Below are 114,370 nucleotides of genomic sequence, written 5' to 3' on the forward strand. Positions count from 1 at the left end.
GAACAAGCGCAGCGTCGTTCAGGCGGGGCTCTGTTTAGCGAAGAGGGCCACCGCCGGGCCGCCCCAAGGTGGCCCGCAGCCCCCTTGGGGGGCGGATGGGCGGGCCCTAAGCCCGAACAGCCGGGGGCAAAAAAAAACCCGACCTAGAAGGCCGGGTTTCACTGTTGATTTCTGGTGCCGGCGAGGCCGGCACCGAAATCAAACCGCTCAGGGCTTGTTGCCAGTCGGGAAAGGCCAGGCCGCTTGCGGGCTCAGCGCAGTCTTGGCGGCAGGCGCCGGGGCAGCAGCAGCAGGCTTGGCAGCAGGCGCAGGGGCAGCGGCAGGCTTGGTCGGCGCCTTCTTGGCAGAGGCCTTCTTGGCGGCCGGCTTCGCAGCAGGCTTGGAAGCCTTGGCAGCGGGCTTGGCAGCAGCAGTGGCCTTCTTGGCAGCAGGCTTGGCAGCCGACTTGACCGCAGGCTTGGCCTTGGCAACAGCCTTGACCGGCGGCTTCTTGGCCGCAGAGGCCTTCTTGGCAGGAGCCGCAGCCTTCTTGGCCGGTGCAGCCTTCTTGGCAGCAACCTTCTTCGCAGCCGGTGCAGCCTTCTTGGCAGCAACCTTCTTCGCGGCCGGTGCAGCCTTCTTGGCAGCAACCTTCTTCGCAGCCGGTGCAGCCTTCTTCGCAGCAGCAGCCTTCTTCGCCGGAGCAGCAGCCTTCTTGGCCGGAGCGGCCTTCTTGGCAGCAACGGTCTTCTTGGCCGGAGCGGCCTTCTTAGCCGGAGCAGCCTTCTTGGCCGGAGCGGCCTTCTTTGCGGGAGCAGCCTTCTTGGCTGCAACCTTCTTCGCCGGGGCGGCCTTCTTGGCCGGAGCGGCCTTCTTCGCAGTTGCCATTTCAGTTCTCCTTGATCAAGTGGAAATAGCCCTGCCCGTCAACAACCGGTTGTTGCCAGTGCAGGTATCCATTGCCCATGAGTCGAGGGAGTTCGCCACGGTGCAATGAATGGGGTTGCGATGCAGGACCGCCGCTTCTACGTCGGTCAGTCGGTTGCATCGCCAATCTTGATCTCTTCTCTTCAGTCAAACAGTCAACAGTTCAGCGGTCGCTCCAGCCCGGGACTTCATCAGTCCCAGGACAGCGCGCCGCCCGATTGGTATTCGATCACTCGGGTCTCGAAGAAGTTGCGTTCCTTCTTCAAGTCGATCATCTCGCTCATCCAGGGGAACGGATTCTCTTCGTTGGGGAAGAGCGTCTCCAGTCCGATCTGGGTGGCGCGACGATTCGCGATATAGCGCAGGTAACCCTTGAACATCGCCGCATTTAGACCCAGCACGCCGCGCGGCATGGTGTCTTCAGCGTAACGATATTCCAGCTCCACGGCCTCTTCAAACAGTTGCTTGATCTCGGCGCGGAACTCGGGCGTCCACAGGTGCGGATTCTCCAGCTTGATCTGATTGATCAGATCAATGCCGAAGTTGCAGTGCATGGATTCGTCGCGCAGGATGTATTGGTACTGCTCGGCCGCGCCGGTCATCTTGTTCTGGCGGCCCAGCGCCAGAATCTGCGTGAAGCCGACGTAGAAGAACAGGCCTTCCATCAGGCAGGCAAAAACGATCAGCGACTTCAGCAGCGTCTGGTCCGTCTCCGGCGTGCCGGTGACGAAGTGCGGATCCATGATCGCGTCGATGAAGGGGATGAGGAATTCATCCTTGTCGCGGATCGACTTCACCTCGTGATAGGCGTTGAAGATCTCGCTTTCATCCAGACCCAGCGATTCAACGATGTATTGATAGGCGTGGGTGTGGATCGCTTCCTCGAAGGCCTGGCGCAGCAGGAACTGGCGCGCCTCGGGAGCGGTGATGTGGCGGTAGGTGCCCAGCACGATGTTGTTGGCCGCCAGCGAATCCGCGGTCACGAAGAAACCGAGATTGCGCTTGATGATGCGGCGCTCGTCCTCGGTCAGACCATTGGGGTCCTTCCAGAGGGCGATGTCGCGGGACATGTTCACTTCCTGCGGCATCCAGTGATTCGCGCAGGTGGCCAGGTACTTCTCCCACGCCCACTTGTACTTGAAGGGCACAAGCTGGTTGACGTCGGTGTGGCCATTGATGATGCGTTTGTCCGCGACGTTGACACGTCGGGCGCTGCTGGCTTGGGCGTTGTCACTCGATGCGGAGGTGTCCGCGCCGGAGACGACGGACTGGCGCGCGGCGTCCATGGTGTTCATGGTCGCTGCGTTGATCGATGCGCCGGAGGCCGGCGCGCTGCTCGAAGGTTTACGGTCTTCTTCCCAAACCAACATGGTGGTCTTCCTATCGTCGCGGATTATCGGAGTGTTGTGTTCAAACACAAAGGACTTCTTGACTTCAGCGCCACTTCCCTGTTGCTGGTCCGCATCGCATTTCGCTTCCGAAGCGGCGCGCGGAGACGGGCGGCGTGGTGCTGAATCGTCATGCCGCGGGGGCATGAATTCAAGTGCTCATCGATGCTCCGCATGATTCATCGCAAAACGCGAGGCGGCCGAGAACATCGATGAACACTCGCATCGCGAGCGTCGGGCTGAAAATTTCCGCAAGGATTGCCGCAGATATTCACGCATCCTGCAGCCGCCTTGCGGTCCGTTTTCAGCCCTCTGATGACCACCTCGCGATGGTCACCAGTGGGCCAACAAAGACTTACTGGCAAGCCTCGCAACCGGGGTCGTCAATCGCGCAGAACTTGACGTCGGTGGCGGGCGTGACGTCGTCGATGACGGCGGAAACCGAGGTTTGCACCACGGCGGCTGCCACCGGCGCAGTGGCCGCAGGCGCTGCCGAAGCGGCCGCTGCGTGGCCACCACCCACCGAGCTGCTCACCGAGTTGAGCTGGCCGGCGTTCTGCACCGTGCTCTTCTCGGCGTGCGTGGCGCCCATCGTGCGGAGGTAGTAGGTCGTCTTCAGGCCACGCTGCCAGGCGAGCTTGTAGGTCTCGTCCAGGCGCTTGCCGGAGGCGCCAGCCATGTAGATGTTCAGGCTCTGCGCCTGGTCGATCCACTTCTGGCGGCGCGCGGCGGCTTCCACCAGCCACACCGTGTCGACTTCGAAGGCGGTCGCGTAGAGCTGCTTGAGTTCCTCGGGCACGCGGTCGATGCGGCGCAGCGAACCGTCGAAGTGCTTCAGGTCCATGACCATCACGTCGTCCCACAGGCCCAGCTTCTTCAGGTCGCGGACCAGGCATTCATTCACCACGGTGAACTCGCCGGACAGGTTGGACTTGACCGACAGGTTGCCGAAGCAGGGTTCGATCGAGGCGTCCACACCAATGATGTTGGAGATGGTCGCGGTCGGGGCGATGGCCACGCAATTGCTGTTGCGCATGCCGTCACGGGCGATCTTGGCGCGCAGCGCGTCCCAGTCCAGCGTCACCGAACGGTCCACATCCACATAACCGCCGCGGGCTTCAGCCAGCAGATCCAGCGAGTCGATCGGCAGGATGCCGCGGTCCCACAGCGAACCACGGTAGCTGCTGTAGCGGCCGCGTTCGGCAGCCAGCTCGGTCGAGGCCCAGTAGGCGTGGTAGCAGACGGCTTCCATCGAACGGTCGGCAAATTCCACCGCCGCCTGCGAGGCGTAGGGCACGCGCAGTTCATACAGCGCGTCCTGGAAGCCCATGATGCCCAGGCCGACCGGACGGTGGCGCAGGTTGGAGTCACGGGCCTTCTTGACGGCGTAGTAGTTGATGTCGATGACGTTGTCCAGCATGCGCATGGCCGTGGACACCGTCTTCTTCAGCTTGGCCTGGTCGATCTCGCCGTCCTTCAAGTGCTGGGACAGATTGACGGAGCCCAGGTTGCACACCGCGATTTCGTTGTCGTTGGTGTTCAGCGTGATCTCGGTGCACAGGTTGGACGAGTGCACCACGCCCACGTGCTGCTGCGGGGAGCGCACATTGCAGGCGTCCTTGAACGTGATCCAGGGGTGGCCGGTCTCGAACAGCATCGTCAGCATCTTGCGCCACAGGTCCCGGGCGGGCATGCGCTTGTAGAGCTTGATCTCGCCACGGTCGGCCTTGGCCTCGTAGGCCGAATAGGCGATTTCGAAAGGCTTGCCGAACAGGTCGTGCAGGTCCGGGCAGGTGGACGGGCTGAACAGGGTCCAATCGCCGCCTTCGAGCACCCGCTTCATGAACAGGTCGGGAATCCAGTTCGCCGTGTTCATGTCATGCGTACGGCGACGGTCGTCACCGGTGTTCTTGCGCAGTTCCAGGAACTCTTCGATGTCCAGGTGCCACGTTTCCAGATAGGCGCAGACAGCGCCCTTGCGCTTGCCGCCCTGGTTCACGGCCACGGCGGTGTCGTTGACCACCTTCAGGAAGGGGACCACACCCTGGCTCTTGCCGTTGGTGCCCTTGATGTGGGAGCCCAGTGCGCGCACGGGGGTCCAGTCATTGCCCAGGCCACCAGCGAACTTGGACAGCAGCGCGTTTTCCTTCAGCGCTTCATAGATACCGTCCAGGTCGTCGGCCACCGTGGTCAGGTAGCAGCTGGACAGCTGCGAGCGACGGGTACCGGCGTTGAACAGCGTCGGGGTGCTGGACATGAAGTCGAAGCTGGAGAGCACCTCGTAGAACTCGATGGCGCGCGCTTCACGGTCGATTTCATTCAGCGCCAGGCCCATGGCCACGCGCATGAAGAAGGCCTGCGGCAGCTCGATGCGGGTGCCGTCCACATGCAGGAAGTAGCGGTCGAAAAGGGTCTGCAGGCCCAGGTAGTCGAACTGCAGGTCGCGCTCGGCCTTCAGCGCCGCACCCAGCTTGGCGAGGTCGTACTGCTGCAGCTTCTCGTCCAGCAGCTCGGCCTGAACACCCTTCTTGATGAAGCCGGGGAAATATTCGGCGTAGCGGGTGGCCATGTCGGCCTGCGTGGCTTCCTCGCCCAGGATTTCCCTGCGGATGGTGTGCATCAGCAGGCGGGCGGTGGCACGGGTGTAGCCAGGGTCCTTCTCGATCAACGTGCGGGCGGCCAGGATGGCGGCCTTGTAGACCTCGTCGATCGGGACACCGTCATACAGGTTGCGCTTGGTTTCGGCCAGGATCGGGTCCGGCTTCACGTCGGCACCCAGACCTTCGCAGCTGGACACGATCAGCGCCGACAGCTTGTTCAGGTCGAGCGGCACACGCACGCCGTTTTCCGTGACGCTGATGCCGGACTCCAGCACAGACGCCTGCGCCACCTCGCCCTGGTGCTTGCGCTCCTGGCTGCGACGCTCACGGTACAGCACGTAGGCACGGGCCACTTCATGGTGGCCACCACGCATCAGCGCCAGCTCGGCGTGATCCTGCACGTCTTCAATATGGAAGGTGCCGCCGCCCGGACGCGAGCGCACCAGCGCACGCACCACGGAATCGGTCAGCGCATCGACGGTTTCGCGCACGCTGGCGGACGCAGCGCCGCTGGTGCCGTGCACGGCGAGGAAGGCCTTCATCATGGCCACCGCCACCTTGCTCGGCTCGAAGTGCACCACCGCGCCATTGCGGCGGATGATCTGATAGGCCTGGAAGCTGCCGGCGGCGTTCGGAGCGGACTCGCGATGAGTCTGCGCCAGGCCTGCTTCAGCGGTCGGTGTGACGGCGACTGTCTGCATGGGATCCTCGTCTGTTCTGGTTCGGAAAAACAAAAAAAGCTACGCCGTGCCCGGGCTACCGACCGTGCCAGCGCATCAAGTTATGGGGTGTTGTAGAGAACGCCTTCCCGCCGAGCTTCCCGTGACCGTTGCGAAGCCAGCGCGCAAGCAGCGCGGGGACATCGACAGGACTGCGGGAAAGGCGTTCATCGCTGTTTTGCGAAGTCAGCAGGATAGCATGTAGGACACTATATCTAGGGTCTGGTGGTCCTTCAAGCAACTACCGATAGCGTTACGACCCCTTGACTACCCCTAGGCATGTGAGTAGCGGCAAGGCCCGCCCCCGCACATGTCCGATGGATTGGGAGATCCATTTTGGAGCGCCAGGATTGGCGCGGGTTTCGGGCGGAAATCGGCCGCGAATACCCATCAACAAAGGGATCGCGGTGCACCTGACCGAGCGGACCTGCGTTCCGTTTTTCTGGCGCCTGTCACAGCTGATCAGGACAAGCCCCAACTAGGGCCTTCCCGCAGGGGCGCCAGGTGGGCGCTATGCGGCCGCAAGACCGCGGCAAACCCGCTTGCGCATCACATTGCGCACCACGTTGCGCATCGCCTGCCGAACATGCCGGTGGCAACGCCCGTCACCGAGCTTCGCGGCTCAGCTTTCCTCGCCGCCCAGCGAGATGCCCAGCCGCGCCATGCGATAGCGCATCTGGCGCAGCGACAGACCGAGGCTGGCGCCAGCGGCAGTGCGGTTGTTGCGGTGATGCTCCAGCGCGCGCAGGAGCAGCCGCTTCTCCACCTCGTCGAGATAGGTCGCGAGGTCGGTGGGCAAGGGGGCCTGGCCGTTGGCCTCAGCCGGCAGCGGCACACCGGAGGCGCCATCCGCGCCACCAAAACCGTTGTCGGGGGCATCGTCCGCTTCCAGCACGCCATCGGGCAGGCCGAGGTCGGCCACGTCGATGCCGTCGCCGCTGGACAGGGCCAGGGCGCGATGCAACAGGTTCTCCAGCTCCCGCACATTGCCGGGGAAGCTGTAGCGGCCCAGCACGGCCAGGGCCTGTGCGGTCAGTTGGGGGACGGTATCGACGCCGGCATCCGCCGCAATGCGCTCCAGCACACGCGCGCTGATGGGTGCCAGATCTTCCATGCGCTCACGCAGCGGCGGCACACGGATCTGGATCACGTTCAGCCGGTAATACAAATCCTGGCGGAAGCGTCCGCCCATGACCTCTGCGGCAAGGTCCTTGTGGGTGGCGCTCAGCAAACGCACATTGACCGGCATTTCCGCCACTGCCCCCACCGGGCGCACGGAGCGCTCCTGCAGCGCACGCAGCAGCTTGGACTGCATGGCAATGGGCAGGTCGCCGATTTCATCGAGGAAGAGCGTGCCGCCCTGGGCGGCCTGGAAGAAACCTTCGCGGTCTTCCGTGGCGCCGGTGAAGGCGCCCTTGCGATAGCCGAAGAATTCAGCTTCCAGCAGCTGCTCGGGGATGGCGCCGCAATTCACCGCGATGAATGGGTGCGGCCGACGGGCACTCACATCGTGAATGGCGCGCGCCACGAGTTCCTTGCCAGTGCCGGACTCGCCGTTCAACAGCACCGGCGCCATGCTGCGGGCGACCTTCTCGATCAACTCCCGCACCTGCCGCATGGCGGCAGATTCACCGACCAGGCGTTCCAGCGCGGAGACCGGGCCTGCGGCGGCGACACGCAGGCGCTGCACCGGTACGCGGCGTGAAGCCTCCACCATCGCGGCACCCATGGGGGTCACGGTGGGGGCGCTATGGGTGTCGGCATGAAGGTCGGACTGGGTGGCGAATGTCGGGGCGGACGTTGCGGCTGGTGCCGTCGGCGCCAAAGGCCCCGGAGACAGGGATCTGGAGCCAAACATGGTCGGCGCCGGTGGCGCGACCGGTGGAGAACTCGGCGCGCGCGCGACGGGCGCCGAGGGCGCGTCCGGCCGAGGCACCCGCCCGAGCGCGGAAGCGACCACCATGCGGAACTGACGCAGATCGACGGGTTTGGTCAGATAGTCATAGGCGCCCGCCTTGAGGGCCTCCACCGCGTTCTCCGGCGAGCCGTAGGCGGTGATGACGATGGCGCGTTCACTGCGCCCCTGCTGCTCCAGCCAGCGCAGCACATCAAGGCCGCTGCCGTCGGGCAGGCGCATGTCGGTGATGACGGCGTCGTAGCGGCGGGACTCGAGCAGCGCCAGCGCGTCTTCGACCGTGCCTGCGCTGTCCAGGGTGAAACCCTCGCGCAACAGCGTCATTTCATACAGCGTGCGCAGGTCGGGTTCGTCATCGACCACCAGCAATCGGGAATCAGCGCTCATGGACAGTTTCTTGGGCAGGGGATGGCGCGATGCGCGGCAGCAGCAGACGGAATTCGTTCAGGTGCTGCGCGTCGAGACGGTGGTAATCGATCCTCCCGCCATAGCGCTCGCTCAGTTCCCGGCAAATGTACAGGCCCAGCCCCGTTCCACGGCTTCGGGTTGAAAAGAATGGTTCGAACAAGTGTCGTTCTACCTCTGCCGGCAGGGGATCAGCGTCGCTCAGGACCGACAGTCGTATCCATTCCGCCCCCTGCTCCGCCACTTGCACCCGCACGGACGCCGCGCCAGGACGTGTATGGCGCAGGCCGTTGTCCAGCAGGTTGATGAGGATGCGGCGCAGATGCTCGGGGTCGAAGCTCACCACCGCGTGTTCACGTTCGATCTCTACCCGCAAGGGGCTGGCGTCGCCCTCCGGCAGGCGCTGCGTGGCGGCCCAATCTGCGCAATATTCACGCACCAGCGGCGAGAGCGCGAGCACCAGCGGCACCGGTGCAATGCCCGGCGCCACTTCCATCACGTCGTCCACGATGCGCTTGAGCCGCTCCACGTTGCTGGCCACCATGCGGGTGAGCTGCTCCAGGCGGGGCTGACCCGCGCAGTCTTCTTCCAGCAGTGCGTTCGCCTGCGAGATGGCGGTGAGCGGATTGCGGATTTCGTGGGCGATACCGGCAGAAACGCGTCCCATCGCCGCCAGTTTCTCCTGGCGGTTGCGGGCCTCGAGATGGCGGTTGTCCTCGACGAACAGCACACACAGATCGTCACCATCCAGCGGCCGAAGCGTGAAACGCATGCGCACATGCAGCGAACGCTGCAGACCGCCGCCGAAGTCCAGCAGCACATCGCCGCCGGCCTCGGGCCAGCTGTGTTCGGTGTAGGCCTCTTTCAGGGCGCGCAGCAGCGGTGCCCAGGAGGGGGTGGTGTCCAGGCGGAACGGGCCCGGACGCAGGGTGGCGCCTTCAGCCAGCAGCGCGCGGGCCGCCGGGTTGGCGGTACGCACCAGGCCGCGGCGGTCGGCCACCAGCACGCCCTCTTCCATTTCTTCAATCACCAGTCGGTTCAGGTCGGCCTGCTGGCGGGCGTATTCCAGGCTGCCGCGCGCGGCGCGCTCCTCACGGGCCAGCCGGCTGGACAATTCATTGGCGAGCAAGGTGACCACAAACAGGCCCACCCCCAGCAGGCCGGCCTGGCTGATGCGCAGGCCGCTGTCCAGTCCCAGCATGACCGCCCAGGCGGCCACCGCCAGAAGCTGCAGGCTGGCCAGCGCGGCGCAGGCCAGCGCCCGCAGGCGTGGCAGCAGCGCCCCGGCCATCAGCACCGGCATGAAGAGCAGCGCCCCGTAGCTCAGGCCGGCCGGGTCCAGCCATTGCAGCAGGCTGAACAGGACCAGATCCACACCCATGCTCAGGACGATCTGGCGCCAGCTCAATGTCTGGCGCTCCGGTGTGGGCGGCCAGGCGCCGCCGCCGAACCAGCGCGGAAGCATCCACGCCAGCACGGCCTGCACGCCATAGAGCAGCGAGAGCCAGGCGGCCCAGGAACTGGGCCGTGCGCCCATCAGGCTGGCCAGCGATTGGGTGGCCAGCAGTGCCAGACTCAGGGCCGCACGCGCCCCCATGAACGCGCGGTACAGGCGCTGGACGGTGCTGATACCGGTGGTGCGGGAAGACGAGTCGGAAAGCGGCATGGGGGGCGATCAAGGGCGGCGGTCAGATACGGCGACCACCTACGACATCAGGGTACGGGCGCCATGTGGCAGTCAGGACAACGCTCACCCCAGGCGGGCTTCGAAGCTGGCGCGGTGCTCGGCACTGCAGAACTGGCCGCCCCGCCCCGGCAGCGCATCGCTGGCGGGGAAGTGCATGCCACAAGCCGTGCAGCGGACCATGGCCTCCGGTTCAGGTTCCACCGGCGTGGCCGGCGGGGGGCCTGCGGGCCGTGCGGGCGACGCAGGCGATGCGGAGGGTCGGTCCGGCCGGCCACGCTTGAAGCCCAGCACAAAGAAGAACAGGGCCAGGACCAGCACCCAGAACAGCAATTTCATTTCACGCGTCCGATCACCAGGTGCGTTGCAGGATCACTTCCAGCACGAAGCGCGAGCCGGCATACGACAGCAGCAGCAGCCCGGCCCCGAAATAAAGCCAGCGGGTGGCCCGCCGCCCACGCCAGCCAAACACTCGCCGCCCGGTGAGCAGGCCGGTGAGCACCAGCCAGCCGAGCACCGCAAACAGCGTCTTGTGGTCCCAGCGCCAGGACGGCATGAAGGCCCAACCCAGCACCAGCGCCAGGGACAGCACCACCACCCCCGCGCCCACGAATTGGAAGGTGAGCCGCTCCAGCCGCAACAGCGGCGTGGTGAGCACCGGCGTGGTCAGCATGGGGCCGCCCTGCCCTTTTTGCGCCCGCATCTGCCGTTCGGCCCGGTTGAGCATCACCGCATGCATCACCGCCACCCCGCACAGGCCGTAGGAGGCCAGGCCCATGGCCCAGTGCAGCGGCGCCAGGGGTGAGCCCGCCTGTGGGCGATATTCGCCAGGAAAGAGCCACGCCACCAGCATCACCAGCAGGCCCAGGATGCTCAGCAGCCGCTGCGCGGACGGCAGCGGCAAAAAGCGGCTCTCTATTAAATAGACACCCAGCACCAGCCACAGGGTCATGGACAAGGACGGCGCGAAGCCGAAGCGGGCCGCATGCACCAGCCCGCTGGACGGCGCCGGGGCGCCGATACCGGCAATATCTGTCACCAGGGCGGCCAGGTGCAGGCACCAGGCCAACGCCAGCACAATACGCCACGTGCGGGGGCGCCGCGTGGCCCAGAATGCGGCCAGGGCGTAGGCCAATACGCCGGCAACGCTGAGCACCGTCAACAGCGCGCCGGCAGGCTGTTCTGATCCGAACGATAAAATCATCCTCAAAGTGTAATGAGACACGCCGGTTTTCCGCCGGCGTTTGAACAATGGCATCCACTCTCACCGACCGCCTGAGTCGCCTCGTCAAGACGATGCGCGGGCAAGCCCGCATCACCGAAGACAACGTGCAGGACATGTTGCGCGAGGTGCGCATGGCGCTCCTTGAGGCGGATGTGGCCCTGCCCGTCGTGCGCGACTTTGTCGCCCGCGTCAAGGAAAAAGCCCTGGGCGCGGAGGTGGTGGGTTCACTCTCCCCCGGCCAGGCCCTGGTGGGCATCGTCCACAAGGAACTCGCTGCCACCATGGGCGAGGGCATTGCGGACATCAACCTGGCCGCGCAGCCGCCCGCCATCATCCTGATGGCCGGCCTGCAGGGTGCCGGCAAGACCACCACCACCGCCAAGCTGGCCAAGCACCTGATCGAAAAGCGCAAGAAGAAGGTGCTGACGGTCTCTGCGGACGTGTACCGCCCAGCCGCCATCGAACAGCTCAAGACCGTCACTGGCCAGGCCGGTGCCGAATGGTTCCCGTCCACGCCGGACCAAAAGCCGCATGACATCGCGCTGGCCGCGCTGGACCATGCCCGCCGCCACTTCTTTGACGTGCTGCTGGTGGACACGGCCGGGCGTCTGGCGATCGACGAGGCGTTGATGGCGGAAATCCGCGACCTGCACGCCACGCTGAAGCCGGTGGAAACCTTGTTTGTCGTGGACGCCATGCAGGGCCAGGATGCGGTCAATACCGCCAAGGCCTTCCGCGAAGCGTTGCCGCTGACCGGCATCGTGCTGACCAAGCTGGATGGTGACTCGCGCGGTGGCGCGGCGCTCTCCGTGCGCCAGATCACCGGTGCGCCGATCAAGTTTGCCGGCGTCTCCGAGAAGATCGACGGGCTGGAAGTCTTCGACGCCGACCGGCATGCCGGCCGGGTGCTGGGCATGGGCGACATCGTCGCCCTGGTCGAGGAAGTGCAGAAGGGCGTGGACGTCGAGGCGGCGCAGAAGCTGGCCGAGAAGCTCAAGTCCGGCGATGGTTTCGACCTGAACGACTTTCTGGCGCAGATCTCCCAGATGAAGAAGATGGGGGGCCTGTCCGGCCTGATGGACAAGCTGCCCACGCAGATGACGGCCAAGGCCGGCCCGCAGGACATGGACAAGGCCGAGCGCGACATGAAGCGCATGGAAGGCATCCTCAACGCCATGACGGCCAAGGAGCGCCGCCAGCCCGCGCTGCTGATGGACGGCAAGTCCAAGGCCAGCCGCAAGCGCCGCATCGCTGCAGGTGCAGGTGTCCAGATCCAGGAGGTCAACCGCCTGCTGAATCAGTTCGACCAGATGCAGGGGATGATGAAGAAGATGAAGGGCGGCGGCCTCATGAAGATGATGAAGAAGCTGGGCGGCGCCAAGGGGCTGAAGGGCATGATGGGCGGCGGTGGCGGCGGCATGCCGTTCTGAGTTGCACCAGGCAAAGCAAAGGGCTCCCGAGGGAGCCCTTTTTGTTGGTTGTTCCGCCCTGGCGGCCCTGGCGACCAAGCCGGAGACCGTTCAGCAGCATCCGCTAGGCATCACTCCAGCAGTGCCAGCGCGAATTCGCGTGCGTCGAAGGTCTGCAGGTCCTCGAGCTTTTCGCCCACGCCGATGAAGTAGACCGGCACGGGCCGCTCACGGGCAATGGCCGCCAGCACGCCGCCCTTGGCGGTGCCATCCAGCTTGGTCACGATCAGGGCGGTCAGGCCCAAAGCCTCGTCGAAGGCCTTCACCTGGGTGAGCGCGTTCTGGCCGGTATTGCCGTCCACGACCAGCAGAATCTCGTGCGGCGCGCCTTCCTGCGCCTTGCCGATCACACGCTTGATCTTCTTGAGCTCTTCCATCAGGTGGAGCTGTGTGGGCAGACGGCCGGCGGTGTCGGCGATCACCACGTCAGCCCCGCGCGAGCGGCCGGCCACCACGGCATCGAACGTCACGGCGGAGGGGTCCCCCCCTTCCTGGCTGACGATCTGCACGCGGTTGCGGTCGGCCCAGACGGAGAGCTGCTCGCGGGCTGCGGCGCGGAAAGTGTCTGCAGCGGCCAGCAGCACATTGGCTTCGGCATCCGCCAGATGGCGGGTGAGCTTGCCGATGCTGGTGGTCTTGCCGGCGCCGTTCACGCCAACCACCATCATGACGGTGGGGCTGTGCTCGCCGATGACCAATTGGCGTTGCAGCGGCTTCAGCAGCTCGGTGAGCGCATCAACCAGCAGCAGGCGCACGGCGGCGGGCTCGGTGACCTTGCTGTCCTTGACGCGGCGCTTGAGGTCCTGCAGCAGGAACTCGGTAGCCTTGACGCCGGCGTCGGCCATCAGCAGGGCGGCTTCCAGCTCTTCATACAGCGCGTCGTCGATCTGCGTGCCGGTGAAGACCTGGGCGATGCTGGAGCCGGTCTTGCGCAAGCCCTGGCGGAGCTTGTCCATCCAGGACTTGCGTGCAGCCGGCTCAGCAGGTGCGACGGGGGCCGGGGCAGGCGTTGCCGAAGTGGCTGTGGGCGAGGGCTTGGCGCCAAAGACGGGAAGGGACGCTTTGGCGGTGGTGGGCGTGGCTGGAGCGGGGGCCTGGGCCGGTGTTGGTGTGGTCGCGGTGGGAGCGGGTGCTGCGACAGGCATTGCTGGCTGCACTGCTGGCGTCGCGATGACCGGTTGAACAGTGGCAACTGGGGCCTGCACGGGTGAAGCGACTTGCGGCGCTGCGAACGAAGGGCCGGAGGGCCGCGCAACAACGGGCCCTGGCGCGGACGGAGCGACGGGGGGCGGCACGGGTGCCAAGGCCGGAGCCGGAGCGGGAGCGGGAGCCAACTCAACAGCATGAGCCGGGACTGCCGCCGGGATTTCCGGTGTCGTAACAGGCGCGGCATCTGATGCCGCAACAGGCACCGGTGCGGGCGCGGCCTCGGAGCCGAAGCCCAGTTTTTTCTTGATGAAGCTAAACATGAAGGAGACTGCTCGCCGTTTCAATCGCCTTTTTCCGGCGGGGCTTGCATTGTCGTAGAAAACCTTGCTATAGTCGCGTTCTTCGCAAGGCGCTTTAGCTCAGCCGGTTAGAGCGACGGAATCATAATCCGCAGGTCCGGGGTTCGAATCCCTGAAGCGCCACCAGATAAATCAAAGGGTTACGACGCAAGTCGTAACCCTTTGTGCTTTGTGGCGACGCCACTTGTCAGAACGATCTGATATTTCTCTCTCGGAGCCCCCGCACGCCGGCCCAAAGTCGGAAGAGCAACGTCGGTCTTAGACGTGCAGCTGCTCCAGCAGAACGCCGATCTCGCCCTCCACGGCCCTGTACTCCTCCTTCACGTACGAGAGGAACTGGGGCAGTTGGAGGTGGTAGTCCTCATAGTCGGCGCGATCTCGAATCGTCGCACTCCGGAGCAGCCCCTCGTGATAGAGCACCGCGTCACGGACCGACTGCAGGAGCATCGGGGCCCAGGCATCCGGGATGGAAATCATGCGGCCTCCTTGATCGCGTTTTTTGCAAGTTCGGTCAGCAGGCGTTTGAACTGTTCAAGGGGCATATCGAACGCTGGAGCGATGGTGTAGTGGGTCGCACCAAAGGAATCGTTGAAGGCATCAAGGACGACGGCTAGTCCCTCAGGAAGGACTGAATCAACCCGGGTTGATTCAGATCGCATTCGATGCCGATCCTCAGACGCGGGAACTTGCCTCCATCGCAAATCAGCGGCAGCTCGCCGACTGAATTTCAAACACGCCGTCTCGCAACTTGCGGCTGACCATGGTGCATTGCTTGTAGCCCTCCAAGGCGTGCGTGAGCACGACGCTGGTGGCGTAGTACCCGCAGATGGCGATGGCGCCAGGTGTCGTTGGCAAGTTCCAGAGCACCGTTTCGGTCACCGTGCCCTTGGCGTCTCGCTTGGTTTTTACATCGTCGTAGATGGCACCAGCCCTTGCATCGAGCGGACCTTCATTGATGCGAAAAGCCACCAACGTGTGCTTGGGCGTCTCCTGCCCCACCGTGAAACCGGCAGGCACCTCGCCCAACTTTTGCTGCGTCTGAGGAAGTTGGGCCGGGCAACTGAAGGCCTGCGGGGCGGCGCTCACCGACGCACAAGCCAGCGACAGGGCGAGGATGGGGCCAAGCTTGATCAGCATAACAACGGGCTTGCCAAAGAAACCAGAGTGTTGGACGGTATTGTTGTTGGGCAATCGGTCACACCAAAGCATTTGCGAAAGCACCGTCCCCAGAGACCGCCACGATGAGCTTGTGCGTCGCTCGTGTGGCCGCGACATAGAAGAGCTTCGCCTCGTCTGCCGGCTCCTCCCCCCCGTGCGGCATCCGTCCCACGCCCGCAATTGCCACGACTGGAAATTCCAGGCCTTTGCTGGCGTGCATCGTCATCACCTTGATCGTGTTGGCCAGCGGATCGAAATCACCCGATCGGTGCCGGACATGATGTGGCAGCCGCCGATGGCTCAAGCTTCTGGCACATTGGTCCATCGTGCTGTGATCCCGGCACAGGATGGCCATGTCACCCCATGCATGCCCCTCCTGATGCGCGGCCGATAGGAGCCCCGCAATCGTCGTGGGCTCCTGACTCGGCGTAGGCACGCGGACGATCAATGGCTCTGGCCCCTCCCTGCCACAACTCAGTGGCTGAACCAGAGGCACTCCATCGTCATCCTGCATGTCAGGTTGGAGAAACTCGGCCGCAACGCGATTGGCGGTTTGCAGGATCTGCTTTGTGTTGCGGTAGTTGATCTTGAGAATCGTGGTGCGGCCGGCAGCTTGAATGCCCACGCTCTTGAAGCTAAAGCCGCGGGCTCGGCTCTTGCCGTAGATGTCCTGTGCGCTGTCGTACAGGATCAACAAGCTGTTGGTCTCGGGATCGACCATTTGCGTGACCAGTTTGAGCCATTCAGGTTGGAAGTCATGGCCTTCATCGACCATGACCGCTTGGTACTGTCCTGAAGGAATTTGCTTGCGGTCGACGCCGCGAATCACGTTGTGGACCATCTGGTCGAACATGCCCGGGCCTTGAGGCGGGATGGGCTGGCCGTACGCCACCAACTGCTGCCGGCACCATTTGTGGAAATTCCGGACGTGTACCCTGTCTGTCAGCCCCTTGGCGGCAAACAAGGCGGTGAGCTTCACCGCCAACGGTTCGTTGTAGCAAAGGACCAGAATCGGCCGGATGGCGTGGGCATTCGCCAGCAGCTCGGCCCGATAGCCCAGGATCATCGTCTTGCCGGAACCGGCGACCCCATGGATCACGCGGTGACCTTCCCCCAGACTGCGAGCCAGTTGCTCCTGCTGTATGTCCATCACGCGCATGATGCTGGGCAACTCTTGCGGATCCTCCGAAAGGAGGCTTCCCTGAACCGGGACTCTCACCTGCGGGAACATGATCCAGCGCACCCGTTCGAGCTGTGGCACAGAGATGGCCTTGCCGAACGCATGGGGAAACATATTCCACAATCTCTGCTGAAACGCCTCCGGCTCTGCGGACTCCAGCATTTCGTCCTTGCAGATCACGAGATGGGGCTCGATCGCCTGGTCGAGCCCTGCTTGCTCGAATTGCTTGCGGGTGATGTTGGTGAAGACAACACCACTGCCCCAGGGAAAGGCGAGCTTGCCACGGTGGGGGCCGTCGGCAAGGATCAACTCGGCGTCCCGTTCCAGGGCATTGACGACCTGAATCGCGCAGTGGCGGACCTGCATTGCCGGATTGACGACCGACTTGACTCGGTTGTCGGCGAATATGGTCCAGGTTTCCCGGCTGGCCTCCTGGATCGTATCCAGCAGCCAGTCCTTGGCCTCGAGGATCAAGATGCCGCGGCGGGGGTGAATGATGACGAAGTCGGGGTGAGTCTGCTTAGGACCGACGGGGACGTCATACCAAAGCATGTAGTCCTCATCGAGTTTGCCTTCCAGACGCTCGGCAATGCGCCGTTCGCCCGGCGTCATGCGTCCTGCACACGCGCTCATTGCGGGGATGAGTACCGCCATTGTTTTATCCTCCTTGGGTCGGAGGATAGGGGGCTATCTGGCACTGCAGACGCTTGTATACCGTGAGAAATCCACATTTGCTACGCATGGGCGCGATCAGATGTTTGTGTGGCCAAGGTCATGCTTATAGTTATCTCGTTCGATCGATTGATCTCGCGAGGATCTTTGATTGAGTAGTTCACCATCTTCTGCGGCCGCAGCTTTCACAGTCAATGCCATACCCTGACCAGTACGCCATACCGCTTGTCGACGGACACCCGAAGGCGAAGCGCCGCCGCCCGTCATCCCTGGCATGACGGGCCCAATCATGGCATTTCTGGCGGCGTCAGTACGGCGCCGTTGAACGTATGCTCATGCGCCGTCAAATCAAGACGTCAACATAGCCGCCGTATCAACTGGCCAGGGGCGGAGCTGCAGGCTGCGCCGGCTCATCGCCCAGCAGTTCCATCGCTTCGGCCGCCGCCATCGCCGCCGCATCCAGCAAAGCCTCGGTGTGCCCCTTCGCGACCAACTGCTTGCGTCGGTTGTTGGAAAGCCGTCCGGTCTCAGCGATGGCGCGCGCAGTCAACACCAGGTCGTTGTTGTTCATGTCCACCGCACTGTTCACGGCGCGGTAGATCGCGTCGTAGCGGCGAAGGAAAATCATCTCTTCGCGCAAGTCACGTTGCAGCGCCTCGCTGGCCATCCTCAAACCGAATTCGACGCAAGCCGTCGCGTCCCAATACCGGTAGATCTCCGGGTCGCCGCGAAAGTCCTGGTAAATCTCCTCGTCACCCACCCACTGCACGTCCCACAAGGCGCGGCTGCGCTTGGAGAAGCTCTGAAGTGCGGCCAGGTAGTCCTGCTCATGGCGCCTCATCGCGATGGACACCGGCAGGACCAGACCACTCTTCAGACGATGGTCCGTGCAAGCCACCTTGTGGAACAAGAAGCGTGACAACCGTCCGTTGCCATCCATGAATGGGTGGGCAAAGACAAAGGCGAAACTGACCAACGACCCCCGCACCAAAGGATCCAGCGCACTGTCGCGATGATTGGCCAGACGCATGACAGCCGCCATGACTTCATCTAGCAGTTCGGGAGGCGGTGGCAGATAGGTAACGCCCAAGGCGCCTCGGAGTTCGTTGCGAAGTCGGTTCTGCGCCTCGCGAAAATTCACAGCCTTGTCGATGGGATTCGATACCGCCAGATTCTGCAACGTCACCAAGTACTCTTCGGTAACGAGCTGACCATCGTGAGCCTTGGCCAGCATCGCAGCAAAAGCCTCCGCCTTGCCGGGCGTCGGACGCTCTCGCTCAATGGCATAGCTGTTGTCGGTCTCGCTGAGGTAGGCCCATCGAACCGCGCGGTCGAGGATGCCCTTGTCCACGCTGCCAAGAAACTCGGCCGTCTGCGCGAGCAGATCTTGCGCGAGTAAGGCCTGCACCTCCGGCGTTCGTCGAACGGTGATGCAATATTGGGGTGACCCAATTCCGTTGAAGTCGATGCGCCAGCGGGTATTGCGCTGAACGGCATCCGTCAGGTAGTCGTCCTCGTCAAACAGCTTTTCGTAGGCGCCCGTCGCAGCGGGAAGGTCCTTGAGTTCCTCCCCGTTGGCAATTTCCCAGAGATAGCATGCCGTTCTTGCGAAGCGGCTACTTGGAGCCGCTGCAAACGCGTTGGCGACGTCGGCACCGGGAATGCGCCGCAGAGAGGCGATCGCGGCGGCCAGGTTCAGTCCTTCATGCTTGAGCGCGAAGAACAGGTGATCGAGGGGCTCATCCGATGCGGGCGCGACCGATGACGGCACAAGAATCGCGTCAGGTTGATGAGAAATGCGGCTGACCGAAGCGATGCGTGCGGTTCGCTCGGGCGGAAAGACGGCTGTCTTCAGTGTCGAGGCAAGAAATTCGTACCCAAGGTCCCGAGTCGCCATTTTTTTCTCCGCTGAGCTGAGAAATTTATACGAAATCGCTGTTTCTCTTGGATTTTTCTTCGAAAATTAGATTTCAGCCACTTTTCCCTACAAATTGGTCTTGAAGCGGCGCCGCAGAGCGTTTGAGGAATCATCCGAAACGACTTAACGGTCGGTTTTTTTCTCCGGAAGCACCGGAAAATTCTCTGAATTCTCGGATTTCGCCAGATTTCTCTTCGCAAAGAACGACTGACGAACACGCAAAAACAAGCCCACCTTCGAACACCGAAGTTCAGCACAAGCGCGCTTGCGCATCACGCTAGTGGAGAAGTGCCCGCAGATCACCGCTCCTCAGCGCCCGCCCTAAAGATCAGTCGCTCAGACACTCAGCGGCAGCTCGCCTCTTCCAGCCGGAACTGGGTATCCCGCGTGCGGCGGCTCACGGCTTTGCACTCGGTGTAACCCGTCAGCGGGCGCGTGAGCACCACGGATGTCCGGTAGTACGAGCACACCGCATAGGCGTCCTGCAACGGCTTGACCTGCCAGACCAAGGTCGACGTGACATGGCCTCGTGCGTCCTTTTTCTCCGTCACATCGTCATAGATGGCGCCGTCGGATTTGGAGACCGGACCCAGGTTGATCGTGAACCCATTCAGGTGGTGGCGAGATTCGCCAGGCCCTTCCACAGCGGCCTGCCAGCCGGCCGGCGCCTGCCGGGCTTGCTGGTCAACGCCAACGAGCTCCGTCGGGCATGAGAACGGCTCAACGGCCGCCATGGCCGATGCACCGATGCCCATCAGCGCCACCACGGACGCTTTCAAGAAGAAGTTCACCATTGGATGGTCGCGTAGCTGCCGCCGTTGTAGAAATAGGTGTCGGGCTTGCCGTGCGCCTTGGGATCAAAGTAGACCTCGCGCTCCTTGATCTCGGCCACGCCACGGTATTGCTCAACGTTGGTGAAGCCTATCACCACGCCACTCTTGTCCTTCACCACCCCCGAATAGAACCCGGAGTGTTGGCCCGTGGACCCGTTGGGATAGAAGTTCTCTGCATTCCATCCACTGGCGATGGGCGTACCGATGGCCAGCGACTCCACCACGGCCGAGGTCAGCGCCATGCCCTTCTTCCAGTTGTTCGGCTGGGTGCGCGGCGCGTTCGCCAGTGCCTTCACCAGTTCGGCGCATTGGATCGCACCGTCGGGCCGCTTGACCGGTTCCTTCTTGATGAAGGTCTTGATGTTCAGGACAGCACCAAAGTGCTCGAAATACGCGTGGGCAGTGATGGCAGCAGCAGACATGAACGGGACGACACGGAGGGTAACGGTGCATGGACTCTAGCGATCAAGGACCACGCGGCCCTCGGACCTTGGTCATGTCGGCGCGGCCGGTTCCGTCACCACTTGTATCGTTCGTGCCAGAGTCAACATTCCATGCACGGCTGAATCTGGGCTGCCGCAAGTGCACCCCGGCGCTTTGTAGCAAGCCCGTGTAGTCGCCTGCGTGCAAGCCTACAAATCCGCAAATCGCCCGAAACGCCCACCACGCCTAATCCCTGGCATCGACTTCACAGGTCTGCGCATGCCAACCCTCCGTCACATCCCTCTGCTGCTTGGCGCCCTGCTCGCCGCCACAGCGGCCTCCGCCGCCTTTGCCGCCTGCCCCGAAGGCGGTGGTGACCAGAACCGCCCCAAGGGCCCGCCGCCAGAAGCGGTGGCAGCGTGCAAGGGCAAGACCGCCGGTGCCACCGTCACCCTCACCATGCGTGACGGCAAGACCATGAGCGGTGTCTGTGAACAGCAGGGCGGCGTGTTGGCAGCACGCCCGCAAGGCATGGGCGGCAAGCCGCCAGAGGGCGGCCGTAAAGACGGTGGTGGCGGTGGTGGTCGTGGCGGCATGCCGCCGCCACCCGATGGCGCCGGCTCCGCGCCCCCTCCCCCACCGCGCTGCGGAAACGAGGGCGCCGCCTCCAGGTAAGGCGCGCATGGGTCTGCGTCCGCGTCAGCGCTTTCGTCAGGGCGGTCCATCAGCCGATGCGCGCAGATATGGCTCTTGCCCGAGCCACAATGGCCCCATGCCCCGCCGCCGCAACATCAACTTCAATGCCGACGCCCCGCAGGTCGCCCGCGACCTGATCGGGGCACTGCTGTTGGTGGATGGCGTTGGCGGCCTGATCGTGGAGACCGAGGCCTACGACATGGCCGACCCCGCCTCCCACAGCCACGGCGGCCCGCGGCCCCGCAACCTGTCCTTGTTCGGCCCGCCGCGCCATGTCTATGTCTACCGCTCCTACGGCATCCACTGGTGCCTGAACCTGGTCTGCCGTGAGGCGGGCCATGGCGCCGGGGTGTTGATCCGCGCCATCCAACCCACTCACGGGCTGGATGTGATGCGCCAGCGCCGCGGCCTGCAGGATGAACGTGTGCTCTGTTCCGGCCCCGGCCGGGTGGCGCAGGCGCTAGGCATCACCCGCGAGCACGATGGTCTGCCGGTCGATCAGCCGCCGTTTGAACTGCAGCCCGCCAGTGCCCGCACGGACGTGATCGCCGGTGTACGCATCGGCATTTCCAAGGCGATCGACCTGCCCTGGCGCTTCGGCCTGGCCGGGTCACGCTTTGTGAGCCGGCCGTTTCCCGTGGTGCCGATGTCCTCGGCATCCGCAGAATCGGCCGACTGATGAGAGCCGCGTCGCTTCCCGCGACGCCACCAGGTCCAGCGTGTCAGGTCACCGGCGCCGGATTGAAAAGCACCAGCGCGTTGTGCAGCTGATGCCGCTCCGCCCAGGTGCGGCGGCCGCTGGCCACGTCCAGCATCATCTGGAACATTTCCCAGCCCATTTCGGCGATGGACTTCTCACCATCGGCGATCAGGCCCGCATTGATGTCCATCAGGTCATGCCAGCGGCGTGCCAGGTCGGACCGCGTGGCCACCTTGATCACCGGGCATTCCGCCAGGCCATACGGTGTGCCCCGGCCCGTGGTGAACACATGCATGTTCATACCTGCGGCCAGTTGCAGCGTGCCGCAGATGAAGTCACTGGCCGGCGTGGCCGCGTAGATGAGGCCACGTTGGCCATTGAGCTTGTCGCCGGGCGACAGCACGCCGCTGATGGGCGCGCTGCCGCTCTTGACGATCGAGCCCATGGCCTTTTCCACGATGTTGGACAAGCCGCCCTTCTTGTTGCCCGGCGTCGTGTTGGCGCTGCGGTCCACACTGCCGCGCTGCAGGTAGGCGTCATACCAGGCCATCTCGCGGATCATCGCGTCCGCGACTTCCGGCGTGCTGGCCCGTGAGGTCAACTGGGCGATGCCGTCGCGCACCTCGGTGTTCTCACTGAACATCACGGTGGCGCCGACGCGCACCAGCAAGTCGGCACAGAACCCCACCGCCGGGTTGGCGGTGACGCCGGAGAAGGCATCGCTGCCACCACACTGAACCCCCACCACCAGCTCGGATGCGGGTACGGTTTCACGGCGGCGCGCATTCAGCCGTTCCAGATGCCGGCGGGCAGTCTTCATGATGGACTCCACCATGGACATGAATCCGACGTGCTCGTTGTCCTGCAGGCACACCACATCCAGCCCGGCATGTTCGTCACGCTGATCGCTGATGGGGATCACGCCGGGGGGCATCAGGCGTTCGGGCTGCAGCTTCTCGCAGCCCAGGCTGACCACCATCACCTCGCCGCCAAAGTTGGGGTTGAGGCTGATATTGCGCAAGGTCCGGATGGGGATGATGGCGTCCGGTGCATCGATGGCCACCCCGCAGCCATAGGTGTGCTCCAGGGACACCACATCATCCACATGCGGATACAGCGGCAGCATCTCTGACTTGATGCGCTTGACCGCAAATTCCACCACCCCCGCCACACACTGCACGGTGGTGGTGATGCCGAGGATGTTGCGTGTCCCCACCGAGCCATCCGCGTTGCGGAAACCTTCAAAGGTGTAGCCCTCCAGCGCTGGCAGGGGCGCTGGCTTGACGGTGGCCTTGGGCAGACCTTCCAGCTCGCGCGCCTCCGGCATGCGCAGCAGGCGCTCATGCACCCAGCTGCCAGCCTCGATGGGTTGAACGGCATAACCGATGGGCACGTTGTAGCGCAGCACGGCCGCTTCGGCCGGCAGGTCCACCAGCGCCACCTTGTGGCCCTGCGGCACCTTGTCCTTCAGCACCAGGCCGCTGGGCAGCACGGTGCCCGCTGGCAGGCCCCCGTCGTTGGCCACGATGGCGACGTTGTCCGCCTCGTGGATCTGAATGGTCAGCGGAGAAGTGGCAACGACGGTATTCATGATCGCGGTCCTGATGGCGGGCCCCGGTGTGTTCGCCGCCGGCCGGGGTTGGGCCGGCTGGTGGCGATCGGGGCAGCTGTCGTGAAGGAAGGTCCTGGGGCCGATAACGACAAGATTCGACTGGATTCGGCGGGATTCGCGTCAGTTCTTGAGCTGCACGCGCTTGATCTCACCCACCACCAGCAGGTAGCTGACCACGGCGATCACGGCATGGGCGCCGACAAACACCAGGGCACCATTGAAGGAATGGGTGGTCTGCACGATGTAGCCGATCACGATCGGGGTCGTAATGCCGGCGATGTTGCCGAACGTGTTGAACAGCGCGCCGCTCAGGCCGGCGATCTCCTTGGGCGAGGTGTCCGAGACCACCGCCCAGCCCAGCGCACCCAGGCCCTTGCCGAAGAAGGCCAGTGCCATGATGGCGACCACGAGGGACTGCACATCCACATAGTTGCAGGCCACCATGGAGGTCGACAGCAGCATGCCGATGACGATGGGGACCTTGCGGGCAAAGGTCACCGAGTGGCCGCGACGCAGCAGCCAGTCCGACACCACCCCGCCCAGCACACCACCTGCAAAGCCGCAGATGGCCGGCAGGGCCGCCACGATGCCGGCATTCAGAACCGTCATGCCGCGTTCCTTCACCAGGTAGACCGGGAACCAGGTGAGGAAGAAGTAGGTCAGCGTATTCACGCAGTACTGCGCGATGTAGACCCCCAGCAGCATGCGGTTGGTGAGCAACTGCTTGAGGTAGGCCATCTTCGGGCCGGCGGCCTTCGCATCCTTCGCATCACGGCCCGACAGCAAGGCGCCGCCGGCTTCGATGTGCTGGCGCTCCGCCTGGCTCACACCAGGATGCTCATGCGGGCTGTTGTGCATGGTCTTGAGCCACACCACGCTGAGCACGACGCCCAGGGCACCCATGAAATAGAACACATCCTGCCAACCCATCGCGTGCACGATCCAGGCCATGATCGGCGCGAACAGCACGGTGGCGAAGTATTGGGCGGAATTGAAGATGGCGGAGGCCGTGCCACGCTCGGCCACCGGAAACCAGGCTGCCACGATGCGGCCATTGGCGGGGAAGGACGGCGATTCCGCCAGGCCCACCATGAAGCGCAGCGCAAACAGCGCAAACACGGCCGTACCCACATCAAAGTAATGCACGGTGCCTTGCAGCATGGTGAACAAGGACCAGAGCAGGATGCTCCAGGCATAGACCTTCTTGGCGCCGAAGCGGTCCAGCAACCAGCCGCCGGGCAGTTGGCCCGCGACGTAGGACCAACTGAACGCCGAGAAGATGAAACCCATCTGCACGGCGCTGATACCCAATTCCTTGGAAAGCACCGGTCCGGCGACGCCGACGGTGGCCCGGTCGGCATAGTTGAGCACCGTCACGATGAAAAGCATCGCGAGGACGCCGAAGCGGGTGCGGGTGGTCGTTGCGCCCGAGGCCGCGGAAAGCGAAATCTGCATGTTGTCTCCAGGGGTCTGGTCGGTCGATCTATGCCGACCTGGTACCGTTACCATGAAAATATGATACCGGTACCAACTCTTGAGTCAACGCCGCCTCGGGTAAACCACGAGGTGTTCGAAAGCCGGATTTGATGGATCTTGAAGGGCCTCCCCGTTCGGGGAATTGCCTCGAGGATTTCGCGGGAAGGACGCCACACTTTGCGCGGCACTCGCCCTTGATGCCGCTGGCGCTGACGGCAAACACGAGCCCATCAGCGTGAACCCGAATAATGCGAAACATTCCTATTTGAGAACTTTTCGCAGTCATGTCGTCCTCCCGCTTTGCTTGTCACGCCGATCCTGTCCGCCGCTCCACGCCCTCTTCCCACCGGCGCCGTGCTTTGGCGCCGACGCCGCTGATCCTGTCGCTGCTGGCCGCCCTGCATGGCGGGGCCTTTGCCCAGACCGCGGCAGCGGCGGCCGCTGCGGCTCCGGTGCCTGCTTCGGCAGCCAGCCCGGCAGACGGTCAGCCAGACAGCGGCCCAGCGCAACCGCGCCAGTTGGAGAAGGTGGTGATCGAGGCCAGCGCCGATGCGTCCGCCAAAGGCTTGCCCAAGGCCTATGCCGGGGGCCAGGTGGCACGGGGCAGCCGCATCGGGCTGCTGGGCAACCAGGACATCATGGAAACGCCATTCAACACCACGGCCTACACCAACGAACTGATCCAGAACACCCAGGCCCGCAGCGTGGGCGACGTGCTGCTGAACGACCCGGCCGTGCGAGTGGCACGGGGCTTCGGCAACTTCCAGGAGTCGTACTTCATCCGCGGCTTCATTCTGAACTCGGACAGCGTGGCCTACAACGGCCTGTATGGCCTGCTGCCGCGCCAGTACATCTCGGCCGAGCTGTTCGAGCGTGTGGAAGTGCTGCGTGGGGCCTCGGCCTTCCTGAACGGTGCCACGCCCAATAGCGACGGCATCGGGGGCTCCATCAACCTGCTGCCCAAGCGCGCCCCCAGCCAGGCCCTTAGCCAGTTGACCGTGGGCACCGCCAGTGGCGGCCAGACCTACCTGGCCGTGGATCTGGCCCGCCGCTTCGGCCCGGACAACAGCACCGGCATTCGCGTCAATGCCGCCACGCGCAGCGGCGACACCTCCGTGGACCGTGAGTCCGTCGAGATGGGCATGGCCGCGGTGGCACTGGATTGGCGCAGCCGCGACGTGCGCCTGTCGGCCGACATCGGCTACCAGGACCACCAGCTCAAGCGCGCACGCACCAACGTCACCCTCTCGACAGCGGCCACCGCCTCGATTACCGGCATCCCCAAGACACCGGACGGCGACGCCAACTGGGCCCAGCCCTGGAGCTATTCCAAGGAACGCGACACCTTCGGCACCATCCGTGGCGAGGTAGACCTGGACCGCCTCGGTGCCAAGGACTGGACCGCCTGGTTCGCCATGGGTGCCCGCAACAGCGCCGAGGCCAATTCGCTGGCGAACCTGACGCTCACCAATTCCACCACCGGCGCCGGCACCACCTATCGGTTCGACAACACACGTGAAGACCATGTGCACACCGGCGAAATCGGTCTGCGCGGGCAACTGCGCACCGGTGGCATCCGCCACGAACTGGTGGCCTCGGCCAACGCGTTCAAGCTGGACAAGAAGGCGGCCTACGGCTCGTCGCCCTCCTCCGGCGTGAACCTGCTGCAGACCAACCTCTACACACCGGTGGACGCCACCATGCCGGCGCTGACCACCATCGCCAACCAGCTCGAGAACCCGGGCACCACCGGCATCACCTACCTGCGCAGCGTCGCACTGGCCGACACGCTGGTGGCGCTGGACGATCGCCTGCGTGTCACGCTGGGCCTGCGGCATCAGCAGCTGGACATCCGCACCTATGCGTACAACACCGGCACCCAAAGCTCCGGATACAGCCCCAGCCGCACCAGCCCGATGGCGGGGGTGATCTACCGCTTCACGCCGTCCTGGTCGGCCTACGCCAACTACATCGAAGCCCTGACGCAGGGTGAAACGGCCAGCGCGACCACGGCTGGGGCCAACCTGGGCGGCATCACCCTGCCCCCCTATGTCTCGCGTCAGAAGGAACTGGGCCTGAAGTACGACGGCGGACGCATCGGCGGCACGGTGGCGCTGTTTTCGACGGCCAAGCCTCGGGCTGTGACGGTGTACAACGTCAGCTTCACCGCCGAAGGCGAAGATCGCCACCAAGGCGTCGAGTTCACCGCCTTCGGTGAGATCACCCGCGACTGGAAGCTGCTGGGCGGCTTCACCTGGCTGGACGCCGAGCAACGTCGCACCGGTGCCCCCACCACGGAGGGCAAGCAGGTGATCGGCGTGCCGCGCCGCATGCTGAACCTGGGCACCGAGTGGAATGTGCCGGGTCTGGAGGGCCTCACGCTGGATGCCCGCATGGTCGCCACCAGCCCTGTGGCCGCCAATGCCATCAACACGCTGAACGTGCCGGGCTGGACTCGCCTGGACGCGGGTGCCCGCTACACCATCGACTTCCGGGGCCACCTGATGACCCTGCGAGCCCGGGTGGACAACGTCGCCAACCGCAGCTACTGGGCTTCGGCCGGCGGCTACCCCGGCAGCGGCTACTTGGTGCTGGGCACCCCACGCAGCGTGACGGTCAGCGCCTCCATGGACTATTGAGAACCGGGCGAACCCAGGGAGGGGGTCCGCCAAGCTTGGCGGACCCGCATAATCGGCGGCAGCACAAGCCTGGGCGCACAGACGCCCGCCGCAGGGGGAAACCATGAGTACCGATCTCGTGTTCGCCGATGAACTGCCCGACGAGGGGCTCGGCGACGGCAGCCGACAGCGACCGCTCGCGCCCTGGGTGGTGATGATCGTGGATGACGATCCGGCGGTTCACCAGGTCACGCAGTTGGTCATGGACGACTTCGAGTTCGCCGGCCGCAAACTGCAGTTTCTCAACGCCTATACCGCCAGCGAGGCGCGCGACCTGCTGCGAAGCCGTCGGGACGTGGCGCTGATTCTGCTGGATGTGGTGATGGAATCTGAGCATGCCGGGCTGGATTTGGCGCGCTTCATCCGCGAGGAGATCGGCAACCGGCATGTGCGCATCGTGCTGCGCACCGGGCAGCCCGGCCAGGCGCCCGAAGAGGACGTGATCAAGTCCTACGACATCAACGACTACAAGGAAAAGACCGAGCTGACCAAGCGCAAGCTGATCACTGTGTTCTATTCCGCGCTGCGCTCTTACCGCGACATCATCATCATTGATCAGTCGCGCCAGGCGCTGCGCCGCTCCATCGAAGCCATCACGCACATCCACGATGCCGCCAACCTGCGTCTGCTGGCCTCCGCGCTGCTGGCGCAACTGGCCCACCTGCTGGGTTATGAGGCCGAGGGGCTTTGCGCCAGCCGGATGTCGGCCTATGCGGCGTCCCATGGCGAAGGGCCTTACCGGGTGCTGGCAGCTACCGCCCAGTTCCAGGGGCTGCTGGACGATTCAGCGGTAGGGGACCTGCCCTCGGAGGTCCGGGATGCGCTGGCCCACGCCCTGAAGACCCGCCAGAGCCAGTTCGACAGCGAGCGCTTCGTCGGCTACTACCGCACCCACTCGGGCAACGAGAGCCTGCTGTACATGACCTTTTCCGATCCGATCGACACGGATGGGCAGGAGCTGCTGCAGATCTTTTGCGCCAATGTGGCCATCGCCTACGAGCGTCTGCTGGCGTCACCGGCAGGCAGCGCCCCGACGGCTTGAGACCGCACCGTATCATCGCCGCCGTCGTTTTCTCTGTCCGGCGGTCGCCTGGGCGACCCGCATCATGCTGCATCACCTCCGCCTGTTCCTGATCGCCCTGCAGTTCTTCACCCGTGTGCCGATTCCACGCTGGGTCGGGTTCCAGCCCGAATGGCTGCAGCAATCCGCCCGTTATTTCCCGCTGGTGGGGGCGGTGGTGGGGGCCTGGTCGGCCTGCGTGCTGTGGGCCGCGCTGCTGGTCTTCCCGGCCACCGTGGCGGTGGTGCTGGCCATGGCGGCAAGCGTGTGGCTAACCGGCGGCTTCCATGAAGACGGCCTGGCTGACACCTGTGACGGCCTGGGCGGCGCGGTGAGCCGTGAGCGCGCCTTGGAGATCATGAAGGACTCGCGCCTGGGGAGCTACGGCGCCCTCGGGCTGGTGTTCGTGCTGGGCCTGAAAGCCGCCGCCCTGCTCGGCCTGGCCGATGCAGATGCCACGCTGGCGCTGGTCGCCATCGTCTGGTCCCACCTGGCGTCACGCGCGGCCCCGGTGTGGCTGATGCACGCACTGCCTTATGCCGGCGACGCCGCACACGCCAAGGCCAAACCCTTGGCCACGCAGATCAGCGGCGGTGGGCTGGTGGTGGCGCTGGGGTCGGTGCTTGTCGCTTCGGTGGTGTGGGCCTGGCTGTTGCCGGACGACATTCCGCTGCTGCTGGGGGCGCTGCTGACCTGTGCCGGGCTGACCTTTTATATGCAGTCGATGCTGGACCGCCGCCTGGGCGGCTACACCGGGGACAACCTGGGTGCCACACAGCAGGTGGTGGAGGTGGGCGCGCTGCTGGCGATCCTCGGCCTCGCAACGGTGTTCTGATCCGGCCTCATCGCCATGAAGCGCCAGCCCACCGAACGCCTGCGAGCGGACGCCGCGTCCGATGGACACACGCTCTTCGTCTGGCGGCATCCTCGCCCGGAAGGCGCCAAAGGGCTGTGTGTGGGCGCTGGCTGCGATCTGCCGGTATCAACTCGCCGGGCCAAGCGCTTGGCCCGGCGCATTCAGGCCCACGCGCGCCGTCATCAGCTGCCCCACGAGATCTGGACCTCCGGGTTGCGCCGCTGCGCGGAGGTCGGCCGCTGGCTACGTCGCTGGGGCTGGCGCCACCACATCGATGCCGCCCTGCGTGAGCTGGATTTCGGGCGTTGGGATGGCCGTCCGTGGGCGGAGATTTCCAAGGCCGAAATCGATACCTGGGTCCAGGACTTCGCCACGGCCACGCCGGGCGGCGGTGAAAGCCTGGTCGCTTTGCTCGCCCGCGCATCCAGCTGGACGGGGGGCCAATTGGTGGTCAGCCACGGCGGATGGATGCTGGCGCGCCGTTGGATGGCTGAGCATCCTGGCCAGACGCCGTCAGCGGATCAATGGCCGGCACCGCCTGCGTACGGCGCGTGTTGGGCACTGCCTTCTGCAAGGTCCATCGCAGCGGCGGCCGGCGCGACGTTCCGCCCCCAGTCCCAGGGCGGCCCATCCGGCGCTCAATCCGCTCAATCCGGTGCTCAATCCGGCGCCGCATCCAGCGCTGTATCCGGCCCCTGAGACCGCTTCCGCTGGCGAGCCAGGCTCGACCTCAGGCCGCCTGTGCGGTCAGCCGCAGATACTTCTCCATCAGCGTCTCCCGCGTCTCCACATGCGCCGGATTCACCGGGATGCAGGCCACCGGGCACAACATGACGCACTGCGGCTCGTCGAAGTGGCCGACGCACTCCGTGCACTTGCCGTGGTCGATCTGGTAGTAGTCCTCGCCCATGGAGATGGCGTTGTTGGGGCACTCCGGCTCGCACACGTCGCAGTTGATGCATTCATCGGTGATCATCAAGGCCATGTCTGGTACTCCTGGCGCATCACCGCCGGGCCTTGCGGCCGGGCGGCGCCACGCATCATTCCTTGCCCGGCACCTGGGCCAGGCGTTCCTGCAGACGCTCGCGCACCAGCGGTGACACGAACTTGCTGACGTCCCCGCCCAGCGTGGCGATCTCCCGCACGAAGGTGGAGGAGATGAACTGGTAGTGGTCGGACGGCGTGAGGAACACCGTCTCCACATCCGGCATCAGTTGCCGGTTCATGCCCGCCATCTGGAACTCGTATTCGAAGTCCGAGACGGCGCGCAGCCCCCGCACCACCACCTTGCCGCCCTTTTCCAGCACGAAGTTGCGCAACAGGCCTTCAAAGGCCACCACTTCCACGTTGGGATAAGGCGCCACAGTCTTGCGCGCCATGTCCAGCCGCTCTTCGACACTGAACATGGTGCGCTTGTGATGCCCTGCCGCCACCGCCAGGATGAGACGCTCGAAGAGACGGCTGGCACGGCGCACCAAATCCTCGTGGCCCAGCGTCAGCGGGTCGAAGGTTCCGGGATAAACGGCGGTCAGCAGGGTCTGGGAGGTCAAGATCGCGCTCCAGGCGTCGGCAAAAGACCCGATTATCCGATGCGCTGGAACAAGCGGTAGTGGACGGCCCCCGCACGCCCTTCCCGCCATAGGGACAGGCCCAGTTCGGCCGGCGGTTCCACCGGCGCCGGGGACTCCAGGTAGAGCAGCCCATTGGGCACCAGCAGCCGCGAAGCCGCTCGAAGCGCCGCCTGGAACAGGTCTTGCGCAAAAGGCGGGTCCAGCAGCACCAGGTCCAGGGAGGCGGGCGCCGCCCGGCCCATCCAGGCCAGGGCATCCGCCACCTCGACCCTCATCGGCACCGTGCCGTCCTTGTCCAGGCGCTGGTGGTTGGCCCGCAGCTGGGCCGCCAGGCTGGGATCGCGCTCCAGCAGGGTCACCTGGGCAGCCCCGCGTGAAGCCGCCTCAAACCCCAGCGCGCCACTGCCCGCAAAGGCGTCCAGCACCCGCCAGCCGGCCAGGTCCTGGCCCAGCCAGTTGAACAAGGTTTCACGCACACGATCCGGCGTGGGGCGCAGGCCGGGCTTGTTGGCCACCGGCAGCTTGGAGCGCTTCCAGGCGCCGCCCACGATACGCACCTCGCTGGAGCCACGGACGGCCGGTGCCGCGCTGCGGCCGGAGGCGCCACCGGGGCTTTTCTGGTCTTGCGAAGCTTTGCCCCTGGCCCCGCTGGGCCGGCGTTCCTGTGCTGTCATTGGCGAACCGCAATGCCCTGGCTGGCCATCAGCGCCTTCGCCTCCCCGACCGTGTGATCACCATAGTGGAAGATGCTGGCCGCCAGCACCGCATCGGCGCCGCCGACCTTGATGCCATCCGCCAGGTCCTGCAGCGAGCCGACACCGCCGGAGGCGATCACCGGCACCGGCACGGCGTCCGCCACGGCACGTGTGAGGGCCAGGTCAAAACCGCTGCGGGTGCCGTCGCGGTCCATGCTGGTCAGCAGGATCTCGCCAGCACCCAACGTGGCCATGCGGCTGGCCCATTCCACGGCGTCCAGGCCCGTGTTCTTGCGCCCGCCATGGGTGTAGACCTCCCAGCCGGTGCCATCAGCACGGCGCTTGGCGTCAATGGCCACGACGATGGCCTGCGCACCATACCGGTCGGATGCGGCTCGGATGAGCTCGGGGTCCGACACCGCTGCCGAGTTGAAGCTGACCTTGTCCGCCCCCGCATTGAGCAGCCGGCGCACATCCGCCACCGAGCGGACACCACCGCCCACCGTCAACGGAATGAACACCTGCGAGGCCACCGATTCGATGATGGGCAGGATCAGGTCTCGCCCATCGCTCGTGGCGGTGATGTCCAGGAAGGTGAGTTCGTCGGCGCCCTGCTCGTTGTAGCGGGCGGCGATTTCCACCGGATCCCCGGCGTCGCGCAGCTCAACGAAATTGATGCCCTTGACGACACGACCGCCGGTCACGTCCAGACAGGGAATGATGCGTTTGGCCAGCAAGAAGTCAGTCCCCGTTCAATTCATCCGCGCGATTCTGTCCCGCGGTGAAGTCCAGATCGCCCGTATAGATGGCGCGACCGCAGATGACGCCTTGCACTCCTTCGGACTCCACGGCGCACAGCGCCTCGATGTCCGCCAGGTTGGACAGGCCACCCGACGCAATCACGGGAATGCTCAAGGCCTGGGCCAGGCGCACGGTGGCATCGATGTTGACGCCCGTCAGCATGCCGTCACGGCCGATGTCGGTGTAGATGACACCTTCAATGCCGTAATCCTCGAACTTACGCGCCAGGTCCACCACTTCGTGGCCGGTGAGCTTGCTCCAGCCGTCGGTGGCCACCTTGCCGTCCTTGGCGTCCAGGCCCACGATGATGTGGCCGCCGAACGCGGAGGCCGCGTCCTTCAGGAAGCCCGGGTTCTTGACCGCAGCGGTGCCGATGATCACGTACGACAGGCCGTCGTCCAGATAACGCTCGATGGTGTCCAGGTCGCGGATGCCGCCCCCCAGCTGCACCGGGATCTCGTCACCCACCTCGCGGAGGATGGCCCGGATCGCGGGCTCGTTCACCGGCTTGCCGGCAAACGCTCCATTGAGATCCACCAGATGCAGGCGCCGTGCGCCGGCATCGAGCCAGCGGCGTGCCATCTCGGCGGGATCTTCGCCAAAGGTGGTGGAGTTGTTCATATCGCCTTGTTTGAGGCGGACGCACTTGCCGTCTTTCAGGTCAATCGCGGGAATCAGCAGCATGGCCGAAGATGCGGGTGAAAAATGTGGATGAAAAGGGTGGAGGAGAGAAAGTCAGGGCTTCCAATGCAGGAAGTTGCGATAGAGCGAGAGCCCGAACGCGGCACTTTTCTCAGGGTGAAACTGCGTGGCAAAAATGTTATCCCGCGCCACGGCGCAGGTAAAGCGCAAGCCGTAATCGCTCTCACCGACGCTGTCGTCCGACGCCGACGTCTGCGCATAGAAACTGTGTACGAAATAGAACCAACTGTCGTCGGGAACCTCTCCCCACACCGGATGCGCTCGCATCTGGTGCACGCGGTTCCACCCCATCTGGGGGACCTTGTAACGGCTGCCATCCGGCTGCAGCTGGCCCGCCAGCTGGAAACGCTGCACGCGGCCGGGGATCAGGCCCAGGCCCGGCGTGTCCTGTTCCTCGCTGTGGTCCAGCAGCATCTGCATGCCCACACACACGCCCATGAGCGGCTTGTTGGCGGCGGCCTGCAGCACGGCCTCCTTCAGGCCGGAGTCGCTGAGTTCCCGCATGCAGTCCCGCATGGCCCCCTGCCCAGGCAGGACCACCCGTTCGGCGGCCGCCACCTCTTCCGGCCGGGAGGTGATGATCACCTGCACGCCCTGCCCCTGGGCCGCATGCTGCACGGCCTGCGAGACCGAACGCAGGTTGCCCATGCCGTAGTCCACCACGGCGACGGTTCGGGCCTGCGTCATTAGAGCGTCCCCTTGGTGGAGGGGATCACGCCCGCCGAGCGGGGGTCCAGCGTCATCGCCATGCGCAGTGCGCGGCCGAAGGCCTTGAACATGGTCTCGCACTGGTGGTGGGCGTTATGGCCCTTCAGGTTGTCCACATGCAGCGACACCAGGGCGTGGTTGACGAAGCCCTGGAAGAACTCATAGGTCAGCTGCGTGTCGAAGGCGCCGACGCTGCCTGCCGTGAAACGCACGTCCATGGCCAGGCCCGGACGTCCGGAGAAGTCCACCACCACGCGGGAGAGTGCTTCGTCCAGCGGCACATAGCTGTGGCCGTAACGGGTGAGGCCCTTCTTGTCGCCGATGGCCTGGGCCACCGCCATGCCCAGCGTGATGCCCACATCCTCCACCGTGTGGTGGCCGTCGATGTGCAGGTCGCCCTTGGCCTCGATGTCCAGGTCGATCAGCCCGTGGCGGGCGATCTGGTCGAGCATGTGGTCGAAGAATCCAATGCCGGTGGACAGGTTGGCCTGGCCGGTGCCATCCAGGTTCACGCGGACGCGAATCTGGGTTTCCTTGGTGTCGCGGCGGACTTCAGCGATGCGTTCGGCGCTCATGATGCTTCCAGGGACGAGGTCGGGATCAAAAAGAAGGGAGGGGCAAACGGGAGCTCTTGGCTCTGCAGGTGCTCAGCCTGCCACAGATGGGGCCAGCTCCGCCAGCGCGCCGCGCAAGGCAACCAGCAGCGTGTGGTTCTCCTGGGGCGTGCCCACGGTCAACCGCACACAGCGGGCCAGCAGCGGATGCATGCGGGAGACGTCCTTGATCAGCACGCCGCGGGCCTTGAGTGCGGCGTGCACGGCACCGGCATCCGGCACACGGACAAGAATCATGTTGCCTTCACTGGGGAAGACCTGAACACCGTCCAGCGGCCGGAGTTCGGTCAGCAGCCGGTCTCGCTCGGCGCGCAGTTCGGCGGCCTGGCGCTCGTAAACCTCGGCATGCTCCAGCGCAAACAAGCCGGCTTCCGCGTTCAGGACACTGATGTTGTAGGGCGGGCGCAGCTTGTCCACCTGGTGGACCAGGTCGGCATGGCCCATCAGGTAGCCGATACGCACACCGGCCAGACCGAACTTGCTCATGGTGCGCATGACCAGCACATGGTCGTAGCGGTCCAGGAGTCCCATGGCGTTCCGGGAGGCGAAGGGCTGGTAGGCCTCGTCGATGACCACCAGACCCGGCGCCGCCTGGGCGATCCGGTCGATGACATCGGCATCCCAGAGGTTGGCGGTCGGGTTGTTCGGGTAGGCCAGGTAGATCAGTGCGGGCTGGTGCAGCGCCATGGCGGCCAGCATGGCGGCCTCGTCCAGCTCGAAGCTGTCGGTCAGCGGCACACCCACAAACTTCAGGCCCAGGTAACGGGCCGACAGCTCATACATCACAAAGCCGGGCAGCGGCGCCATCACCGTGGCGCCGGGCTTCGCGACGGCCAGGGACAGCAGCGAGATCAGCTCGTCCGAGCCATTGCCCAGCATCACGGCCTTGTCTGCCGGCATGCCGGCATGAGCGGCCAGGGCGCGGGCCAGGTCCGCCGTGCGTTCGCCGGGATAACGGTTGATGGCCACCTGGCCCAGGCGGGCCCCCAGGGCCTGCTGCAGCTCGGCGGGCAGGCGATAGGGGTTCTCCATCGCGTCCATCTTGAGCAGGCCGGCAGCGCTGTGCACCTGGTAGGCATGCAGGGCACGCACGTCTTCACGCAGGGTCTCAAGGGCGCGGGTCAGGTAGGCACTCATGCGGAACGCTCGGCAGAGGTTGTCGCCGGCACGCCCGCAGGGGCGGCCAGCAGCGGATTGATGATGGTGACGCTGTCAAACAGCTGCTGGTGGGGGAGCGTGAGGCTCAGCAGCAGCTCGCAGCCCTGCACCTTGGCGGCGGCCACGATGAGCGCATCCGTGTAAGGCAGGTTGAACCGGCTCTCCAGTGACCAGGCCGATTCCACCGTGGCGTGATCCACAGCCCAGGGCGCCCAGCGCTGGTAGCGGCGCACCTCGGCGCGCGCGTCGCCATTGGGCATGGGCGGCTGGATGCGGGTGGTGATGGTGCGGTAGAACTCATTGAGCACCTGGCTGGACACACGGCCCAGCCTTTGCTGCCAGAGCACGCGCAGCCACGCCATCACCTGCTCGCGGCGGTCGGGGAAGGCGCCGTCTTCGCTCTGGATCAGCACCGAGGTGTCCACAAACACCGGGCTGGCGAGCGCCACGGCGGGCAGTGCGGCCGTCATGGCTGCTCGCGGCCGGGGTAGCGCCCGCCGTCCGAGGCCCAGGTTCGCTCGCGGTGCAGCCAATCCTGCAACGCCCGCTCATAGGCGTCGTCCGAGCGCATCTTTTCAGCCAGCAGCTCACCGACCAGGCGGGAGACACTGGTGTTGCGCCGTGCAGCTTCCAGCCGCGCCCATTCGGCGACGCTGTCTTCCATGGTCACGGTCACGTTCTTCATGAGCTGGATGCTACACGAAGTTCGTGTTCCACGAACTTCGTGTTGAACATAGGGCTGGTTTCCCCCGGCACGCGCCCGCTAGCGCTGTCCTACTGATAGGTGACGGTGATGGTGAGGCTGTCGGTGTAGGTCCCGGGCGGCACGGTGAGCTGGCGCCCGGGAATCCGACCGTACACGGTAAAGACCAGACCTGGCGTCAGCCCCACGGCATCCAATGTCACCGAACCCGCGCCCCGGCCCGTCGAATTGGTGCCGTCGCCCCAGACGGTGGTGTAGTTGCTGTCGCCATAGACGTTGTAGGACAGCGTGTTGGCGCCTGAGGCCATGCGACGGGTGGCAAAGCTGGACCCGCCTCCCGTGCCCAGATCGACGGTGAAGGGGATCAGCAAGCCGACCACGCCGCCACAGGTGACCTTGATGGTGCCCGTCGAATCGGTCGTGCCGAACGCCATCGGGTTGTAGGCGGCGAACACGATGTTGGTGACCACGACGCTGCACGAGCACAGGGCCGGCAGGCACAAGGCCTGTGCGTGGGAGGCCGCGCCAAGGGCCGAGACACACAGCAGGAGCCGAATCAGGCGCCTGAGAGGCTTCAGACGGGAACGCAAGAAAGTGGTCACTGCGGGCTCCTGGATGAAGAAGGGGTCGTGGCCATCGGCTGGCAGATGATGGTGCCCAGTTCGGGCAGCTCAAGATCGCCTGGCGGCAGCGTGATGCTCGCATCACAACCGCCGCCAGGCCAGCGCACTTCAATGCGTTGTGGCCCCGGCGCTGCGCCGAGGCCGGCGACAAAGGCGCGTCCGTCCAGGCCCACCGGGAAGCTGCGGGTCTGGCCGAAGGGGCGCAGATCGGCGCCGGCCGGAATCGGCGCCCCATGCTCGTCCACCAGCCGGAAAGTGGCGGTGCGGCTGATGCCGATGGGGAAGCGGATTAGCGAGGCCCGGCGCGCAGCCGGCGTCACCTGCAAGTCCAGGGATTCGATGTCGGCATCCAGCGGCAGGTCGTCCGCGATCACCCCCACCCGATTGACCTGGTAGCCCCGCAGCGTGGGCAGGAAGGCCCGGCCGCTCGCGTCCGTCCGCGCCACCACCTGGTTGTCGTGGGTGACGCGGACATTGGGCTGGTCGGCCACTTCAACCACCGCAAAACCGCCGTCCACACGCCGCCCGGCATAGGCGCTGCCATCCAGCCAGGCCATGCCGCCGCTGGCGCCGGCACGCACATCCGTGCGCCCTTGCTGATTGGCAACGCCGCCATTGAGCGCCACGTGGCGGTCCTGCCACTGCGCCTGCAACTGGCGCCGCCCGCCTGAATCCACCTGCACCTGGTAACCCACCCCTTCGCCCGGCGGCGGGTTGTCCTGGAACTGCACCTGCCACTGCTGCTGGTTGGGCTGCCCGCCGCCACGCTGGGCCTGCCAGCTGGTGGAGATGTTCTGGTGGTCCCCGAGGGGCAGGGTCCAGAACACGGACATGGCCGTGCCGCCCCCGTCGCCCGACTTGAGCATGGACAGGCCCACATAGCCCCAACGGCCCAGCCCTCGCCCGGCATTGAATGTCCAGAGCTTGGACGCCACCGACACGCTGCCGTCGGTCACCGTCCGCTGCGGCAGGCCCTGGTAGACCATGCCCATGCCCAGCCCCCAGCCCTGCCACTGCGTGCTCACCGTGGCCGAGCCGCTCCAGCGGGCAGAGACCGGCTGCCCCCGCTGCACGAAGCCCGTCGAGGCCCGCCTCACTTCCACCGCGCTGCTCCATCCGAAGCCCTGACGCTCCAGGCCCAGGGTACCCAGCCAGCCCTGGCGGGCATCCGTCTCATTGCTGCGGCTGCCGGCGGCGGAGACGTTGAGCGTGCCCAGGTCGCCCAGCAGCCAGAGACCGGAGGCGCCGACAGTCTGCTGGTCGGTAGCGACCTCGCCCCGCCCTTCGGCGGTGAACCGGTCGGTGATGCCACGGCGCCAGGTCACCTGACCGAGTGCACGCCCATAGCGGTTGCTCTCAATGCCGTAGTTCTCGCGCAGCCAGCCCAGCTCGAAGCTGTAGCTGTCCAGCCCCGGCTTGAGCAGCGCCGGGCTGATGTAGTAGGGCTGCACCACCACCTGCTCGCGCCCCAGCAGGTCCTTGACCACCGTGCGGATCTCCCCCTGCCCGGTCACCAGCGGCAGGTCGGTGATGTCAAACGGCCCGGGCTGAACACGCCCCTGCAGCCGCTGGCTGTTGTTGACAAAGACATCCACCGTCGATGGCAACGAGGCCTCCCCCTTCAAGGTCGGCAGCGGGAAGCTCAGAAAGCCGGGGCGCAGGGTGAAGTCCGACGCCCACTGCACGCCGCCCATGCGCAGCGCGCGGCCCCAACTGCCGGCTTGGGCAATGGTGTCCCCCAGGCGCAGGCTGGCGAGCTGCTCGGGCCGGTCCATGGTCCACCGGGTATCCAGCCGGGTCCAGCCGCCATCACTGCGATAGAGGTGCAGGTGGCTGAGATCGCCGCTGCCGGTCAGCACACCGATCTCCGCCAGGCCGTCCAGGGTGGCGTCGCCGCCCAGCCGGCGTTGCCATTGCAGGTCGTAGTTGCCAAACAGCCCGAACTGGGCCGGCAGCGTGACCTGCGTGGCAGCGCGATCCAGCTCGATCTTCTGGTCGCTGAAGGCCTGCGGAGGCGCCTCGATCTCCAGGGTCTGGCTCAGTTCCTCGATGCGCCAGCGCACCAGTTCCCCCGGCGCGTCGCTGAGGATGAGATAGAGCTCGTTGTCGATCATCCGCGGCGGCAGGGCGGGGGGCCGCAGCTTGAGTTCCTGCCAGAGCACCTGCGGCATGGCCAGCCCTTCCTGGACCCGCACCGCACGCACCGTCTGGGGGCGCGCTTCGCCATTGATGCGCAGGCCCAGCAGCAGGGTCTCGCCAAAACGCGGCGCCGCCGCCGCCCGCTCCGCAGCCAGCCGCTCCAGGGTGCGTTGCAATTCTTCCGCCGACACCTGTCCAGCCGCCGCCAGCGGCGCGGCCAGCAGGGCCGCACACCAGTTACTGGGCCGTCGTGCCCAGCGCCACATTTTGCAGGCCCTGGTCAGTCATGACCTGGAGCGTGCTGCTGGGGTTGGTGGGTGTGGCAATGCGGAAGGTTCTCTGCTCACCAGGGAAGATGACACTCTGTGCACCGGACACGGCCAGTACCTTGTTGTCGCCGGTCGCCCCGCTCAGCCGCAATTCGCTGACCTTGAGATGGACGTTGCCATTGTTGGCGACCGTGGCCACCGTCTCGCCGCTGGAGGCCCGCTGGACCTGCCAGTTCTGCGCGCGCTTGACCTGGTTGGGGGCCACATACACCGGCACCCGCAAGGCCACCAGCACCCGCACCTGCCCTGACACCCGGTTCTCGCTGGCGCGCGCAACCGGCACCTCTCGCAGCACCATCCGGTAGGTGGCCTCCTGCTGCAGGTCGGGCGTGCGCCGCAGGCCCACACGCAGGATCTGCGTCTGGCCGGGCTGCAGGGTGAAGATGGGCGGGTTGACGATCAGCTCCTGCGTCGGGGCGTCGATGTCCTGGCCCGCCTGCCGGGTCCAGGCAATCGCCTCCGCCTGCATCACCACCACTTCGTTGCCGTTGTTCTGCACCTGCACGGTGGCGCGGTCGTTCTGGCGGTCCAGATGCACATTGACGGGCATGATGCTGACGTCGGCCGCCCAGGCCACAGCCCCGGCCGCCAGCAGCCAGAGACCCGCGCACATCGTGCGCATCCTGCATAAGCCGCCTCGCATCCGGGCGGCCCATCGTGATCGAGATCTGTCCATCTGTCCCCTCCTTGCGGTGGGCACCTGCCGATCACGGCCAGCACCCCACCCGCGCTGCAAGCGTTCAATAACTGATCGTCACGGTGACGGTGTCGGTGTACACCCCCGGCGGAATGCCGGTCAGCGAAGGCAACCGGCCGTAGATCAGGATGTTTTGCGGATTGCCGGATCCCTGGGCGCTATAGGTGGCACTGGCGGTGCCATTGCCCCAGATCGAGGTGCGCCCGGTGTCCACATAGAGTTGGTAAGGCAGCGAATAGCTGCCGCTTTTGAGCACCCGCCCCGTGTAATTCGTGCCACCACCAGTATTGGTGCCCGCATTGAGCGAGATGGTGTACGGAGTGGTGGCAGTGCATTGCACCGTCAAGGTGGACGTGGCGTCAGTCGCGCCCCCACTCACCGGATTGAGCGCATTGCCGAAGTTCAGGGTGGTGCCTGATAACGAGCATGAACTCGTGACCAGCACGGACGCCCCGATGGCGCTGTTCACGGTACCGGCCATGGCCGGCTGAAAAGTCACTGCGGCGCCCAAGCATGCTGCCGCTGCTGTCATCGCATAGCTGTGCCAATGCATAAGCCGCTTTGCTGGACGATCCTGTACGGCGCATACTTTCTCACGACTAAGGGCTCCCCTCTAAAGTGGGTGCTCGGTTCGTGAAATGGGGCATGGGCGGACAGGTTGAATTCAGTTCCAATCTATCCATCGACAACAACACATAGCTTTCAGCCCAGGTCTGGGTGTCAGTGCTGATGTAACAAGTCTTCAGACACATGAACAACGCTGCAACGATCACCGCGCTGAGGGTCGTCCTGTTTTCTGTCCTCGCTGCCCTGCTGTCCTTCGGCGTCGAGGCGGCCCCCAACACCACCAGCGGCACGCTCACCGTGGGCGCCACCATCCTCGTGGCCTGCAATGTGGCCGGTGGCACCCTGAACTTCGGCAGCACCATCGATCCGCTGCAAAGCAGTGGCCCCATCGATGCCAGCACCAATCTGTCGGTCACCTGCACCAACACCACGCCTTACAGCGTTGCACTGAGCGCGGGTGCCAATGCGGGCGGCCTGAACGCCTTCAGCGCTCGCGCCATGAAAAGCGGTACCAACTCGCTGCCCTACCAGCTGTATCTGGACGCGGCCCACAGCAAGGTGTGGGGCAATGGCACCAACAGCAGTGTTCACACCGGCACCGGCACCGGCACGCAACAATCGCTGACCGTGTATGGCCGCTTGCCAACCGTCGCGAATGCCGTGCCGGGCGACTATTCGGATACCGTCACGGTGACGATCACCTACTGACGACCGCGCCCCCAAGACAAAGGCCGCCCAAGGGCGGCCTTTGCGTTTTCAGGCGCCAGGTCAGACCGATGCCGGCTGATAGCGCTCCAGCCAATGCGCATAAGGTGCCGGCAGCACCCACGACGGACGTTGCTGCTTGAGCTTCATCGCCGTGTGGTAAGGCCAATGCGGGTTGGCCAGTTGTGCACGGCCCACCATCACCAGGTCCATCTGGCCGGACGCCACCGCGTGCTCCGCCAGTTCCGCCGTGTCGATGCCCCAGGACGATGCCACCGGGAGGCCGGCTTCACGCTTCACGCGATCAGCAATGGGCCCCAGGAATGCGGGGCCCCAAGGGATCTGCGCGTCCGGTGTGGAGAAACCCACGCTCACGTTCAGCAGGTCCAGGCCCGCTTCCCGCATCTGGCGCGTCAGGCCGATGGCCTCCGCCAGCGTCTCTTCATCACGGCCATCAAACTCGATCACACCGAAGCGCGCCGTCAGCGGCAGCGATTCCGGCCAGACCTCGCGCACCGCCTTGAGCGTCTCCAGCAGGAAGCGGCCACGGTTGGCGGCACTGCCGCCGTAGTCGTCGGTGCGCTGGTTGGCATGCACTGAGAAGAAGCTCTGCGCCAGGTAGCCGTGCGCAAAGTGAAGCTCCAGCCACTGGAAGCCGGCATCACGCGCGCGGCGGGCAGCCGCCACGAAGGCATCGCGCACCCGCGCAATGTCTTGCGTCGTCATGGCCTGCGGTACGCGCGGCAGGTGCTTGCCAAAGGCCACGGCGGAAGGAGCAACCGTGGTCCAGGCGCGCGGGTCGCCTGCGGGGATGTGGTCGTCGCCCTGCCAGGGCAGGTTGGCACTGGCCTTGCGGCCGGCATGGCCGATCTGGATGCCGGCCACGGCACCACCGGCCTTGATAGAGGCCGCAATCTCGGCCAGGCCGTTCGCATGCTGGTCACTCCACAGGCCCAGGCAGCCCGGCGTGATGCGGCCTTCGGGCAGCACACCCGTCGCTTCAACGATCACCAGGCCGGAGCCGCCACGCGCCAGTCCGGCGTAGTGGGCCTTGTGCCAGTCATTGACCAGGCCATCCACTGCGCTGTATTGGCACATCGGCGGCACGGCGATACGGTTGCGCAGCGTGACGCTCTTGAGGGAGAACGGGGAAAAGAGAGCGGACATGGGACTCCTGGAAAGATGGCAAGGCGCCGTGTAGCGCTGTAGTGGTGTAGAGGACGGCAGAACGACAGAGCACAACTGCGCAAGGCGTGGAAAGCTGAGCCGCAGGTCGGCGGGAGGGGTCACATCAGGGCGTCCCTGCCCGTTGCAAGCCACGGGATGGGTCGAAGGGGCGACCAGCGGACGCCCATCAAACCGACTTTCATGTCGTAAAACGTACGGCGTGTTTCGCACACGTGTCGCGGTATGTCGTCGCTGTTACACCACAAGGAATAACCGGACGCCGAACTGTGTGACCTTTGGCCGAGTTCTTTTTGGGAGCCCCTGCCTAAACTCGTTTGCAACTAGAAGCAATTCGGGCAACAAGAACATGCGTATGACCTACCGCGGGTTGATGGCTGCTGTGCTGACCGCTGTTTCCTTTGGCGTGCTGGCGCAGGTGCCCTACGTCTTCACCTACAACCCGGGCCCCAACCGCGGGACCAAATGGGTGGTGAAGGCGTCTGACGGCGTGGATGAGTCGGCCGCCTCGGTGCTGACCGACGCCCCGCGCGCCGTCTGGGCACGGGTCTGCTACACCATCGGCCCGTCGGACAGCGTCGTCACTCTGTACGCGCAGACCGGCAACCGTGATCCCAAGGGCACCGAGCTGGCCTGGGGCGGTTGCGCCGATGTGTTCGGCACCAGCATCTGGATCGGCAACCCGCATGGCCAGCCTGTCGGCGGCTATTACGGGATCGCCCCCGCCACGCCGGCGCCCTGAGCGCCGCCCGCTTCGTCGGATCGACTGGTTGACCGATCGATTGATCCCCTGGCAGGCGGGCACCCGCCCGGCCTTGCCTTCTCGCCTGTTCCGTTGAGAACCCATCTGGAGGAATTTCATGTCTGCTGCTCTCGCTCCCCTCGCCCGTTCGGTGCTGAAGCCCGCGCTCCTGTTGTCCCCGCTGCTTCTGGCCGGCTGCCTGGCGACGGCGCCGACCATGGGCGAGAACAAGGGCACGGTCTCGGGGGCGGCCGGCGGCGCCACGGCCGAGAACCAGAACTCCAAGCTGGAGCATTGCGACGAAACGCTGGGCACCCTGTCCCTGTACGAAGACCCGCAGGCGCCTTGGTGGTCGCAGATGCGTGAGCGCCAACTGGGTTCCACCCTGCCGGTCATCCGCCTGATGGTGCAGCAGAGCAATTGCTTCGTGGTCGTGGAGCGCGGCAAGGCCTTCGCCAACATGGAGCGTGAACGTGCCCTGATGCAGTCCGGCGAAACCCGTGCCGGCAGCAACTTCGGCCAGGGCCAGATCGTCGCGGCCGACTACACCCTGTCTCCGGAAGTTCAGTTTTCCGGCAAGACCGGTGGCGGTGGCGGCGGCATCGGGACCGGCGCGTTGGGCCTGATCACCGCCGTGGCGGCCAGCGTGAACCAGAACGAGGCCTCCACCACGCTGCTGCTGGTGGACAACCGCTCGGGCGTGCAGATCTCTGCGGCCGAAGGCACGGCCAAGAACTTCGACTTCGGCGTCCTGGGTGGTGGCCTGTTCGGCAATACCGCGGTGGCGGGTGGCGCCTACGCCAAGACCCCGGCCGGCAAGGTCGTGACCGCCGCATTCGCCGATTCGTTCAACCAGATGGTCAAGGCCCTGCGCAACTACAAGGCGCAGCAGGTCAAGGGTGGCCTGGGTACCGGTGGCCGGCTGGGCGTGCAGGGCGGCTCCACCGCAGCCTCCAAGGACGCCGATGCCGCAGCGGCAAAGCCCGCCGCCGCCGCCAAGCCGGCCGCCAAGAAGGCGGCGGCCAAGCCGAGCACCACCACCACGCCGCCAGCGACCACCAAGTAAACACTTGGAAGACAGTCCGCAGGTACTTGGCTGCGGCACCGCTGCGCTGCCGCTGTGCCTGTTGCTGTCCCGCCGCCCTCCCGGCGGCCGCGTGACGTAACGTCTGACACCCGCGATGTCTTCTCTCGCGGGTGTCCCTTTTTTCCGCCGCTGGGTCTGCCGCTTGCTGACAGCGTAAGCGCTGCTTCGGCCGCTCCGCTCTCTCTCGACCTCCGGGAAAGGAGGCTCTCATGCTTACGCGCGTCGTTCCAGGCGACCCCCGCGTTCTTACCGCGTTGCTCGACACCGTTGCCAATACCTGTGGCGCGACGGCCTGCGAGCTCGTGTGGGACGGACAGGTCGTGGCCAGCGGCCACGGCATCGCCCCTGAAATCACGGCCGCACTGGACGTGCGCTGGGACCACGTGGTGGCCCAATTGCGGGTGATGGACCCGGAGCCCAGACAGCTCTCTCGCGACGAGCGCCGCGCCTTCCGAAGCGCCACGGTGTGCCTGCAGGCCTACCTCGTCGCAGCCGCGTCCATTCAGCCCATCAGCAACGAAGCGCGCCTGAGCGACAAACTGCAGGCGGCTCTGGAATACCTCTCCGACGCCCTCATCCTCCTGGGCCGAGATGGCGTTGTGGAGTTCGTCAACAGCGCCTTCGAGGAGGCGACAGCGCGCTCCCGCTACACCCTGCTGGGCCGCCCCTACTGGGAATGCTTCCCCGCCTCCACCAACGACCGACGCAGCAACGAGGCTCGCGCTGCCCTGCAGGCCGGGCGTTCCTATACCTTCGAGGAATACGTCGAGCGGCTGGAAAAATGGTTCGAGTTCCGCGCATTCCCATGCAGCGAGGGCGCGATCGTCCTGCTCATCGACATCACCACCCGCAAGGCCGACGAAACAGCGCGTGTGCAGTTGGAGGAAAAGCTCATGCGTGCGCAACGCATGGAGAGCCTGGGCACCCTGGCCGGCGGCATTGCGCACGATTTCAACAACATCCTGGCCGCGATCCTCGGGCATGCCGGCATGGTGGCGGACGAATCGTCGCCGGACTCGCCCCTGCGCGACCATATGGACCAGATCCGCCGCGCGGGTTCACGCGCCCGCGAGCTGGTGCAGCGCATCCTGGCCTTTGCCCGTGGCGGCGGCGAGGAGTTCTGCCGCCAGCCGTTGACGCCCTTGGTCAGCGAGGCGGTGGACCTGCTCAAGGCCACCCTCCCCCCGTCGGTCCGCCTGGAGGTGGATCTGGGGGACGACAACTGTGCAGCCACCGTCAGCCCTTCCGAAGTGCAGCAGATGGTGATGAATCTGTGCACCAACGCCTGGCAGTCCATGGAGGGCGGGCAGGGCACCATCCGCATTCTGCTGCGCTGCGTGACCGTGCAAACGCCGCGCGTGTGCACCATCGGCCAGCTCGCCCCCACACAGTACGCCGAACTGTGTGTGGAGGACGATGGCGCCGGCATGCCGGAGTCGGTCAAGCAGCGCCTCTTCGAACCGTTTTTCACGACCAAACCTCGCGGCCAGGGCACGGGCCTGGGGCTGCACGTGCTGCATGGCATCGTGGATCTGCACAGCGGCGCCATCGACGTGCGCTCCAACGAGGGCGCGGGCACCCGCTTCATGGTCTTCCTGCCGGTGGTCGAGGCCGAAGGGCCGGTGAAGGTGGAAGCCCTGCACCAGGCGATGCGGCCGGGCCATGGCGAGCCAGTGGCCTATGTGGACGACGATCCCATCGTGCTGATGATGGTGGAGCAGTTGCTGATCAAGGCCGGTTTTCTGGTGTCCGTGTTTGGGTCGCCCGAGGAATTCCTGACCGTCATCAGCGCGAACCCGCAGCGGTTCCAGGTGCTGGTCACCGACTTCAACATGCCCAACATGAATGGCGCGGAGCTGGCGGTGGCGGTGCGATCGCTCAACCCGGAACTGCCCATCGTGGTCACCACCGGCTTCATCTCGGACGAGCTGGAAGCCACCGCCGAAACCCTCGGCCGCATGGCGGTGCTGCAGAAGGAACGCTCCTACGAGGAATTGGCCGAGCTCATTGCACTGGCGGTACAGGGCTTCCCGGAAAGCCGGTTTGGCGATACGGGGCTGGCGACGCTTTGAAGCCCCGGGCCGCCTTGAACAGGACGCCCACCACGAGGATCAACACGGTGCCCAGCGCGTAGGACAGCACGTCCATCCAGTCCGCTGTGCTGCCCACGATGACGCGGAGCACCGGGTTGCCGATGGTCCAGCCCATCACATGGGACACGTACTGCGACAGCTCCACCGCGCAAGCCACCGCGAAGGCGGCCAGTGCCACCCGGGGCGTGGAGGCATCGATCACCATCGCCAGCAGGCAATGGACAAACCCCACCACGATCACGTCGCCCGCATACCAGCGCAGCCAGGCCATGTGCTGGCCGATAGTGGCGATGGCGGCTTCAATCAGGAAGATGCCGATGGCCGCAAGGGCGTAGCGGCCACTGAAGCGCCAACGCCAACGCCGGGTCGGCATGGCCTGTGGCAGCGCCAGCAGTGGCAGCGGTGCCAACACGGGCGGTGATCCCGTGCGGGTTTCGGTGGCGGCAAGTTGCCGGGCCAGTGTGCGGGCAAACGAGGGATCGGGCGACGTCTGGTTCATGCCGGCCAGCGTAGGCGGGCCGGGTGAGCTCAGTGTGAAGTCACGTTCCGAACGAGCAGCACCTTCAGCGCGCGCTCCGGTTCCACATCCTCGAAGCTGGCCGGGTTGGCGAGCCGTTCCACGATCTCGAACCCCGGGGCCTCGGTCGTGATGACCTCGCGCAGGAAGGCGCTGTCGAGCTTGGGCGTGTTCAGGCAGACCAGGGCATGCCCGCCCGGCACGACCAGTTCCGGCAGGCGGCGGGCCAGCCGCGCGTAATCCTTGGTCGCCACGAAGCTGCCTTTCTGGAAGCTGGGCGGATCCATGATCACCAGGTCATACGGTCCGGCCCGGCGGATCTTGGCCCAGGAATTGAAGATGTCGTGGGCCAGGAACTGCACGCCGGCCTTCAGCTCGTTGAGCTGATGGTTGCGCCGCCCGATGGACAGCGCACCGGAGGCCATGTCCACATTGACCACCTCACTGGCACCGGCCTGCAGCGCCACCACCGAGAAGGCGCAGGTGTAGGCAAACAGGTTGAGCACCTTGCCGCCGGGCCGGGCCAGTGCCCACTCACGCACCCAGCGGCGGCCCTCGGCCATGTCGAGGAAGAAGCCGTGGTTCTGCCCCTGGAGCAGGTGGACGAGATAGCGGGTGCCGTCCTCCTCCACCACATGCTCCGCCGGCACCTCGCCGGCCATCACGCGGTTGGCCGGCCGGAACTCATCGCGATGCTGGAAGACCCAGTTCAGCGGCTCGCCTGGCGCGATCACCGCCCAGCGGGCCTGCAACGCCTGACCGATGGTCGCCAGCGCCTCGTCCGTCACCGGTGCGAAGCTCGTCAGCAGCAGCACCGGCGGGAACGCGTCCAGCGCCCATTGCTCATGCCCGGGGAATCGCCCGCCCCGCCCGTGGAAAAGGCGTCCGGCCGCCGTGGGGCGACTCATGGTGGCGATATGGTCGAGCAGGGCTTGCATGGCGGGGAAGCACGGACGCTTTGGCGGGGCGCCAGTGTAATGACCCCCAATTCCCGCACGAATGCGCGCACGAATTCCCGCGCGAATGCCAGCACGGATCCCCCATCGCTTGCCCGGTATCACTCGGCCAGCGTCAGCACCTTGAAATCCCGGAGTTGCCAGTGGCTGGTGGTGGTGCGAAAGGCAAACCAGCCCGAGAGATAGGGCGACGCGTCCGTATAGCTGAAGATCAACTGATCATTGGCATACCACTGCAGCGTGGCCGGATTGGCCGTAGTGGCCTGCCGGGAGACGATGCGCACGTTCACGGGGGTGTTGGCCACGAGGCTGGTGGCGGGGGTCATGGCGCCGGCCTTGTCATCGGCGGTGGCGGACGCGGTGGTCGCGTAGCCGGTGATCTGCGGGCGTGCGGCGGTGCCGTCGTAACGGCGCAGGCGCGTGGTGGTGTTGCCGTTGGCGCCAAAGCCGACGTAGTACAGATGCAGCGGGTTGTAAGCCGCCAGCGTGCCGTCATAACCCACGGCCGTCGGGTCCTCACTGGCGGTGCCGGGCACGGTGGCATTCCAGAAGACGTTGAGGTCAGAGATCCGGTTCACGTAGGTGGTGCCGAAGGTGGCCGGAATGGGCGTGGCGATGAAACGGATCTCGTAGTTGCCGGTCAGGCGCTGCTTGAACCAGAGCGTGGCGCCTGAGGGCTGGACGATGTCCAGCACGCCATGGCTGGCCGTCACGGTGCCGGTGCTGTCCTGCTGCTCCACCTTCCATTGGCCCAGGCCATTGGTGAAATCATCACTGGCCTGCACGCGGGCGATGGCGTTCAGGCTGAAGTCCCCACCACCACAAGCCGCCAGCATCGAAGCGGCCAGGCACAGCGTCAGCGCGCGGCGTGGCCCCCCAGCCGCAGGGGCGCCGCCCGGGCCGGAGGCTCCCGGCACGACGCTCAGAAATGAAGCAAGTGAAGCACGAAGCAGCGGACGCAGAGGACGAACAACAGCAGACAGCATGGAGGAAGCCAGACAAAAGTGGCCGGACAGTGCGGCGGGGCCGCCATGGTTCCAGCGCAAGGCGTCTGCGGCTACAAAGCTTTCTGCATGTCGATGCTCGGGGAGCGCGCAACGGGGTTTAACCCTCGGGCGCTTGCGCACGGAGACATTTGCTTGGGCTCCGCATAATCAATGCTCCCGCGCCGGCGCAGACCGGCCCCTGCTGATCAAGACAAGCGGAGCTCCCATCGTGAAGACGTCCTTCTCCCGCCGCGAGGCCCTCACCCACCTGGCTGGCATCAGCGGCATCACCGGCCTGGGGTCCGCCGGCTCCGCCTTGCTGCTGCCCGCCCTGGCTCACGCACAAGGTGCCAGCTGGCCCACCAAACCCGTGCGCTTCATCGTGCCCTTCGCCCCGGGGGGCAGCTCGGAAATCGTGGCGCGGGCCACCTCGGTGGAACTGGGCAAGCTGCTGCACCAGAGCGTGTATGTGGACAACAAGCCGGGCGGGGCCGGCAACGTCGCCATGCAGGAAGCCGCCCGCGCGGAGGACCAGCACACGGTCATCCTCGGCCACATCGGCACCCTGGCGGTGAACCCTTTCATCTTTGCCAAGCTGCCCTACGACCCCAACAAGGACTTCCGCCCCATCTCGCTGCTGGCCAAGGTCCCGTCGCTCTACCTTGTCCATCCGGACCTGCCGGTGAAAAACCTCAAGGAGTTCGTGGCCCTGGCCAAGAGCAAGCCCGGGCAGCTGAACTACGGCTCTGCCGGCAACGGCAGCGCCGGCCATCTGGCGTTTGAATACCTCAAGATGGCCACCGGCATCTTCGTCACGCACGTGCCTTACCGGGGCACGGGCCCGCAGCTCACCGATCTGCTGGCCGGCCGGCTGGATGCCGCGTCCGTGGGCGCGCCGGCGGTGATGCAGTTCATCAAGGCCGGCAAGCTGCGTTGCATCGCCACCGGCACCACCGAACGCCTGCCCCAGCTCCCGGACGTCCCCACCGTGGCCGAGCAGGGCTTTTCCGGCTTCGAGATGACGCAGTGGTACGGCCTGCTGGCGCCCGCCAGCCTGCCGCAAGCCGCGGCGGACATTCTGGCGGCGGCCGCCGCCAAGGCCATCAAATCGCCCGCCGCGCTGGAGGGGCTGGCGAAGGAAGCCGCGATCGCGGTGGGCAGCACGCCGGCCGAGTTCACCCGCTTCATCGCCGAGGAGCAGAAGCGGTGGAAGCCGGTGCTGATCCGCGCCAAGGTCAAACCGGACAATTGATGAAACGGCGGGGCTCGCCGCCCGCACCCCGTGATGCATCCTCGTGACGCATCTCGTTGACGCATCTCCGTGATGCATCCCCCTGATGTCGGACCGTCCGTCGCATCCGGCGCACGCTGGACGCGGCTCTCCACCCAGGCCCCTGAATGGCAATGCACAATCCGCGCCCGGGAGGCTGGGCCGCAGCCCCGCTCCCGTCTCCATGAACAAGGGAAACCCGGGGCAGACCGTGCGGACGAACACATGGCTAATGGCGCTGATCAGCATCCTGGTGCTGATGCTGGCCATGCCCGTTCGGGCCGAATTCAGCGAACCGTCGCTGGCACAGTGGACCCATCGCAGCTGGCTGCCTTCGGAAGGCGCCCCCACCGAGGTGGTGGCAATGGCGCAGACGCGCGACGGCTACCTGTGGCTGGGCACCAGCGCCGGCCTCTTCCGCTTTGACGGCGTACGCTTTCACGAGTTCCGCCCGGCCGGCAGTGACGCCCTGCCATCCCTCAACATCTCCAGCCTGCATGCCCTCACGGACGGCGGCTTGCTGGTCGGTTACCGCTTTGGCGGCATCTCGCGCATCGAGGGTCAGCACCTGCGGCATTTCGGCACGGCCGAGGGCGTACCTTCGGTGGTCGTTTATGCCTTCGCCGAGGAACGCAGCGGTGTGCTGTGGGCCGCATCGCTGCAGGGGCTGCTGCGCTTCGAAGGGGGCCACTGGGAGCGGATGGACAGCCGCTGGAACTACCCCGCCCAGCGCGCCTACGAGGTCCTGGTGGACCGCAGCGGCACTGTTTGGGCCGACGACGGTACCCAGTTGCTGAAGCTACCCCTGGGTGCCCGTCGCTTCGAACCCACCGGCCTCAAGGTCGATCGTGCCGTGCTGCAGACCAGCGCGGGCGGCGATCTCTGGGTGATGGACGCCCCCCACCGCCTGCGGGTGCTGCATGCCAGCGGCGCGGTGAGCGAGGTCCCGGACTGGTCCAGCTATGCCAGCCCCAATGCCATGGTCTCGGATGCGGAGGGGCGCCTGTGGGTGGCCGGCTATCAGGACGGCATCCATCGTGTGTCTCGCCTGGCCTCCGACGCCAGCTCGCCCTTGCAGGTGGAGCCTTTCGGGCGCCAGAACGGCATGACCTCCAACTACGCCTTGTCGGTACTGGAAGACCGCGAGGGCACGGTCTGGGTCGGTACGCGGGCCGGGCTGGACCAGTTCCGCCCGCCCAAGTTCCGGCCGGTGGCGCTGCCGGAGTCGGCGGTGCAGATCACCATTGCGCCGGGCGCCAACGGCGAGCTGTGGGCAGGCGGTGTCGGGGCGCTGCTACGCGCCGATGCCAACAGCGCCATCACCATGCCGACCAAGGTCTATTCCACCACCGCCATCCGGGCGCCGGATGGCAGCGTCTGGATGGGCGGCCCGGGCCGGCTGTGGCGGATCGACGGCGGCAAGGTCACCACCATGGACATCCCGCCCGAGGTGGGGACCGGCGATGTTCAGGCCATTGCCGTGGAGCCCGATGGCGACATCTGGGTGGCCATCGTGCGCGCGGGCCTGTTCCGCTGGTCCGGCGGGCAATGGCGCAAGGACGGTGGGTTGCCCGGCTTGCCGGGGCTCAACCCGCTGGTGGCCGCGCAGGACAGCCAGGGGCGCACCTGGTTCGGCTACCCGCACAACGCGGTGGCGATGCTGTCACACGGGCGTCTGACCGTTTTCACCGAAGCAGACGGCATTTCGCTGGGCAACATCACCGCCATCGCCACGCAGGGCAGCCGGCTGTGGATCGGTGGTGAGATGGGCGTGGCCTATCTGAAGGATGGCCGCTTCGTGAAGCTGCGCACCGCCGAATCCACCCGCATGGCGGCGGTGTCCGGCCTGGTGGTGGTGCCTTCGGGGGACCTGTGGGCGGCAGAGCGGCATGGCGTGTTCCGTATCCGCGCCGAGGCCCTGGAGGCCGCCATCACGCAGCCCGACACACCGGTCTCCGGCGAACTGTTCAACTACACCGACGGCCTGCCCGGCGTGCCGCAGCAGCACCGGCCCTTGCCCTCCGCCGTGCTGGGCACCGACGGCCGCCTGTGGGTCTCCACTGCCAATGGCCTGGCGTGGATCGATCCGGGCCGGGACGTGCGCAATCATCTGGCGCCACCGATTTCGCTGGAGACGGTCACCGTCGGCACGTCGAGCTGGGCCACGGATACCGCCTCGCTGGTCCTGCCCGCAGGCAGCCGCGACCTCAGCATCGCCTATTCCGCCCTGAGCCTGGCGCGGCCGGAGCGCGTGCGCTTCAGCTATCGGCTGATTGGTTCCAGCGAGCAATGGAGCGAACCGACCGCGCGACGCGAAGCCTTCTTCACCAACCTCGGGCCGGGCCGCTACCGGTTCGAGGTCATCGCCGCCAACGACTCCGGCCTGTGGAACCGCCAGGCTGAGCGCTTCAGCTTCGACATCGCGCCCTTCTTCTGGCAGACCGCCTGGTTCAAGGGCCTGTGTGTGGCACTGGTGCTGGGGGTCCTGTATGCGCTTTATGTTTTGCGGCTGCGGCAGATGTCGGTGAGGCTGCAGCAGCGTCTGAGCGAACGGCTGGGCGAGCGCGAGCGCATCGCCCGGGAACTGCACGACACGGTGCTGCAATCGGTGCACGGCCTGATGCTGCAGATCCACCGCCTGGCCAAGCCCGGCGGTGTGGGCGGCAGCAGCGATCACATCGAACGGGCGCTCAGCAAGGCCGAGGCGGTGATCCAGGAGGGGCGCGACCGGGTGGTGGGGCTGCGCCAGCGCAGCCATGCGCCACAGGATCTGGAGCAGGGGCTGAGCCTGGCGCTGGAACAACTGGCCACCGGGGCCTCCGTGGCACGGACGCTGGACACCGAAGGGGCCGCCTGGACCTTGGACCCGCTGCAACTGGACGACCTGTTGCCCCTGGTGGGCGAGGCGCTGTTCAACGCAGCTGTCCATGCCCATGCGACCCGGATCGCGGTACGCGTGCGCTGGATGCCGCACGAGGTGGCGGTCAGCGTGATGGATGACGGCAACGGCATCAGCGAAGAGACGCTGACCCAGGGCGGCCGCCCTGGCCACTTCGGGCTCACCGGCATGCGGGAGCGGGCCCTGCGCATCGGGGCCGTGCTGCAGATCGGCCGGGAGGATCCACGAGGAACGCGTGTGGAGGTGCGCGTGCCCCGGCGCGGCGCCAGCAGGCCTGGCCTGCTGCGCCGCTGGTTGCGCCGCAGCCGTCAGTCCTGGCCGACGAAGGCGTAAGGGCCGCCACGCGCCAGCGCGCGCTGATAGGCGGGGCGGGCATGGATGCGCGCCAGGAATTCGGTGAGACGGGGTTGTTTTGCCACCGCGCCGCCACGCATGGCAGCCGCCTCCAGCGGGAAGCTCATCTGCACGTCGGCCGCGCTGAACTCGGCGCCGGCGAACCAGGGGCCCTTGCCCAGCTCGGCTTCGAGATAGTTCATGTGGTTGGTGATCTGCGGCTGGATGAAGGTCGACTTGGCCTTGCCGGCAATCGCCTTGGCAATGGGCTTGATGAAGAATGGCAGCGGCCCGGACTCGATCCGATCGAACACCAGCTTGAGCAGCAGCGGCGGCATGGCCGATCCCTCGGCGTAGTGCATCCAGTAGCGGTAGCGCAACGCATCCGGAGTGCCAGGTGCGGGCTTGAAGCGGCCTTCCCCATAACGGTCCACCAGGTACTCCAGGATGGCGCCGGATTCAGCGATGACCAGTTCCCCATCGGTGATCACCGGCGATTTCCCCAACGGATGCACCTGGCGCAACTCCGGCGGCGCCAGCATGGTCTTGGGGTCGCGCTGGTAGTGCTTGATCTCATAGGGCAGGCCCAGTTCTTCAAGCAGCCAGAGGACCCGCTGCGAGCGGGAGTTGTTGAGGTGGTGGACGGTGATCATGCGTGGAGTCTACTGAACTCCGTGGAACGCTACGGGACGAACCGGATGGCGCCGAACAGCCGCCGCAACTTGGCCGCCCGGCTGGCCGCCACGAACTGCTGGGCCCAGGCCAAGCGCCCGAGCAGTGGGGAGCGCAGCGCGCCGTCCACCGCGGCTTGATGGCTCAGCCGGTGGAGTTCGGCGCGCAGGCGGTCGTAATCCGGGCGGGACAGATTGGGCTTGAGGTTCACCACCACCCCGGTCACGGTCTGTCGGCCACCCGCGCGCATGAGGCGTGTCTTGTCCCTGCGCAGACGAAAGCCCTCCTCTTCCACGATGGTCCGCACCCAGGCATGCAAGGCCGTTGGCGCCAGGCGTGTGTCCCGCGAGCCGGAGAACACGAGGTCATCCGCATAGCGCGAATAGTGCGCACCAAAGCGGTAGGCCAAGCCTTCCAGACGCAGGTCGAGCGAGAAGGTGCAGAGATTGGCCAGGTGCGGCGAGGTGGGCGCGCCCTGCGGGAGGTGGGGCGAGGCCAGCCGCTTGGCCCCGTGGAAATCGATGGCCCCGGCGTCACGCAGACGCTCCCGCACATTCACCGGTGTACGCACAGTGCAGAGCGTGGTGAGCCGGTCCGCGACGCCCTCCGCATAACCGAGCGTGCGAAACAGCGCAGCGATCCGGGCCCGTCCGATGCTCGGGAAAAAGTCCTGCAAGTCCAAGCGCAAGACCCAGTGCTGGCCCGTGTGCGCGGCGGCATGGCTGGCCACGTTGCGCCCCGTCACGAAACCATGCGCGGCCTCGTGCACCGGCACGCGCGCCAGCAGCACGTCCAGCAGGCGGCGCTGCACGGCCTTCAACGCCGGCATGGGCGCCTCGATCAGCCGCATGCCTTCGCGGCGCTTGGGCACCAGCAGCGAGCGGTAGTGGTGCGTGGCGCGCACATGGGGCCGAAGCGGCGTGGCCACCGCATCACGGTAGTGGTGGGCTCGGCCCGCCAGCACCTCCAGCATGTCCAGGTCGATGCCCAGGCCGTTCGCAAGGTCCGGCAGGGTGTGCCAGACGGGCAGTTCCAGCGCCTCCAGGGCGTACGGCCGGGCGGTCATGCGTGCGGGCCTCAGCAGGAGCCGGCGCACCCTGGGCGTGGGGAATGGTTCGCCGTCAGGGTCCTCCTCCGATTCGTCATCGGGGTCACCATCCCCTCTAACGTGGGCCCACCCGAAGAATTCATGCATGGATTCCAGATGGTCCGCCAGGGTGTGGGTCGTGAATCGGTCCCACTGGGGCTTCGTCATGCGCGCCAGCGCCTGGCACAGCGCGCGCAGCCAGGGCACATGTTCCTTCCCCAGGCATTCACTGGTGCGGCCCAGGAGCGCATGCGCCTCACGCCCTTGAGGCTGGTCGTCGTCGGCCTGAATCGCGCGGGCCAGGGCGAGTGCGATCCAGCGGTGATAGGTGAGCGGTGCCGCCAGCGTCATGGTGCCAACCGTGCAACAAGGTGGAATATCGGGTGACTCCCACCCCACCAACCGGCCGGTCTGGCGATGTTCTGGAATGCGCGGAGCGCACGTCGGAACTCGCGCCGGAATGAATCACTATGGACGATGCCCCGGGGATTCCCCGGGGCCCGGAAGCGTGAGCCTCCGACATGCTTGGCAGGGCAGGAGTCGCGGCGATTATGGCGCCTACACTCGTTGGCCTGTGACGCTGTGGAGCAAGACATTGAACAACAACACAAGACCTGACACCGATGGCTTGACCTCCAGGGCCGCAAGCACCACAGCGACAACAGCGGCCGCAGCCGTTGGGGGGGCCGCCAGTACCGCCGACGTCATCGTGATCGGCCTGGGCGCTTTTGGCAGCGCCACGGCCTGGCAGCTGGCGCGGCGTGGCGCCAAGGTGATCGGCATCGACCGATTCCATCCCCCGCATGACCTGGGTTCCAGCCACGGCGCCACCCGCATCACGCGCCTGGCCGTTGGCGAAGGGGAGGCCTATGTACCGCTGGTGCAGGCCTCCCACCGCATCTGGAAAGAACTGGAGGCGGCCCATGGCGAAGCGCTTTACCTGCCCACCGGCGGGCTGATCATGGGCGCGGCCGATGGTGGTGCGCAGCACCACGGCAAGACGGACTTCGTGCAGCGGACCATTGGCCTGGCGCGCCAGTACGGCATCACGCATGAGCTGCTGCAACCGGACGAGGTTCAGGCGCGTTTTCCGCAGTTCCAGCTGCGCGGTGATGAGCTGGCGTATTACGAGCCCGAATCGGGCGTGCTCAAGCCCGAGCGATGTGTGGCGGTGCAGTTGGAGGCGGCGCGCCAGCACGGTGCCGCCCTGCGCATGGGCGAGCAGGTGCTGGCGATCAGCGAGACACCGGGCGGCGTGACGGTGCGGACCGACAAGGGCACCTACTCGGCGGGCCAGGTGGTATTTGCCGCCGGCCCGTGGACACCCGGCCTGGTGGGCGATGCCTACCGCGCCCATCTGCGTGTGAAACGCCAGGTGCTGTTCTGGTTCCGCCCCACCGAGCCGGCTTTGTATGGCTCGCCGGGCTGTCCGATCTTCATCTGGATGCACGGCCGTGGGGACGAGGACTATTTCTACGGCTTCCCCATGGTGGACGGCCATGCCGGCGTCAAGGTGGCGTCGGAGCAATACCTGAAGGACGCGGATCCGGACCAGCTGCAGCGCAGCGTCTCGCCGGAGGAGCGCGAGACCATGTTCCAGACCCATGTGGCGGGCCGGCTGCGCTCGGTCACCAGCGAGTGCGTGCAGGCCGTGCCCTGCATGTACACGGTGAGCGATGACTCGGGGTTCATCGTGGATGCCCACCCGACGCTGGCGCGTGCCGCGGTCATCTCCGCCTGCTCCGGCCACGGTTTCAAGCATTCGGCGGGCCTGGGTGAAGCCGTGGCGCAGCACGTGCTGGGCGAGGCGGGGGCCCCGGACCTGTCGGCCTTCCGGGTGTCGCGGTTTAGCTAGATTCCCTAGGGAAGCATCGCTCCCGCGAGCCGTTGTGCAAAGCTTGCCTGGCCGGCACAAGGCTTGCCCTGTCCGGCGCATGCGGCCCTGATCGCCGCCGCCACAACAGTGCATGCACGATTTTGAATGGATCATCGCGCTCCTCATGGGCGCCGCCCTTCTGGCCATGCTGGCGCGGCGGATCGGTGCGCCCTACCCTGCCCTGCTGGCCCTCGGTGGCATGGCCCTGGCCTTCTGGCCCGGCAGCCCCAAGTGGACGCTGGACCCTGAGCTGGCCCTGACCCTGTTCGTTGCGCCGGTGCTGATGGACACTGCCTACGACGCCTCACAGCGTGACCTGCGGGCCAACTGGCGGCCGGTGGCTGGCCTGGTGCTGGCCGCCGTCGGCACCACGGTGATTGGTGTGGCGCTGGTGTGCCGCTGGCTGATCCCGGCCATGCCCTGGGCCGTGGCGGTGGCCATTGGTGCCATCGTGTCGCCACCCGATGCCGCCGCCGCCACGGCCGTGATGCGCCAGCTGCATCTGCCCTACAAGGTGCTTAATATCCTGGAGGGGGAAAGCCTGCTCAACGACGCCAGCGCGCTGATCATCTACCGGCTGGCACTGGTGACCATGATGGCGGGCCCGTTGAGCTTCGGCACGCTGGCACCGATGCTGCTGCTGACGGTGTTCGGCAGCATCGCGGCGGGGGTGCTTTGCTCCTACCTGCTGCGCCCGCTCACCGGCGGCACCGAACACGCGCCCACCGCGCTGATCATCCAGTTCTCGTGCACCTTCGGCGTGTGGATTCTGGCGGAGAAGGCCGGGCTGTCCGGCATCCTCACCGTGGTGGCCTTCGCCATGGTCAGCGCGCGGCGCGGCGGGCCCACCATGCCGGCGCGCCTGCGCGTGCCCATCTTTGCGGTCTGGGAGACCGTGGTGTTTGTGCTCAACGCCTTCGCCTTTGTACTCATCGGGCTGCAGCTGCGGCCCATCTGGCAGCGGCTGGGCGCCTCGGGCACGCATCAGGAAGCCGTGATCTTTGCGCTGGTGGTGCTGGGCGTCACCGTGATGGCACGTTTTGCCTGGGTCATGACTTACAGCGCCTTCACCGCGCGGCACAGCGGGCTGGCGCAGTCGGCACGCACCCATCCTGCCTGGGCGGGCGGCCTGGTGCTGTCTTGGGCGGGCATGCGCGGCATCGTGACGCTGGCGGCGGCGTTTTCGGTGCCGGAGCGCCTGCCCGATGGGGCGGCCTTCCCCTACCGCGACCTGATCCTGCTCAGCGCCTTCGCGGTGGTGTTCGGCACCCTGGTGCTTCAGGGCTTCACGCTCAAACCGCTGATCCGCTGGCTGCGCATGGAGGACAACGACCCGGTGGCGCAGGAGGTGCGCAATGGCCGCACCCAGATCTACCAGGCGCTGCTGGCCTCCATCGAGAACGATCAGTCCTTCCCGGCGGCGCTGCTGCGCAAGGAATACCAGGCCGTGGTGGACCTGAACTCGAAAGAGCATGTCACCTTGCCCTTGGACGAGGTGCCGGGCGGCCCGCTGCGGCGCCAGGCCATTGCCGTGGCGCGTGACAAGGCGGTGGAACTGCGGGAGCAGGACGTGATCGGCGACCACGCCTACCGCTTGTTGATTCAGGAGCTGGACTGGGCGGAACTATCGGCAGGGGGAAATGTGGAGGACTGAGGTCAGACGGTCTCGTCACCCGTGAAACCACACGCTTCCATCGCCAACAGGCTCGTAATAGGCTTCAGGTCACCCACAGCACGCTGGCACCGGCGTGCCCTTCAGCATCCCGCCCCCCTTTTGACCGAGGAGAAGCCCGATGACCGCAGAAACCAAGTGCCCTGTTGCCCACTCGACCTCCGGCAAGCCGCCCCAACGGCCCCGCACCAATGTGCACTGGTGGCCGGACCAGCTCAACCTGGGTGTGCTGCACCAGCATTCCGAACTGTCGGACCCCATGGTGGAGGACTTCGACTACCGCAAGGAGTTCCTCACCCTGGACCTGTCGGCCGTCATCCAGGACCTGCATGCGCTGATGACCGATTCACAGGACTGGTGGCCGGCGGACTATGGCCATTACGGCCCCTTCTTCATCCGCATGGCCTGGCACTCGGCCGGCACCTACCGCATCTTTGACGGCCGCGGCGGTGCCCGCTCCGGCGAGCAGCGCTTCGCCCCCCTCAACAGCTGGCCGGACAACGGCAACCTGGACAAGGCCCGTCGCCTGCTCTGGCCGATCAAGCAAAAGTACGGCCGCAAGCTCTCCTGGGCCGACCTCATGATCCTGGCGGGCAACGTGGCGCTGGAATCCATGGGATTGAAGACCTTCGGCTTCGGCGGCGGCCGCGAGGACATCTGGGAACCGCAGCCGATCGACTGGGGCCCCGAATCCACCTGGCTGGGCGACGAACGCTACAGCGGAGACCGGGAACTCTCCAATCCGCTGGCCGCCGTGCAGATGGGCCTGATCTACGTCAACCCTGAAGGCCCGAACGGCACGCCCGATCCGGCAGGGTCCGCGCGAGACATCCGCGAAACCTTCGCCCGCATGGCCATGGACGACGAAGAGACCGTGGCCCTGGGCGCGGGCGGCCACACCTTCGGCAAGGCCCACGGGGCCGGTGAAGCCCATCACCTCGGCGCGGAACCCGAAGGCGCCAACATCGAGGAACTGGGCCTGGGATGGAAGAGCAAGTTTGAAAGCGGCATTGGCGCCCACGCCATCACCAGCGGCATCGAAGGCGCCTGGACCCCCACCCCGACCCGATGGGACAACAGCTACTTCGAGACCCTGTTCGGCTACGACTGGGAATTGACCCGCAGCCCGGCCGGCGCCCACCAGTGGCGGCCGAAGAATGGCGCCGGGGCCAATACCGTGCCGGACGCCCACATCCCCGGCAAGACCCACGCCCCGATGATGACCACGGCGGACATGGCCTTCCGCGTGGACCCCGCCTACGAGAAGATTTCGCGGGCCTTCATGGCCGACCCGCAACGTTTTGCCGACGCCTTCGCCCGCGCCTGGTTCAAGCTGACCCATCGGGACATGGGCCCCAAGGTCCGTTATCTCGGCCCCCTGGTCCCCCAGGAGGACCTGCTCTGGCAGGACCCGATTCCCGCCGTGGACCACCCGCTGGTCGAATCTGCCGACGTGGCAGCACTGAAAAAGACCGTGCTGGCGTCGGGCCTGACGCCGCAGCAGTTGATCAAGGCGGCCTGGGCTTCGGCCTCCACCTTCCGTGGCACCGACCTACGCGGTGGCGCCAACGGCGCCCGCCTCCGCTTCGCCCCGCAAAAGGATTGGGAGGTGAACGAGCCCGCCGAGATTGCGCAGGTGATCGGCAAGCTCACCGAGGTGCAGCAGCAGTTCAATGCCTCGGCGTCCGGTGGAAAGAAGATCTCGCTGGCCGATCTCATCGTGCTGGGCGGCACCGCGGCGGTGGAGGATGCGGCCCAGCGTGCCGGCCACCCGGTGTCGGTGCCCTTCACGCCCGGCCGCATGGATGCCCTGCTGGCGCAGACCGATGTCAATGCCTTCAAGGTTCTGGAACCTGCGGCGGACGGCTTCCGCAACTACTTCCGCGTCGGTCCGGAGCCCAGCGTGGTCACTGCGCTGATCGACCGCGCCGCGCTGCTCACGCTCACCGCACCGGAAATGACTGTGCTGGTCGGCGGGCTGCGGGTGTTGGGTGCCAACGTCGGCCAGTCTCCGCTGGGGGTCTTCACCCGCCGGCCCGGCCTGCTCACCCCGGACTTCTTCGTCAACTTGCTGGATATGCGTACCGCCTGGCAGCGCTCGGAGACCACAGCCGGCGTGTTTGAAGGCCGGGACCGCAAGACCCAGGAGGTCCGCTGGACGGCCACGCTGGCGGACCTGGTCTTTGGCTCCAATGCCCAGCTGCGCGCCCTGTCCGAGGTCTATGCCTCCAGCGATGGAGAAGCCCAGTTCGTCACCGACTTCGTGGCGGCCTGGACCAAGGTGATGAACCTGGACCGCTTTGATCTGGAGCGTCAGGGCTGAAGTGGCGGCACAGGGGCGGTGGCACGGTGGCGACGCACTGGCCGGCGCCGACTACCGCGCCGCCCCGCTGTCCCGGTGCCGCCGCCGTTGCTATGGATAGAACGTGATGCTCAGCGGCGCCGCCGATGCGACCGACTGTCCGGTGTCCGTGATCCGGCCCGTGGCCGCATCCAGGCTGAACAGGTTGACGGTGTTGCTCTGCTGGTTGGCCACCAGCAGCCAGCGTCCGCCGGGGTCCAGCGCAAGGTTCCAGGGCCGGTCGCCGCCCGCCGGCAGGCGCTGCACAAAGGCCAATTGCCCCGTGGCGGGATCGGTGCGAAACACCACCAGCGTGTGCTCCCCACGGTCGGCCACGACCAGGAACCGGCCGTCCGGCGTCAGCACCATCTCCGCGCTGCTCTTGGCGCCCTGAAAACCCTCGCTGCTGATGGGCACGGTCTGCCGCAAGGTCAATGTGCCGGCAACTTCATTCCAGCCTGCCACCAGCACATCCGCACTCAACTCATCCAGCACATAGGCGGACTGACCCTGCGGGCTGAACAGCACCCGCCGCGGTCCGCTGCCCGGCGCCACCGGGAATGAGCGTGGCGTCACGCCATCGTCAGCCGCCAGCCGATGGGTCGCCCGGTCGAAGGGATAGACGAACACCCGGTCTGCCCCCAGATCCGGGACCAGTGCAAACCGGCCGGAGGGATCCAGGGTCACGCCATGCGCATGCGGGCTGGCCTGCCGGCGGTGGGGCCCGGAGCCAATGGCCTGCCGGGACGACACCAGTTCCTCCAGCCCGCCGTCCGGCTTGATGGCCAGGCTCACCGCCGAGCCGCCGCCGAAGTTGGCCGCCAGCAAGGTGCGCGAGACGGGGTCGAGCGCCAGATGCGTCGTGCCCGCGCCTCCCGCACCGAGCTCGTTGAGTTTGCTCAACGCGCCGGTCTCGGGCTGGACCGCATACGCCAGCACCTTGCCGGGCTGCCCTTGCGCATCACTGGCCACGTAGAGCAGCCCCCGCTGTGGATCCGACACGGCCCAGCGCGGGCGCGGCAACTCGGCCACCGTGCCCAGCACCGACAGACGACCTTGGGCCGTATCCAGACGAAGGGCCTGGATCTGCCCGCCCTCCTGACCGATATAGACCAGCGTGGTTCCGCTTCCAGCGTTGGCGCCATGGAGCGAGGCACCGGCGCCGCCGCTCATTCCAGCGGCCGAGCCCGGGCGCAATAACCCCACCGGCTGCCCCGCCTGCTGCCCCGCCTGCCGCCCCGCCGCCTGCCCCGACTCCGCCACGCTGGGCGCCACACCGCATCCAACCGCCAGCGCCGCAGCCACCGCCAGGCCCGCAAGCCCGTCGGTCTGCCGGCTCAGCCATCGGACGGCGGGCCAGCGGCCGCTGCGGTCTTCTTCCATGGAATGCCGCGCCATCACTTCGGAATGTAGAGAGGCATGGCCTCTTCCCAGAGGGTATCGGTGATGGGGCGCTGCTGGCTGCCATCCGCATTCATGACCCAGTTCTGGCCATCGGGCTGGAAGGTGTCGTCATACAGCGAGACCTCGTCCCTGTAGCCATACCGCCCGCTGCTGAAGAGAATGCGGCCATCCCAGGTCCACACCGCATGGGCGTCATTGGCGCCATGCGTCGTCAGCCGCGCCAGCCCGGTCCCGTCGGGCTTGATGGTGTAGACGTCATAGTTGAACTTGTTGGAGTCCGTCGGGTCGTACTGCTTGCGGGTGAAGACGATGCGCTTGCCGTCCGGCGACCAGCCCGGGGTGTTGTCCGGCTCGGTGGTCAGGACCGTGGTGGCGCGTGTGTCCAGATCGATGATGCGCAGGCCCTTGACGGTCGGGCTCCAGACGCGGAAGACGATCTTCCGGCCGTCCGGCGAGTAGCTGGGGAAGCCGGAATTGATGGCGCCGTCGGTCAGTGCCTCCGGCACACCGTTCATGCTGCCGTCCGCCTTGATGCGCATGATGCGGCCCGGCCCCGCCGCACGTGTCAGGAACCACTGCCCGACCCCAAAGGCCACCCACTGGCGATCCGGCGACCAGGTCGGCTGGAACGCACCCGCCAGGCCATGCGAGATCAGCACGGGGTCCAGCCCGCTGGTGGCCGGGTCATAGATGCGGGTGTAGCCCGAGAAGTCGCTGGCATTCATCACGGCGACCGACGAGTTGAGTGCCTTCTCGGTATAGACCAACTTCCGTCCATCCCGCGAGAGCTGCGGAAACACGTCCAGGTATTGATAGCGCCAGCGGTTGTCGAAGCTGTAGAGCGGCGTGCCGTTGGCGCGCGATGGGTCGAAGGCGACTTTCTCATAGACCAGCTTCGTGCCGTCCGCCGAATAACGCGGCGAGCGGATGCCGGTGCTGGCCGTGGAGCGGAAGCCGCCCTCGGTGGTGTAGAGCCCTTCAGTGGCGCCGCCCTTCACGTGGTAGGCGATGTTGGTGGCGCTCAGGTATTGCGGGAAGACCTTGTAGCCGGCCGAGCTGGTCACCGTGGTCTTTTGCAGCGTGGCCAGGTTGACCGTCACCAGCTGGGAGCTGACCGCATTGATCAGCTCCGGCCGGCGTGCGCCCCAGGTGGCCTCCTGGGTGGACTCGTAGAAGGTCAGGCTGCTGCCATCGGGTGACCAGGTGGGCGAGCCATCCAGGGAGCCCGGGTTGCTGGCCACCTGCCTGAAGCCGCTGCCGTCAGGCCGGATGACATAGATGCCGCTGGCCTGCGTGCGCTCCCAGCCGTTGGGCAGGTCATGGCCGCGCCAGTCGGTGCCGATGTCCGACGAGAAGGCCAGCCACTTGCCGTCGGCCGACCAGGCCGGCCGGAAGTAGCCATGCGGCTTGCTGGCGTCGAAGGGCAAGGCGCCGGTCACGTTGCGCAGGGCACCGGTCAGGACGTTGAGCGTCCAGATGTTGGCGGTGCCGTAGTCGTTGGCGCCGCTGCGCGAGGACACGAAGGCGACCACATGCGGGTCGGTGGGCGACACGGCGGCGGCATCGTCCACCGCGATGTGGTCGGTGAGCCGCTGCAGACCGGTGCCGTCAGTGCGCACACGATAGAGATTGGACTGGCCCAGACCGTCCCGCTCGGAGGTGAAGTACACCCACTGGCCATCCCGCGAGAAGCTCGCGTGATAGTCAAACCCGGGGGTGGACAGCAGCTTGCGTTCCGCGCTGCCGTCGGCGTTGGCGATATAGAGCTCGGACGAGACCGGGCCCACGCGGTTGAGGATGAGCGTGCCGTCACTGCCGCTGTTGCCGCCGTGGGCCAGGGCAGGCGCGCAGAGGCTGGCGGTGCAGATGACGATCGATGCGGTGATCGATGCGGTGACGGATGCAGTGAACGACGTGACGCAGGATGTCGCGGCGGATGCCCGCAGGCGTTTCAAATACATGGATGTCCCCTTGGTTGGCGCGATGAACGCTGGTCTTATGGCGATGTATTTGCGTGAGCGCAAGGGTGTCGGCCAATGCTCTCGACGGGCCACAAGACTAGGGGAACGCGGACGCCAAGGCCCTGCACAAATCCAAGCTTCGTTGGCACATTTCTCGCCCGTGGAGCGGGAGCGAACCCTGACCGCTGACCGGCCACACCAGGGGTCCGTGGTGACGCCAACGGCCAGGGGTGACGGCGATAACCCGGGGTGACGCCGCCAGCCCGGAGTGGCGCCGATGCTGAGGCGTGCCGGGTTACCGGCCGCCGTGCGGCTGCGCGCGTGCAGCAGCGCGGAACTGGCTGGGGGACTGGCCCACTTCCTTGCGGAAGAAGCGCGTGAAGTAAGCGGTGTCCGAAAAGCCCAGCCAATAGGCGATCTGCTCGATGGTCATGTCGCTGAAGATCAGGCTGCGCTTGGCTTCCGTGATGATGCGGGCATGGATGAGCTTGTTGGGGCTGAGCCCCGTGGCCGCGACGCAGGCGGCCCGCAGCTGGTTCTCCGACACCGCCATCACGGATGCGTAATGCTGCAGCCGCAGGTTCTCGCGGTAGTGCTGGTCGATGAGGTCGCGGAAGCGCTCGGCCAGCCGGGTGGCCGTGCGTGTGGCGCCTTCGGTATCCGCCTCCACCAGCTCGGCACCCGTGCCACGCACCAGCGCCAGCAGGAGTTCGGTCAGCACCGCCTCGGTGGCGACGACGTGGCCCACGCCGCGTGTCTTGGCCTCATGGTCCAGCTTGGCGATGAGCGCCTGCATCTCGGCCGCCTCGGCCTCCTGGTCCATGGCGATGATGCGTGGGAAGTTCCACAGCTGGGTGAACTCCGGCAGCTTGGCATTGACCTGCGACAGGTAGGACACCTCCACGGTGATCACCCATTTGTCGACATCGCTGTCGTAGTCCAGGCCATGTACACAGTCGGTGGGCAGCAGCAGTGCGCAGGGCCCTTCGAAGGGCACGCTGCGTCCTTCCAGATTCATCAGGCCACGCCCGATGCGGATGAAGATGATCTGGCCATAACCCGGATGGGCATGCGGCTCGGTGCGCCAGCGCCCCCGATCGGTCACGTGGCCCACGTTGACGAACCACTTGTCCTGCTGCTCGGGCCGCTCCACGTAGAGCCGCACCTTGGGCACCGTGGCCGGTGCCCCCCTGTCCTCGGGCTGTGGGAGGCCCGGGTGTTTCGCCAATGCAAGGTGTGTCATGTGTCCTGACCTACGCTGATGCGGGGCGGTGTCTCCTTCCGCCGGAGGGCCAGTCTGGGCTTGCACGGCAGGCAGCCAGCTGGACCGAATGACTGATCATGCATCGGCGTACCGCCAGCACGTGCGCGGGCATTCCCTGGGCTTGCCCGCGCACAGTGCGTATCCACGCGTCAGGTGTCATTAAGGAAGCGCTGTATCACTCCCGTCACTCCCGCGAGCCGAGGCGTTGGGAAGACGTGGCGGAAGCTGCCTTCAGAACGAATGCGCCAAGCCCAGCTGCAGCGAATTCTGGCCGTGTCCGGGCAGTGGCCCGGTGGCATTGGAAGTGGCGGAGAGTGCCAGCGTGCCGCTGTTCTTCAGATATTCGTCCCCCAGGTAGATCGTGGTGCGTTTGGAGAACCAGTAGTTCAAACGGGCTGCCACCAGCACCGCCTTGTTGGGCGAGTCCTTGAACTTCAGCTGCGCCAGCATGCCGGTGATGACCAGCGGCTCCGAGAGATGGGTCTGCCCGGCCAGCCAGAACAGGTTGCTCCGGGGCGTGGTGCTGCCCTCGTTGTTGCGGCCCTGCCAGCCAATGCCGATACGGCTGTCCCCGGGCAGCTTCCAGTAGGCGTTCAGCAGCGTGCGGCTGTCGGTGAGGTCCGGGCGGGTCAGGCCACCGTAGGTGGCAGCGGTACCGCCGTACTGGCGCTCATAGCTGCTCACCACGCCCCAGGTGCCGCCGTCGTACTTCAGCATGGCCGACCATTCGCGGCACTGGGAAGCCTCGGCGGCCTCGCCCGCACAGCCGGTGGCCGCAGGGTTGGCGCCTGCGACCGTGTCGCGGCCCAGGCTGTAGGTCAGGCCGCCACTGATGGGACCCGAATCCGCACGCCAGGAAATGCCGTTGTCGATGCGGGCGTTGGGAATGCCGTTGTCCAGCGTGCCCAGGCCCTGCGAACCAGGGCTGTAGAAATCGGCATCCCAGGTGGCGTAATAACGCATGGCATACACGCGGCCCACGGCCACCGTGCCAAACGGTCCAGTCAGGCCCACATTGGCCTGACGGCCGAACATGCGGCTGCCCTGCCCCACCGTGCCCGTGTCGGCGGTGACGCCGGTCTCCAGCACAAAGTTGGCTTTCAGCCCGCCGCCGAGGTCCTCCGTGCCCCGGAAGCCCAGCCGGGACGGCGTCACGCCCAGGCCCACCCGCAGCTGGCCGCTCTCCTTGCCGCCTGCGTTGATGTGGCTGACCGATTCCACGACCTGGTCAAGGATTCCGTAGATCTGCACCGATCCGGTGGCGGGCGCGGACTGCGCCCACGCGGACGTGCTCCCCATGATCGCCGCGCCGAGGCAAAGCGAGGTCTTGTAGTTCATGTTGTCTCCGTTGGTTCTTGGTCTGCGGCCCGAGGCTTTCCGCCTTCATGTGCCGGTGATGCCGTGCCGCCGATGGGGCGGAACGAGCGGCCTCAGCCCAGGCTGCCCGTCACGTCGTCGAAGAGTTCGTCGACCTGCAGGCGGCGCGGGATGATCTTCTGGTCGAGCGCCCAGTCGATGGCGGTCTGCAGGCCCTTGCGGTTGGCCTCCAGCCCCAGCGGTGGAAAGATGGCCGGCGTGCCGCCGTCAGTGGCGGCACGGCTCTCGACGACCATCCGGTAGAGCTCACGCACGATGTCCGGGCGCTGCTTCGAGATGTCCTGGTGCACCACGAACATGTGGTTGATGGGCACGAATCCCTCGCGGGCGTACCAGGCCTTGGCGGCGTTGTGCGCGTCCGGGACCAGGGTGCGCACACGCGGGTCCTTGGGCATGTCCTCGCCCAGCAGCGCCGCGTCCAGTTCGCCGTCCAGCAGCATCTGCGCAATGTTGGCGCCCTTGGGCAAGCGGATGCAGTTGGCGGGGTCGGTGTATTCGGCCAGGTGGCCTTCACCCAGCGTCATCCAGGTCACCTTGTCCAGGTCCACGCCGTACTCGTGGCGCAGCACGCCGCGGATCCACAGGCCCGTGGTCTGCGCATAGGTGCGCACACCGACGCGGCGTCCCTCGATGTCCTTGGGGTCCAGGTGGCCGAAGTCGATGTTGAAGCCCCCGCAGTGATGCTGGAAGCGGCCGGAGATGGGGGCGGGCAGCAGCACATACGGCTTGCCGTAGGCCTTGGCCTGCAGGTAGGTGACGATGGCGAGTTCACCGGCATCAAACGCGTTCTCGCGCACCATCGCCTTGAAGCCGTTGTGTGCCGGCGTGGGGCCGCAGAAGTCCAGCCGGACGATGTCGGAGCGGACCCGTCCGTCCTTCATGGCCTTGGTGACGGGATAGTCGGCCAGGTTGGTGCGCAGGGTCGGGATGTCGGTGAGGATGGCGCTCATGGTGGAGGTCTCCGGGTTCCTGAAGGGGGCGGGTGAAGCGGCGCGCAGGCCGGGAGCGATCGGCTCAGAGCCTGACCTCGATCAGGCGCGGGCCCGGTTCCCTGACGGAATCGACCAGCGCCTGGTGGAAGCTCTCGGCCGTTTCCACGGCCACGCTGGGCACGCCCATGCTGGTGGCCATGGCCAGCCAGTCGATGCGGGGGCGATCGATATCGATCATCGACAGCGCGCGTGCGCCGGGCACCCCGGCGCCCATGTTGCTGTACTCGGCCTTGAGAATGGCGTAGCTGTTGTTGGCGAAGATGATGGTGGTGACATTCAGGCCTTCACGCGCCTGGGTCCAGAGCGACTGGATGGTGTACATGGCGCTGCCGTCGCCCACCATGCAGAACACGCGGCGGTCCGGGCAGGCCAGCGCGGCACCGGTGGCCACCGGCGTGGAATAGCCGATGGAGCCGCCCATGTTGTTGATCAGGTCGTGCGGCTGCGCGCCCATGGTGTGGCCCATGGACTCGCGGCCGGTGGTGAGCGATTCGTCCACGACGATGGCGTGCGCCGGAATGGCGGCGGCCAGCGCATGGGCGATGCTCAGCGGGTTGAGCGCGCCGCTGGGCACGGCGGTCTGCACACGCTGTTGCACCACAGGTGCCACGTTCCGGGCACCCAGCGCGTCCAGCAGCATCTCGAACGCCAGCGCGCTGTCCTCGTCGGCTTCCACCAGCGGGTGCACCAGGGTGCCCTCCGCCTTGAGCAGGCTGGGCTGGTCCGGATAGCTGAAGAAGGCCACGGGCTCCCGGGTCTCGACGGTGATCAGGTGCTTGAAGGGCTTCAGGAATGCCGTGGCCTGCGCCACCGCATAGGGAATGCGCTCGATGGGCACCCGCCCCGCCCCGCGTTCGATTCGTGCCGTGAAGAACTGCGAACCCAGGCGTGCGCCCGTGGCGGCCGCCACGCGTCCGGCGCGCTCCAAGGCGTCGCCCCGCGTGGCCTTGTTGGCCAGGATGATCAGTGTCGGCTCGCCCGAACGCAGCACCCGGGCGATATGGTCGATGCGGGCCGCGTTCGGGGCCTTACGGGCGTTGTCGGCGTTGTCGGCGCTGCCGGGCTTTCGTCCAGGCGCGGTCTTGGGTGGCAGCACCGGCGCTCCGGCTTCCTGCCAGGACGCATCGCCAGGCAGGATGAGCGTGGCAATCTTTCCCGGATGCTCAGAGGCGACGGCCACGGCCTGCGCGGCGTCCCACGCGATGGCGGGTGCCGAATCCGCGCGCCGGACCCAGTGGCTCAGCGGCCGGGCCAGGCCTTCGATGTCGGAGGTCAGAGGTGGGTCGTACTTCAGGTGGGCGCTGGAATGCTCGCCGATAATGTTCACCATCCCGGACGCCGCGCGTTTGGCGTTGTGGATGTTGGCCAACCCATTGGCCAGGCCGGGCCCGAGGTGCAGCAGGGTCGATGCCGGCGTATCGCGCATGCGGTACCAGCCGTCCGCCGCGCCTGTGGCCACGCCCTCAAACAGGCACAGCACGCTGCGCATGCGCGGGTTCTCCAGTGCCGCGAGGAAGTGCATCTCCGACGTCCCCGGGTTGGCGAAGCAAATGTCCACCCCCTGATCCACCAGCGTGGACACCAGGCTCTCCGCTCCATTCATATCGTTCTCCAAAAAAAGAGGCCATTGCCCCCAAGGCCAGCACAGCGCCGCCGTCCCTCAAGCGGCGCCCGTGGACCGGCTTTGTTCGTCCACTGGGGGGAGCCCCTTGATCTCCGCTCCATTCAAAAAAGGGCCATCCCCTCCCAAGGCCAGCGCAGCGCCGCCGCCCCTCAAGCGGCGCCCGTGGACCGGCTTTGCCGGTCCATGGGGGAGCCCCTTGATCTCCGCGCCATTCAAAAAAGAGGCCATCCCCTCCCAAGGCCAGCGCAGCGCCGCCGCCCCTCAAGCGGCGCCCGTGGACCGGCTTTGCCGGTCCACTGGGGGAGCCCCCTTGAGGGGGCCGGCGTAAGCCGGTAGGGGGTGGACCCTAATAACTTGCCACCTCGCGAGCGAGGCCAACGACGCCGTAAGTGCGTTGCGGCGCCGACAGCAGGAAGCGGTAGCCCTCCTCCAGCAGCCGCTTGTGGTTCTTCGCCGTCACATGCGGATTGCCCACCACCACCTTGTGCCGGTGGCAGGTCTCGACGATGCGGCGCATGGCGTCCACCACTTCCGGGTGCTCGTACTGGCGCGGGAACCCCAGTTCCTGGCTGAGGTCCCCCTCGCCGATCAGGATGAACCCGATGCCCGGCACGTTGGCCAGGATGTCGTCCAGGTTCTCGATCGCCTGCGTGCTTTCGCACATCAGGCCCACCAGGATCTCGCCCTGCGGGGCCAGCGGCCAGACGTCCGCCTTGGCGTAGTAATCGGCCATGCTCAGGCCCCAGTAGCGCGCGGCGGTGGCTGGCCCATCGCCACGCACGCCCTTGGGCTCATACAGGGGCGCGCCCTTGGGACGCGCATAGCGGCACGCGGCCACGGCGTTGTAGGCCTGCGCCACCGTGGCCACGTGGGGCCACACCACGCCATAGCAGCCGCGGTCCAGCACCTGCTTGGCAAAGGACTGGTTCATCTCCGCCCCGTTGGCCGGAATGCGCGCGATGGGCGTGACCTTGGGCGAGAGCGAGCCACTGTCCACGATCTGCTTGCGGCTGAGCATGTACTGCAGCGCGTCACCCAGCGCCGAGACGTCGTAGGGGTTGTGCTCCATCTCGAAGACGATGCCGTCGTACGGGGCATCGCTCATCTCGATGGCGGTCTGCTTGTCCAGCTTGGAGAAGGCCGCAAATGCCGGCTTGCCGGCCTCCAGCGCGCGGATGATGTTGTTCAGTCGGGTGTCGGACATGGGAGTCTCCTGGTGATTCGGGGGGCCTGGGGGATGCCGGGCTCAGCGCGAGGCGTCCCAGTACATGAAGCCCATGCCTTCGCCGGTGCCGGCGGGTGTGCGCCAGCAGGGCACGTAGTCCACGACCGTCATCTCGGCGCCCGTTTCTTGCAGGGCCTTCATCACGCTCACGTAGAGCTTGATCTCCGAGGTTCCGGACTGGTAGGAGCGGTCGTCCACCGCCGCCAGGGCGTCGTAGTCGTAGTCGGCCAGCATCTTCATGATGCGGTGGTCGAATTCCTCGTCGTTGACGAAGTGAGAGAGGCCGCCGGACGCGATGATCCCGACGCGCACATCGTCCGGCCACGCCTTGATGGCCTCGCACAGCACCCGCCCGAATTCAATGCAGCGCGACATCGACGGCTGCGTCGGCGGATAGAAGCAGTTCATGATGACCGGCACATGCGGCGGCGGTTGGTCGCCCATGATCTGGTGGTAGACGAAGCTGTACGCATGCGGCACCACCGGATAGTCCGGCAGCGGCTTCATCCACACGTTGTCCGGCCAGGCGAAGAGGTCGGTGAGGTCGAAGCCTTCACGCTGGAAGCTGTTGATCAGATAGGTGGCCAGTTGCGGATGGCACTGGTGCACCACGTGGTGGTCCGGTGCGTAGACCGATCGCTGCGGCGGCCCGTTGTGGACCTCCTGGCCGCTGTAGATGGCGATGGAGGGCGAGAAGTCGGTGAAGATCTCCTTCTGGTCCTTGCCCAGGATGATGGCCACGTCCACGTTCGCCCGCTGGTAGGCCCGGGCCATTTCGTCCAGCGCGGTACGGCACCGGTCGGCACGGGCGGTCCGCTCCTCCAGCGTCAGGAACTTCTCGAACTGCGCGCCGCGATGGGCCTCCAGCTCGGGGTAGGTCCAGGTGCGGTTGCGGAACCAGAGCTCGGGATTGTTGCGGTCCCGCTCGCCGTTCTTCAGCCAGTCTTCCGGCGCCTGGCCGAGCATGCCGCTGTGGGGCACTGCCATCCCGAATACGATTTTTGCCATGTGCTCTTCAGCCGATTGGATGTTTTTGACAAAGCAACGCCCTGCGGCGGCGAGGGCGCGGCCGTGACGTTGGTGAGTGGATGGGCCTGGGTTCTGTCCTGTTTCCGGTCCTGTTTCCGGTCCTGTTGCCGGTCCTGTTTCCCGTCCTGAGCCCCGCCCCTTGCGCCTGGGCGTGCGGCGTCAGCGGGGCACGGGCGGTGCGTTCAGGATGGGGGGCGTGTCGTCGAGGGGGGCAGCGGGCTCCTCGCGAACCTTCGGTGCCCACTGGGGCCGCAGCAGGATGGCTGTGGCCGCCGCACCGATGATCAGGAAAACAAAGATGGCCATCATGGGCAGGTCGTAGTTGCCCCCCACATGCAGCAACCAGCCAGAGAGGCTGGCGGCCACCCCCCCGGCCAGGCTGGTGGCCACCTGCTGCACACCGGTCACCAGACCGATGGCCTGCTTGGGGATCAGCGTCAGGCGGCTCAGCGCGAGGTTGTTGGCCGTGGCCAGGCCCAGGAAGGACAGCGAGAAGACATTCCAGAACAGCGCCATGTCCAGCGTGCTGGCATAGGCCCCCAGCAGCACCGTGCAGCCGCCGACGAAGCCCGAGATCACAAACGCCTTGCGGACGAACACCGCATTGCCGCCGCGCGCAATGAGCCGGTCTGCCACCCAGCCCGCAGCCGCCGCCACGATGGCGATGCCTGCGAAGCTGAAGAAGGTGTAGAGACCGGACTCGCCCAGCGACAGGCCACGCTGTTCCACCAGGTAGGCCGGCATCCACGTCATGCAATAGAACGTGAAGTAGCCGTAGCAGAAGTTGTTGATCATGCCGCCCCACACCACCGGGCTGGTGAGGATGCTGGACAGCGTCACCGACCCGGCACGGCGCTTGGCCACGGCCAGTTCCTCCCTGGAGGGAAAGTCGTTGCGCACCAGGCCGAGCCAGGGCAGCAGCCACACCATGCCCACCATGCCGGTGGCGATGAACATCACCTGCCAGGAATGGTTGACGATCAACCAGGCGCCCACGGGGGCGCCAATGGCCGGGCCGAACTTGTTGCCCATCGCAAAGATGCCCACCGCCAGGCCGTTCTGGCTTTCGTCGAAGTGGTTGCGGATCCAGCGATAGCTGGCCGGGATCACCACCGCTTCTGCCGCGCCGATGATCAGCCGCATCACGATCAGCGCGCCGAGCGCCGACACCGCCCCCATCAGCGCCGTGGCCACGCACCACAGGGCAAAGCAGATGGCGTAGGGCCACTTCACGCCATAGCGGTCCGCCACCCAGCCCATGGGAATCTGGAACAGGCCATAGGACCAGAAGAAGGCGGAATTGATCCAGCCCCGGTCCACGCTGCTCAGCGCGAACTGCTGCACAAAGGACTTGTCCGCCAGCGCGGAGGAGATGCTGGTGCGGTCCACGAAGGAAATGAGCACCCCCAGGGCCAGCAGGGCCAGGACGGTCCAGCGGCTGGAGCTGCTCATCGGTGCTTGGTTGGTCTCCATGTCGGTCCTGGGCGCTCAGGCCAATGCGGGATAGAGCAGCTGCGCGGTCTTGCCGAAGATCCATTGACGGTCCTCCTCGCGCAGGCTGGCCAGCCCCTCCTGCGCGGTGGCGAGGATCTCCCCAAGCGTGCCGGGCGAGGTCGGGAAGTTGGAGCCCCAGGCCATGCGGCTCGCGCCAAACGCCTCCACCACGCGCGGGAAGAAGGTCTCGGCACTGGCCTGGTCCTTCTTCACGTCCGCGAAGATACGCGGCGTGAGTTTCAGGAAGATGTTGGGAATGTCGGCCAGGGCCCAGAGGCTGTCGGCCCTCTTGTAGGGCGGGCCATCCAGCACATCGGGTCTTCCGAGGTGGTCCAGGATGATGTCCACCTGCGGGAACTTCTTCGCCAGCAAAGTGACCTGGGGCAGGCCGATGGGGCCGGTCTGGATGCACATGGGCAGGCCCAGTTCGGCCAGCATCTCCCAGGCGCGGAAGGACTGGGGGTTGTCCAGCTCGCTGGGGTCGAAGTCCTTGGTGGAACCGCCGGTAAAGATGCGCAGCCCGGCCAGGCCCTTGTCCGCCCAACGCTTGATGACGGTGGCCACGTCGTCGGCCAGCATGTCCACCGAGCCGACGGCGACCAGCCGGTCCGCATACTGGTTGCAGCCGTCCACCACATAGGCATTGTCGAAGCCATAGGTCGTGGAGGAATGCACCACGGCAGCCTTGGCCACGCCGGCCGCATCCATCGCCTCGATCAGCGCCGCCACGGTGCTGGGGCGTTCCTGGGACCATTCCGACCGCTTGCCGAAGAGCGGCGCTGGCGGATAGCGGGTCTCATCGTCCGAGATGATGTGGGGGTGAATGTCGATGTAGGTCATGGCCTTCCCTTACTGCCCGCGGGCGCGCAGCAGCGCGTCCAGGCGGGGGTACACGCGGCGGGCATTGAGTTCGTAGATGGCGGCGCGGTCTTCGGCATCCAGTGCGTCGCAGGCGTCGATGTAGCGCTTGGTGTCGTCGAAGTACTCGCCGGTGTTGGGGTCGCGGCCCCGCACGGCGCCGATCATTTCGGAGCCGAACAGCACATTGCTGGTCGGCACCACCTTGGTCAGCAGTTCCACCCCGGGGTGGTGGTAGACACAGGTGTCGAAGAAGACGTTGTCCAGCAGGCCCTCCAGCGGCCGCTGGGCGATCTCCAGCGACATGCCGCGATAACGGCCCCAGTGGTAGGGCACCGCGCCACCGCCGTGCGGGATCACGAACCGCAGGGTCGGGAAGTCCTTGAACAGGTCGGCCTGCAGCAGCTGCATGAAGACGGAGGTGTCGGCATTCAGGTAGTGAGCACCGGTGCCATGGAAGCAGGGGTTGCAGGACGCGGCCACGTGGATCATGGCGGGCACGTCCAGCTCGCACAACACTTCGTAGAGCGGGTACCACTCACGGTCGGTCATGGGCTTGCCGGTCCAGTAGCCGCCGGTCGGGTCCGGGTTGAGGTTGCAGCCCACGAAGCCGAGCTCCTCCACACAGCGGCGCAGCTCGGGGATGGAATTTTTCGGTGGCGCCAATGGCGATTGCGGCAGCTGGCACACCGGGACGAAGTTGTCCGGATACAGGTCACAGACACGGCGGACCAGATCGTTGGACACCTCGGCCCATTCCAGGCTGGTGCGCTCGTTGCCCAGGTGGTGGCTCATCAGGCCGGCAATGGGCGAGAACAGTGTCAGGTCGCTGCCGCGCTCGCGCTGCAGGCGGAGCTGGCCGTTGCCCACACCGTCGCGGATCTCGTCGTCGCTCACATGCGCGCCGGACCGTGGTGGTGCGTTGGCAGGGTCGTTGGCGGCGGCCACCTGGCGGGCGCGCCAGTCACGGAAGGATGCGGGGACGGTCGTGAAGTGACCGTGGCAATCGATGATCATGGTCGGTTCCGATGGAATCAGCGGGCGGGGTCGACAAACAGCTCGCCCGTGGACATGCGACGCGGCGTCAGGCCCTGCTTGAAGGCGGTGGCCTCCAGCGTCTCGATGGTCCGGAGGTTCTCCTGCAGGCCATAGGGCAGTGGGTCATGGCCGACGATCTTGCGCAGGTCCGCATATTTCCGGTCGCCGGGCGTGGTGGCCTGGCCGGCGTCCAGGCGGGCCAGCCACGCCTGCTTGGCTTGATCGAAGGCGTTGAAGATCGACTGGGCAACCCACGGGTGCTCGGCCAGCACCGAGTCCTTGACAACGATGGTGCCGTGCATGGGGTAGACGCCGGTGCGCGCGTAGTACTCGGCTTCCAGGGTGGCGGCATTGGGCAGCAGGTCCGGGTAGTCGGCCTCCACCTCCTTCCATCCGCCCGTGGGCGCTCCGGTCCGGCCGATGCCGGCGGCGGCCGCGAACCCGGCGGCCAGTTCCCCCTGGGCCATCATGTCCGCCAGTGAACGGCCAGCGGGCGCATGGATGACGTTGGGCGGCAGCTGGAGTTGGGTGACGTGTTCCTCATCGTCCACCACCCAGGTGACCTTGGCGGCGTCGAGACCGAATTCGTCAATCAGGACCTGGCGCGTCCACACCCCGGTGGTGACGGAATAGGCCCGCACGCCCACCTGCTTGCCTTCCAGGTCCTTGGGTGTGCGGATGCCCGCGTCCGGGCGTACCAGCAAGCCGCTGTGGTGGAAGCGGCGCACCACGAAGATGGGCAGCGCCACGAAGGGCGCGCCGTAGGCGCGGGCAATGATGTAGGTGGTGGGCGCGAGTTCGCAGACGTCGAACTCGATATCCCGCACCATGCGGCGGAAGGCGCCGATCTGGGGCTGGACGGTGATGAACTCGGCGTCCACGCCCTCGATGGGAATGGCGCCGCTGCGAATGGCCGAGGTGTGCGGGTGCTCGGCGATGGCAATCTTGAGATGGACTTTTCCAGCCAACGTGCTTCTCCTCTAAGGCTTCCAACCAGCCGTCCGAAACGCTTGCAAAGAGACGTTTCGGACGTGGTGCGATGATTGGAAGATTAGGGAAAAGGCGTCGATCTGCCTCTATACAAAAAGGAGATTCGCTGGCACTTTTCTTTGGCCGATGGTCCGGGGGGGCATGGGAATGGCCATGGCCTGGGGCGATCGGATCGCGCCAGGCGCGGGGGAGGACTCAGGCGGACAAGGCCTTCATCTCCCGATACAGATCGGCCTTGCCCTCGAAGCCGATGCCCGGCAGGTCCGGCAGGGTGACATGGCTGTTCTCCACCTTCACCCCGTCAGGGAAACCGCCGAACGGTTGGAACAGGTCCGGATAGGACTCGTTGCCGCCCAGCCCCAGGCCGGCGGCAATGTTGAGCGACATCTGGTGACCGCCATGCGGCACGCAGCGGCTGGCCGACCAGCCGTGTTCCTTCAGCATGTCCAGTGTGCGCAGGTACTCCACCAGGCCGTAGCTCAACGCGCAGTCAAACTGCAGGTAGTCCCGGTCCGGGCGCATGCCGCCGTAACGGATCAGGTTGCGAGCGTCCTGCATGGAAAACAGGTTTTCGCCCGTCGCCATCGGGTTCTTGTAGTAGCTGCGCAGCGTGGCCTGCAACTCGAAATCGAGCGGGTCACCGGCTTCCTCGTACCAGAAGAGGTCGTATTGCGAGAGCGCCTTGGCGTACTGGATGGCGGTGTCCAGGTCGAACCGGCCGTTGGCGTCCACACAGAGCTTCTGGCCGTCGCCCAGCACACTGAGGATGGAGTCGATGCGGCGCAGGTCCTCATCCAGCGAGGCGCCGCCGATCTTCTTCTTCACCACCGAGTAGCCCCGGTCGATGTAGCTGCGCATCTCGTCCTTGAGCTTGCCGTGATCCTGGCCGGGGTAGTAGTAGCCCCCCGCGGCATACACAAAGACCTTGCGGTTGGGCTGCCCGTTGCCATAACGGTCGGCCAGCAGCTGGAACAGCGGCTTGCCTTCGATCTTGGCCACCGCATCCCACACCGCCATGTCGATGGTGCCGATGGCCACCGAGCGCTCACCATGCCCGCCGGGCTTCTCGTTGGTGAACATGGCGGCCCAGACCTTGTGCGGGTCCAGGTTGTTGCCGGTGGCGTCCACCAGCGAGGCGGGGTCTGCTTCGAGAATGCGCGGGATGAAGCGCTCGCGCATGAGCATGCCCTGCCCATAACGACCGTTGGAGTTGAAGCCGTAGCCGACCACCGGTTTGCCGTCGCGGATCACATCGGTAATGACGGCCACGAGGCTGAGCGTCATCTTGCTAAAGTCGATGTAGGCGTTGCGGATCGGGCTGCTGATGGGGAGGGTTTTCTCCCTGATTTCGACGATCTTCACAGAACTGTCTCCACGTGTGTTTCAGATGGCTCGCATGTTCCTCCCCGAGGCCGGTCGCCGGCCAATTCATTTTTCTTTAGGGCTTGATGCTTTGAAAGCACCGCCATGACGATGAACCTGACGTGGATCGATGATTTCATGGCGCTGGCCGCCTCTGGCAACTTCTCCCGCGCGGCCGAGGAGCGCCACATGACCCAGCCCGCCTTCAGCCGCCGCATCCGGGCGCTGGAGGAATGGCTGGGGGTGGACCTGTTCGACCGCAATACCCAGCCCGCGCGGGTGACCCCGGCCGGTGAATGGTTCCGCAAGGCCGCCCAGGACTTGCAGGCCCACGTCACCCGGGTGCCGCTGGAAGCGCGCGCCGTGGCGGAGGCCAGCTCACGCACGCTGCGGCTGGCCGCCACGCATGCGCTCTCCTTCACCTTCCTGCCGCGCTGGCTGCACACGCTGGAACAGCGCCTGCCCGTAGGGCCGGTACAGCTGGATTCGGATGTGCACGAGAAATGCGAGGCCCTGCTGCTGAAGGGGCAGGTGCAGTTCGTGCTGACGCATGGCCATGCCAGCGTGCGCGGTGCGCTGGACGAGGCGGGTTACCCCTTCGCCGTGCTGGGCTCGGACCGGCTGCTGCCGGTGAGTGCGCCAGACGCGGGCGGCGCACCCATGCACCGGCTGGTGGAGGACACCGTTGGCGGTGTGGAGGTGGCGGGAAAGCTGCTGACCTACGGCTTTGAATCGGGCATCGGCCGCTTGCTGCGTGAGCTCAAGGGCGCTCCCTATGCCCGGCTCGCCGCACAGGCAGGCATGACCGCGCAGTTGGCCTCGGTGCTGCGCACCATGGCCATGGACGGCCGGGGCCTGGCCTGGCTGCCCGAGATTCTGGTGAGCAGCGATCTGGCCAGCGGCCGTCTGGTGCTGGCCGCCGGCCCGGCATGGACAATCGACCTCGCGCTGCGGCTCTATCGTGACCGCGGCGCGCTGGGCGAGGCCGCGGACGCGTTCTGGGCCGCTGCGTCCCAGGCCACGGGCTGACGCTTATTGGCCTTTTTCGCTCCAGAGCACGCCACCCGTTGCCCAGTGCTCACGCGGCACTTCGAAGAACAGCACGTCCACGCCATCCGGGCTGCCGCCCAGCACCCGCACGCAGGCAGCGGTCAGTTCCTTGGCCAGTTCGGCCTTCTGTTCAGCCGTACGGCCGTCGAAAAGTTCAACACGCAGGGTGGGCATGAAAATCTCCTTGTGAGTTCGGGATGGAGGTGGGGTGTTGCGTAGCGGTGGTGCGGACGCGGCGGGTCATTCGCGAAATCCGGGCGAGCGCCGGTCCAGCCGCCTGAGCAGGGCGGGCCATTCCACATCGCCGTCCCACTCCGAGGCGTCCCCGACCCATTGGCGATGGGTGAGGCTGGCCAGCTCATGGTTGACGGCCTGGATACGCCCGCCAGTGGCGGCCATGGCCTGCAGCTGCGCCTGGGCTGCTCGCTCCAGGATGTGCATCAGCATGTAGGCCTCCGCCACGGAACGGCCCACGGTGAGGGTGCCGTGGTTCTCGAGAATGAGGCCATCGAGCGCGCCGAGATGGGCCACCAGCCGCTGCTGTTCTTCGGGCCCCAGCGCCAGGCCTTCATAGGGGTGGCGTCCGAGGCGGCCGTACAGCCGCATGGCCCACTGCGAGGTGGGCTGCAAGCCGCCGGGCACCATGGCGAGTGCCACGCCCCACGGCGCATGCAGGTGGACCACACACGCCACATCGGGCCGGCCCGCATGCACCGCGCCGTGGATGGCAAAGCCGCTGGGATTGACGCGGCGGTTCGTGCCGTCCACCACCCGGCCGTGCACGTCGACCTTCACCAGGTTGGACGCACAGACCTCGTCAAAACCCAGGCCGAATTCATTGATGAGATAGACGCCGGGCTCACCCGGCACGGTGGCGGACAGGTGGGTATAGACCGTGTCGTCCCATCCGGCCAGCGCCGCCAGCCGATAAGCGGCGGCAAGGTCCACACGGACCTCGGCTTCGGTTCGCGCGCGGGCAGGGGTCGAGGTGGACATGGCGGCTGCGGTCGGTCAGGGAGCCGTTATTGTGCAAGATGCGTTTGATCAGTCATGCCAGCCGGAGCAGGAGAAAAAACAGCTGTCGCACAGATCCCAGCCATCGGCGTCCCCGCGGTCGCCGGGTCGGGTGCGCCGGTAGAACCAGACAGCCAATGCCACCAGGCACAGCACAAAGACCGCCGGCCAGATCCAGCCTCGAAACAGCGCATGGGAGTGGATGTCACTGAGCCACCAGGACACAGCGGCGGTCAGAAGAATGAGCAGCAGGGATCTCATGGGGCGGAGGCTTCTCCAGGCGGTCGCTGACCGTCCTCGATGGGTCCACGGCGGAAGGGGCCGAGCTTGGTGGGCGAAGGATAGTTCATGAGCGTGGCGGTTGGCGTTGGGGCGCGTCACCCAGCCGCTCCACCACGAAGTCCACAAAGCTGCGCAACTTCGCGCTGGGCCGGCGCTCGCCCAGCCGGACGATGGCCACCGCCCGGGACGGCAACGCCCAGCCTGGCAGCAAAGGCACCAACCGACCAGCCGCCAAGGCTGGCGCGAGCAACACGTCCGCCTGCACCACCACGCCCATGCCGGCCACGGCCGCCGCGAGCAGGGCTTGCCCGTTGTTGGTGGCGAACGGGCCGCGCACCGGCACCTGCACGGTTTCCGTGCCGCGGGTGAAGCGCCAGGCATGGCTGCGGCCCCAGGCCGAGAAGCCCAGCAAGGCCTGCCCCTCCAGCTCGGACGGGTGCCTGGGGCGCCCGTGCCGCTTCACCCAGGCCGGGCTGGCCGCCACCCACATGTGGGAGGCGGCCAACGGCCTCGCAATCAGCGAGTCGTCATGGGTGGGGCCCATGCGGATGCCGCAGTCAAAGCCCTCTTCGGCCAGCTCCACCACACGGTCGTTGAGATTGAGGTCCAGATCGACGTGGGGATACCGCGCCACATAGTCCGCCAGAACCGGTGCCAGACGGGCGGCACCGTAAGACACCGGTGCCGTGATGCGCAGGGTGCCATGCGGCTCTGCCTGCAGGCTTTCCGCCACGCTGTCCGCCGCACGGACGCTGGACAGCACCTCGCGGGAGCGCTCCAGATAGGCCGCCCCCAGTTCGGTCAGCCGTTGGCGGCGGGTGGTGCGCTCCAGCAACCGTCCACCCAGCTGCGCCTCCAGCGCCTGGATGTATTTGCCCACCATCACGGGGGAGAGGTCCAGTGCTTCGGCAGCAGCCGTGAAACTCCCCTTCTCCGCCACGGACACCAACACCTCCATTGCGCGCAGCTTATCCATATTCCTAATCTGAAGTTCGTGATCAGCTTACCGCCGTTGCATTTATCGAAGCATCGATTATCAAAACAATCAGGGCTTCCGTATTTGCATGAAGGAGTCAGACCATGAAGATTCTGGTGATTGGTGCCAGCGGCACGGTGGGTCGGGCGGTGGCGTCGGCCCTCGCGCAGCGGCATGAGGTGCTCAGCGCAGGCCGCGAGCATGGCGACTATCGGGTGGACATCACGCGGGACGACAGCGTCGAGGCACTGTTCAAGGCCACCGGGCCGCTGGATGCGATTGTCTCGACCGCCGGCGCGTTGTTCTTCGGACCGCTCGGCACCATGCGGCCGGTGGACTTCGAGGTGGGCCTGCAGAACAAGCTGCTGGGCCAGGTGCGGCTGGCGCTGCTGGGTCAACATGTGCTGCGCGACGGCGGCTCCATCACGCTCACCACCGGCATCGTGGCAGAAGAACCCATTCGGCATGGCACCAACGCCAGCGCGGTGAACGCTGCGGTTGAGGGGTTTGTGAAGGGCGCAGCCATTGAGCTGCTACGAGGCCAACGCATCAACGCCATCAGCCCAACGCTGCTGACCGAATCACAGAACGCCTACGGCGCCGTCTTCCCCGGCTTTGAGACCGTCCCGGCGGTGCGTGTGGCGCAGGCGTATGTGCGCAGCGTCGAAGGGGCGCAGACGGGGCGGGTCTATCGCGTCTGGCAATGAGCCTGATCGGCAGTTCTGGTCGGTAGTTCTGGTCGGCAGCCCTGATCGGCAGTCCCGATCGGCTCACCGTCGATTCGTGACATTCATCACGAACTGAAATCATGCACCGCAGCACTGCGCCGGTCTCAATCCCCCCGAGGGGTGAGCCAATTGGGTGAACCCACCCATAGCCCCTCGGCCCTTTCACTGACAGAATCCCTCACAACAATAATCTCAGCAACGATTTGAGGGAGTCTCCATGTCGGGAACCGTGGACCAACGTTTTGCGCCGCCCGAGGCGCATGTGGAAGACCTGGCACCTGCCACTGGCACGCCGGGGCTGGCCGGGCGTGGCACGCGGCTGCTGGCGGTCATCATTGATGGCCTGATCCTCGCCGCGCTGCTCTGGGTGATCGGCAAGATCCCGGGCCTCCCCAGCGGGATCAATCCGTTCGCTGACAGCAACGAGGACTGGAGCGGCTGGAACCTCATTCCCAACATCGTCAGCTTTGGCGTTTTCGTGCTTGTGCAGGGCTGGCCGCTGGTCAAGCGCGGGCAGACCCTCGGAAAGATGATCTTCAAGCTGCGCATCGTCCGCACCGATGGCTCACCCGTAGAGGTGTGGCGCATGCTGGGGCTGCGCTACGGCATCGGTTATCTCGTCAACGCCAATCTGGTGCTGTCGGGGATCTTCGGTCTGGTGGACTCGGTGCTGATCTTCCGTGAATCACGCAAGTGCCTGCACGACAACATTGCGGACACCCAGGTCATCAAGCTCTGAACGTGCATCCCGCCGCTACCGCCCAGCGCATCGACACGCTGGCGCAGGTTGAAACGCCCGAAGGCATCGTGCTCTCGCTGCGGCCCGCCGGGCTCGTGGCCAGAACCATGGCCTTCATGCTGGACCTGTTGTTCCGCATGCTGATCGACATGGCCCTGGCCTTGCTGCTGGGCTCGCTCGGCCGCCTGGGCGGTGGGCTGTTCCTGATCGGCATGTTTTTGGTGGAATGGCTCTACCCCATCGTGTTCGAGCTCACCCGCTCGGGTGCCACGCCCGGCAAGCGGGCGCTGGGGCTGCGGGTGGTGATGGACACCGGCCTGCCGGTGACACCGGCAGCCTCGGTCACCCGCAACCTGCTGCGCGTGGCCGACTTCCTGCCGCTGGGTTATGCCTTTGGCATCATCACCCTGCTGCTAAACCGCGAATGCAAGCGCCTGGGTGACCTGGCCGCCGGAACACTGGTGGTCTACACCAAGCCCGTGGTGCTGCATGACCAACCGCCTGAAGCCGCCAGCCTGGCACCGGCACGGCCGCTGAGCCAGCAGGAACAGGCGGCCATCCGCTCCTGGGCCGGGCGGGCCAGGCGCCTCACGCCGGAGCGCTTTGAAGAACTAGCCCTGCTGGCCGCGCCGGTGCTGCCGGTGCCCCCACCGGATGAGCCCCGACGCAGCCCTTCCGAGCGCCTGATGGGCGTGGCGCAGTGGCTGATGGGAAAGCGCACATGACCCCGATTCGCTTCGAGGCGGAATACGGCGCCATGTGGGATGCGTTTGCCGAGCAGATCACGGTCGCCCAGCAAGGCAGGACCGTGGACGGCGCGCTGCTGGCCGCGCGCTACCGGCGTGTATGCGAGCACCTGGCGCTGGCCCAGTCCCGCGCTTATCCGATTCATCTGGTGGCGCGGCTGGAGACACTCGCGCAGGACGCCCATCAGCTCGTCTACCGTCGCCAGGATTACGGCCTGGCCGCACTGGGCCGCCTGCTGAGGGTGGAGTTGCCCGGCGCCGTGCGGGCGCAGCACCGGTATGTGTGGTTGGCCTTTGTGCTGTTCACGCTGCCGCTGGCTCTGTCCTTTGCGCTGGCCTGGCACAGCCCCGACTTCGCCCTGCGGGTGCTGGAAGCCACTCAGCTGCGCAACTATGAGTCGATGTATGGCGACGGCCGGGAATCGATCGGCCGCATTCGCGAGGCCGCCAGCGACTGGCAGATGCTGGGCCACTACATCTTCAACAACATCGGCATCGGCTTCCGCTGCTTTGGCGCCGGCATCCTCGCCGGTGTGGGCAGCGCCTTTGTGCTGGTATTCAACGGCCTGCAGATCGGCGTGGTGGCGGGGCACCTTCAGCGTGCCGGCCTGGGCCACAACTTCTGGCCCTTCGTGGCCACGCACTCGGCCTTTGAACTGACCGGCATCGTGCTGTCCGGCGCGGCCGGCCTGCGCATGGGGCTGGGCTGGCTCATGCCCGGCCGGCTCTCGCGCGTGGAGGCATTGAAGGCCGCCGCCCGAGCGGCCGTGCCACTGGTCTACGCCGCGTTCTTCCTGTTGCTGATTGCGGCCGGCTTCGAGGCGTTCTGGTCCTCCGCCGCCTGGGTGGAGCCGTGGGTGAAGTTTGTGGTGGCCAGCCTGTGCTGGGCCCTGGTGCTGCTGTGGTTGTGCCTGATGGGCCGAGGGAGTGTTCATGCGCGTTGAAGGCCTGGCCGTCACGCTGCGCCCGCGCAGCCAGAGCGAGGCGTGTGACCTCGGGCTGGCGCTGGTGCGTGGCCAGGCGAAGTCAATCTGGCGCTGCTTCGCGCCCGTGCTGCTGGCCGTGGCGGCTGTGGCGCTGTGCACGGTAGACATCGCCGGCTGGTTGCCCGTCCTGATCGTGTTCTGGCTCAAGCCCTGGCTGGACCGTGGCCTGCTGTTCGTGATGTCGCGCGCCGTGTTTGGTGAAGCCACGCGATGGGCCGATCTGTGGCGCGCACGGCGGCAAGTGTTCGGCGGCCAATTCTGGCGGACCCTGCTGTGGCGGCGGTTCTCGCCGTGGCGCGCCTACACCCAGCCAATCGAGCAGTTGGAGGGCCAGACCGGCGCTCGCCGCCGCAAGCGCACCAAGCTCCTGCTCAATGAGAACCGTGGCGCAGCCACGGCGCTGCAGGTCGCCTTTGTTCACGCTGAAGCCGTGCTGAGCTATTCCGTGCTGGCGCTGGTGTGGTGGATGGCGCCGGAACAGAGCCGGTCCGGCGTGTGGGACTGGATCATCAATCCCGAGGCGCATGCGGCGGGCCAGCTGGGTCTGGATCTGGTCGTTTCGTGCGCGTACGTGCTGGTGGTGCTGTTCCTGGAACCCTTCTATGTGGCGGCCGGTTTTGCCATGTACCTGAACCGGCGCGTGGTGCTGGAAGCCTGGGATATCGAGCAGGAGTTCCGCCGTGCGTTTGCGTGACGTCCTGTTGATGGTCATGGTGCTGTGGGCGGTCCAGGCGCAGGGTCAGACCAGCGCCTCGGCGCCGGCTAGCGCAGAGGCGGCAGAGGTGGCAGAGGCGGCAGAAGTGGCCGAGGTGGCGGAGACTGCCGCCGCCGCATCGGCGCCGGCCATCAGCGCCAGCGCCGTGCGGGATGCGGTGGAGGCCGTCAAGGCCGACCCGCTGCTGCCCGGCACCCAGCCCCAAAAATACCTGCGCTTCAAGACGTCCAAGGACAAGGACAAGAACGAACGCGAGCCCAGCAGTGGTGCCCGCTGGTGGACCGAACTGCTGGCCAACCTCTCGACCGGCCTGCGGGTGTTGATGTGGCTGGCCGGCGCCGCGCTGCTGATCTGGGTGGTGCTGCGCGTGCGGGACTGGGTCCAGTTGCGCAGTGGCGGCCCCAAGGTGGCTGCCGTGCCGCCCACCCATGTCGGCTCGCTGGACATCCGGCCAGAAAGCCTGCCCGCTGATATTGGCGCCGCCGCGCGCGGGCTGTGGCAGCGCGGCGACACGCGCGCCGCCCTGTCGCTGCTGTACCGGGGCGCACTGTCGCGGCTGGTGCACGGCCACGGTGTGCCGATCCGCGCGGCCAGCACCGAAAGCGAATGCCTGGCGCTCTCCGCCACGCGCCTGGGGCCTGCGTCCCAGAGCTTCCTGGTGCAACTGGTGACGGGCTGGCAGCTGGTGGCCTATGCCCGCCGCGACATGCTGGCCGGAGACTTTGAACAGCTGTGCTCGGACTTCGACACCTGCCTGCCTGCAGGAGCTGCGCCATGACGCGCGACCGCTTGTGGTGGGGACTGGCCCTGCTGGCGCTGGCAGCCAGCGGCTGGTGGCTCTCCGCCAACACCGAGTGGGCCGAGCGCAAGGTGCCCCGCGGGGCGACCGGCGAGGCGCGGGAGAACCCCGTCTATGCCTTTGAGCAGCTGATGCGCAAGTTGGGCCTGCAGGCGGTCCACCATGACACGCTGGACCCGATGCCGCCGCCCCACGCCCGCCTGGTGCTGCTCACCGATGACTGGAGCCTGGTGCCGACGCGTGCCGAACGCCTGCACCAGTGGGTGTTGCAAGGCGGCCACCTGGTGCTGCTCCAAGGGACGGACTGGGACGCAACCGATCTCGGCGACTGGGTGCCCGTGGACGCAATCAACGTGAAGGAGCGGCTCTTCCCGATGCCTGCCTCGGCGGCGTCCGCGGCCCAGCCCAAGCCGGCCGCATCGGCAGCAGAGAAAGACGACGAGGTTGGCGACGAAGACGAGGACGAGGACGTGCTGCCGACAGCGGTTCCCGACCATGGCAAGGCCACTGCTCGTCCCGCCCAGCCGATGCTGTCGGACGGTTTCGGCCAATACCGGGCCTGCGGCATGTTCCACTGGGGCGTGCGGCTGAAGCTTCAACCCGGCACGGCAACCCCCACCTGGCAGCTGAACCAGGGCCCCGGTGCACAGGGCCTGCGACTGGCGGTCGGCGAGGGCAGCGTGACCGTGCTCAACAGTTCCGGCTTCGCCTTCCAGAACCGCCAGGCTCTGGAATGTGACCACGCCTTGCTGCTGAGCGCCGCCTTGCAAGCCGAACCCGGGGCCACCGTCTGGCTCTACCTCAACGAAAAGCGCGAATCCCTGGTGCCCTGGCTGTGGCACAGCGGCTGGATTGCGGTGGTCTTCGGCGCGCTGGCGCTGCTGGCTGCCCTTTGGCGCGGCGCGGTGCGCTTTGGCCCGCAACTGGCGCCAGCGCCTCGCCTGCGCCGCTCGATCTCGGAGCAGGTGCGCGGCCTGGGGTCCTACCTGCACCGCCATGGCAGCGAAGCGCTGCTGGCGGCCCAGCAACGAGCACTGGATGACACCGCCACGCGGCGCCTGGCCGGCTACAGCCGCCTGCCGGTGCATGAGCGCGCCCAACGCATTGCCGAGGCCACCGGCACCTCGCAGCCAGAACTTTTTGCTGCCCTCTCCGCCCGCTTCTGCACCCGCGCGGAGCTGCCGCAGCGCCTGCAGTTGCTCGAATCGGCCCGACGCCGTCTCCAAAGAACCCACGACGAAAGACATCCGCGATGATCAAGCCCGAGGAGCTCAAGCTCGCCACGCAATGGCTGCACGCCCTGCGCCAGGAAATCAGCAAGGCCGTGGTGGGCCAGGCGCCGGTGGTGGAACAGCTTCTGGTGGCTGTGGTGGCCTCCGGCCATGTGCTGGTGGAAGGGGTGCCTGGACTGGGCAAGACTCTGCTGGCCCGGGCACTGGCCCAGGCGGTGCGCCTGCAGTATTCGCGCCTGCAATTCACGCCGGACCTGATGCCCGCTGACGTCATCGGCCACAGCGTGCTCGACGACACCGGCGCCGGCCTGGGGCGGCTGCGCGTGCGCAAGGGCCCGGTCTTCACCAACCTGCTGCTGGCGGATGAAATCAACCGCGCACCGGCCAAGACCCAGAGCGCCCTGCTGGAAGTGATGCAGGAATTCCAGGCCACCCTGGAAGGCCAGACGCTGGCGTTGCCCCGCCCCTTCATGGTGATGGCCACACAGAACCCGGTGGACACCGAAGGCACCTACCCGCTGCCCGAGGCCCAGCTGGACCGCTTCCTGCTCAAGATCCTGATCGGCTATCCCACCCACGATGAAGAGACGGCCGTGGTGCAGCTGGTCACCACCGGACGTGCCGGCCATGAGCTGCCGCTGGAGGCGGTGCAGCCGGTGCTGGACGACGTGCAGGTGCAGGAACTCCAGCGGCTGGCAGGTGAGGTGCATGCAGACACCAAGGTCATCGACTATGCCGTGCGCGTGGTGCGGTCCACCCGCCACTGGCCCGGCATCGAGATGGGTGCCGGCCCACGCGCCAGCGTCGCCCTGGTGCGTGCGGCACGTGCCGTGGCCCTCATCAACGGCCGCGATTTCATCACCCCGGATGACGTGGCGCGGCAGGCGCTGGCCGTCCTGCGCCACCGCGTGACGATGGCGCCGGATGCGCAGATCGAAGGGCGTGATCTGGACGACCTGCTGCAGGCAGCCCTGGAGAGCGTGGAGGCGCCGCGGCTCTGATGAACACTGCCAGTCGCGTCATCCTGCCCACGCGGGCCAGCATTGGGGTGCTGGTGGCGGTGGGGCTGGCCTTCACCGCTGCCCTGTCGGTGGGCGCGCCCCTGGGCGTTGCCGCGCCGGTGGGCCTCGGGTTGCTGGCCACGTTGCTGCTGGCTGCTGCCGTGGACCTGTGGCGCAGCCTTCGCCTGTGGGCACGTGATGGCGTTCGGGTAGAGCGCCATTTGCCGGCTGCCCTGGCCATTGGTGCGCCCACCGAGCTCAAGCTGGACCTGGTGAATGCCGGCCCGCTGACCTGGCAACTTCAGGTGTTTGACGAGCTGGATCCGCTGCTCGACTTCGAAGGCCTGCCCAGGACACTCAGCGTGGCCGCCCAGACGCGCAGCGCCGTGAACATCCGGGTCACGGCACGCGAGCGGGGCGTGGTGCAGTTGGGGCGCACGCAGTTGCTCTGGCGCACCCGTGGCGGCATCTTCGAAGTGCGAAAGACCGTGGGCGAGGCCCACAAGCTGCGCGTGTATCCCAACTTCGCAGCCCTGGCGCGCTATGCCTGGCTTTCCGGAGACCGCCGGCTGGCGCAGATCGGCATCAAGGACTTCGTCCAGCGTGGCCAGGGCACGGACTTCCGGCAGCTGGCGGAATACCGCCGTGGAGATCCACTTCGCCATCTCGACGTGAAAGCCTCCCTGCGGCACCGCAAGCCCGTGGTGCGTGAGTACCAGGATGAGCGCGACCAGTGCGTGATGTTCCTGCTGGACTGCGGCCGGCGCATGCGGGCGGACGAGCAGTCGGACGGCCAGCGTGGCGCCAGCCACTTCGACGACGCGCTCGACGCCATGATGCTGCTGGCCTATGTGGCGCTCAGCGAGGGCGACGAGGTCGGCGCCATGACCTTCGGTTGCGAGGCTGGCCAGCGCCGCGACTGCGCGCCGCGCAAGGGCATGGCCACGCTCAATGCATTGATGAACCGGATGCATGACCTGCAGCCCGGTGGCCACCATTCCGACTACCTGGCGGCGGCGGAGGACATGTCCCGCCGGCTGCGCCGCCGCTCGCTGATCATCGTGCTGACCAATTTCCGGGACGAGGATTCACCGGAGCTTCAGCCGGCCCTGCGCCTGCTGCGCCGCCGCCACCTGGTGCTGCTGGCCAGCCTGCGCGAGACCGCTCTGGGCAGCATTGCCACGCAACCGATCACCACGACGGAAGACGCGGTGGCCGTGGCCAGCGCGCATCTGCTGTCGCAGGCCCGCCAGGACGCCTTTGCCCGCGTGGTGGACCACGACCGGCTGTCCATCGACGTTGAACCGCGCGCACTGGCCGCCACACTGGTGAACCGGTATCACCAGGTGAAGCGCTCCGGACTGCTTTGATGATTTCTTGACGAGGAGGAACCCATGATTGAACCTGCACTGAATCAGTACGCACCGCCCACCGCCATGGTGGCCGATGTGGCCGCCGAGCACGAAGGCACGTCGGAACTCAACTACTTCTCCGCCAATGGCCGAGTGGGTCGGCTGCGCTATCTGGCGTATGTCACTGGCGCGTCGCTCATCCATGCCGTGGTGGCGGGGCTGTTGACCCTGGTCTTCCGTGGCTCGGTGCTGGCCATCGTGGTGAACACCGCGCTCTACCTTGCGTTGTTCGCATTCACCATCGTCACCGGCATCAAGCGCTGCCATGACATGAACATCAGCGGCTGGTGGTCGGCCACCTTCTTCATCCCGCTCATCGGCCTGGCCTGGATCTTCTGGCCGGGAACTCAGGGTCCGAACCGCTTCGGTCCACCGCCCCCGGCCAACACAACGGGCGTTCGCGTCCTGGCCCTGGTGTTGCCCGTCATCTTCGTCATCGGCGTCCTGGCAGCCATTTCGATTCCCGCCTACATGAACTACATGAAGAAGGCGCAGGCGCCACAGCAAGCGTCGCAGCAGCAGCCCTGATCTGCGCATCGTCTGGCTGGCTCTCGCGATCCGCCCTCGCCACCTGCCCTCGCCACCTGCCCTCGCTGTCCGCCCTGGCCATCCGCCCTGGCACGCAGGTTCGGCAACGGTCGGGCGGTGTGAGGGCATCTCGGGGCCGATCGCCGACATCCGGCCTTTTCGCCGCAGTCCGGCGCGCTGCATAACTGATAAGGTTCACAGTCATGCAAGAGACCGCCCCCGGGCCCGACCTTATGAACCAACCGTTCCCCCACGCGACTCGCGAGCCCCTGGTCCAGATCGGCGCATTCCCCGCTGAGCACCAGGCGCGCATTGATCAGGCCTATCGCCCGGTCACGCTGGACCAGGCCCTGGCCGATGAATCGCTGAGGACCTCGGTCCGTGGCCTGCTCATGCGTGGCAACGCCAAGGCCGACCCGGCCCTGATTGCACGGCTGCCGGCGCTGAAGATCATTTCCAACTTCGGCGTGGGTTATGACGGCGTTCCGCTGGCGGCCGCACGCGAGCAGGGCATTGTGGTGACCAATACGCCGGGCGTGCTGGACGCAGCGGTGTGCGAGCTGGCCGTGGGCCTGCTGCTGGGCCTGCTGCGCGAGATCCCGCAGTCGGACCGGTTTGTGCGCGAAGGCCAATGGACCGGTGGCGCCTATGCGCTCACCACCAGCCTCGAAGGCCTGCGTGTCGGCATCGTGGGGCTGGGCCGGATCGGCAAGGGCATCGCTCGGCGCTTGGAGCCTTTCGGCGCGCGGATCGCCTATGGCGGCGGCCGGCTGCAGCAGGACCTGCCGTGGCGCCACGTGGGCGGCGTGATTGAACTGGCCGCGGAGTCGGATGTGCTCATCCTGAGTTGCCCGGGAGGAGAAGCCACGCGTGGGCTGATCGACGCACGTGTGCTGGCAGCCCTGGACGATGGATGGCTGGTCAACGTCTCACGCGGCACCGTGGTCGAGGAGCCGGCGCTGATCCAGGCGCTGACCAACGGCCGCCTGCGCGGTGCGGCGCTGGATGTCTTCGACAAGGAGCCGCTGGGTGAATCCCCGTTGCGGCGCCTGCCCAAGGTGTTGCTGTCGCCCCATGCCGGCTCCGCCACGCATCAGACGCGTGACCGGATGCTGGCGCTCGCGCTGGAGAACCTGCGCGAGGTGCTGGCCGGCAGGCCGGCGGTGACCGCCGTGCCCCTGTAGTTCAACGGTCCGGCGGTTCAAGCCGTGGTTATGGCTTCGCAGCCGCCTTCAGGTTGAACATCACCCACTCCGGGCGCATGTTGAAGCGCACCGGATAGATGCTCACGCCCAGGCCGCTGGTGATGTAGACCTTCTGTCGGCCCACGTTGACCCAGCCATACGTCTGCGTGCGTGGCCATCCATGCGGCGCAACGATGGAGCCGTAGAAGGGGATCCACACCTGCCCACCGTGGGTGTGACCGGCCACCGTGAGGCCCGTGCCCTTGGGCAGAAGGCGGGCGCTGGCCGGATCGTGCATGAGCGTCAGCGTCTGCGCACCGGCCGGGACCCGGCGCATGGCCTGTGCCGGGTCGCTGTGACCGGTGACCCGGTCGCCAATGCCCACCACCCAGAGCGCGGTACCGGGCAGTGGCGCGGACTCATTGAGCAGCACCGTCACGCCCGCAGCCTGCAGGGCCTGCGTGAAGCGAGGGCCGTTGGTCCACCAGTCGTGGTTGCCCAGGACGGCATAAACCCCGTGCGTCGCCTTGAGGCCGCCCAGCACAGCGGCGATCTGTTCCGGTGTGGTGCCATCCTCGCCCTGGCCCGACATGAAGTCGCCCGGCAGCAGCACCACATCCGGTTGGGCCGCATTGATGTCCTGGACGATGGCCGTGGCGCGTTCGACGGTCATCACGCGCTGGATCGCCTCATGGCCGATGTGCCAGTCGGACGCCACGGCGACCTTCAAGCCCTGTGGCCCCTTCCAGTCGGGCACGGCCACGTCGATGTCGCGATGCGCGACCCAGCGGGGTTCGATGAGGATCATCCAGGTGGCAAGCAGGGCCAGGATGAGCAGGAGAACAAGCACAAGCTTCAGCAGCCTGCGGAGCCAGCGGAACAGGAAAGCGATCATGCGGGATGGCGGCGGAGACCGGGTCTCCAGAGGTACAGCGCGAATGCCGAGGTTAACCCATCGGCATCCGCGAGCACCCCGCCCGCTCGCTCAGCGCCGGGGCAGCCGGTCGAGGATCCACCACGAGTGCGGCCGGCCGGCATAGACCATCAGGGAGCCGTCGGGCCTGGCCGCCACATAGGCCAGGTTGAATCCCACCTCCATCGGCTCCCGGTTGGCAAAGAGCGTGTACGCCAGCGGCGTGGCTTGCAGCGTATCCACGAGGGTTCCGGAGGAATCCAGCCGTCGGAGCACCTGGCTGAAGCTCTGGGGCGCATAGTCGCGTATCCAGAACGTCCCGTCCGGCTGGAACACCAAGGTCGGCCAGAGATCACCGAAGGTCTGCGTCGGGCTCGCGCCAGTGCCCCGAACGGCCACAGGCGTGAGTGCACCATCGGCCGCGACCAGGTAGAGGTTGTACAGATACCCCATCACCAGCTGCCCGGACGGGCTGACCGCCAGCGACGCACCATAACGCTCCGGCATCGTCGTCAAGGTCACCACGCGTCCGTCGGGCGTGATGCGCGCTAGGCGCTGATAGTCGTCCATCACATAGACCACGCCATCGGTCGACACCGCCAGGCCACTCAGGTTCCGGAACCGTGCCGCGGCGCCCACCCCATCCAGCGGTGCGCCCGAGGTGACCGACCCTGCCAGGGTGGTGATGCTGCCGTCCACCGCCGCACGACGGCGGACGGCGCTCTGGCCGTCCAGGAAGTACAGGTTGCCGGACGCGTCCGTCGCCACAGAGGTGGCCCAGCGGATCCTGGCGTCACCCGACGGGCCATCCACCATCAAGCCCTGGCTGGAAGCCGGCATCACCGGCAGCGTGGACGGGCCACTCCCCACGTAATACCGATACAGGCCGCCACGATGGCTGAAAAAGATGTCGCCGCGCTCGTCACTGGCGATGCCGTATTCGGGGTAGACCTCCGACGTACTCGCTGTGGGGGGCGGAAACACCTCATCGGCTGCATCCTGGCGACGCCCGGCCACCACGTTGTAGAGACCGTTGGTCAGATCCACCTGATAGATCAGGCCGTTGTACGCACTGCTGACCCAGGCGGTATTGGGCCCCGTCACAATCAGGCGTCCGCCAGGCAACCCGGTGGCCACGGTACGGATGGTGTCGTCCGGCGCGATGCGGCGCACGTCGCCTAGCCAGCTCATGTACACACTGCCATCGGCGGCGAGTGCCAGACCTTTGCCCCAATAGTAGGAACAGGCATTGGTGTTGTCCGGCGTTATCCAACTGTCCGCATAACGCTGAACAGTGCTGACCACGCCGTCCACCGCGATCTTGCGCACGCCATAGCAGCTGTCCAGCACCAGGATCTCCCCATTGGGGCGGACCGCCAGGGCCGAGATGTAGGCAAAGCGCGCCTGGGCCGCAGGGCCATCCACCCAGGAAACCTGGGGGCGACCTGCGACGCCTGCAACGGTCTGAATCCGGCCGTCCTTGATCCGGAGCACTCGCCGGTCTTCAGCGATGTAGACGGAGCCATCCGGGCCCGTGGCCAGGTCGGTGATGAAATAGCTTCTGTTGAGGCTCGGCGGTTCATCGGAGGGCAGCGACGCCAGGGCTTGCGTCTTCACGCTGCCATCGGGCGACACCGTGCGCAGCAAGCCGCCGGATCCCGTTGTGTACAGCGTGCCCGATGCATCGATGGCCAGGGACCTGGCGCCGGTGTCGAACTGAGCGGCTTCGCCCACCCCGTCCACGGTCCCGCTGACCCCACTGGCGCCCGCAAAGTTGCTCACCGTGCCATCGGGGGCGATGCGACGGATCACATAGTTGTTGGCATCCATGATGAAGGTGTTGCCACGGGCGTCTCGCGCCATGCCATCCGGATAGCCATACAGGGACAACGGCCCGTTGTTGCTGGACCCGGTGCCACCGAAATTGGCCTGGACGTTGCGGACCGCAATGTCCGCCACCTTCAGGGTGCGACGCGCAGACACGGTCCGGTCATACGGATCCGTCATGGTCAGTTCAACCGAATAGTTCCCTGCAGACAGGAAGCTTCGGGTGACGGCCGGCGTGGTGGCCACCTGGCCGTCGCTGAAGGTCCAGCGGAATCGTGTCCCTGCGGGGATCGCCTTCAGTGTCCAGATGCCGGGTTCGACGTCAGGCGCGAAACGCACCAAGGCGCCCGGCATGAGGGGCGTTGTCGCGTCGGAGGCGGCGGTGGTCTTGATGTCCAGCGTCAACAGCCTGGGGCGGACGGTCTGGACGAAGCTCAGTACGACCTTGTCGCCTGCAGCACCAGACAGGGTCGCCTTGACGTTGAAGTCGCCACCGCTGGCGTAGGCGTGCGTGATGGTGCTGGGCTCGGCGGTGACAGTGGTGGTCACACCATCACCGAAATCCCAGGTAACGGCCAGGAGCGAGCCCTGACCGGTCAGTTTGAACACCACTGCGTCGCCAGCGGCGGGCACACCACCATTGGCCAGGGCACCGGTGCCGGTGAACTCACCCAGCGGCTTCGATGCAGAAGGCGGCTCGGTAGAGGTGGGTGGCGGAGATGAAGAGCCCGAATCGGCGCCTCCGTCACCCCCGCCGCCGCCGCATGCACTCAGCAGGACAAGCGCAGCGCAGCTGGCCATCTGGCGCCAGCCCATCAAGACTCGAAACATGAACAGGTTCTCCCTCAGGCATCGTCCGCTCTGGGCAGCGTCCTGTGGACGTGTCGGCGGCGCGAAATCGTGTCGGGATTGTTAACCAATTCATGGGGTGAGCAGGGACTTCATCCCCCAACCGGGTGAGATCGTGGGGCCACGTCTTGCCATTGATACCGGAGCCAGCGCCGCAGAGGCCGCCAAAGCGCCTGGTTACGGCCAACCGCTCAGATCACCTGCACGCCAAGACCGGTGATCAGATCCGCCGCCTGATCCATCGAGATGATGCTGCCCTTCAGGTGCTGCCCCAGGTCACCTATCTGAAGCTGCCCCAACTTCGCCCGGCGCAGGTCCGCCCCGACAAACTTGGCGTTCTTCAGGTTCGCGTTGGCCAGATCACAGTCAATCAGCACCGCATCTGAAAAATCACAGCCCGACAGGTCGGCACCGGTCAGGTTCAGCCCCACCACCGTCAGTTTCCGGAAGGAGATGCCACGCAGTTGCGCACTGACCACCAGACTCTCCCGGATGCTCATGCCCAACGTCCGTGCCTCCAGGAACTTGGCTCCCGTGAGCTTCACCTCCACAAACGTGGCGCCGGACAGCTTCGCCCGCGTCCAGTTCGTGTTGTTCAGATCGCTGTTGCTGAACCTGGCATCCGTCAGGTCCGCCAGGGCGAGATCCGCACCAGCCGCGCGGCAACGATGCCAAGTGGTGCCCGCCAGACAGGCGCGCTCCAGCCGCGTCCCCACGAAACTGCAATTTCGGAATTCTGACCCGCGCAGGTCCATCGCCTCAAGGTCCGCCTCGTCGAATACGCACGCATGGAAGACATGAGGACCCGCGGCTCCCTGAAGCAACTGCGCCAGTTGATCCCGGCTGATCTCCTGGTGCTCAACGGTGGCCGGGCTGACTGCAGACATGACGGAATCCTGGGCGAGAGCTGTGGGAGGGCGCTACTCTAGACGCCCGGACCCTGCCCCCGCTCCAAGCCCTTGGAGAATTGCAAGGGCTTGCCAGCCCGCAGTTGACGCCTCCGTCAGGCTGTGAACAACTTCCAGGCGGTTCAGAGACCACCGCCCTCCGAACGCTTGCGCCCGGTCACCATGGCAATGGGTGAAGCGCCGCGTTGCGCTTTGACGGTCAGGCCTGTAGGAGCTTGGCCTTGACGGAGCCGCTGGCCTGCGCCACCTGTGGCGTCAACAACACCTTCGGCAATCTGTTGGCCAGCGGCACCCGATGGTTCGACGCGGCTGTTGATTGGGCCGTTAGACGCCACTGAGTACGAGGCTCATGCGCTCGGCTCGAGCCTGTCTTATCGCCACCCGGCCTCATGGCCACAGGAAGCCTCCGAAAGATTCTCGATGAACGTACGCAAGTTCTGGACGCAATTGCATTGGCTGCTGGGGATCTCCGTCGGCTCGCTGTTGCTGCTGATCGGCCTCAGTGGCGCCGTGGTGGCCTTTCGGGAGGAAGTACTGCAGGCGCTCAATCCGGCCACCGGCCGGGTGGTGAAGCGCGACACGCCGCTCATGACCCCGGACCAGTTGCTTCACGAATGGGCCGAGCAGCGGCCCGGCGAGCGGGTCGGCACGCTCACGCTTTACGCCGAACCCGAACTCCCGGCTCGCCTGGTGCTGGAACCGCGGGCCGGTGAACGGCGGGGCGACACGCTGTTCGTGAACCCCTACACAGGACTCCTGCTGGAGGAACGCTGGGGGCAGCGCTTCTTCGAGTTCACCGAATCCCTGCACCGCTGGCTGCTGCTGCCGCGCGAGCCCGGGCGAGTGGTCACTGGCTTGCTGGCCATCGGGCTGTTGATCCTCTCGCTGTCCGGGCTGTATCTGCGTTGGCCGCGGCATTGGAAGGACCGCCGCACCTGGTGGCACATCGACACCCGCCTGCGCGGCCGCGCGCTGTGGCGCCGGCTTCACCTGGTGGCCGGTACGGCCTGCCTGGTGCTTTACCTCGCATTGACCACCACTGGCATCTTCTGGGCCTTTGATGGTGTGCGTGACCCGGTCAGCGCCTGGCTCGGCGAGCCCCGACCCGCCAAGGCTGAAACGCCGAAGAAGGCTGGCCCCAAGGCCGACGGCGCTGGCGAGGTGTCACTGGCGACCGCATGGACGAGCTTTGGCCGCGCCACGTCGGCAGAGGGCTGGAGCGAGGTGATCATTCGCGTGCCCACCCAGGCCAAGGCACCGATGCTGTTCACCTGGCTGAACCGCTCCCCCGCCCACGAGCGGGCGCGCAACCGCACCACTGTGAATGCGGCAACGGGTGAAGTCATGAAGGACGAGCGCTTCGCCGCCAAGCCGCTGGGCGGCAAGATCCTGGCCGCGATCTACCCCCTGCACATGGGCACGCTGCTGGGCCTCCCCGGGCGACTGGCGATGCTGGCCGCCGCCTTGATACTGCCCGCCTTCACCATCACCGGTTGGTGGCTCTATCTGGACCGCCGCAAGCTGAAGCGGGCGGCAGAGGCCAAACGTCAAGGCCTGCGCGCCACCGCCTGAGAAACTGACCCATACAAGTCGATCACTGGTCTACTTCAATGGCCCGCGGCCGTCTGTCCACAGCTTTGTGACAGTCTTCTTCAGCACGTCCTCAACTGGCACTGGGTTTCGCAGGCACACGCCGGCGTGACCAGGTGGACCCGCACGGCCTCACCGCACTGCTGGTGCTGTGGATGGCCGTGGTGGTGGTGTTCTTCTCACTGCCGCAATCGACTGGTGGGCTGCGTCCTTCCCGCGGTGCCCCCCATCGCCGGACTGGTGGCATTGGCCTGGGCCCGCCTGCAGCCCGCCTCCGCGCTGATGCAGCGTTGGGCATGGGTCAGCCTGGGGGTGGCAGCGGTGCTGGGCGTTGCAGCGGTGGCCGCCTTGGCGGTGTCCCCGCTGCACAGTACCCGTGAACTGGCGGAGGACCTTCGTCGTTTGCGTCAGGGCGACGAGCCCGTCGTCATGCTCCGCCGGTTCGATTACGACCTGCCGCTGTATGCCAGGCTGAAGTCCCCGGTCCGGGTACAGAGCGACTGGAACGCGCCGGAGGTCCTGGCGCGAGACAACTGGCGCAAGGAGCTGGCGGAAACGGGGCACTTCACCCCCGGAGGCCCGGCAGGCCACCTCATCGACGAGACCGCACTGAAAAAGGTTTTGTGCGGCGGGGCGTGGCGCTGTGGCGCGTGGTGCCGGCGCAGCTCGATTGCGGGCCGTCGCGATGAATCATGACGTGATGAATGAAGAGGCAAGCTCCAGTCCGGACCAGCATGGCGGCGCACCCACAAGGCTGTGCGTGTGTGCCGATGCTTTCGGTCTGCATCCATCCGTCAATGACGCGGTGCTGCAACTGGTGGCGCAAGGTCGGCTTCAGGCGACCAGTGCGATGGTCGGCGCGCCGGCCTGGCTACCGGGGGCTGCCGCACTGAAGGCCCTGGAACCGGAGTGATCTGTTGATGTGCCACCCTGCGGCGAGTCGCATCGACGGTGACGCCATTGCCGATGCGCGTCGGCGTGAATTCTTGGTGTGGGCCGATCCCGCCATGCATGAAGCGTTGAAGCAGCGCGATGTGCAGCTGATGCCGATGAGCGTGTGGCTGCAACAGCGAAGCACCATTCGCGCGGCTGCCTGAGCCGGGGCCGGGCGCCTACTGCGGCACAGGCGCCGCATCCAACCGCTTGGCCAACAACCGCCACCGGGCGGGTGTTGCCACGAAGGCGCTCAGGCGCTGCGCGGTATCGGACAACGACGACGCCGTCAGAAGATTGCCGCTGGCGATTTCCTCGGCTTCCTTGGCGGAGCGGCTCACGTCGGCCATGGCGCCGTCCATCTGCTGCACCGCCACGGACTGCTGCTGCGTCGATGAAGTGATCTCCCTGCTCGCGGTCTCCGTGAAACGCACCCGCTCCACGATGGTCCGCAAAGTGTTCGCCACCTCTGCGAAGCGCTTGACACTCTCATCCACCGCCTTGGAGCCACCTTCCGTGGTCATCACCGTCGCGTTGGACGCGTTGCGGATCAGTTCCAGCCGGCGCTTGATGTCGATGGCGTCCGCCTGCATGGTCTTGGCCAGAAGCCGGATTTCGTCGGCCACTGTCTGGAATCGCTCCCCGGCACTGCCTGCCCCCGCCGCTTCGATCGTGGCATTGATGGCCAGGATGTTGGTGCGTGCCGCCAGTGACTCCATGGTGCCCAGCACCCCCTCGGCGTCCTGCACCGATTTGCCCAGCCGAAGCATCTGGTCCACCACGTGGTCAATCTGCACGCGCAGCGCCTGAACCGTCGATTGCGCCTGCTCGGCTGCGAGCCCGCCCTCCAGGGCGGCATGGGTGCTGGCCATCGCGACCTGCTGCACCTCGGTGGACCGGCGGGCGATCTGTCCTGCAGCTGTCTGCACCTCGTGCAGGGTGGCACTGAGTTGCACAGCCGCCGTGGCCGTGTGCTGGCTGGAAAGGGCCTGTCGCCCTGAAGACGCCGTCAATGCCCGGGATTGCAGGGCCACTTCATCCGCCGCAGTGCCGACGGTGCGAGTCAGCAAGCGTTGCAAACCGATCCACACCGCCAATACCAGCACCAGCCCCATGCCGGTCCCGGCCATGGCGCTGGTCTTCACGAAGGCCGTGGTCTTGTTCATCGCCAGCGCGGCGGCATCGAGTTCGGCGGCCTGGCCCCGCTCAAGCTCACTCAGCCGGCTGCGGAGCCCTTCCATGAGTTGCCGGCCTTCGGCGACCTTGGCTGATGCCATGACGGCATCGAGCGACGCGCCCGGGCGTTGAGCGATGCGGGCGTCATAGAGGTCGAACAGCATCGAAACCCCACGCTGTACCTCGGCCAGTTGCCGTCCGCCTGCGGCCAGGCTGGGGCGCTCTTGCAGCCAGGCCAGCCCCTGCCGTACCGCAGTGGCCGCCTGTTTTTCAGGCACCAGATAAGCCCGGTCGCCGGTGAGGAGGAACCCGCGCTGGGCCGTTTCGGTGGCCGTCAGGGCAGTTGAAAGGGCGGCGATGGCCCGCACGTCCTCCTGTTCGTCGGTGACCTCCAGGTTGGACTGCTCCATGAGGAAGGCGCTGCGCACGGCCAGACCGCCCATCACGCACAAGGCCACCGAGGCGACTGCAAAGCCCAGTCCCAGGCTCCGTCCGTAGGTCTTCATGGCTGCCCTTCTGCCTCGTCGCCGCGTTGGAGGGGTCACTGCCCGGGGCGTACGTCCCCGCCGTGCCCGGCAAGACGTTGCTGCGGGCAGGGGCAACGGGCCAGTACCGTTTCGGGAGGGCAAAGCGGGCACCTGCCCGGATTTTGGACACCCTTTGCGTTTGTGCGCTACCATGGCCCGATAGACCGTGAGGTTGTCAAACCGGCGCTTTGTCTCGTCCGATTCCATCGAACGTGGGCAAGTCCTCGCCTTGATCGCTTGGCGCATCTGCTCCCGCCACATGTCGTGGCGTGAAACGCGAGGAGTCCTGCGATGTCCGTCCAGATATCTGCCGAGTTGAAGCTCGAAGCGCTACGTGACGCCCTGCGTACCAGCGTTGAAGCATTGCAGCGACGCCGCGCCAGCGAGATCCCCGAGCTCCTGATCGATCGACTTGTCCGCCTGGATTGGCTGGAATGGAATGGTGGGACCTTGCGCCTGACCACGACTGGCGAGAACATCTACAGGCGCGAAGTCGCTCAGCGACGAGCCAGCGCCGACATTGACACCCCACGCTGACCTGAAGTTCAAGAAGGAAACCGCGATGGCCACCAAGCCCAATTACCAGTTCGAAAAACGCCAGCGAGAAATGGCGAAGCAGAAGAAGAAGCAGGAAAAGGCCCAGCGCAAGGGGTCGCCCTCCCCCGCCGAACAGGCCGGAGGCGCCAAGGAACCGAGCTGAGCTAGTCCGGTTTATCCAGGACGGCCCTGACTCTGGCCGCCAGTTCGTCCAGAGTGAAGGGCTTGCCCAGCAACTCCACCCCCGGGTCCAGCACGCCGTTGTGCACCACGGCGTTGCGTGTGTACCCGGTGGTGAACAACACCCGCAGATCGGGCCGCCGCTTGCGCACTTCATCGGCCAGCTTGCGCCCGTTCATGCCCGGCATCACGACGTCTGCAAACAGCAGCGCGATTTCCGGATGGGCATCGATCAGCTTCAGCGCGGCTTCCCCGCCTTCCGCTGCCAGCACCCGGTAGCCGAGTTCGGTCAAGGCTTCGATCGATGACAGCCGCACCGACTCCTCATCCTCCACCACCAGCACCGTCTCCTGCCCATCGCTCAGCGGCATAGGGACCGTGGCGCTGGCCACCACCTCGTCCTCGGGCGCATTGAGCAGCCGCGGCAGATAGATCTTCACGGTCGTGCCCTGGCCGGGCTCGGAATAGATCTTGACGTGGCCGCCGGACTGTTTGACGAAACCGTAGACCTGGCTCAGCCCAAGCCCGGTGCCCCGGCCAACTTCCTTGGTGGTGAAGAAGGGATCAAAGGCCCGGGCCATCACGTCCGGCGCCATGCCGCTGCCGGTATCAGACACCGCCACCATCACATACTGGCCTGCGACGAGGCCGATCTGCTCCGACGCGTAACGCTCGTCCAGATAGGCGTTCACCGTCTCGATGGTCAATTGCCCCCCCTCCGGCATGGCATCTCGTGCGTTGACGGCCAGGTTGAGGATGGCGTTTTCCAGCTGGTTGGGATCCGCGTGGGTGCGCCACAGGCCACCCGCGAGCACGGATTCCAGCTCGATGGCGCCGCCCATTGAATGGCGCAGCAGGTCCGACATGCCCGCCACCAGCTTGTTGACGTTGAGCGCTTCCGGCTTCAGCGGTTGCTGCCGGGAGAACGCCAGCAAGCGCTGCGTCAACTGGGCCGCCCGCTTGGTGCCATTGCGTGCCGCGTCCACGTAGCGCATGGCCAGCGCGTCGTCCTTCAGATACTTGCGCGCCAGCAGGTCCAGCGAGCTGACCACCACGGCGAGCATGTTGTTGAAGTCATGGGCAATGCCGCCGGTGAGCTGGCCGACCGCCTCCATCTTCTGGGACTGCCGCAACGCGTCCTCGGTCCGCATCCGGTGGTCCAGCTCTTCCTGGACGCGGCGTTCCAGCGTGTCGTTGAGCTCGCGCAGCGCCTGCTCGGTGCGGTGGCGCTGGGTCACGTCCTGGAACAGCACAGCCACCTGCTGACGCTCGGCAGGCTCAATGCGGAAGGCCGCCAGCTCCAGGTAGCGGCCCGTGCGCTCCAGCTCGCGCTCGAATCGCACCGGCACGCCGGAGAGCAACACGTTGCGGTAGATCTCCACCCAGCCGTCGGCTTCGTCAGGCACCATCTCCCGCACCTTCTGGCCCACCACGTTCGGTATGCCGGCGTTGGCCGCGTAGGCCGGGTTGGCCAGGATGTGAACGTAGTCGCTCAGCGGCCCGTGCGGGCCATCGAAGAATTCAATGACGCAGAAGCCCTCGTCGATGCGCTCGAAGAGCGTCTGGAATTGGCTTTCACTTTCGTTGAGACGACGCAGCTTCAGCACCTTCTCCGTCGTCTCCCAGACCGTGCAGATCAGGCCCTGGATGCGGCCGGCATCGTCACGCAGCGGGGTGAAGGAGAAGGTGAACCAGGCCTGTTCAGTGTGGCCATGGCGGTTGATGAGCAGTGGCAGGTCTTCGCGGTAGAGCCCGCGGCCCTGCAGGGTGGTGGACACCAGCGCCTCCAGGTCCGGCCAGATCTCGGCCCAGACCTGCTGCAGCGGCGCTCCCACGGCGGCCGGATGCTTGCCCCCCAGCATCGCCGAATAGGGCTCGTTGTAGACCATCGCCAGCTCCGGCCCCCAGGCCAGCCACATGGGCATCAGCGAGTCCATCATCATCGCAACGGAGCTGGTCAGCGCCCGGGGCCACTGATCCGGATGGCCAAGTGTGGTGGCGCCCCAATCCGTGCTGCTCAACAGGGGATGCGCAGCAGGCCGGACGGTGCCGGTGGGAACCACGTGGAGGTGAGCGCGGGCGGGCGAACTTTCGTCGTCAATCATGGCGCGGGCGGGGGGCACGAGGAAATAACTGCGGCTGAGTATCGCAGCCTGGCGCAACGGCCTTTTGTCGGTCCATGATCCGGCCCCTTTTCCGGTCCCCGATCCGGCCCCTTTTTCGACCCCTTTCGCGGCCCCTTCCCAATCCCTCGCGGCGCCCTTCCCACTACGAGCCGCACGAGCGGCTAAAAGCCCTTAGGACCCGCAACGAGCCGCACGAGCCGCTAAAGGCGCTCAGGACCCGCTGCGGGCCGCTGCCGCGCGCAGCTTGTCCTTCTTGCTCGGCCGCCGGCCCTTGACGCCGCCGTTCGGGTCCAGCGGCGCCGACACAGCCACCGGTACGTCCTTCGGCTCGAAGCCTTCGATACGCTCACGCGGCACACGGTGGCCCTGGCGTTTTTCGATCAGGCGGAAATGCGCCTCCGCCTGCGCGCCGATAAAACTGACCGCCAGCCCCGTCTCGCCCGCTCGGCCGGTGCGGCCGATGCGGTGCACGTAATCCACCGCTGAACGCGGCAGGTCGTAGTTCACCACCACCGGCAGCTTGGCGATGTCGATGCCGCGCGCGCCCAGGTCGGTGGCCACCAGCACGCGCAGCCGGCTCGCCTTGAAGTCGGACAGCAAGCGCGTGCGAGCGCCCTGGCTCGCATCTCCGTGGAAGGCGGCCGCTTCGATGCCGGCCTTGCGCAGCTTGTCGGCCACGTGGTCGCAGGCGTAGCGGGTTGCCACAAAAACCAGCACGCGGGACCATTCCCCCTGTTCGATCATGTGGCGCAGCAGCGGTGTGCGTCGAGCGTCGTCCACCTCGACGGCATGCTCTTCGATCTTTGCTTCGATCACCGGCTCCGGCGTGATCTCGATGCGGACCGGGTCGCGCAGCAGCTTTGCGGCCAAGGCCTGCACCGCCTCCGGGAAGGTGGCCGAGAACAGCAGGTTCTGGCGGCGGGCCGGCAGCAGTGCCAACACGCGGTTCACCTCATCGGCAAAACCACCATCCAGCAGCCGATCCGCCTCGTCCAGCACCAGGCAGTCCAGATCGGCGAGCTTCAGGCCGTTGTGCTCGACCACGTCGAGCAGCCGGCCCGGGGTCGCGACCACGACCTCGGCCCCCCCGCGCAATGCCATCAACTGCGGATTGATCGACACGCCGCCAAACAGCACCGACACCTTCACCGGCTCGGCCAGGAAGGGCTCGATCTGGCGCAGTGTCTCGCCCACCTGGGCGGCCAGCTCGCGGGTGGGCACCAGCACCAGGGCCTGCGTGCGCCGCAATGCAGGACGAATGCCGGTATCGATCTGCTGCATCAGCGGGAACGCAAATGCCGCCGTCTTGCCCGAACCTGTCTGGGCCGAGGCCAGCAGATCACGGCCGGCCAGGGCCGGCGGGATCGCGGCGGCCTGGATGGGCGTGGGCTCGTCGTAACCCAGCGCATCGGCCGCACGCACGAAGTTGGCGGCCAGCCCGAGGGCGGCGAAGGTGCTCACGGGCGAGGTACTTGCGGGCGAGGTACTCACAGGCGACGCACCTTCACCGACTTGCCCTTCACCTTGCCGGCGTTCAGGCCGCGCAGGGCCTGGTCAGCCACGCTGCGATCCACAGCGACATAGGTGGAGAACTCGTTGACGTTGATCTTGCCGATCAGGCTGCCGGCGAAGCCGAGGTCCTTGGTCAGTGCGCCCAGCACGTCGCCCGGGCGGATCTTTTCCTTGCGGCCGCCCAGGATCTGCAGCGTCACCATCGGCGGGTGCAGGGGTTCGGCGCCCGGCTTGTCGGTCAGCTCGCTCAGTGGATGCCAGACGCTGGGGCTGCCTTGCAACTGCTCGATGCGGCCCACCCTGCCCATGTCTTCCATGCTGGCGAGGCTGAAGGCCCAGCCTTCCTCGTCCGCGCGGCCGGTGCGGCCCACGCGGTGCACATGGACTTCGGCGTCGGGGGTGATGTCCACGTTGATGACCGCTTCCAGCTGGGCAATGTCCAGCCCGCGAGCCGCCACGTCGGTGGCCACCAGCACACTGCAGCTGCGGTTGGAGAACTGCACCAGCACCTGGTCGCGTTCACGCTGGTCCAGGTCGCCATGCAGCTCCAGCGCTGCAATGCCCTGCGACTGCAGCACGGCGACGAGGTCGCGGCATTGCTGCTTGGTGTTGCAGAACGCGAGGGTGCTGCCGGGGCGGAAGTGGTTCAGCAATTGACCCACCGCGTGCAGGCGTTCGCTCTCGTTCACCTCGTAAAAGCGCTGGCGGATCTTGCCGGCCGCATGCCGCTCGGTGAGCTTCACCTCTTGCGGGTCGCGCATGAAGCGCCCGGCCAGCGAGGCCACGCCATCGGGATAGGTGGCGGAGAAGAGCAGCGTCTGGCGGTTCTTCGGGCAGGCCTGGACGACTTGCGCGATGTCCTCGGCAAAGCCCATGTCCAGCATGCGGTCCGCCTCGTCCAGCACCAGGGTGTTGAGGGCGTCCAGCGACAGGGTGTCCCGGGAGAGGTGGTCCAGAATGCGGCCGGGCGTGCCCACCACGATGTGGGCACCATGGGCCAGGCTGGCCAACTGGTTGCGGATGGGGGCGCCGCCGCACAGGGTCAGCGTCTTGATGTTGTCCTCGGACCGTGCCAGGCGGCGGATCTCCTGGGTGACCTGGTCGGCCAGTTCACGCGTGGGGCACAGCACCAGCGCCTGCACCGCAAAGCGACGGGGGTTCAGGTTGGCCAGCAGCGGCAGCGTGAACGCGGCGGTCTTGCCGCTGCCGGTCTTGGCTTGCGCAATCAGGTCGCGCCCCGCCAGCGACAGCGGCAGGCTGGCGGCCTGGATGGGGGTCATCGACAGGTAGCCCAGCTGCTGCAGCGTGGCCTGCATGGTGGGCGGCAGCGGCAGGTGAGCGAAGGAAGAAGCGTCGGCCGGCAGTGGCGACTGCGCCGGCGTCGCGGCGCCGGTGGATTCAGTACGGGTCATGCGCGATTGTCGCGGCTTTCCGGGCCAAGTCCCGCCACGGCAGCGCCTTCAGGGTGAAATTTGCGGCACACCTTCCGCTTGTTCATGGGCGGTCTGCATGGCCTTCTTGGCATACCGCTCGTCAAACCAGGCCGACTGAAGCACGTCCGCCACCATTTCCAGATGGTGATCGCGCACGACCTGCGCCACCTTCGGGTCCTGATAGACGCGGGCACAGGCCTGGCAGCGGTGGGCGTACAGACCTTCCCATTCAATGGACGGGTCCCGGCGGGCCGCCCAGGCCAGCACCTGTTCCGGCCCCTTGTAGTGAATCCAGATCTTGAGGAAGTCGTCCTCGGCCTCTTCGCAGGCGACATGAAGGAACTGCGGCGTGTTCACCGTGGTGACGTTCAGCTCCGGGATCAGGCGCATGCCGATCCCGCAGCAGGCGCCGACCTTGCCGTCCGCCTGCACGGTGTAGGTCTGCAGCACGTTGTCGCAGGCCGAGTGCGCCTTGAAGTTCAGGTGATGGGCGGCCATCCCTTCCGGATAGGTTTCGATGGTGGTGGGGTCCAGCGGCATCCACGGGCTCTCGACGATCTCGATGCGCTGCCTCTGAGGCTCGGCGAGGGCCATGACCACTGGGTGCTCGCGAATGGCTGCAGCCGTGATGGTGCGTGCCTCACGCGATGGGTTGGGATCTGGTTGTACTCGCCAGACCTTGACCGTGTTGCCCTCTTTCTAGGGAGTGAGCAGGGGACACGCCGAGGACGGGGTTCTGTCAGCGAATGGACTGAAACCGTCACTCGGCAGCCGCGGACTCGTTCTCCGTGTGCCGGTCAGGCTCCGTGGTGTGGAGGATCTCGTTCAGGACGGATGTGGCGTAGTTCCCGGCGGGCAAGGAGAACGTGAGCACCAGTTGATGGTCTTGCGGCCATTCCCATGACATGTCCACCGGGCTCGCCACCAGGGCGCGACGCTCCTGATCGAGACCCGCGTGTTCCATGCCGTCGCAGAGCGTGGCGTGCTGTTGCGCCACGCCGTTCTCCAGGGCCTGCGCTTGATCGGCGGTGATCACACGGCCGCGCCCCCAGAGCGGTCCGGTGGGCCGGCCCGCCTCATCCATCACGTCACCGGGCAGGGTCTTGCCCCAGAGCCCCTGCTGAATTCGCAGCGCCAGCACCTCATTGAAGACGAACGAGCGCACCGCCGACAGGTAGATGCCTTTCTTCTTCGGGTTGCGCACGCGGATTTCGCGCGCCAGCATGGCCCGGCCCAACTCGACGTTGCCGCCATCGTGGCCAAAACGCTGCGCGCCGAAGTAGTTGGGCACGCCATGGGAAGCAGCGGCCTGAAGATTGGCCTCAATGGCGTCACGGTCGCCGGTCACGTCTCGCAGCACGATGCGGAACCGGTTGCCCTGCAGGTCACCCGGGCGCAGCTTCTTGACGTGGCGGCTCTGCTGCAGCACCTTGAATTCCGGATGCTGAATCAGCGTCAGGTCGGGCGTCTCGCCCTTGGGCAGATAGATGCTGAACCACTGCCGGGTGATGGCGTAGCGGTCCTTGAGACCGGCATACCCCACGTCCCTTTCCTGCACGTTGGCGGCCTCGGCCAGTTGCTGGGCGACGAAGGCGGTGTTGGCACCGTTCTTTTCGATATCCAGCCAGATGTGTTCACCCTCACCAGCGGGCAACTGCAGCGGCAATTCGGTCACGATGAAATCCTCGTTGAGGAGTTTCAGCGTGGCGCTGGCGCCGCTGGCTGGATAAGCGTTGGGCCACTGCGGCAAGGTCGTGTACTTAGCGTCGGTCATGAGTAGGCTGACAGCACCTGCTGTCGTGAATGACAGGCCAGCTTGCCGGTCAGGGGTGGTCCAGACCGTGATTCTCCCCCCCAAATAGCGATCCCTCGCGACTGTTCGCACCTGACAGAAATCGAATGCGGATGCCGATCTTTTTGCGGATCTTTCATCTCTTGCAAGACCTTGATTCTTGGGAGGTTTCTGGTCACTTTGCGAATGTTTTTGCGGATCTTTTTGCGGATGTTTTTGCCCTTCGCCAGACGCCAAGACATCGCCAATCGCACAGGTTGCCGCCACCGTTGTGCCCTGAAACAAAAAGCCCCCGGGGCGCCCATCAAGGGCACCCCGGGGGCCTCGGGAACCTCTGCAGCGTCAGAGGGAGTTCAGGAACGCCAGCAGCGCCTCCCGGTCTGTCTTGCTCAGGTTGACGAAGCGCTGGCGGCTGGCGGCAGCTTCCCCGCCGTGCCAGAGGATGGCCTCGGTCAGTGTGCCGGCACGGCTGTCGTGCAGATAACCAACCTTCACACCTGTACCCGCCACACGCTCGGTATAACCAATGCCCCACAGCGGCGAGGTGCGCCACTGGTTGCCAGCAGCCTGCGCCTCGACCAGGTTGTCAGCCATGTCCGCGCCCATGTCGTGCAGCAGCAGGTCGGTGTAGGGCTTGATGTTCTGGTTGCGGTTTTCGGCCAGTTCACCAGCCAGACCCGTCTTCATGTCGGTCACGTGGCAGGCAGAGCAGCGCATGGTGGCAAACAGCTTGGAGCCGGCCGCGATCTGGGTGGGATTCACATCCAGATAGGGCAGCGGCGTCACGCCCTTGGGGAAGCCGCTGGTCAGGCTGCGTTGCGCCGGCACACCCAGCAGAGCCACATAGCGCGACAGCAGTTGCAGGTCTTCCTCGGCCAGGCCCTTTTCCACCTTGGAGCGGTTGCACTGGGCCGGGCCGGCCAGGCAGTCACGGTTGGGGTAGACCGGCGAGGTCACCGACATGTCCAGCAGCGCGGCGTTGGCCGTCTGGTGACGAATGCTCACCTTCGCTGCTTTCCAGCCGTAGCGGCCCACCCGCACGGCGCCCGTCTCGGGGTCATAGACCAGATTGGCCTGGCCCTTCACTCCGTCCTCGTCCGGGGTGCTGCGCACGCGGGCCAGGATGTCGGCGTCGGGAATCGCTTCCAGCAGGCCCATGCCGATCATGGGCTGGGCACTGCGCAGCGAATACACCGCCGGCGTCGGGCCGTCAAAGCTCAGGCGCGGCTTGCTCAAGGTCACCACGGTGCCATCCGCCAGCGTCACGGTGCGGGTGTCAAAACCCGCCACGCGCACGCTGTTGCCCCAGTCCTGCAACGCACCAGTGGTGGCCGAGCGCGCATTCATCTGCACCGCCAACCCGTAGGTCGGGTGCGGCTGCTGCTTGCCGTTGGCATCCAGTGCGGCGGTGCGCACCGCCATGGTGTCCAGGCGCTGATTGATCACCTGCGGCGCCAGGCCACGGCCATTGTTGATGTGGCAGGCGAAGCAGTTCGACTGATTGAAACGCGGCCCCTGCAGACCCACCGCCGCCGTGTTGCGGTCGTTGCCTGCCTCGTTGTGGTCGCCGGTCCACATGTTGGTGTGGACCCAGCGCCGCCCCTCGACGAAGCGCTGCATGTTCTGCATGCCAATTTGCGTGTTGGGCTGCTGGAACATGAAGGTCGCGTTGTCCGCGTAGTCGTACGAGATCGACCCCGTGCCGCCTTGCAGCGTCTCAACCGGCAGCGGTGCGTTCAGCAGGCGCGGCTGCACGCCGTACCACGGCCGCAGGCCACTGCCCACCACATAGGTCACCTCGTTGGTGTAGTAGCGGAAGTTGCCGCTGTCACCAATCGCGTCCATCGACGCACGGCTGGCGAAGAAGGAACCCGTGAACTCGATCGCGTCGCCCACCTTGAGGCTGCGCGACGCCACGTTCACACCGTTAGGCACCAGCACGCCGTTGGCATCGGCCGCAATGTCCTGATGGCCGGGCACGTTGTCCAGCACCACGGAGCAGCCATCGTTGGCACCGATGATGCCGCCGTAGCCCGAGTCGGGCCTGGCCAGCGCGCCCTCGGGCGGCTTGGGCACCACCGGGCAGGAGGTCAGGTCCTTGAAGCCGTCGGTGTAGGTGGTGTTGTCCAGCAGGGTGCCGGGCGACATCCAGCCGTAGCCGGTGACACCGGGGTCGTCAAAGCGGCGGAAGAAGGAATGGCCGCCGCCGCGCTGCGCCTGCTGGTAATACTGGTTGACGATGATGCGCGGCTTGGTGACCCCGGCCACGCGGCTGTTGTCGATGAACTCCACACCCCAGGTGCGGTTCTTGAAATAGTTGGCGATGAAGTTCAGGTAGGCGCCCGGGCCCTTGTCCTGCGGCTTGCCATTGGCGTCCACGGTGGCATTGGTGCCATAGCCGATCTCGGCCCAGTCCTCACCGCGCTCGCGTGCATGGCGTGAGCGGCCGACAAAGCCGAAACGGGTCACCAGCGTGCCGTCCGGCAGGGTGAACTGCACCTGCTCCAGCGTGGCCGGAGTGGCAGGCGTCGCCACCGTGCTGCCCACCGGCGGCGTCGGGGAAGCCGAGGTGACCAGCGTGGACAGCGTGTTGTCGCTGCCCGGTGATTGGAAGGTGACCTCGAACAGCGAGTAGCCATACTGCGTGGCCCGGGCCACGCCCTGCAGCTTCACGTAGCGCACGTTGGCGTTCAGGTTGAAGAACTCCTCGGTGCCGCCCTTGCCACCGGCGACATAACGCAGTTGGTACCACGTCTGCCCGTCATCGGAGGCCAGGAGGGCGTACTCCTTGCCGTAGGCGTTTTCCCACTGCAGCTTCATGTAGCCCAGTGCCGTCTTCGTGCCGAAATCGAACTGGATCCAGGCCGCGTCATCGGCCTTGCTGGACCAGCGCGTGGTCAAGCTGCCATCCACCGCCTTGTCGGGACCATTGGCATCGTTCTCGGTGGCGCTGGAGGTCGCGATGACGACCTTGACGGCGCTGCCCGGCTTGCTGACATCCACGCCCGAAGGCAGTTGCAGGGACGGCGGCATCGGCGGGGCGATGGCGACGCCGCCAGTGGGCAGGGAATCGGGCGCCGGCGTGGCGGCCGGGGGCAGTTCGGGCTCGGTCGTGCTGGGCGTCGATGCAGCCGGCGCCGGCGCGGGGGTGCCCGCCACGGGTTGGCTGGTCCCATCACCGGAGGAGTTGCCGCCACCGCAACCTGCCAGCACGCCGAGCGCACCGAGGGCGAGAGCCGCACTGAACATGAACCCCAGACTGGTCGGTGGGGGTGGGCAGGCCGACTTATGGTCAGCTTCTGAAACGTTGTTGCGCATAGCGCTCCTGCATGTCCGAGAAAACTAATCACGGGATGCGCGCCAGCGCATTCCCCGAATGAACTTCTGCGGATTTCAATGCAGTTAACGTGCCGGTTGCGATTCGTCACAAGGCATGGCACATCCAGCCGAAAGTCATGCATTTGCCGGGCGGAATCTGACCCCAAAGCGCGACCTGCCGCATTTGTGCGATCTGCGTGGTGACCTCCAGGCCACGTTTTGTCAGACCCGACACACTTCAGCGGACAAATAGTGTCATCTCACTATTCGACCGCTTAAGGAAGCTGTGCATAACTCGTGCAAGCGAGGTGGTGATGCAGGGGGTTCCTTCAGTCCGGGTAGGCCCGCCTTCCCGGTATCAGGATGTCGACGCGGGTGCCGCGGCCCGGTTCGGACACCCAGGTCAGACGCCCACCGATCAGACCGGCGCGCTCCTTCATGCCCGCCATCCCGAATCCCGCACCCATGCTCGTCACCACGGCGGAGCCTGCGGCGGGCAGCCCAGCGCCGTGGTCCTGGACACTCACCCGCAACTGGCGCGCTTCGTAGCAGACGGTGACATCGATACGGGCAGACGACGCATGCTTGATGGCGTTGCGCACCGCCTCGATCACCACGGCACGCAACTGCGTGGCCACCGCCATCCCCACGGGCCGAGCGATTCCCTGCGTCGTCACCTCGATAACGGGCAGTTGCGGCGCGCGCAGCGACCCCAGTTCCCGACGCAACTCCTGGTCAAAGGGCGCATGGGATTGATGAGACCGCAGGTTGCGGAGTTCCTCCCGAGTGTCGTCGAGCAATTGCTCCGCACGCTCAAGCGCGCGTTCCAGCTGCGAGCGTTCCGGGCTGTCCGCCGGCAGCCGGCGAGCGGTCTGCCCCACCTGCAGGGTCAGGCCGATGGTGCCTTGCAGCAGGTGGTCGTGCAGTTCCCGCGCGATGCGCTCCCGCTCATTGAGTTGCGTATGAAGCCGTTCCTGGGCCCGCCGAACCACCAGCCGCACGCGGCTTCGATAGATCAACGCCAGCAGCCCGATCAGGACCAGCGCCGTGCAGCAGCGGAACGTCCAGGTCTGGTACCAGTTGGGGATGATCACCACCGGCAGCCGCAAGGTGCCCCCCAGGCCCCAGGCACTGCGCGGGGCGCTGGCCTGCAGTTCAACCTGGTAACGCCCCGGTGGGAGCCCTCCAAAATTGAGCTGTCGGCCGCCCAGCTCCTGCCAGTCGTCCTGCAGACCAACAATGCGCGCGCGAAACCGCACAGCCTCTGCCTGATGGAGATCCACAGCGGTGAACTGAACACGGGCAAAGTCGCCACTTCGCATCTCGATGCCGTGGCTGCTGTTCACGGGGGCAGACTTCACCGCCACGTCCAGCAGCCGAGGCGCTGGCGGAATCTGCTGGACCAGCAGTTCCGCCGGGTAGAACCACAGCACGTCGCTCCCCCGCGTGGCCCACAGCCGCCCCGACGAATCCAGCTGGAGCGACGGCGTCCCTCGCGGACTGAGGGCCCCCCGCACACCGTCATGGGGGCCGAAGCGGTCGACGCGCAGCCTGGCGCTGGGGTCCTCGGCGACACGGGCCAACTCGGCCGCCCCCACATGCAGGATGCCGCCTGCTTCATTCATCCACAGGTCACCGGCCGCGTCGAGAACCATCCCCGAGATCAGCCCGACGGTCTCGCCTTCAGCCAGTGCCAGTGGCCGACGCACGCCGTCGCGCACCAGCTCGATCCCTCGGTCGTTGCCGACCCAGACATCCGCACCATGGCTCACGATGGCCATGACCCGCCCCAGACGATGCACGTCAGGGCTCTGCAGCGCTCGCACCTGGCCGGGCGACACCTCCACCAGCCGGCCATCGGTGAAACCGAGCAGCAGCCCGGCCGGTGTGTTGGTCAGCGTGGTGCATTGGCCGCCCAGCAGCGGGTCCTCCACGCGGGACCATTGGCCGCCCGAGAGGCGCCAGAGACCCTGGTCCATGAACGAGGCCCAGAGGCTGCCGTCCGGCATGTCGCCGAGTGCCTGGAGGATCCGATGATGAACGCCGTCGGGAAGGGGAACGTTGTGAAGGCGTCGGTTCTGGAGCTTCCACAGCGAGTCGTAGCCGCCGATCCACACGAGGCCGTTCCGGTCCGTATGACCCACCCCCCCGGCCGAATCAAATCGCGCCGGAGGCACTGGTGCCGGCACCGGCTTGAGCGCCGCATCGAGAAGCACAGGGGCGGCGAAGCGCGACACCAGCAATATCTCCCCGCTTGGCAGCGGCAGGGGCAATCCGTAGGTTGAGCTGCTGGGCGGCGGATGAACCGCCTTGGGCGCGAATCGGTCGATGCCCAGGGTGGTACCCACCCAGACCTGGCGCTGGCGATCCTCATAGAGGCTGAGGACGGACGAGGCGCTGAGCCCCGCACGCGCATCCAGCAGTTCCCCCTCTGCGCGCACCGGGTCTCGCAAGGTGTTCGCGGAGAAATGGGCAATCCCATCGCGATGGAAACCGGAGACCCAGACATCCCCACGGCTGTCATGAAGAAGGTCCGCCGTGATGTCGAGCGGAAGCGGCCACCAATCCTTCCGCTGCCCGCTGGTATGAATGAGTTGGCTCCTGGGGCCATCGGCGCTCCAGTAGCCACCACGTCCATCGAGCTGGGCCAACTCGCCGCGCAAGGTCGGAAACGGGCGGAGCGTTCCGCCGGGGCGGTCCAGGCGGAGCCAGCCTGTGCCCGGCACATAAAGCAGCAGGCTGCCGTCGCCATCCTTCAGGAGGTAGTTGGGCGCCCGCTCCGGCAGGCCCAGGGTGCCAGAGATGCGTTCCCAACGTCCGCCCCGGAACCGGTAGAGGCCTTCAAAGGCATTGGCCCAGACCTCGCCGTGCCACTCCACAAAACTGAAGAGGCGTCCGGCAGGCAGGCCCATTCCCGCCGCATAGTGGGTGAATGTGCCGTCTGACGGGCGATAGTGATCGGCGCCGCCAGCCCGATAGGCCACCCAGATGCTTTGGTCGGCCAAGACCAGCAGGGTGCTGGCGTTGGGCTGCGGCGGAGATCCGGCGGAGGCCTCCGGCCCCATGCGCTCAAACCGCTGCCCATCAAAGCGCACCAGCCCCCAGGCACAAGCCAGCCAGAGAAAACCGTCTTTGCTCTGGTCGATGCCAATGACATCGGGCGGCGCGCCCTGCAATTCTGTCCAGGCGCTGTGGTTGAAGTCAGGGGCGTAGGCGCGAGCGGGTGAACTGCCAACAGATGCCATGGCCACGGAGCCAAGGCAGAGGAGACTGGAGATCAGGCAGACGCTTGAAAGAAGGGAAAGGGGCCGACGCATGGTTTCGCAAGGAGCGAGCGGCATTTTGCACTGCGTCGGCCCGGGACGCCCCGAGCGCGTCAGTGCGTCAGGAAGCTGTTGAGCTGCTGCAACGTCTCTTGCGGTTGCTCCTCGGGGATGAAGTGGCCGGAGCCCACCATCTTGACCACCGTCAGGTCAGCGGCCTTCGGGGTGAGCACCGCCTTGAGCCAACCGTAGCCCGGACCGCCCAACGCGAGCACCGGCACACGGATAGGCCCGTAGCCGTTGTCATCCAGGATGTCCTGAGGGAAGGCCTGGTACCAGGCGTTGCCGGCCCGGATCGCGTCGCGTGAGGCATAGGCCTTGGCGTAGACCGCGCGGTCCTCGGCATTGATGGCGGATTCGTCCTGCAGCAGGTAGTGAAAGAACCAGGCCTGCTCGATGTACTGGCGTCCCTCCAGCAGGTCCTCCGGCAGCCCCTTGACCTGATGGAAGGCAAACCACCACAGGAAGGCAGGGTCATCGCCCAGCTTGTCGCCAAAGGTGCCCACGGGCGGCAGCAGCGGCAACTGCAGGAGGCCCTTGTCGGGATGGGCCACATCCAGCATCACCAGCTTGCGGGTCAGCGCCGGATGGTTGGCTGCGAACGCGT

General features: G+C 66.2%; 100 protein-coding genes and 1 tRNA gene (1 of these 101 running past the window's edge). 35 read left to right on the plus strand and 66 right to left on the minus strand.

Annotated features, from left to right (window positions below; all coding sequences use genetic code 11):
- Positions 1-207: 207 nt before the first annotated feature.
- The 7 genes from BMY53_RS05475 to BMY53_RS05505 form a co-directional block, all read right to left on the minus strand.
- The gene (locus BMY53_RS05475) at positions 208-867 is read right to left on the minus strand and encodes a histone (protein ID WP_092944446.1); all 660 of its coding nucleotides are present in this window, start codon (positions 865-867) and stop codon (positions 208-210) included.
- 230 nt (positions 868-1,097) lie between these two features.
- Positions 1,098-2,276 (minus strand): ribonucleotide-diphosphate reductase subunit beta, encoded by a 1,179-nt coding sequence (locus BMY53_RS05480; protein ID WP_092944448.1) that lies wholly within the window; start codon positions 2,274-2,276, stop codon positions 1,098-1,100.
- A 373-nt stretch (positions 2,277-2,649) separates the two neighbouring features.
- Positions 2,650-5,595 (minus strand): ribonucleoside-diphosphate reductase subunit alpha, encoded by a 2,946-nt coding sequence (locus tag BMY53_RS05485; RefSeq protein ID WP_092944450.1) that lies wholly within the window; start codon positions 5,593-5,595, stop codon positions 2,650-2,652.
- Between the two features lie 640 nt (positions 5,596-6,235).
- Complete coding sequence (locus BMY53_RS05490; protein WP_092944452.1) at positions 6,236-7,915, minus strand: sigma-54-dependent transcriptional regulator; 1,680 nt, start codon at positions 7,913-7,915, stop codon at positions 6,236-6,238.
- Positions 7,905-9,599 (minus strand): sensor histidine kinase, encoded by a 1,695-nt coding sequence (locus tag BMY53_RS05495; protein ID WP_092944453.1) that lies wholly within the window; start codon positions 9,597-9,599, stop codon positions 7,905-7,907. The genes BMY53_RS05490 and BMY53_RS05495 overlap by 11 nt, the downstream gene beginning before the upstream one ends.
- 84 nt (positions 9,600-9,683) lie before the next feature.
- Positions 9,684-9,956 (minus strand): PP0621 family protein, encoded by a 273-nt coding sequence (locus tag BMY53_RS05500; RefSeq protein WP_092944455.1) that lies wholly within the window; start codon positions 9,954-9,956, stop codon positions 9,684-9,686.
- Positions 9,957-9,969: 13 nt separating this feature from the next.
- Positions 9,970-10,773 (minus strand): cytochrome C assembly family protein, encoded by an 804-nt coding sequence (locus BMY53_RS05505; protein ID WP_255370070.1) that lies wholly within the window; start codon positions 10,771-10,773, stop codon positions 9,970-9,972.
- 95 nt (positions 10,774-10,868) lie between these two features.
- On the opposite strand from BMY53_RS05505, the gene ffh reads away from it, so the two are divergent.
- Positions 10,869-12,272, plus strand: coding sequence for a signal recognition particle protein (gene ffh, locus BMY53_RS05510; RefSeq protein WP_092944459.1), 1,404 nt, complete (start codon positions 10,869-10,871; stop codon positions 12,270-12,272).
- 110 nt (positions 12,273-12,382) lie between these two features.
- Here ffh and ftsY read toward each other — a convergent pair whose 3' ends face one another.
- Positions 12,383-13,456, minus strand: coding sequence for a signal recognition particle-docking protein FtsY (gene ftsY / locus BMY53_RS05515; protein ID WP_177200730.1), 1,074 nt, complete (start codon positions 13,454-13,456; stop codon positions 12,383-12,385).
- Between the two features lie 412 nt (positions 13,457-13,868).
- Here ftsY and BMY53_RS05520 point away from each other — a divergent pair.
- Positions 13,869-13,945 (plus strand) — tRNA-Met (locus BMY53_RS05520).
- Between the two features lie 132 nt (positions 13,946-14,077).
- Here BMY53_RS05520 and BMY53_RS05525 read toward each other — a convergent pair.
- The 7 genes from BMY53_RS05525 to BMY53_RS05550 all read right to left on the minus strand — a co-directional run bounded on the left by BMY53_RS05525 (position 14,078) and on the right by BMY53_RS05550 (position 20,002).
- Positions 14,078-14,296: a hypothetical protein gene (locus tag BMY53_RS05525; RefSeq protein WP_218151182.1), complete on the minus strand. Its 219-nt coding sequence runs from the start codon at positions 14,294-14,296 to the stop codon at positions 14,078-14,080.
- Positions 14,293-14,478: a Tse2 family ADP-ribosyltransferase toxin gene (locus BMY53_RS25355; RefSeq protein ID WP_143073928.1), complete on the minus strand. Its 186-nt coding sequence runs from the start codon at positions 14,476-14,478 to the stop codon at positions 14,293-14,295. The genes BMY53_RS05525 and BMY53_RS25355 overlap by 4 nt, the downstream gene beginning before the upstream one ends.
- Before the next feature lie 43 nt (positions 14,479-14,521).
- A complete protein-coding gene (locus BMY53_RS05530) occupies positions 14,522-15,010 on the minus strand; it encodes an STY0301 family protein (RefSeq protein WP_143073929.1) in 489 nt (162 codons plus the stop codon).
- A gap of 4 nt (positions 15,011-15,014) precedes the next feature.
- Positions 15,015-16,811 carry a DEAD/DEAH box helicase gene (locus tag BMY53_RS05535; protein ID WP_177200731.1) on the minus strand — a complete coding sequence of 599 codons (1,797 nt, stop codon included), beginning with the start codon at positions 16,809-16,811 and terminating at the stop codon, positions 15,015-15,017.
- 391 nt (positions 16,812-17,202) lie between these two features.
- Positions 17,203-18,726 (minus strand): Fic family protein, encoded by a 1,524-nt coding sequence (locus BMY53_RS05540; RefSeq protein WP_092944467.1) that lies wholly within the window; start codon positions 18,724-18,726, stop codon positions 17,203-17,205.
- A 365-nt stretch (positions 18,727-19,091) separates the two neighbouring features.
- Positions 19,092-19,526 (minus strand): STY0301 family protein, encoded by a 435-nt coding sequence (locus BMY53_RS05545; RefSeq protein WP_143073930.1) that lies wholly within the window; start codon positions 19,524-19,526, stop codon positions 19,092-19,094.
- 8 nt (positions 19,527-19,534) lie between these two features.
- On the minus strand, positions 19,535-20,002 hold the full coding sequence (locus tag BMY53_RS05550; RefSeq protein WP_092944471.1) for a BPSL0067 family protein: 468 nt from the start codon (positions 20,000-20,002) through the stop codon (positions 19,535-19,537).
- Positions 20,003-20,282: 280 nt separating this feature from the next.
- Here BMY53_RS05550 and BMY53_RS05555 point away from each other — a divergent pair, with 280 nt between their 5' ends.
- Entirely contained in the window at positions 20,283-20,678 is a 396-nt protein-coding gene (locus tag BMY53_RS05555; protein ID WP_092944473.1) for a hypothetical protein, read from the plus strand.
- Positions 20,679-20,775: 97 nt separating this feature from the next.
- A complete protein-coding gene (locus tag BMY53_RS05560) occupies positions 20,776-21,378 on the plus strand; it encodes a DNA-3-methyladenine glycosylase (protein ID WP_092944475.1) in 603 nt (200 codons plus the stop codon).
- A 43-nt stretch (positions 21,379-21,421) separates the two neighbouring features.
- On the opposite strand, the gene garD is transcribed toward BMY53_RS05560, so the two are convergent.
- Together garD and BMY53_RS05570 are read right to left on the minus strand one after the other, a co-directional pair.
- Positions 21,422-22,990: a galactarate dehydratase gene (gene garD / locus BMY53_RS05565; protein ID WP_092944477.1), complete on the minus strand. Its 1,569-nt coding sequence runs from the start codon at positions 22,988-22,990 to the stop codon at positions 21,422-21,424.
- A 141-nt stretch (positions 22,991-23,131) separates the two neighbouring features.
- Positions 23,132-24,466 (minus strand): MFS transporter, encoded by a 1,335-nt coding sequence (locus tag BMY53_RS05570; protein WP_092944479.1) that lies wholly within the window; start codon positions 24,464-24,466, stop codon positions 23,132-23,134.
- A 305-nt stretch (positions 24,467-24,771) separates the two neighbouring features.
- On the opposite strand from BMY53_RS05570, the gene BMY53_RS05575 reads away from it, so the two are divergent.
- The 4 genes from BMY53_RS05575 to BMY53_RS05590 all read left to right on the plus strand — a co-directional run bounded on the left by BMY53_RS05575 (position 24,772) and on the right by BMY53_RS05590 (position 29,780).
- Positions 24,772-27,126: a TonB-dependent receptor gene (locus tag BMY53_RS05575; RefSeq protein ID WP_092944481.1), complete on the plus strand. Its 2,355-nt coding sequence runs from the start codon at positions 24,772-24,774 to the stop codon at positions 27,124-27,126.
- Positions 27,127-27,229: 103 nt separating this feature from the next.
- Complete coding sequence (locus BMY53_RS05580; protein WP_092944483.1) at positions 27,230-28,207, plus strand: DUF3369 domain-containing protein; 978 nt, start codon at positions 27,230-27,232, stop codon at positions 28,205-28,207.
- Positions 28,208-28,271: 64 nt separating this feature from the next.
- Positions 28,272-29,060, plus strand: coding sequence for an adenosylcobinamide-GDP ribazoletransferase (locus BMY53_RS05585; RefSeq protein WP_092944485.1), 789 nt, complete (start codon positions 28,272-28,274; stop codon positions 29,058-29,060).
- A 15-nt stretch (positions 29,061-29,075) separates the two neighbouring features.
- Entirely contained in the window at positions 29,076-29,780 is a 705-nt protein-coding gene (locus BMY53_RS05590) for a histidine phosphatase family protein (RefSeq protein WP_092944487.1), read from the plus strand.
- A gap of 31 nt (positions 29,781-29,811) precedes the next feature.
- Here BMY53_RS05590 and BMY53_RS05595 read toward each other — a convergent pair whose 3' ends face one another.
- The 14 genes from BMY53_RS05595 to BMY53_RS05655 all read right to left on the minus strand — a co-directional run bounded on the left by BMY53_RS05595 (position 29,812) and on the right by BMY53_RS05655 (position 40,302).
- Positions 29,812-30,066, minus strand: a complete 255-nt coding sequence (locus BMY53_RS05595; protein ID WP_092944489.1) for a YfhL family 4Fe-4S dicluster ferredoxin — start codon at positions 30,064-30,066, stop codon at positions 29,812-29,814.
- A gap of 55 nt (positions 30,067-30,121) precedes the next feature.
- Entirely contained in the window at positions 30,122-30,631 is a 510-nt protein-coding gene (gene coaD, locus BMY53_RS05600) for a pantetheine-phosphate adenylyltransferase (protein WP_255370046.1), read from the minus strand.
- 32 nt (positions 30,632-30,663) lie between these two features.
- Positions 30,664-31,326: a 16S rRNA (guanine(966)-N(2))-methyltransferase RsmD gene (rsmD, locus tag BMY53_RS05605; protein WP_092944491.1), complete on the minus strand. Its 663-nt coding sequence runs from the start codon at positions 31,324-31,326 to the stop codon at positions 30,664-30,666.
- Positions 31,323-32,084: an imidazole glycerol phosphate synthase subunit HisF gene (hisF, locus tag BMY53_RS05610; RefSeq protein WP_092944493.1), complete on the minus strand. Its 762-nt coding sequence runs from the start codon at positions 32,082-32,084 to the stop codon at positions 31,323-31,325. Before hisF ends, rsmD begins: the two co-directional genes overlap by 4 nt.
- 4 nt (positions 32,085-32,088) lie before the next feature.
- Complete coding sequence (gene hisA / locus BMY53_RS05615) at positions 32,089-32,832, minus strand: 1-(5-phosphoribosyl)-5-[(5-phosphoribosylamino)methylideneamino]imidazole-4-carboxamide isomerase (RefSeq protein ID WP_092944495.1); 744 nt, start codon at positions 32,830-32,832, stop codon at positions 32,089-32,091.
- A 51-nt stretch (positions 32,833-32,883) separates the two neighbouring features.
- Entirely contained in the window at positions 32,884-33,537 is a 654-nt protein-coding gene (gene hisH, locus BMY53_RS05620; RefSeq protein WP_092944497.1) for an imidazole glycerol phosphate synthase subunit HisH, read from the minus strand.
- Positions 33,537-34,133: an imidazoleglycerol-phosphate dehydratase HisB gene (gene hisB, locus BMY53_RS05625; protein WP_092944499.1), complete on the minus strand. Its 597-nt coding sequence runs from the start codon at positions 34,131-34,133 to the stop codon at positions 33,537-33,539. Before hisB ends, hisH begins: the two co-directional genes overlap by 1 nt.
- Positions 34,134-34,205: 72 nt before the next feature.
- Complete coding sequence (gene hisC / locus BMY53_RS05630) at positions 34,206-35,309, minus strand: histidinol-phosphate transaminase (RefSeq protein WP_092944501.1); 1,104 nt, start codon at positions 35,307-35,309, stop codon at positions 34,206-34,208.
- Positions 35,306-35,800, minus strand: a complete 495-nt coding sequence (locus tag BMY53_RS05635; protein ID WP_177200733.1) for a PIN domain-containing protein — start codon at positions 35,798-35,800, stop codon at positions 35,306-35,308. Before BMY53_RS05635 ends, hisC begins: the two co-directional genes overlap by 4 nt.
- Complete coding sequence (locus BMY53_RS25860) at positions 35,797-36,015, minus strand: CopG family transcriptional regulator (RefSeq protein ID WP_177200734.1); 219 nt, start codon at positions 36,013-36,015, stop codon at positions 35,797-35,799. The genes BMY53_RS05635 and BMY53_RS25860 overlap by 4 nt, the downstream gene beginning before the upstream one ends.
- A gap of 89 nt (positions 36,016-36,104) precedes the next feature.
- Entirely contained in the window at positions 36,105-36,635 is a 531-nt protein-coding gene (locus BMY53_RS05640) for a Csu type fimbrial protein (protein WP_177200735.1), read from the minus strand.
- The gene (locus BMY53_RS05645) at positions 36,632-39,061 is read right to left on the minus strand and encodes a fimbria/pilus outer membrane usher protein (RefSeq protein WP_092944505.1); all 2,430 of its coding nucleotides are present in this window, start codon (positions 39,059-39,061) and stop codon (positions 36,632-36,634) included. The genes BMY53_RS05640 and BMY53_RS05645 overlap by 4 nt, the downstream gene beginning before the upstream one ends.
- Complete coding sequence (locus tag BMY53_RS05650) at positions 39,033-39,737, minus strand: fimbrial biogenesis chaperone (protein ID WP_177200736.1); 705 nt, start codon at positions 39,735-39,737, stop codon at positions 39,033-39,035. Before BMY53_RS05650 ends, BMY53_RS05645 begins: the two co-directional genes overlap by 29 nt.
- Before the next feature lie 127 nt (positions 39,738-39,864).
- Positions 39,865-40,302 (minus strand): Csu type fimbrial protein, encoded by a 438-nt coding sequence (locus tag BMY53_RS05655; RefSeq protein WP_177200737.1) that lies wholly within the window; start codon positions 40,300-40,302, stop codon positions 39,865-39,867.
- A gap of 269 nt (positions 40,303-40,571) precedes the next feature.
- Between BMY53_RS05655 and BMY53_RS05660 the strand changes: the two genes are divergently transcribed.
- Positions 40,572-41,096 carry a Csu type fimbrial protein gene (locus BMY53_RS05660; protein WP_092944511.1) on the plus strand — a complete coding sequence of 175 codons (525 nt, stop codon included), beginning with the start codon at positions 40,572-40,574 and terminating at the stop codon, positions 41,094-41,096.
- Between the two features lie 60 nt (positions 41,097-41,156).
- On the opposite strand, the gene BMY53_RS05665 is transcribed toward BMY53_RS05660, so the two are convergent.
- On the minus strand, positions 41,157-42,260 hold the full coding sequence (locus BMY53_RS05665; protein ID WP_092944513.1) for an NADH:flavin oxidoreductase/NADH oxidase: 1,104 nt from the start codon (positions 42,258-42,260) through the stop codon (positions 41,157-41,159).
- 367 nt (positions 42,261-42,627) lie between these two features.
- Here BMY53_RS05665 and BMY53_RS05670 point away from each other — a divergent pair, with 367 nt between their 5' ends.
- The 3 genes from BMY53_RS05670 (at position 42,628) to BMY53_RS05680 (ending at position 46,179) form a co-directional block, all read left to right on the plus strand.
- Positions 42,628-43,020, plus strand: coding sequence for a hypothetical protein (locus BMY53_RS05670; protein ID WP_143073931.1), 393 nt, complete (start codon positions 42,628-42,630; stop codon positions 43,018-43,020).
- Between the two features lie 118 nt (positions 43,021-43,138).
- The gene (locus BMY53_RS05675; RefSeq protein WP_092944517.1) at positions 43,139-44,086 is read left to right on the plus strand and encodes a CsgG/HfaB family protein; all 948 of its coding nucleotides are present in this window, start codon (positions 43,139-43,141) and stop codon (positions 44,084-44,086) included.
- Between the two features lie 230 nt (positions 44,087-44,316).
- Positions 44,317-46,179 (plus strand): hybrid sensor histidine kinase/response regulator, encoded by a 1,863-nt coding sequence (locus tag BMY53_RS05680; RefSeq protein ID WP_092944519.1) that lies wholly within the window; start codon positions 44,317-44,319, stop codon positions 46,177-46,179.
- Here the strand turns inward: BMY53_RS05680 and BMY53_RS05685 are convergent.
- The 3 genes from BMY53_RS05685 to BMY53_RS05695 all read right to left on the minus strand — a co-directional run bounded on the left by BMY53_RS05685 (position 46,112) and on the right by BMY53_RS05695 (position 48,659).
- The gene (locus tag BMY53_RS05685) at positions 46,112-46,699 is read right to left on the minus strand and encodes a DUF2809 domain-containing protein (RefSeq protein ID WP_092944521.1); all 588 of its coding nucleotides are present in this window, start codon (positions 46,697-46,699) and stop codon (positions 46,112-46,114) included. The two genes, BMY53_RS05680 and BMY53_RS05685, sit on opposite strands and share 68 nt — an antisense overlap.
- Positions 46,700-46,728: 29 nt before the next feature.
- Positions 46,729-47,655 (minus strand): class I SAM-dependent methyltransferase, encoded by a 927-nt coding sequence (locus tag BMY53_RS05690; RefSeq protein WP_092944523.1) that lies wholly within the window; start codon positions 47,653-47,655, stop codon positions 46,729-46,731.
- A 119-nt stretch (positions 47,656-47,774) separates the two neighbouring features.
- Positions 47,775-48,659 carry a DUF6250 domain-containing protein gene (locus tag BMY53_RS05695; protein WP_177200738.1) on the minus strand — a complete coding sequence of 295 codons (885 nt, stop codon included), beginning with the start codon at positions 48,657-48,659 and terminating at the stop codon, positions 47,775-47,777.
- Positions 48,660-48,927: 268 nt separating this feature from the next.
- Between BMY53_RS05695 and BMY53_RS05700 the strand changes: the two genes are divergently transcribed.
- Together BMY53_RS05700 and BMY53_RS05705 are read left to right on the plus strand one after the other, a co-directional pair.
- Positions 48,928-49,911 carry a Bug family tripartite tricarboxylate transporter substrate binding protein gene (locus BMY53_RS05700; protein ID WP_255370071.1) on the plus strand — a complete coding sequence of 328 codons (984 nt, stop codon included), beginning with the start codon at positions 48,928-48,930 and terminating at the stop codon, positions 49,909-49,911.
- Positions 49,912-50,161: 250 nt separating this feature from the next.
- Positions 50,162-53,161 carry a sensor histidine kinase gene (locus tag BMY53_RS05705; RefSeq protein ID WP_177200739.1) on the plus strand — a complete coding sequence of 1,000 codons (3,000 nt, stop codon included), beginning with the start codon at positions 50,162-50,164 and terminating at the stop codon, positions 53,159-53,161.
- Here BMY53_RS05705 and BMY53_RS05710 read toward each other — a convergent pair.
- Complete coding sequence (locus tag BMY53_RS05710) at positions 53,137-53,814, minus strand: glutathione S-transferase family protein (protein WP_092944529.1); 678 nt, start codon at positions 53,812-53,814, stop codon at positions 53,137-53,139. The genes BMY53_RS05705 and BMY53_RS05710 overlap by 25 nt on opposite strands.
- Positions 53,815-53,843: 29 nt before the next feature.
- Positions 53,844-55,271: a reverse transcriptase family protein gene (locus BMY53_RS05715; protein ID WP_092944531.1), complete on the minus strand. Its 1,428-nt coding sequence runs from the start codon at positions 55,269-55,271 to the stop codon at positions 53,844-53,846.
- Between the two features lie 244 nt (positions 55,272-55,515).
- On the opposite strand from BMY53_RS05715, the gene solA reads away from it, so the two are divergent.
- From solA to katG, 3 genes are all read left to right on the plus strand, one after another.
- Complete coding sequence (gene solA, locus BMY53_RS05720; protein WP_255370047.1) at positions 55,516-56,775, plus strand: N-methyl-L-tryptophan oxidase; 1,260 nt, start codon at positions 55,516-55,518, stop codon at positions 56,773-56,775.
- Between the two features lie 112 nt (positions 56,776-56,887).
- Entirely contained in the window at positions 56,888-58,450 is a 1,563-nt protein-coding gene (locus BMY53_RS05725) for a cation:proton antiporter (protein ID WP_092944535.1), read from the plus strand.
- Between the two features lie 139 nt (positions 58,451-58,589).
- The gene (gene katG, locus BMY53_RS05730; RefSeq protein WP_092944537.1) at positions 58,590-60,791 is read left to right on the plus strand and encodes a catalase/peroxidase HPI; all 2,202 of its coding nucleotides are present in this window, start codon (positions 58,590-58,592) and stop codon (positions 60,789-60,791) included.
- Between the two features lie 90 nt (positions 60,792-60,881).
- Here katG and BMY53_RS05735 read toward each other — a convergent pair whose 3' ends face one another.
- From BMY53_RS05735 to BMY53_RS05795, 13 genes are all read right to left on the minus strand, one after another.
- Positions 60,882-62,192, minus strand: a complete 1,311-nt coding sequence (locus BMY53_RS05735) for a lactonase family protein (RefSeq protein ID WP_177200740.1) — start codon at positions 62,190-62,192, stop codon at positions 60,882-60,884.
- Between the two features lie 14 nt (positions 62,193-62,206).
- Entirely contained in the window at positions 62,207-64,174 is a 1,968-nt protein-coding gene (locus tag BMY53_RS05740; protein ID WP_092944541.1) for a PD40 domain-containing protein, read from the minus strand.
- Between the two features lie 295 nt (positions 64,175-64,469).
- Positions 64,470-65,417: a helix-turn-helix domain-containing protein gene (locus BMY53_RS05745; RefSeq protein ID WP_092944543.1), complete on the minus strand. Its 948-nt coding sequence runs from the start codon at positions 65,415-65,417 to the stop codon at positions 64,470-64,472.
- A gap of 252 nt (positions 65,418-65,669) precedes the next feature.
- Complete coding sequence (locus BMY53_RS05750) at positions 65,670-66,776, minus strand: porin (protein ID WP_092944545.1); 1,107 nt, start codon at positions 66,774-66,776, stop codon at positions 65,670-65,672.
- 92 nt (positions 66,777-66,868) lie between these two features.
- The gene (locus BMY53_RS05755; protein WP_092944547.1) at positions 66,869-67,765 is read right to left on the minus strand and encodes a substrate-binding domain-containing protein; all 897 of its coding nucleotides are present in this window, start codon (positions 67,763-67,765) and stop codon (positions 66,869-66,871) included.
- Positions 67,766-67,829: 64 nt separating this feature from the next.
- On the minus strand, positions 67,830-69,410 hold the full coding sequence (locus BMY53_RS05760; RefSeq protein WP_092944549.1) for an acetolactate synthase large subunit: 1,581 nt from the start codon (positions 69,408-69,410) through the stop codon (positions 67,830-67,832).
- 367 nt (positions 69,411-69,777) lie between these two features.
- The gene (locus BMY53_RS05765; protein WP_092944551.1) at positions 69,778-70,635 is read right to left on the minus strand and encodes an HpcH/HpaI aldolase family protein; all 858 of its coding nucleotides are present in this window, start codon (positions 70,633-70,635) and stop codon (positions 69,778-69,780) included.
- A 42-nt stretch (positions 70,636-70,677) separates the two neighbouring features.
- The gene (locus BMY53_RS05770; RefSeq protein WP_092944553.1) at positions 70,678-71,664 is read right to left on the minus strand and encodes a DODA-type extradiol aromatic ring-opening family dioxygenase; all 987 of its coding nucleotides are present in this window, start codon (positions 71,662-71,664) and stop codon (positions 70,678-70,680) included.
- A 180-nt stretch (positions 71,665-71,844) separates the two neighbouring features.
- Positions 71,845-73,158 carry an MFS transporter gene (locus BMY53_RS05775; protein ID WP_092944555.1) on the minus strand — a complete coding sequence of 438 codons (1,314 nt, stop codon included), beginning with the start codon at positions 73,156-73,158 and terminating at the stop codon, positions 71,845-71,847.
- A 15-nt stretch (positions 73,159-73,173) separates the two neighbouring features.
- Complete coding sequence (locus BMY53_RS05780) at positions 73,174-74,019, minus strand: amidohydrolase family protein (RefSeq protein WP_092944557.1); 846 nt, start codon at positions 74,017-74,019, stop codon at positions 73,174-73,176.
- 9 nt (positions 74,020-74,028) lie between these two features.
- Entirely contained in the window at positions 74,029-75,054 is a 1,026-nt protein-coding gene (locus BMY53_RS05785) for an amidohydrolase family protein (RefSeq protein ID WP_092944559.1), read from the minus strand.
- A 17-nt stretch (positions 75,055-75,071) separates the two neighbouring features.
- On the minus strand, positions 75,072-76,043 hold the full coding sequence (locus tag BMY53_RS05790) for a PhnD/SsuA/transferrin family substrate-binding protein (protein ID WP_092944561.1): 972 nt from the start codon (positions 76,041-76,043) through the stop codon (positions 75,072-75,074).
- A gap of 217 nt (positions 76,044-76,260) precedes the next feature.
- Positions 76,261-77,427: a mandelate racemase/muconate lactonizing enzyme family protein gene (locus BMY53_RS05795; protein WP_092944563.1), complete on the minus strand. Its 1,167-nt coding sequence runs from the start codon at positions 77,425-77,427 to the stop codon at positions 76,261-76,263.
- Between the two features lie 105 nt (positions 77,428-77,532).
- Here BMY53_RS05795 and BMY53_RS05800 point away from each other — a divergent pair, with 105 nt between their 5' ends.
- Positions 77,533-78,456, plus strand: coding sequence for a LysR substrate-binding domain-containing protein (locus tag BMY53_RS05800; protein ID WP_310732099.1), 924 nt, complete (start codon positions 77,533-77,535; stop codon positions 78,454-78,456).
- A gap of 3 nt (positions 78,457-78,459) precedes the next feature.
- Here BMY53_RS05800 and BMY53_RS05805 read toward each other — a convergent pair whose 3' ends face one another.
- From BMY53_RS05805 to BMY53_RS05820, 4 genes are all read right to left on the minus strand, one after another.
- A complete protein-coding gene (locus tag BMY53_RS05805; protein WP_092944565.1) occupies positions 78,460-78,651 on the minus strand; it encodes a 4-oxalocrotonate tautomerase in 192 nt (63 codons plus the stop codon).
- A gap of 66 nt (positions 78,652-78,717) precedes the next feature.
- Complete coding sequence (locus BMY53_RS05810) at positions 78,718-79,473, minus strand: class II aldolase/adducin family protein (RefSeq protein ID WP_092944567.1); 756 nt, start codon at positions 79,471-79,473, stop codon at positions 78,718-78,720.
- Between the two features lie 48 nt (positions 79,474-79,521).
- Positions 79,522-79,752 carry a hypothetical protein gene (locus tag BMY53_RS05815; RefSeq protein WP_092944569.1) on the minus strand — a complete coding sequence of 77 codons (231 nt, stop codon included), beginning with the start codon at positions 79,750-79,752 and terminating at the stop codon, positions 79,522-79,524.
- A gap of 85 nt (positions 79,753-79,837) precedes the next feature.
- Positions 79,838-80,749, minus strand: a complete 912-nt coding sequence (locus tag BMY53_RS05820) for a LysR family transcriptional regulator (RefSeq protein ID WP_092944571.1) — start codon at positions 80,747-80,749, stop codon at positions 79,838-79,840.
- 104 nt (positions 80,750-80,853) lie between these two features.
- Here BMY53_RS05820 and BMY53_RS05825 point away from each other — a divergent pair, with 104 nt between their 5' ends.
- The 11 genes from BMY53_RS05825 to BMY53_RS05875 all read left to right on the plus strand — a co-directional run bounded on the left by BMY53_RS05825 (position 80,854) and on the right by BMY53_RS05875 (position 90,819).
- Complete coding sequence (locus BMY53_RS05825; protein ID WP_092944573.1) at positions 80,854-81,456, plus strand: short chain dehydrogenase; 603 nt, start codon at positions 80,854-80,856, stop codon at positions 81,454-81,456.
- 238 nt (positions 81,457-81,694) lie between these two features.
- Positions 81,695-82,216: an RDD family protein gene (locus tag BMY53_RS05830; RefSeq protein WP_092944575.1), complete on the plus strand. Its 522-nt coding sequence runs from the start codon at positions 81,695-81,697 to the stop codon at positions 82,214-82,216.
- A gap of 2 nt (positions 82,217-82,218) precedes the next feature.
- Positions 82,219-82,941, plus strand: coding sequence for an RDD family protein (locus BMY53_RS05835; protein ID WP_255370048.1), 723 nt, complete (start codon positions 82,219-82,221; stop codon positions 82,939-82,941).
- Positions 82,938-83,906, plus strand: a complete 969-nt coding sequence (locus BMY53_RS05840; RefSeq protein WP_092944577.1) for a stage II sporulation protein M — start codon at positions 82,938-82,940, stop codon at positions 83,904-83,906. Before BMY53_RS05835 ends, BMY53_RS05840 begins: the two co-directional genes overlap by 4 nt.
- A complete protein-coding gene (locus tag BMY53_RS05845; RefSeq protein ID WP_092944579.1) occupies positions 83,896-84,642 on the plus strand; it encodes a hypothetical protein in 747 nt (248 codons plus the stop codon). The genes BMY53_RS05840 and BMY53_RS05845 overlap by 11 nt, the downstream gene beginning before the upstream one ends.
- The gene (locus BMY53_RS05850) at positions 84,629-85,441 is read left to right on the plus strand and encodes a DUF4129 domain-containing protein (RefSeq protein ID WP_143073932.1); all 813 of its coding nucleotides are present in this window, start codon (positions 84,629-84,631) and stop codon (positions 85,439-85,441) included. Before BMY53_RS05845 ends, BMY53_RS05850 begins: the two co-directional genes overlap by 14 nt.
- Positions 85,438-86,718, plus strand: a complete 1,281-nt coding sequence (locus tag BMY53_RS05855) for a DUF4350 domain-containing protein (RefSeq protein WP_092944583.1) — start codon at positions 85,438-85,440, stop codon at positions 86,716-86,718. Before BMY53_RS05850 ends, BMY53_RS05855 begins: the two co-directional genes overlap by 4 nt.
- Complete coding sequence (locus tag BMY53_RS05860; protein WP_092944585.1) at positions 86,715-87,695, plus strand: AAA family ATPase; 981 nt, start codon at positions 86,715-86,717, stop codon at positions 87,693-87,695. The genes BMY53_RS05855 and BMY53_RS05860 overlap by 4 nt, the downstream gene beginning before the upstream one ends.
- A complete protein-coding gene (locus BMY53_RS05865; protein ID WP_092944587.1) occupies positions 87,695-89,065 on the plus strand; it encodes a DUF58 domain-containing protein in 1,371 nt (456 codons plus the stop codon). Before BMY53_RS05860 ends, BMY53_RS05865 begins: the two co-directional genes overlap by 1 nt.
- 24 nt (positions 89,066-89,089) lie before the next feature.
- Positions 89,090-89,635 carry a DUF805 domain-containing protein gene (locus BMY53_RS05870; RefSeq protein ID WP_092944589.1) on the plus strand — a complete coding sequence of 182 codons (546 nt, stop codon included), beginning with the start codon at positions 89,090-89,092 and terminating at the stop codon, positions 89,633-89,635.
- Positions 89,636-89,868: 233 nt separating this feature from the next.
- Positions 89,869-90,819 (plus strand): 2-hydroxyacid dehydrogenase, encoded by a 951-nt coding sequence (locus BMY53_RS05875; RefSeq protein WP_092944591.1) that lies wholly within the window; start codon positions 89,869-89,871, stop codon positions 90,817-90,819.
- A 28-nt stretch (positions 90,820-90,847) separates the two neighbouring features.
- On the opposite strand, the gene BMY53_RS05880 is transcribed toward BMY53_RS05875, so the two are convergent.
- The 3 genes from BMY53_RS05880 to BMY53_RS05890 form a co-directional block, all read right to left on the minus strand.
- On the minus strand, positions 90,848-91,714 hold the full coding sequence (locus BMY53_RS05880; protein WP_092944593.1) for a metallophosphoesterase: 867 nt from the start codon (positions 91,712-91,714) through the stop codon (positions 90,848-90,850).
- Between the two features lie 90 nt (positions 91,715-91,804).
- Complete coding sequence (locus BMY53_RS05885) at positions 91,805-94,390, minus strand: PKD domain-containing protein (RefSeq protein WP_092944595.1); 2,586 nt, start codon at positions 94,388-94,390, stop codon at positions 91,805-91,807.
- A gap of 209 nt (positions 94,391-94,599) precedes the next feature.
- Positions 94,600-95,295 carry a pentapeptide repeat-containing protein gene (locus BMY53_RS05890; RefSeq protein WP_092944597.1) on the minus strand — a complete coding sequence of 232 codons (696 nt, stop codon included), beginning with the start codon at positions 95,293-95,295 and terminating at the stop codon, positions 94,600-94,602.
- Between the two features lie 441 nt (positions 95,296-95,736).
- Between BMY53_RS05890 and BMY53_RS05895 the strand changes: the two genes are divergently transcribed.
- The 4 genes from BMY53_RS05895 (at position 95,737) to BMY53_RS25865 (ending at position 98,003) form a co-directional block, all read left to right on the plus strand.
- Positions 95,737-96,888 carry a PepSY-associated TM helix domain-containing protein gene (locus tag BMY53_RS05895; protein ID WP_092944599.1) on the plus strand — a complete coding sequence of 384 codons (1,152 nt, stop codon included), beginning with the start codon at positions 95,737-95,739 and terminating at the stop codon, positions 96,886-96,888.
- Between the two features lie 216 nt (positions 96,889-97,104).
- Complete coding sequence (locus BMY53_RS05900) at positions 97,105-97,602, plus strand: hypothetical protein (protein WP_177200741.1); 498 nt, start codon at positions 97,105-97,107, stop codon at positions 97,600-97,602.
- Between the two features lie 4 nt (positions 97,603-97,606).
- Complete coding sequence (locus BMY53_RS05905; RefSeq protein ID WP_177200742.1) at positions 97,607-97,819, plus strand: ChbG/HpnK family deacetylase; 213 nt, start codon at positions 97,607-97,609, stop codon at positions 97,817-97,819.
- A 7-nt stretch (positions 97,820-97,826) separates the two neighbouring features.
- The gene (locus BMY53_RS25865) at positions 97,827-98,003 is read left to right on the plus strand and encodes a hypothetical protein (protein WP_177200743.1); all 177 of its coding nucleotides are present in this window, start codon (positions 97,827-97,829) and stop codon (positions 98,001-98,003) included.
- Between the two features lie 15 nt (positions 98,004-98,018).
- On the opposite strand, the gene BMY53_RS05910 is transcribed toward BMY53_RS25865, so the two are convergent.
- Positions 98,019-99,521, minus strand: coding sequence for a HAMP domain-containing methyl-accepting chemotaxis protein (locus BMY53_RS05910; RefSeq protein WP_177200744.1), 1,503 nt, complete (start codon positions 99,519-99,521; stop codon positions 98,019-98,021).
- A gap of 312 nt (positions 99,522-99,833) precedes the next feature.
- Between BMY53_RS05910 and BMY53_RS05915 the strand changes: the two genes are divergently transcribed.
- Positions 99,834-100,079, plus strand: a complete 246-nt coding sequence (locus BMY53_RS05915; RefSeq protein ID WP_092944607.1) for a hypothetical protein — start codon at positions 99,834-99,836, stop codon at positions 100,077-100,079.
- Between the two features lie 25 nt (positions 100,080-100,104).
- Positions 100,105-100,242, plus strand: a complete 138-nt coding sequence (locus BMY53_RS25870) for a hypothetical protein (protein WP_177200745.1) — start codon at positions 100,105-100,107, stop codon at positions 100,240-100,242.
- Position 100,243: 1 nt separating this feature from the next.
- On the opposite strand, the gene BMY53_RS05920 is transcribed toward BMY53_RS25870, so the two are convergent.
- From BMY53_RS05920 to BMY53_RS05955, 8 genes are all read right to left on the minus strand, one after another.
- Entirely contained in the window at positions 100,244-102,364 is a 2,121-nt protein-coding gene (locus tag BMY53_RS05920) for an ATP-binding protein (protein ID WP_177200746.1), read from the minus strand.
- Positions 102,365-102,595: 231 nt separating this feature from the next.
- Positions 102,596-103,876 carry a DEAD/DEAH box helicase gene (locus tag BMY53_RS05925; protein ID WP_255370049.1) on the minus strand — a complete coding sequence of 427 codons (1,281 nt, stop codon included), beginning with the start codon at positions 103,874-103,876 and terminating at the stop codon, positions 102,596-102,598.
- Positions 103,873-105,309 (minus strand): ATP-dependent RNA helicase DbpA, encoded by a 1,437-nt coding sequence (gene dbpA / locus BMY53_RS05930; protein ID WP_092944611.1) that lies wholly within the window; start codon positions 105,307-105,309, stop codon positions 103,873-103,875. Before dbpA ends, BMY53_RS05925 begins: the two co-directional genes overlap by 4 nt.
- Positions 105,310-105,357: 48 nt before the next feature.
- Positions 105,358-105,924, minus strand: coding sequence for a hypothetical protein (locus BMY53_RS05935; protein ID WP_092944613.1), 567 nt, complete (start codon positions 105,922-105,924; stop codon positions 105,358-105,360).
- 166 nt (positions 105,925-106,090) lie between these two features.
- Complete coding sequence (gene truD, locus BMY53_RS05940; RefSeq protein ID WP_092944615.1) at positions 106,091-107,104, minus strand: tRNA pseudouridine(13) synthase TruD; 1,014 nt, start codon at positions 107,102-107,104, stop codon at positions 106,091-106,093.
- 360 nt (positions 107,105-107,464) lie between these two features.
- Positions 107,465-110,371 carry a di-heme oxidoredictase family protein gene (locus tag BMY53_RS05945; RefSeq protein WP_255370050.1) on the minus strand — a complete coding sequence of 969 codons (2,907 nt, stop codon included), beginning with the start codon at positions 110,369-110,371 and terminating at the stop codon, positions 107,465-107,467.
- 398 nt (positions 110,372-110,769) lie between these two features.
- Positions 110,770-113,685, minus strand: a complete 2,916-nt coding sequence (locus tag BMY53_RS05950; RefSeq protein ID WP_177200747.1) for a sensor histidine kinase — start codon at positions 113,683-113,685, stop codon at positions 110,770-110,772.
- Positions 113,686-113,816: 131 nt separating this feature from the next.
- Positions 113,817-114,370 carry the 3' portion of an alpha/beta fold hydrolase gene (locus tag BMY53_RS05955; protein ID WP_218151183.1) on the minus strand. The gene runs 472 nt beyond the window's last position, so 554 of the gene's 1,026 nt are visible here — the last part of the coding sequence; the start codon falls outside the window, past its right edge — the gene reads right to left on this strand; it ends in the stop codon at positions 113,817-113,819.

This window comes from Roseateles sp. YR242, from assembly GCF_900109745.1.
GTDB lineage: Bacteria > Pseudomonadota > Gammaproteobacteria > Burkholderiales > Burkholderiaceae_C > Roseateles.

What these genes read in the sequence shown, in the direction of transcription:
- BMY53_RS05475 (WP_092944446.1), bottom strand. Translation starts at nt 867, where the DNA reads ATGGCAACTGCGAAGAAGGCCGCTCCGGCCAAGAAGGCCGCCCCGGCG.
- BMY53_RS05480 (WP_092944448.1), bottom strand. Translation starts at nt 2,276, where the DNA reads ATGTTGGTTTGGGAAGAAGACCGTAAACCTTCGAGCAGCGCGCCGGCC.
- BMY53_RS05485 (WP_092944450.1), bottom strand. Translation starts at nt 5,595, where the DNA reads ATGCAGACAGTCGCCGTCACACCGACCGCTGAAGCAGGCCTGGCGCAG.
- BMY53_RS05490 (WP_092944452.1), bottom strand. Translation starts at nt 7,915, where the DNA reads ATGAGCGCTGATTCCCGATTGCTGGTGGTCGATGACGAACCCGACCTG.
- BMY53_RS05495 (WP_092944453.1), bottom strand. Translation starts at nt 9,599, where the DNA reads ATGCCGCTTTCCGACTCGTCTTCCCGCACCACCGGTATCAGCACCGTC.
- BMY53_RS05500 (WP_092944455.1), bottom strand. Translation starts at nt 9,956, where the DNA reads ATGAAATTGCTGTTCTGGGTGCTGGTCCTGGCCCTGTTCTTCTTTGTG.
- ffh (WP_092944459.1), top strand. Translation starts at nt 10,869, where the DNA reads ATGGCATCCACTCTCACCGACCGCCTGAGTCGCCTCGTCAAGACGATG.
- ftsY (WP_177200730.1), bottom strand. Translation starts at nt 13,456, where the DNA reads ATGCCTGTCGCAGCACCCGCTCCCACCGCGACCACACCAACACCGGCC.
- BMY53_RS05525 (WP_218151182.1), bottom strand. Translation starts at nt 14,296, where the DNA reads ATGATTTCCATCCCGGATGCCTGGGCCCCGATGCTCCTGCAGTCGGTC.
- BMY53_RS25355 (WP_143073928.1), bottom strand. Translation starts at nt 14,478, where the DNA reads ATGCGATCTGAATCAACCCGGGTTGATTCAGTCCTTCCTGAGGGACTA.
- BMY53_RS05535 (WP_177200731.1), bottom strand. Translation starts at nt 16,811, where the DNA reads ATGGCGGTACTCATCCCCGCAATGAGCGCGTGTGCAGGACGCATGACG.
- BMY53_RS05540 (WP_092944467.1), bottom strand. Translation starts at nt 18,726, where the DNA reads ATGGCGACTCGGGACCTTGGGTACGAATTTCTTGCCTCGACACTGAAG.
- BMY53_RS05550 (WP_092944471.1), bottom strand. Translation starts at nt 20,002, where the DNA reads ATGTCTGCTGCTGCCATCACTGCCCACGCGTATTTCGAGCACTTTGGT.
- BMY53_RS05555 (WP_092944473.1), top strand. Translation starts at nt 20,283, where the DNA reads ATGCCAACCCTCCGTCACATCCCTCTGCTGCTTGGCGCCCTGCTCGCC.
- BMY53_RS05560 (WP_092944475.1), top strand. Translation starts at nt 20,776, where the DNA reads ATGCCCCGCCGCCGCAACATCAACTTCAATGCCGACGCCCCGCAGGTC.
- garD (WP_092944477.1), bottom strand. Translation starts at nt 22,990, where the DNA reads ATGAATACCGTCGTTGCCACTTCTCCGCTGACCATTCAGATCCACGAG.
- BMY53_RS05570 (WP_092944479.1), bottom strand. Translation starts at nt 24,466, where the DNA reads ATGCAGATTTCGCTTTCCGCGGCCTCGGGCGCAACGACCACCCGCACC.
- BMY53_RS05575 (WP_092944481.1), top strand. Translation starts at nt 24,772, where the DNA reads ATGTCGTCCTCCCGCTTTGCTTGTCACGCCGATCCTGTCCGCCGCTCC.
- BMY53_RS05580 (WP_092944483.1), top strand. Translation starts at nt 27,230, where the DNA reads ATGAGTACCGATCTCGTGTTCGCCGATGAACTGCCCGACGAGGGGCTC.
- BMY53_RS05585 (WP_092944485.1), top strand. Translation starts at nt 28,272, where the DNA reads ATGCTGCATCACCTCCGCCTGTTCCTGATCGCCCTGCAGTTCTTCACC.
- BMY53_RS05590 (WP_092944487.1), top strand. Translation starts at nt 29,076, where the DNA reads ATGAAGCGCCAGCCCACCGAACGCCTGCGAGCGGACGCCGCGTCCGAT.
- BMY53_RS05595 (WP_092944489.1), bottom strand. Translation starts at nt 30,066, where the DNA reads ATGGCCTTGATGATCACCGATGAATGCATCAACTGCGACGTGTGCGAG.
- rsmD (WP_092944491.1), bottom strand. Translation starts at nt 31,326, where the DNA reads ATGACAGCACAGGAACGCCGGCCCAGCGGGGCCAGGGGCAAAGCTTCG.
- hisA (WP_092944495.1), bottom strand. Translation starts at nt 32,832, where the DNA reads ATGCTGCTGATTCCCGCGATTGACCTGAAAGACGGCAAGTGCGTCCGC.
- hisH (WP_092944497.1), bottom strand. Translation starts at nt 33,537, where the DNA reads ATGACGCAGGCCCGAACCGTCGCCGTGGTGGACTACGGCATGGGCAAC.
- hisB (WP_092944499.1), bottom strand. Translation starts at nt 34,133, where the DNA reads ATGAGCGCCGAACGCATCGCTGAAGTCCGCCGCGACACCAAGGAAACC.
- hisC (WP_092944501.1), bottom strand. Translation starts at nt 35,309, where the DNA reads ATGAGTGCCTACCTGACCCGCGCCCTTGAGACCCTGCGTGAAGACGTG.
- BMY53_RS05635 (WP_177200733.1), bottom strand. Translation starts at nt 35,800, where the DNA reads ATGACGGCCGCACTGCCCGCCGTGGCGCTCGCCAGCCCGGTGTTTGTG.
- BMY53_RS25860 (WP_177200734.1), bottom strand. Translation starts at nt 36,015, where the DNA reads ATGAAGAACGTGACCGTGACCATGGAAGACAGCGTCGCCGAATGGGCG.
- BMY53_RS05645 (WP_092944505.1), bottom strand. Translation starts at nt 39,061, where the DNA reads ATGTGGCGCTGGGCACGACGGCCCAGTAACTGGTGTGCGGCCCTGCTG.
- BMY53_RS05650 (WP_177200736.1), bottom strand. Translation starts at nt 39,737, where the DNA reads ATGTGCGCGGGTCTCTGGCTGCTGGCGGCCGGGGCTGTGGCCTGGGCG.
- BMY53_RS05655 (WP_177200737.1), bottom strand. Translation starts at nt 40,302, where the DNA reads ATGGCCGGTACCGTGAACAGCGCCATCGGGGCGTCCGTGCTGGTCACG.
- BMY53_RS05660 (WP_092944511.1), top strand. Translation starts at nt 40,572, where the DNA reads ATGAACAACGCTGCAACGATCACCGCGCTGAGGGTCGTCCTGTTTTCT.
- BMY53_RS05665 (WP_092944513.1), bottom strand. Translation starts at nt 42,260, where the DNA reads ATGTCCGCTCTCTTTTCCCCGTTCTCCCTCAAGAGCGTCACGCTGCGC.
- BMY53_RS05670 (WP_143073931.1), top strand. Translation starts at nt 42,628, where the DNA reads ATGCGTATGACCTACCGCGGGTTGATGGCTGCTGTGCTGACCGCTGTT.
- BMY53_RS05675 (WP_092944517.1), top strand. Translation starts at nt 43,139, where the DNA reads ATGTCTGCTGCTCTCGCTCCCCTCGCCCGTTCGGTGCTGAAGCCCGCG.
- BMY53_RS05680 (WP_092944519.1), top strand. Translation starts at nt 44,317, where the DNA reads ATGCTTACGCGCGTCGTTCCAGGCGACCCCCGCGTTCTTACCGCGTTG.
- BMY53_RS05685 (WP_092944521.1), bottom strand. Translation starts at nt 46,699, where the DNA reads ATGAACCAGACGTCGCCCGATCCCTCGTTTGCCCGCACACTGGCCCGG.
- BMY53_RS05690 (WP_092944523.1), bottom strand. Translation starts at nt 47,655, where the DNA reads ATGCAAGCCCTGCTCGACCATATCGCCACCATGAGTCGCCCCACGGCG.
- BMY53_RS05695 (WP_177200738.1), bottom strand. Translation starts at nt 48,659, where the DNA reads ATGCTGTCTGCTGTTGTTCGTCCTCTGCGTCCGCTGCTTCGTGCTTCA.
- BMY53_RS05705 (WP_177200739.1), top strand. Translation starts at nt 50,162, where the DNA reads ATGGCGCTGATCAGCATCCTGGTGCTGATGCTGGCCATGCCCGTTCGG.
- BMY53_RS05710 (WP_092944529.1), bottom strand. Translation starts at nt 53,814, where the DNA reads ATGATCACCGTCCACCACCTCAACAACTCCCGCTCGCAGCGGGTCCTC.
- BMY53_RS05715 (WP_092944531.1), bottom strand. Translation starts at nt 55,271, where the DNA reads ATGACGCTGGCGGCACCGCTCACCTATCACCGCTGGATCGCACTCGCC.
- BMY53_RS05725 (WP_092944535.1), top strand. Translation starts at nt 56,888, where the DNA reads ATGCACGATTTTGAATGGATCATCGCGCTCCTCATGGGCGCCGCCCTT.
- katG (WP_092944537.1), top strand. Translation starts at nt 58,590, where the DNA reads ATGACCGCAGAAACCAAGTGCCCTGTTGCCCACTCGACCTCCGGCAAG.
- BMY53_RS05735 (WP_177200740.1), bottom strand. Translation starts at nt 62,192, where the DNA reads ATGGAAGAAGACCGCAGCGGCCGCTGGCCCGCCGTCCGATGGCTGAGC.
- BMY53_RS05740 (WP_092944541.1), bottom strand. Translation starts at nt 64,174, where the DNA reads ATGTATTTGAAACGCCTGCGGGCATCCGCCGCGACATCCTGCGTCACG.
- BMY53_RS05745 (WP_092944543.1), bottom strand. Translation starts at nt 65,417, where the DNA reads ATGACACACCTTGCATTGGCGAAACACCCGGGCCTCCCACAGCCCGAG.
- BMY53_RS05750 (WP_092944545.1), bottom strand. Translation starts at nt 66,776, where the DNA reads ATGAACTACAAGACCTCGCTTTGCCTCGGCGCGGCGATCATGGGGAGC.
- BMY53_RS05755 (WP_092944547.1), bottom strand. Translation starts at nt 67,765, where the DNA reads ATGAGCGCCATCCTCACCGACATCCCGACCCTGCGCACCAACCTGGCC.
- BMY53_RS05760 (WP_092944549.1), bottom strand. Translation starts at nt 69,410, where the DNA reads ATGAATGGAGCGGAGAGCCTGGTGTCCACGCTGGTGGATCAGGGGGTG.
- BMY53_RS05765 (WP_092944551.1), bottom strand. Translation starts at nt 70,635, where the DNA reads ATGTCCGACACCCGACTGAACAACATCATCCGCGCGCTGGAGGCCGGC.
- BMY53_RS05770 (WP_092944553.1), bottom strand. Translation starts at nt 71,664, where the DNA reads ATGGCAAAAATCGTATTCGGGATGGCAGTGCCCCACAGCGGCATGCTC.
- BMY53_RS05775 (WP_092944555.1), bottom strand. Translation starts at nt 73,158, where the DNA reads ATGGAGACCAACCAAGCACCGATGAGCAGCTCCAGCCGCTGGACCGTC.
- BMY53_RS05780 (WP_092944557.1), bottom strand. Translation starts at nt 74,019, where the DNA reads ATGACCTACATCGACATTCACCCCCACATCATCTCGGACGATGAGACC.
- BMY53_RS05785 (WP_092944559.1), bottom strand. Translation starts at nt 75,054, where the DNA reads ATGATCATCGATTGCCACGGTCACTTCACGACCGTCCCCGCATCCTTC.
- BMY53_RS05800 (WP_310732099.1), top strand. Translation starts at nt 77,533, where the DNA reads ATGACGATGAACCTGACGTGGATCGATGATTTCATGGCGCTGGCCGCC.
- BMY53_RS05805 (WP_092944565.1), bottom strand. Translation starts at nt 78,651, where the DNA reads ATGCCCACCCTGCGTGTTGAACTTTTCGACGGCCGTACGGCTGAACAG.
- BMY53_RS05810 (WP_092944567.1), bottom strand. Translation starts at nt 79,473, where the DNA reads ATGTCCACCTCGACCCCTGCCCGCGCGCGAACCGAAGCCGAGGTCCGT.
- BMY53_RS05815 (WP_092944569.1), bottom strand. Translation starts at nt 79,752, where the DNA reads ATGAGATCCCTGCTGCTCATTCTTCTGACCGCCGCTGTGTCCTGGTGG.
- BMY53_RS05820 (WP_092944571.1), bottom strand. Translation starts at nt 80,749, where the DNA reads ATGGATAAGCTGCGCGCAATGGAGGTGTTGGTGTCCGTGGCGGAGAAG.
- BMY53_RS05825 (WP_092944573.1), top strand. Translation starts at nt 80,854, where the DNA reads ATGAAGATTCTGGTGATTGGTGCCAGCGGCACGGTGGGTCGGGCGGTG.
- BMY53_RS05830 (WP_092944575.1), top strand. Translation starts at nt 81,695, where the DNA reads ATGTCGGGAACCGTGGACCAACGTTTTGCGCCGCCCGAGGCGCATGTG.
- BMY53_RS05840 (WP_092944577.1), top strand. Translation starts at nt 82,938, where the DNA reads ATGACCCCGATTCGCTTCGAGGCGGAATACGGCGCCATGTGGGATGCG.
- BMY53_RS05845 (WP_092944579.1), top strand. Translation starts at nt 83,896, where the DNA reads ATGCGCGTTGAAGGCCTGGCCGTCACGCTGCGCCCGCGCAGCCAGAGC.
- BMY53_RS05855 (WP_092944583.1), top strand. Translation starts at nt 85,438, where the DNA reads ATGACGCGCGACCGCTTGTGGTGGGGACTGGCCCTGCTGGCGCTGGCA.
- BMY53_RS05860 (WP_092944585.1), top strand. Translation starts at nt 86,715, where the DNA reads ATGATCAAGCCCGAGGAGCTCAAGCTCGCCACGCAATGGCTGCACGCC.
- BMY53_RS05865 (WP_092944587.1), top strand. Translation starts at nt 87,695, where the DNA reads ATGAACACTGCCAGTCGCGTCATCCTGCCCACGCGGGCCAGCATTGGG.
- BMY53_RS05870 (WP_092944589.1), top strand. Translation starts at nt 89,090, where the DNA reads ATGATTGAACCTGCACTGAATCAGTACGCACCGCCCACCGCCATGGTG.
- BMY53_RS05875 (WP_092944591.1), top strand. Translation starts at nt 89,869, where the DNA reads ATGAACCAACCGTTCCCCCACGCGACTCGCGAGCCCCTGGTCCAGATC.
- BMY53_RS05880 (WP_092944593.1), bottom strand. Translation starts at nt 91,714, where the DNA reads ATGATCGCTTTCCTGTTCCGCTGGCTCCGCAGGCTGCTGAAGCTTGTG.
- BMY53_RS05885 (WP_092944595.1), bottom strand. Translation starts at nt 94,390, where the DNA reads ATGTTTCGAGTCTTGATGGGCTGGCGCCAGATGGCCAGCTGCGCTGCG.
- BMY53_RS05890 (WP_092944597.1), bottom strand. Translation starts at nt 95,295, where the DNA reads ATGTCTGCAGTCAGCCCGGCCACCGTTGAGCACCAGGAGATCAGCCGG.
- BMY53_RS05895 (WP_092944599.1), top strand. Translation starts at nt 95,737, where the DNA reads ATGAACGTACGCAAGTTCTGGACGCAATTGCATTGGCTGCTGGGGATC.
- BMY53_RS05905 (WP_177200742.1), top strand. Translation starts at nt 97,607, where the DNA reads ATGAATGAAGAGGCAAGCTCCAGTCCGGACCAGCATGGCGGCGCACCC.
- BMY53_RS25865 (WP_177200743.1), top strand. Translation starts at nt 97,827, where the DNA reads ATGTGCCACCCTGCGGCGAGTCGCATCGACGGTGACGCCATTGCCGAT.
- BMY53_RS05910 (WP_177200744.1), bottom strand. Translation starts at nt 99,521, where the DNA reads ATGAAGACCTACGGACGGAGCCTGGGACTGGGCTTTGCAGTCGCCTCG.
- BMY53_RS05915 (WP_092944607.1), top strand. Translation starts at nt 99,834, where the DNA reads ATGTCCGTCCAGATATCTGCCGAGTTGAAGCTCGAAGCGCTACGTGAC.
- BMY53_RS25870 (WP_177200745.1), top strand. Translation starts at nt 100,105, where the DNA reads ATGGCCACCAAGCCCAATTACCAGTTCGAAAAACGCCAGCGAGAAATG.
- BMY53_RS05920 (WP_177200746.1), bottom strand. Translation starts at nt 102,364, where the DNA reads ATGATTGACGACGAAAGTTCGCCCGCCCGCGCTCACCTCCACGTGGTT.
- dbpA (WP_092944611.1), bottom strand. Translation starts at nt 105,309, where the DNA reads ATGACCCGTACTGAATCCACCGGCGCCGCGACGCCGGCGCAGTCGCCA.
- BMY53_RS05935 (WP_092944613.1), bottom strand. Translation starts at nt 105,924, where the DNA reads ATGGCCCTCGCCGAGCCTCAGAGGCAGCGCATCGAGATCGTCGAGAGC.
- truD (WP_092944615.1), bottom strand. Translation starts at nt 107,104, where the DNA reads ATGACCGACGCTAAGTACACGACCTTGCCGCAGTGGCCCAACGCTTAT.
- BMY53_RS05945 (WP_255370050.1), bottom strand. Translation starts at nt 110,371, where the DNA reads ATGTTCAGTGCGGCTCTCGCCCTCGGTGCGCTCGGCGTGCTGGCAGGT.
- BMY53_RS05950 (WP_177200747.1), bottom strand. Translation starts at nt 113,685, where the DNA reads ATGGCATCTGTTGGCAGTTCACCCGCTCGCGCCTACGCCCCTGACTTC.